General features: G+C 56.7%; 116 protein-coding genes and 7 pseudogenes (2 of these 123 running past the window's edge). 56 read left to right on the top strand and 67 right to left on the bottom strand.

All coding sequences use genetic code 11. The annotated features are described in order from the left end of the window. The 5 genes from AC1DIJ_RS15330 to AC1DIJ_RS15310 all read left to right on the top strand — a co-directional run. Nucleotides 1–1707 carry the 3' portion of an efflux RND transporter permease subunit gene (locus tag AC1DIJ_RS15330; protein WP_112389318.1) on the top strand. It extends 1416 nt beyond the left edge of the window, so the window shows 1707 of its 3123 coding nt (coding positions 1417–3123); its start codon lies off the left edge, out of view; it ends in the stop codon at nucleotides 1705–1707. Nucleotides 1708–1756: 49 nt separating this feature from the next. Further along, on the top strand, nucleotides 1757–2128 hold the full coding sequence (locus AC1DIJ_RS15325; RefSeq protein ID WP_112389319.1) for a hypothetical protein: 372 nt from the start codon (nucleotides 1757–1759) through the stop codon (nucleotides 2126–2128). 63 nt (nucleotides 2129–2191) lie between these two features. Next, complete coding sequence (locus tag AC1DIJ_RS15320) at nucleotides 2192–2647, top strand: RrF2 family transcriptional regulator (RefSeq protein WP_112389320.1); 456 nt, start codon at nucleotides 2192–2194, stop codon at nucleotides 2645–2647. Nucleotides 2648–3060: 413 nt separating this feature from the next. Continuing rightward, nucleotides 3061–3456: an energy-coupling factor ABC transporter ATP-binding protein gene (locus AC1DIJ_RS15315; protein ID WP_162706036.1), complete on the top strand. Its 396-nt coding sequence runs from the start codon at nucleotides 3061–3063 to the stop codon at nucleotides 3454–3456. Nucleotides 3457–3833: 377 nt separating this feature from the next. After that, a complete protein-coding gene (locus tag AC1DIJ_RS15310; protein WP_112389321.1) occupies nucleotides 3834–4919 on the top strand; it encodes a quinone oxidoreductase family protein in 1086 nt (361 codons plus the stop codon). A 63-nt stretch (nucleotides 4920–4982) separates the two neighbouring features. On the opposite strand, the gene AC1DIJ_RS15305 is transcribed toward AC1DIJ_RS15310, so the two are convergent. The 13 genes and pseudogenes from AC1DIJ_RS15305 to AC1DIJ_RS15245 all read right to left on the bottom strand — a co-directional run bounded on the left by AC1DIJ_RS15305 (nucleotide 4983) and on the right by AC1DIJ_RS15245 (nucleotide 16299). Beyond that, entirely contained in the window at nucleotides 4983–5450 is a 468-nt protein-coding gene (locus AC1DIJ_RS15305; RefSeq protein WP_112389532.1) for an Lrp/AsnC family transcriptional regulator, read from the bottom strand. After that, the gene (locus AC1DIJ_RS15300; RefSeq protein WP_310295279.1) at nucleotides 5429–6244 is read right to left on the bottom strand and encodes an SDR family NAD(P)-dependent oxidoreductase; all 816 of its coding nucleotides are present in this window, start codon (nucleotides 6242–6244) and stop codon (nucleotides 5429–5431) included. The genes AC1DIJ_RS15305 and AC1DIJ_RS15300 overlap by 22 nt, the downstream gene beginning before the upstream one ends. Before the next feature lie 20 nt (nucleotides 6245–6264). After that, a complete protein-coding gene (locus AC1DIJ_RS15295) occupies nucleotides 6265–6753 on the bottom strand; it encodes a cupin domain-containing protein (RefSeq protein WP_112389322.1) in 489 nt (162 codons plus the stop codon). 8 nt (nucleotides 6754–6761) lie between these two features. Beyond that, nucleotides 6762–7250 carry an ATP-binding cassette domain-containing protein gene (locus AC1DIJ_RS15290; RefSeq protein ID WP_112389323.1) on the bottom strand — a complete coding sequence of 163 codons (489 nt, stop codon included), beginning with the start codon at nucleotides 7248–7250 and terminating at the stop codon, nucleotides 6762–6764. A gap of 38 nt (nucleotides 7251–7288) precedes the next feature. Continuing rightward, nucleotides 7289–7519, bottom strand: a complete 231-nt coding sequence (locus AC1DIJ_RS15285) for an ATP-binding cassette domain-containing protein (protein WP_112389324.1) — start codon at nucleotides 7517–7519, stop codon at nucleotides 7289–7291. After that, entirely contained in the window at nucleotides 7516–8508 is a 993-nt protein-coding gene (locus AC1DIJ_RS15280) for an ABC transporter ATP-binding protein (RefSeq protein ID WP_112389325.1), read from the bottom strand. Before AC1DIJ_RS15280 ends, AC1DIJ_RS15285 begins: the two co-directional genes overlap by 4 nt. Then, nucleotides 8505–9341: an ABC transporter permease gene (locus tag AC1DIJ_RS15275; protein ID WP_477831447.1), complete on the bottom strand. Its 837-nt coding sequence runs from the start codon at nucleotides 9339–9341 to the stop codon at nucleotides 8505–8507. Before AC1DIJ_RS15275 ends, AC1DIJ_RS15280 begins: the two co-directional genes overlap by 4 nt. A 29-nt stretch (nucleotides 9342–9370) precedes the next feature. Continuing rightward, a complete protein-coding gene (locus AC1DIJ_RS15270; RefSeq protein WP_310295272.1) occupies nucleotides 9371–10393 on the bottom strand; it encodes an ABC transporter permease in 1023 nt (340 codons plus the stop codon). After that, nucleotides 10390–12006: an ABC transporter substrate-binding protein gene (locus tag AC1DIJ_RS15265; RefSeq protein ID WP_477831446.1), complete on the bottom strand. Its 1617-nt coding sequence runs from the start codon at nucleotides 12004–12006 to the stop codon at nucleotides 10390–10392. The genes AC1DIJ_RS15270 and AC1DIJ_RS15265 overlap by 4 nt, the downstream gene beginning before the upstream one ends. Before the next feature lie 11 nt (nucleotides 12007–12017). After that, on the bottom strand, nucleotides 12018–13193 hold the full coding sequence (locus tag AC1DIJ_RS15260) for an acyl-CoA dehydrogenase family protein (protein WP_310295270.1): 1176 nt from the start codon (nucleotides 13191–13193) through the stop codon (nucleotides 12018–12020). A 28-nt stretch (nucleotides 13194–13221) separates the two neighbouring features. Next, nucleotides 13222–14315: pseudogene (locus AC1DIJ_RS15255) on the bottom strand (alkene reductase). Between the two features lie 262 nt (nucleotides 14316–14577). Then, nucleotides 14578–15531, bottom strand: a complete 954-nt coding sequence (locus AC1DIJ_RS15250) for an alpha/beta fold hydrolase (protein ID WP_405049611.1) — start codon at nucleotides 15529–15531, stop codon at nucleotides 14578–14580. A gap of 81 nt (nucleotides 15532–15612) precedes the next feature. Then, complete coding sequence (locus AC1DIJ_RS15245) at nucleotides 15613–16299, bottom strand: glutathione S-transferase family protein (RefSeq protein ID WP_112389329.1); 687 nt, start codon at nucleotides 16297–16299, stop codon at nucleotides 15613–15615. Nucleotides 16300–16463: 164 nt separating this feature from the next. Between AC1DIJ_RS15245 and AC1DIJ_RS15240 the strand changes: the two genes are divergently transcribed. Next, nucleotides 16464–17036 (top strand): TetR/AcrR family transcriptional regulator, encoded by a 573-nt coding sequence (locus AC1DIJ_RS15240; RefSeq protein ID WP_310295268.1) that lies wholly within the window; start codon nucleotides 16464–16466, stop codon nucleotides 17034–17036. A gap of 107 nt (nucleotides 17037–17143) precedes the next feature. On the opposite strand, the gene AC1DIJ_RS15235 is transcribed toward AC1DIJ_RS15240, so the two are convergent. Both AC1DIJ_RS15235 and hemH read right to left on the bottom strand, forming a co-directional pair. Next, a complete protein-coding gene (locus AC1DIJ_RS15235; protein WP_162706037.1) occupies nucleotides 17144–17614 on the bottom strand; it encodes a MarR family winged helix-turn-helix transcriptional regulator in 471 nt (156 codons plus the stop codon). Nucleotides 17615–17688: 74 nt separating this feature from the next. Next, complete coding sequence (gene hemH / locus AC1DIJ_RS15230; protein WP_112389332.1) at nucleotides 17689–18714, bottom strand: ferrochelatase; 1026 nt, start codon at nucleotides 18712–18714, stop codon at nucleotides 17689–17691. A gap of 95 nt (nucleotides 18715–18809) precedes the next feature. Here hemH and AC1DIJ_RS15225 point away from each other — a divergent pair, with 95 nt between their 5' ends. After that, entirely contained in the window at nucleotides 18810–19463 is a 654-nt protein-coding gene (locus AC1DIJ_RS15225) for a TetR/AcrR family transcriptional regulator (RefSeq protein WP_162706038.1), read from the top strand. Here AC1DIJ_RS15225 and AC1DIJ_RS15220 read toward each other — a convergent pair. The 8 genes and pseudogenes from AC1DIJ_RS15220 to AC1DIJ_RS15185 form a co-directional block, all read right to left on the bottom strand. Continuing rightward, nucleotides 19395–19880 (bottom strand): phosphatase PAP2 family protein, encoded by a 486-nt coding sequence (locus AC1DIJ_RS15220; protein WP_112389334.1) that lies wholly within the window; start codon nucleotides 19878–19880, stop codon nucleotides 19395–19397. The two genes, AC1DIJ_RS15225 and AC1DIJ_RS15220, sit on opposite strands and share 69 nt — an antisense overlap. 342 nt (nucleotides 19881–20222) lie before the next feature. After that, nucleotides 20223–20972, bottom strand: a complete 750-nt coding sequence (locus AC1DIJ_RS15215) for an SDR family oxidoreductase (protein ID WP_112389335.1) — start codon at nucleotides 20970–20972, stop codon at nucleotides 20223–20225. A gap of 54 nt (nucleotides 20973–21026) precedes the next feature. After that, nucleotides 21027–21914, bottom strand: a complete 888-nt coding sequence (locus AC1DIJ_RS15210; RefSeq protein WP_112389336.1) for an NmrA family NAD(P)-binding protein — start codon at nucleotides 21912–21914, stop codon at nucleotides 21027–21029. Between the two features lie 124 nt (nucleotides 21915–22038). After that, complete coding sequence (locus AC1DIJ_RS15205; protein ID WP_112389337.1) at nucleotides 22039–22839, bottom strand: sulfurtransferase; 801 nt, start codon at nucleotides 22837–22839, stop codon at nucleotides 22039–22041. A gap of 34 nt (nucleotides 22840–22873) precedes the next feature. Then, nucleotides 22874–24081: pseudogene (gene chrA / locus AC1DIJ_RS15200) on the bottom strand (chromate efflux transporter). Between the two features lie 392 nt (nucleotides 24082–24473). Next, a complete protein-coding gene (locus tag AC1DIJ_RS15195) occupies nucleotides 24474–24884 on the bottom strand; it encodes a nuclear transport factor 2 family protein (RefSeq protein WP_112389338.1) in 411 nt (136 codons plus the stop codon). Between the two features lie 57 nt (nucleotides 24885–24941). Continuing rightward, entirely contained in the window at nucleotides 24942–25955 is a 1014-nt protein-coding gene (locus AC1DIJ_RS15190) for an aldo/keto reductase (protein ID WP_112389339.1), read from the bottom strand. A 43-nt stretch (nucleotides 25956–25998) separates the two neighbouring features. After that, the gene (locus AC1DIJ_RS15185) at nucleotides 25999–27213 is read right to left on the bottom strand and encodes an MFS transporter (RefSeq protein ID WP_112389340.1); all 1215 of its coding nucleotides are present in this window, start codon (nucleotides 27211–27213) and stop codon (nucleotides 25999–26001) included. 93 nt (nucleotides 27214–27306) lie between these two features. Here AC1DIJ_RS15185 and AC1DIJ_RS15180 point away from each other — a divergent pair, with 93 nt between their 5' ends. From AC1DIJ_RS15180 to AC1DIJ_RS15170, 3 genes are all read left to right on the top strand, one after another. Then, on the top strand, nucleotides 27307–28224 hold the full coding sequence (locus tag AC1DIJ_RS15180) for a LysR family transcriptional regulator (RefSeq protein ID WP_112389341.1): 918 nt from the start codon (nucleotides 27307–27309) through the stop codon (nucleotides 28222–28224). 94 nt (nucleotides 28225–28318) lie between these two features. Continuing rightward, nucleotides 28319–29257, top strand: coding sequence for an alpha/beta fold hydrolase (locus AC1DIJ_RS15175; protein ID WP_112389342.1), 939 nt, complete (start codon nucleotides 28319–28321; stop codon nucleotides 29255–29257). Nucleotides 29258–29269: 12 nt separating this feature from the next. Next, nucleotides 29270–30835, top strand: coding sequence for an aldehyde dehydrogenase (NADP(+)) (locus tag AC1DIJ_RS15170; RefSeq protein WP_310295257.1), 1566 nt, complete (start codon nucleotides 29270–29272; stop codon nucleotides 30833–30835). A 426-nt stretch (nucleotides 30836–31261) separates the two neighbouring features. On the opposite strand, the gene AC1DIJ_RS15165 is transcribed toward AC1DIJ_RS15170, so the two are convergent. Beyond that, on the bottom strand, nucleotides 31262–31825 hold the full coding sequence (locus AC1DIJ_RS15165) for a TetR/AcrR family transcriptional regulator (protein WP_112389536.1): 564 nt from the start codon (nucleotides 31823–31825) through the stop codon (nucleotides 31262–31264). Nucleotides 31826–31905: 80 nt separating this feature from the next. Between AC1DIJ_RS15165 and AC1DIJ_RS15160 the strand changes: the two genes are divergently transcribed. Beyond that, complete coding sequence (locus AC1DIJ_RS15160; RefSeq protein ID WP_112389343.1) at nucleotides 31906–32730, top strand: oxidoreductase; 825 nt, start codon at nucleotides 31906–31908, stop codon at nucleotides 32728–32730. Between the two features lie 161 nt (nucleotides 32731–32891). Here the strand turns inward: AC1DIJ_RS15160 and AC1DIJ_RS15155 are convergent, their stop codons facing one another. After that, nucleotides 32892–34049, bottom strand: a complete 1158-nt coding sequence (locus AC1DIJ_RS15155) for a porin (RefSeq protein ID WP_112389344.1) — start codon at nucleotides 34047–34049, stop codon at nucleotides 32892–32894. 408 nt (nucleotides 34050–34457) lie between these two features. Between AC1DIJ_RS15155 and AC1DIJ_RS15150 the strand changes: the two genes are divergently transcribed. Both AC1DIJ_RS15150 and fucP read left to right on the top strand, forming a co-directional pair. Next, entirely contained in the window at nucleotides 34458–34877 is a 420-nt protein-coding gene (locus AC1DIJ_RS15150; protein ID WP_112389537.1) for an RrF2 family transcriptional regulator, read from the top strand. 122 nt (nucleotides 34878–34999) lie between these two features. After that, the gene (fucP, locus tag AC1DIJ_RS15145) at nucleotides 35000–36283 is read left to right on the top strand and encodes an L-fucose:H+ symporter permease (RefSeq protein ID WP_112389345.1); all 1284 of its coding nucleotides are present in this window, start codon (nucleotides 35000–35002) and stop codon (nucleotides 36281–36283) included. Nucleotides 36284–36366: 83 nt separating this feature from the next. On the opposite strand, the gene AC1DIJ_RS15140 is transcribed toward fucP, so the two are convergent. The 5 genes from AC1DIJ_RS15140 to AC1DIJ_RS15120 form a co-directional block, all read right to left on the bottom strand. Further along, nucleotides 36367–36831 carry a winged helix-turn-helix transcriptional regulator gene (locus AC1DIJ_RS15140; RefSeq protein WP_112389346.1) on the bottom strand — a complete coding sequence of 155 codons (465 nt, stop codon included), beginning with the start codon at nucleotides 36829–36831 and terminating at the stop codon, nucleotides 36367–36369. Between the two features lie 60 nt (nucleotides 36832–36891). After that, on the bottom strand, nucleotides 36892–38151 hold the full coding sequence (locus AC1DIJ_RS15135) for a glycerate kinase type-2 family protein (RefSeq protein ID WP_112389538.1): 1260 nt from the start codon (nucleotides 38149–38151) through the stop codon (nucleotides 36892–36894). A 100-nt stretch (nucleotides 38152–38251) separates the two neighbouring features. Further along, nucleotides 38252–39097: an alpha/beta fold hydrolase gene (locus AC1DIJ_RS15130; RefSeq protein WP_162706040.1), complete on the bottom strand. Its 846-nt coding sequence runs from the start codon at nucleotides 39095–39097 to the stop codon at nucleotides 38252–38254. A gap of 57 nt (nucleotides 39098–39154) precedes the next feature. After that, nucleotides 39155–40051 (bottom strand): alpha/beta fold hydrolase, encoded by an 897-nt coding sequence (locus tag AC1DIJ_RS15125; protein WP_112389348.1) that lies wholly within the window; start codon nucleotides 40049–40051, stop codon nucleotides 39155–39157. A 31-nt stretch (nucleotides 40052–40082) separates the two neighbouring features. Further along, nucleotides 40083–40835 (bottom strand): SDR family oxidoreductase, encoded by a 753-nt coding sequence (locus AC1DIJ_RS15120; RefSeq protein WP_112389349.1) that lies wholly within the window; start codon nucleotides 40833–40835, stop codon nucleotides 40083–40085. 668 nt (nucleotides 40836–41503) lie between these two features. Here AC1DIJ_RS15120 and AC1DIJ_RS15115 point away from each other — a divergent pair. The 4 genes and pseudogenes from AC1DIJ_RS15115 (at nucleotide 41504) to AC1DIJ_RS15100 (ending at nucleotide 43006) form a co-directional block, all read left to right on the top strand. Continuing rightward, entirely contained in the window at nucleotides 41504–41734 is a 231-nt protein-coding gene (locus AC1DIJ_RS15115; protein WP_112389350.1) for a helix-turn-helix transcriptional regulator, read from the top strand. Nucleotides 41735–41825: 91 nt separating this feature from the next. Next, complete coding sequence (locus AC1DIJ_RS15110) at nucleotides 41826–42221, top strand: HipA N-terminal domain-containing protein (RefSeq protein WP_405049610.1); 396 nt, start codon at nucleotides 41826–41828, stop codon at nucleotides 42219–42221. Beyond that, nucleotides 42222–42476 (top strand): annotated as a pseudogene (locus tag AC1DIJ_RS15105) (HipA domain-containing protein); the annotation flags it as partial. Between the two features lie 119 nt (nucleotides 42477–42595). Next, the gene (locus AC1DIJ_RS15100; protein ID WP_477831445.1) at nucleotides 42596–43006 is read left to right on the top strand and encodes a HipA domain-containing protein; all 411 of its coding nucleotides are present in this window, start codon (nucleotides 42596–42598) and stop codon (nucleotides 43004–43006) included. On the opposite strand, the pseudogene AC1DIJ_RS15095 reads toward AC1DIJ_RS15100, so the two are convergent. Both AC1DIJ_RS15095 and AC1DIJ_RS15090 read right to left on the bottom strand, forming a co-directional pair. Then, nucleotides 43003–43227 (bottom strand): annotated as a pseudogene (locus AC1DIJ_RS15095) (hypothetical protein); the annotation flags it as partial. The gene AC1DIJ_RS15100 and the pseudogene AC1DIJ_RS15095 sit on opposite strands and share 4 nt — an antisense overlap. A gap of 88 nt (nucleotides 43228–43315) precedes the next feature. Continuing rightward, entirely contained in the window at nucleotides 43316–43597 is a 282-nt protein-coding gene (locus AC1DIJ_RS15090) for a hypothetical protein (protein ID WP_112389351.1), read from the bottom strand. A 969-nt stretch (nucleotides 43598–44566) separates the two neighbouring features. Here AC1DIJ_RS15090 and cyoA point away from each other — a divergent pair. Genes cyoA through cyoD form a run of 4 tightly spaced genes read left to right on the top strand, consistent with a single transcriptional unit; the run spans nucleotide 44567 to nucleotide 48349 of the window. Further along, nucleotides 44567–45397, top strand: a complete 831-nt coding sequence (gene cyoA, locus AC1DIJ_RS15085; RefSeq protein WP_112389353.1) for a ubiquinol oxidase subunit II — start codon at nucleotides 44567–44569, stop codon at nucleotides 45395–45397. Then, the gene (cyoB, locus tag AC1DIJ_RS15080; RefSeq protein ID WP_112389354.1) at nucleotides 45397–47352 is read left to right on the top strand and encodes a cytochrome o ubiquinol oxidase subunit I; all 1956 of its coding nucleotides are present in this window, start codon (nucleotides 45397–45399) and stop codon (nucleotides 47350–47352) included. Before cyoA ends, cyoB begins: the two co-directional genes overlap by 1 nt. Further along, nucleotides 47349–47966: a cytochrome (ubi)quinol oxidase subunit III gene (locus tag AC1DIJ_RS15075; protein ID WP_112389355.1), complete on the top strand. Its 618-nt coding sequence runs from the start codon at nucleotides 47349–47351 to the stop codon at nucleotides 47964–47966. The genes cyoB and AC1DIJ_RS15075 overlap by 4 nt, the downstream gene beginning before the upstream one ends. Next, a complete protein-coding gene (gene cyoD, locus AC1DIJ_RS15070; protein WP_112389356.1) occupies nucleotides 47966–48349 on the top strand; it encodes a cytochrome o ubiquinol oxidase subunit IV in 384 nt (127 codons plus the stop codon). Before AC1DIJ_RS15075 ends, cyoD begins: the two co-directional genes overlap by 1 nt. 229 nt (nucleotides 48350–48578) lie before the next feature. On the opposite strand, the gene AC1DIJ_RS15065 is transcribed toward cyoD, so the two are convergent. Then, nucleotides 48579–50765, bottom strand: a complete 2187-nt coding sequence (locus AC1DIJ_RS15065; protein WP_310295246.1) for a bifunctional diguanylate cyclase/phosphodiesterase — start codon at nucleotides 50763–50765, stop codon at nucleotides 48579–48581. A 132-nt stretch (nucleotides 50766–50897) separates the two neighbouring features. On the opposite strand from AC1DIJ_RS15065, the gene AC1DIJ_RS15060 reads away from it, so the two are divergent. Together AC1DIJ_RS15060 and AC1DIJ_RS15055 are read left to right on the top strand one after the other, a co-directional pair. Continuing rightward, nucleotides 50898–51140, top strand: coding sequence for a hypothetical protein (locus tag AC1DIJ_RS15060; protein ID WP_162706042.1), 243 nt, complete (start codon nucleotides 50898–50900; stop codon nucleotides 51138–51140). 26 nt (nucleotides 51141–51166) lie between these two features. Continuing rightward, nucleotides 51167–51775 carry a J domain-containing protein gene (locus tag AC1DIJ_RS15055; protein ID WP_112389359.1) on the top strand — a complete coding sequence of 203 codons (609 nt, stop codon included), beginning with the start codon at nucleotides 51167–51169 and terminating at the stop codon, nucleotides 51773–51775. Between the two features lie 166 nt (nucleotides 51776–51941). Here AC1DIJ_RS15055 and AC1DIJ_RS15050 read toward each other — a convergent pair whose 3' ends face one another. Further along, the gene (locus AC1DIJ_RS15050) at nucleotides 51942–52220 is read right to left on the bottom strand and encodes a hypothetical protein (protein WP_112389360.1); all 279 of its coding nucleotides are present in this window, start codon (nucleotides 52218–52220) and stop codon (nucleotides 51942–51944) included. A gap of 16 nt (nucleotides 52221–52236) precedes the next feature. On the opposite strand from AC1DIJ_RS15050, the gene AC1DIJ_RS15045 reads away from it, so the two are divergent. From AC1DIJ_RS15045 to AC1DIJ_RS15035, 3 genes are all read left to right on the top strand, one after another. Beyond that, entirely contained in the window at nucleotides 52237–52527 is a 291-nt protein-coding gene (locus AC1DIJ_RS15045; RefSeq protein ID WP_477831444.1) for a hypothetical protein, read from the top strand. Between the two features lie 452 nt (nucleotides 52528–52979). Further along, complete coding sequence (locus tag AC1DIJ_RS15040) at nucleotides 52980–53384, top strand: copper resistance protein CopC (protein WP_112389362.1); 405 nt, start codon at nucleotides 52980–52982, stop codon at nucleotides 53382–53384. 130 nt (nucleotides 53385–53514) lie between these two features. After that, nucleotides 53515–54327 (top strand): DUF1206 domain-containing protein, encoded by an 813-nt coding sequence (locus AC1DIJ_RS15035; RefSeq protein WP_112389363.1) that lies wholly within the window; start codon nucleotides 53515–53517, stop codon nucleotides 54325–54327. A gap of 159 nt (nucleotides 54328–54486) precedes the next feature. Here AC1DIJ_RS15035 and AC1DIJ_RS15030 read toward each other — a convergent pair whose 3' ends face one another. Genes AC1DIJ_RS15030 through AC1DIJ_RS15020 form a run of 3 tightly spaced genes read right to left on the bottom strand, consistent with a single transcriptional unit; the run spans nucleotide 54487 to nucleotide 58614 of the window. Beyond that, nucleotides 54487–55560, bottom strand: coding sequence for a lipocalin-like domain-containing protein (locus AC1DIJ_RS15030; protein ID WP_112389364.1), 1074 nt, complete (start codon nucleotides 55558–55560; stop codon nucleotides 54487–54489). After that, a complete protein-coding gene (locus AC1DIJ_RS15025) occupies nucleotides 55550–57958 on the bottom strand; it encodes an ABC transporter permease (protein ID WP_310295240.1) in 2409 nt (802 codons plus the stop codon). Before AC1DIJ_RS15025 ends, AC1DIJ_RS15030 begins: the two co-directional genes overlap by 11 nt. Next, the gene (locus AC1DIJ_RS15020; protein ID WP_112389366.1) at nucleotides 57958–58614 is read right to left on the bottom strand and encodes an ABC transporter ATP-binding protein; all 657 of its coding nucleotides are present in this window, start codon (nucleotides 58612–58614) and stop codon (nucleotides 57958–57960) included. Before AC1DIJ_RS15020 ends, AC1DIJ_RS15025 begins: the two co-directional genes overlap by 1 nt. Before the next feature lie 656 nt (nucleotides 58615–59270). Between AC1DIJ_RS15020 and AC1DIJ_RS15015 the strand changes: the two genes are divergently transcribed. The 4 genes from AC1DIJ_RS15015 to AC1DIJ_RS15000 all read left to right on the top strand — a co-directional run bounded on the left by AC1DIJ_RS15015 (nucleotide 59271) and on the right by AC1DIJ_RS15000 (nucleotide 62521). Beyond that, complete coding sequence (locus AC1DIJ_RS15015) at nucleotides 59271–59723, top strand: DUF1573 domain-containing protein (RefSeq protein WP_148194380.1); 453 nt, start codon at nucleotides 59271–59273, stop codon at nucleotides 59721–59723. Nucleotides 59724–59971: 248 nt separating this feature from the next. Next, entirely contained in the window at nucleotides 59972–60364 is a 393-nt protein-coding gene (locus AC1DIJ_RS15010; RefSeq protein ID WP_477831443.1) for an OmpA family protein, read from the top strand. A gap of 802 nt (nucleotides 60365–61166) precedes the next feature. After that, a complete protein-coding gene (locus tag AC1DIJ_RS15005; RefSeq protein WP_112389539.1) occupies nucleotides 61167–61427 on the top strand; it encodes a SemiSWEET family sugar transporter in 261 nt (86 codons plus the stop codon). After that, the gene (locus AC1DIJ_RS15000; protein WP_112389369.1) at nucleotides 61424–62521 is read left to right on the top strand and encodes a sialidase family protein; all 1098 of its coding nucleotides are present in this window, start codon (nucleotides 61424–61426) and stop codon (nucleotides 62519–62521) included. Before AC1DIJ_RS15005 ends, AC1DIJ_RS15000 begins: the two co-directional genes overlap by 4 nt. Before the next feature lie 253 nt (nucleotides 62522–62774). Here AC1DIJ_RS15000 and AC1DIJ_RS14995 read toward each other — a convergent pair whose 3' ends face one another. Next, nucleotides 62775–63041, bottom strand: coding sequence for a vWA domain-containing protein (locus tag AC1DIJ_RS14995; RefSeq protein ID WP_112389370.1), 267 nt, complete (start codon nucleotides 63039–63041; stop codon nucleotides 62775–62777). Nucleotides 63042–63492: 451 nt separating this feature from the next. Between AC1DIJ_RS14995 and AC1DIJ_RS14990 the strand changes: the two genes are divergently transcribed. Further along, entirely contained in the window at nucleotides 63493–63693 is a 201-nt protein-coding gene (locus AC1DIJ_RS14990) for a hypothetical protein (RefSeq protein ID WP_112389371.1), read from the top strand. A gap of 31 nt (nucleotides 63694–63724) precedes the next feature. Here AC1DIJ_RS14990 and AC1DIJ_RS14985 read toward each other — a convergent pair whose 3' ends face one another. Continuing rightward, on the bottom strand, nucleotides 63725–63985 hold the full coding sequence (locus tag AC1DIJ_RS14985; RefSeq protein WP_112389372.1) for a hypothetical protein: 261 nt from the start codon (nucleotides 63983–63985) through the stop codon (nucleotides 63725–63727). 218 nt (nucleotides 63986–64203) lie between these two features. On the opposite strand from AC1DIJ_RS14985, the gene AC1DIJ_RS14980 reads away from it, so the two are divergent. From AC1DIJ_RS14980 to AC1DIJ_RS14960, 5 genes are all read left to right on the top strand, one after another. After that, nucleotides 64204–64434 carry a hypothetical protein gene (locus AC1DIJ_RS14980; protein WP_112389373.1) on the top strand — a complete coding sequence of 77 codons (231 nt, stop codon included), beginning with the start codon at nucleotides 64204–64206 and terminating at the stop codon, nucleotides 64432–64434. Between the two features lie 170 nt (nucleotides 64435–64604). Beyond that, entirely contained in the window at nucleotides 64605–64826 is a 222-nt protein-coding gene (locus AC1DIJ_RS14975; RefSeq protein ID WP_112389540.1) for a hypothetical protein, read from the top strand. Further along, the gene (locus AC1DIJ_RS14970; protein ID WP_112389374.1) at nucleotides 64826–65068 is read left to right on the top strand and encodes a hypothetical protein; all 243 of its coding nucleotides are present in this window, start codon (nucleotides 64826–64828) and stop codon (nucleotides 65066–65068) included. The genes AC1DIJ_RS14975 and AC1DIJ_RS14970 overlap by 1 nt, the downstream gene beginning before the upstream one ends. A 9-nt stretch (nucleotides 65069–65077) precedes the next feature. Continuing rightward, nucleotides 65078–65644: a 3'-5' exonuclease family protein gene (locus AC1DIJ_RS14965; protein ID WP_112389375.1), complete on the top strand. Its 567-nt coding sequence runs from the start codon at nucleotides 65078–65080 to the stop codon at nucleotides 65642–65644. Nucleotides 65645–65986: 342 nt separating this feature from the next. Next, nucleotides 65987–66385 carry a hypothetical protein gene (locus AC1DIJ_RS14960; protein WP_442208141.1) on the top strand — a complete coding sequence of 133 codons (399 nt, stop codon included), beginning with the start codon at nucleotides 65987–65989 and terminating at the stop codon, nucleotides 66383–66385. Between the two features lie 1398 nt (nucleotides 66386–67783). Here AC1DIJ_RS14960 and AC1DIJ_RS14955 read toward each other — a convergent pair. From AC1DIJ_RS14955 to AC1DIJ_RS14935, 5 genes are all read right to left on the bottom strand, one after another. Next, the gene (locus AC1DIJ_RS14955; protein ID WP_112389376.1) at nucleotides 67784–68059 is read right to left on the bottom strand and encodes a hypothetical protein; all 276 of its coding nucleotides are present in this window, start codon (nucleotides 68057–68059) and stop codon (nucleotides 67784–67786) included. A gap of 11 nt (nucleotides 68060–68070) precedes the next feature. Beyond that, nucleotides 68071–68370 (bottom strand): DUF982 domain-containing protein, encoded by a 300-nt coding sequence (locus tag AC1DIJ_RS14950; RefSeq protein WP_112443998.1) that lies wholly within the window; start codon nucleotides 68368–68370, stop codon nucleotides 68071–68073. Nucleotides 68371–68447: 77 nt separating this feature from the next. Beyond that, nucleotides 68448–68921 (bottom strand): Hsp20 family protein, encoded by a 474-nt coding sequence (locus tag AC1DIJ_RS14945; protein WP_112389378.1) that lies wholly within the window; start codon nucleotides 68919–68921, stop codon nucleotides 68448–68450. A gap of 165 nt (nucleotides 68922–69086) precedes the next feature. Continuing rightward, nucleotides 69087–69377 (bottom strand): hypothetical protein, encoded by a 291-nt coding sequence (locus AC1DIJ_RS14940; protein WP_112389379.1) that lies wholly within the window; start codon nucleotides 69375–69377, stop codon nucleotides 69087–69089. Between the two features lie 94 nt (nucleotides 69378–69471). Beyond that, nucleotides 69472–69744, bottom strand: a complete 273-nt coding sequence (locus AC1DIJ_RS14935) for an usg protein (protein ID WP_112389380.1) — start codon at nucleotides 69742–69744, stop codon at nucleotides 69472–69474. Nucleotides 69745–70019: 275 nt separating this feature from the next. Between AC1DIJ_RS14935 and AC1DIJ_RS14930 the strand changes: the two genes are divergently transcribed. From AC1DIJ_RS14930 to AC1DIJ_RS14920, 3 genes are read left to right on the top strand one after another with little or no spacing between them, the layout of a single operon-like run. Further along, nucleotides 70020–70334, top strand: coding sequence for a co-chaperone GroES (locus AC1DIJ_RS14930; RefSeq protein ID WP_112389381.1), 315 nt, complete (start codon nucleotides 70020–70022; stop codon nucleotides 70332–70334). Between the two features lie 52 nt (nucleotides 70335–70386). After that, nucleotides 70387–72015 carry a chaperonin GroEL gene (gene groL / locus AC1DIJ_RS14925; RefSeq protein WP_112389382.1) on the top strand — a complete coding sequence of 543 codons (1629 nt, stop codon included), beginning with the start codon at nucleotides 70387–70389 and terminating at the stop codon, nucleotides 72013–72015. Nucleotides 72016–72069: 54 nt separating this feature from the next. Continuing rightward, nucleotides 72070–72369, top strand: a complete 300-nt coding sequence (locus AC1DIJ_RS14920) for a hypothetical protein (protein ID WP_112389383.1) — start codon at nucleotides 72070–72072, stop codon at nucleotides 72367–72369. An 83-nt stretch (nucleotides 72370–72452) separates the two neighbouring features. Here the strand turns inward: AC1DIJ_RS14920 and glgB are convergent, their stop codons facing one another. The 5 genes from glgB to AC1DIJ_RS14895 form a co-directional block, all read right to left on the bottom strand. Next, nucleotides 72453–74660 carry a 1,4-alpha-glucan branching protein GlgB gene (glgB, locus tag AC1DIJ_RS14915; RefSeq protein ID WP_112389384.1) on the bottom strand — a complete coding sequence of 736 codons (2208 nt, stop codon included), beginning with the start codon at nucleotides 74658–74660 and terminating at the stop codon, nucleotides 72453–72455. After that, nucleotides 74657–77953: a maltose alpha-D-glucosyltransferase gene (treS, locus tag AC1DIJ_RS14910; RefSeq protein WP_112389385.1), complete on the bottom strand. Its 3297-nt coding sequence runs from the start codon at nucleotides 77951–77953 to the stop codon at nucleotides 74657–74659. Before treS ends, glgB begins: the two co-directional genes overlap by 4 nt. 1 nt (nucleotide 77954) lies before the next feature. After that, a complete protein-coding gene (locus tag AC1DIJ_RS14905; RefSeq protein WP_112389386.1) occupies nucleotides 77955–81134 on the bottom strand; it encodes an alpha-1,4-glucan--maltose-1-phosphate maltosyltransferase in 3180 nt (1059 codons plus the stop codon). Nucleotides 81135–81430: 296 nt separating this feature from the next. After that, a complete protein-coding gene (locus AC1DIJ_RS14900) occupies nucleotides 81431–81796 on the bottom strand; it encodes a response regulator (RefSeq protein WP_112389387.1) in 366 nt (121 codons plus the stop codon). Then, nucleotides 81793–83469, bottom strand: a complete 1677-nt coding sequence (locus tag AC1DIJ_RS14895) for a sensor histidine kinase (RefSeq protein ID WP_112389388.1) — start codon at nucleotides 83467–83469, stop codon at nucleotides 81793–81795. The genes AC1DIJ_RS14900 and AC1DIJ_RS14895 overlap by 4 nt, the downstream gene beginning before the upstream one ends. 122 nt (nucleotides 83470–83591) lie before the next feature. Between AC1DIJ_RS14895 and AC1DIJ_RS14890 the strand changes: the two genes are divergently transcribed. From AC1DIJ_RS14890 to AC1DIJ_RS14855, 8 genes are all read left to right on the top strand, one after another. Beyond that, nucleotides 83592–83852 (top strand): hypothetical protein, encoded by a 261-nt coding sequence (locus AC1DIJ_RS14890; RefSeq protein ID WP_112389389.1) that lies wholly within the window; start codon nucleotides 83592–83594, stop codon nucleotides 83850–83852. After that, nucleotides 83849–84223 carry a GFA family protein gene (locus tag AC1DIJ_RS14885; protein ID WP_112389390.1) on the top strand — a complete coding sequence of 125 codons (375 nt, stop codon included), beginning with the start codon at nucleotides 83849–83851 and terminating at the stop codon, nucleotides 84221–84223. The genes AC1DIJ_RS14890 and AC1DIJ_RS14885 overlap by 4 nt, the downstream gene beginning before the upstream one ends. A 59-nt stretch (nucleotides 84224–84282) precedes the next feature. Beyond that, on the top strand, nucleotides 84283–84750 hold the full coding sequence (locus AC1DIJ_RS14880) for an MFS transporter (RefSeq protein ID WP_310295205.1): 468 nt from the start codon (nucleotides 84283–84285) through the stop codon (nucleotides 84748–84750). Between the two features lie 372 nt (nucleotides 84751–85122). Beyond that, nucleotides 85123–85440 (top strand): hypothetical protein, encoded by a 318-nt coding sequence (locus AC1DIJ_RS14875; RefSeq protein WP_310295203.1) that lies wholly within the window; start codon nucleotides 85123–85125, stop codon nucleotides 85438–85440. A gap of 189 nt (nucleotides 85441–85629) precedes the next feature. Beyond that, nucleotides 85630–86205 (top strand): type 1 glutamine amidotransferase domain-containing protein, encoded by a 576-nt coding sequence (locus AC1DIJ_RS14870; RefSeq protein ID WP_112389391.1) that lies wholly within the window; start codon nucleotides 85630–85632, stop codon nucleotides 86203–86205. 27 nt (nucleotides 86206–86232) lie between these two features. Beyond that, entirely contained in the window at nucleotides 86233–86430 is a 198-nt protein-coding gene (locus AC1DIJ_RS14865) for a hypothetical protein (protein ID WP_112389392.1), read from the top strand. 165 nt (nucleotides 86431–86595) lie between these two features. After that, a complete protein-coding gene (locus AC1DIJ_RS14860) occupies nucleotides 86596–86949 on the top strand; it encodes a DUF3140 domain-containing protein (protein WP_112389393.1) in 354 nt (117 codons plus the stop codon). Nucleotides 86950–87018: 69 nt separating this feature from the next. Beyond that, a complete protein-coding gene (locus tag AC1DIJ_RS14855) occupies nucleotides 87019–87291 on the top strand; it encodes a hypothetical protein (RefSeq protein ID WP_112389394.1) in 273 nt (90 codons plus the stop codon). A gap of 19 nt (nucleotides 87292–87310) precedes the next feature. On the opposite strand, the gene AC1DIJ_RS14850 is transcribed toward AC1DIJ_RS14855, so the two are convergent. The 8 genes and pseudogenes from AC1DIJ_RS14850 to AC1DIJ_RS14815 form a co-directional block, all read right to left on the bottom strand. Next, nucleotides 87311–87535 (bottom strand): hypervirulence associated TUDOR domain-containing protein, encoded by a 225-nt coding sequence (locus AC1DIJ_RS14850; RefSeq protein ID WP_112389395.1) that lies wholly within the window; start codon nucleotides 87533–87535, stop codon nucleotides 87311–87313. Nucleotides 87536–87626: 91 nt separating this feature from the next. After that, entirely contained in the window at nucleotides 87627–87989 is a 363-nt protein-coding gene (locus AC1DIJ_RS14845; RefSeq protein WP_112389396.1) for a hypothetical protein, read from the bottom strand. Continuing rightward, nucleotides 87979–88257 (bottom strand): DUF6894 family protein, encoded by a 279-nt coding sequence (locus tag AC1DIJ_RS14840; protein WP_112389397.1) that lies wholly within the window; start codon nucleotides 88255–88257, stop codon nucleotides 87979–87981. Before AC1DIJ_RS14840 ends, AC1DIJ_RS14845 begins: the two co-directional genes overlap by 11 nt. Nucleotides 88258–88265: 8 nt before the next feature. After that, nucleotides 88266–89222, bottom strand: coding sequence for an SDR family oxidoreductase (locus AC1DIJ_RS14835; protein ID WP_112389398.1), 957 nt, complete (start codon nucleotides 89220–89222; stop codon nucleotides 88266–88268). 119 nt (nucleotides 89223–89341) lie between these two features. Beyond that, nucleotides 89342–89956 carry a general stress protein gene (locus tag AC1DIJ_RS14830; RefSeq protein ID WP_112389399.1) on the bottom strand — a complete coding sequence of 205 codons (615 nt, stop codon included), beginning with the start codon at nucleotides 89954–89956 and terminating at the stop codon, nucleotides 89342–89344. A 21-nt stretch (nucleotides 89957–89977) separates the two neighbouring features. Further along, a complete protein-coding gene (locus AC1DIJ_RS14825; protein WP_112389400.1) occupies nucleotides 89978–90289 on the bottom strand; it encodes a PepSY domain-containing protein in 312 nt (103 codons plus the stop codon). 100 nt (nucleotides 90290–90389) lie between these two features. After that, nucleotides 90390–90683, bottom strand: coding sequence for a hypothetical protein (locus AC1DIJ_RS14820; RefSeq protein WP_112389401.1), 294 nt, complete (start codon nucleotides 90681–90683; stop codon nucleotides 90390–90392). 53 nt (nucleotides 90684–90736) lie between these two features. Then, nucleotides 90737–90948, bottom strand: a pseudogene (locus tag AC1DIJ_RS14815) (hypothetical protein); the annotation flags it as partial. A 440-nt stretch (nucleotides 90949–91388) separates the two neighbouring features. Between AC1DIJ_RS14815 and AC1DIJ_RS14810 the strand changes: the two are divergent. Further along, complete coding sequence (locus AC1DIJ_RS14810; protein WP_477831468.1) at nucleotides 91389–93959, top strand: HWE histidine kinase domain-containing protein; 2571 nt, start codon at nucleotides 91389–91391, stop codon at nucleotides 93957–93959. A 707-nt stretch (nucleotides 93960–94666) separates the two neighbouring features. Continuing rightward, nucleotides 94667–94795, top strand: a complete 129-nt coding sequence (locus tag AC1DIJ_RS14805; protein ID WP_310295191.1) for a hypothetical protein — start codon at nucleotides 94667–94669, stop codon at nucleotides 94793–94795. A gap of 231 nt (nucleotides 94796–95026) precedes the next feature. Here the strand turns inward: AC1DIJ_RS14805 and AC1DIJ_RS14800 are convergent, their stop codons facing one another. Both AC1DIJ_RS14800 and AC1DIJ_RS14795 read right to left on the bottom strand, forming a co-directional pair. Further along, nucleotides 95027–96556, bottom strand: coding sequence for a PAS domain-containing sensor histidine kinase (locus AC1DIJ_RS14800; protein ID WP_112389404.1), 1530 nt, complete (start codon nucleotides 96554–96556; stop codon nucleotides 95027–95029). A gap of 787 nt (nucleotides 96557–97343) precedes the next feature. Then, nucleotides 97344–98381: a FecR family protein gene (locus AC1DIJ_RS14795; RefSeq protein ID WP_112389405.1), complete on the bottom strand. Its 1038-nt coding sequence runs from the start codon at nucleotides 98379–98381 to the stop codon at nucleotides 97344–97346. A gap of 229 nt (nucleotides 98382–98610) precedes the next feature. Between AC1DIJ_RS14795 and AC1DIJ_RS14790 the strand changes: the two genes are divergently transcribed. After that, nucleotides 98611–98754: a hypothetical protein gene (locus AC1DIJ_RS14790; protein WP_162706044.1), complete on the top strand. Its 144-nt coding sequence runs from the start codon at nucleotides 98611–98613 to the stop codon at nucleotides 98752–98754. A gap of 395 nt (nucleotides 98755–99149) precedes the next feature. Here the strand turns inward: AC1DIJ_RS14790 and AC1DIJ_RS14785 are convergent, their stop codons facing one another. Continuing rightward, a complete protein-coding gene (locus AC1DIJ_RS14785) occupies nucleotides 99150–99350 on the bottom strand; it encodes a hypothetical protein (RefSeq protein ID WP_112389407.1) in 201 nt (66 codons plus the stop codon). Between the two features lie 708 nt (nucleotides 99351–100058). Beyond that, a complete protein-coding gene (locus AC1DIJ_RS14780; RefSeq protein ID WP_112389409.1) occupies nucleotides 100059–100289 on the bottom strand; it encodes a DUF2934 domain-containing protein in 231 nt (76 codons plus the stop codon). A 177-nt stretch (nucleotides 100290–100466) separates the two neighbouring features. Between AC1DIJ_RS14780 and AC1DIJ_RS14775 the strand changes: the two genes are divergently transcribed. Beyond that, nucleotides 100467–100679, top strand: a complete 213-nt coding sequence (locus tag AC1DIJ_RS14775; RefSeq protein WP_112389410.1) for a hypothetical protein — start codon at nucleotides 100467–100469, stop codon at nucleotides 100677–100679. Between the two features lie 404 nt (nucleotides 100680–101083). On the opposite strand, the gene malQ is transcribed toward AC1DIJ_RS14775, so the two are convergent. The 3 genes from malQ to AC1DIJ_RS14760 form a co-directional block, all read right to left on the bottom strand. After that, nucleotides 101084–102853 (bottom strand): 4-alpha-glucanotransferase, encoded by a 1770-nt coding sequence (malQ, locus tag AC1DIJ_RS14770; protein WP_310295184.1) that lies wholly within the window; start codon nucleotides 102851–102853, stop codon nucleotides 101084–101086. Nucleotides 102854–102963: 110 nt separating this feature from the next. Beyond that, a complete protein-coding gene (gene treZ / locus AC1DIJ_RS14765; protein WP_112389412.1) occupies nucleotides 102964–104766 on the bottom strand; it encodes a malto-oligosyltrehalose trehalohydrolase in 1803 nt (600 codons plus the stop codon). A gap of 4 nt (nucleotides 104767–104770) precedes the next feature. After that, nucleotides 104771–105547, bottom strand: a complete 777-nt coding sequence (locus tag AC1DIJ_RS14760; RefSeq protein WP_112389413.1) for an SDR family oxidoreductase — start codon at nucleotides 105545–105547, stop codon at nucleotides 104771–104773. Between the two features lie 329 nt (nucleotides 105548–105876). On the opposite strand from AC1DIJ_RS14760, the pseudogene AC1DIJ_RS14755 reads away from it, so the two are divergent. Together AC1DIJ_RS14755 and AC1DIJ_RS14750 are read left to right on the top strand one after the other, a co-directional pair. Beyond that, a pseudogene (locus AC1DIJ_RS14755) lies at nucleotides 105877–105999 on the top strand (carboxymuconolactone decarboxylase family protein); the annotation flags it as partial. A 901-nt stretch (nucleotides 106000–106900) separates the two neighbouring features. After that, nucleotides 106901–107179 carry a hypothetical protein gene (locus AC1DIJ_RS14750; protein WP_112389416.1) on the top strand — a complete coding sequence of 93 codons (279 nt, stop codon included), beginning with the start codon at nucleotides 106901–106903 and terminating at the stop codon, nucleotides 107177–107179. 937 nt (nucleotides 107180–108116) lie between these two features. Here the strand turns inward: AC1DIJ_RS14750 and AC1DIJ_RS14745 are convergent. Continuing rightward, the gene (locus AC1DIJ_RS14745) at nucleotides 108117–108596 is read right to left on the bottom strand and encodes a hypothetical protein (protein ID WP_310295176.1); all 480 of its coding nucleotides are present in this window, start codon (nucleotides 108594–108596) and stop codon (nucleotides 108117–108119) included. On the opposite strand from AC1DIJ_RS14745, the gene AC1DIJ_RS14740 reads away from it, so the two are divergent. Both AC1DIJ_RS14740 and AC1DIJ_RS14735 read left to right on the top strand, forming a co-directional pair. Next, the gene (locus tag AC1DIJ_RS14740; protein WP_310295174.1) at nucleotides 108563–108964 is read left to right on the top strand and encodes a hypothetical protein; all 402 of its coding nucleotides are present in this window, start codon (nucleotides 108563–108565) and stop codon (nucleotides 108962–108964) included. The genes AC1DIJ_RS14745 and AC1DIJ_RS14740 overlap by 34 nt on opposite strands. A gap of 41 nt (nucleotides 108965–109005) precedes the next feature. Further along, nucleotides 109006–109143, top strand: a pseudogene (locus AC1DIJ_RS14735) (helix-turn-helix domain-containing protein); the annotation flags it as partial. A gap of 410 nt (nucleotides 109144–109553) precedes the next feature. Here the strand turns inward: AC1DIJ_RS14735 and AC1DIJ_RS14730 are convergent. Together AC1DIJ_RS14730 and AC1DIJ_RS14725 are read right to left on the bottom strand one after the other, a co-directional pair. Next, on the bottom strand, nucleotides 109554–110588 hold the full coding sequence (locus AC1DIJ_RS14730) for an HWE histidine kinase domain-containing protein (RefSeq protein WP_112389417.1): 1035 nt from the start codon (nucleotides 110586–110588) through the stop codon (nucleotides 109554–109556). A 102-nt stretch (nucleotides 110589–110690) separates the two neighbouring features. Then, nucleotides 110691–111044 (bottom strand): response regulator, encoded by a 354-nt coding sequence (locus AC1DIJ_RS14725; protein WP_112389418.1) that lies wholly within the window; start codon nucleotides 111042–111044, stop codon nucleotides 110691–110693. A gap of 153 nt (nucleotides 111045–111197) precedes the next feature. Between AC1DIJ_RS14725 and trpB the strand changes: the two genes are divergently transcribed. Beyond that, nucleotides 111198–111872 carry the 5' portion of a tryptophan synthase subunit beta gene (trpB, locus tag AC1DIJ_RS14720; protein WP_112389419.1) on the top strand. Its footprint extends 570 nt past the window's final position, so only the first 675 of its 1245 coding nucleotides appear in the window; it begins with the start codon at nucleotides 111198–111200; its stop codon lies off the right edge, out of view.

Below are 111872 nucleotides of genomic sequence, written 5' to 3'. Positions count from 1 at the left end.
CTCACGTCTTGGCTCGTCGCAGGGGCCTTTACGCCATACCTCGGCGTCAAGCTGCTCCCCGATATCAAGCCAATTCCCGGAGGGCATGCCGCCATCTACGGTACACCAAACTACAACAGGCTCCGGTCCCTTGTTCAGCAGGCCGTCCGCTTCAAGTACGCGGTCGTTGTCGCGGTAGTAGCGGTCTTAGCTGTCGCTGTCGTCGGTATGGGATTTTTGAAGAACCAGTTCTTTCCTGTCTCTGACCGTCCAGAGGTGTTCGTCGAAGTGCAGATGCCATATGGAACTGCGATCGAGCAGACAACCAAAGTGGTCGAACATGTCGAGGACTGGTTGAAGACGCAGCCAGAAGCTCTGATCGTGACCAGCTACATCGGACAGGGTGCGCCGCGTTTCTACCTTGCTATCGCACCGGAACTTCCCGACCCTTCATTCGCGAAGATCGTGGTTCTTACCAAAGACCCGGAGACGCGTGAGATCCTCAAGCAAAAGGTACGGCAAGCTGCAGCCGACGGGCTCGCTCCAGGTGCTAAGATCCGCGCAAACCAGATCACATTCGGTCCCTATACGCAGTTCCCTGTGGCATTCAGGGTTTCCGGAAGCGATCCAGCGAAGCTGCGCCAGCTTGCAGGCCAAGTTAAACAGGCCATGGAAGCTAATGCCCACATGCGACAGGTGAACGTCGACTGGGGACAGCAGGTGCCGACCGTGCATTTTGTCCTCGATCAGGACCGACTGCGGGCAATTGGGTTGAACTCGCACGATGTATCACAGCAACTCCAGTTTTACCTTACTGGCGTTCCGGTCACCCAAGTCAGAGAGGACATCCGAACGGTGGACGTGGTCGCGCGTAGCTTCGGCGACGAACGCCTCGACCCATCAAAAATCGGCAATTTCGTTCTGGTCGGTAACGCTGGTCAAAGAATTCCTTTGGACCAGATCGGTCGGACGGAAGTTAGAATGGAGGAGCCGATCATGAGACGGCGCGACCGCGTGCCGACAGTGACGGTGCAGGGTGATATTGCGGAAGGCCAGCAGCCACCTGATGTCTCAAACGAGATCTCGAAGGCTCTCGAGCCGATCATCAAGGGGCTCCCAGCGGGCTACAAGATCGAAACTGGTGGCTCTGTCGAAGAAGCGGGCAAGGCCAACGGTGCTTTGGCACCTGTGTTCCCGATCATGCTTGCTTTGATGTTGACCGTCATCATCATTCAAACCCGATCGTTCGCACATATGTTCATGGTGATCCTTACTGCCCCACTCGCGCTTGTCGGAATGGTGCCCACGCTGTTGGTCTTCGACCAGCCGTTCGGCTTCAACGCCATCCTCGGCTTCTTCGGACTAGCCGGGATCATCATGCGAAACACCCTGATCCTAATCGGTCAGATACACACGAACGAGCATGAAGGGCTGAGCCCGTTCGACGCGGTTGTCGAAGCCACCGTCCAGCGAGCGCGACCAGTCATTCTAACAGCGATGGCCGCGGTTCTTGCCTTCATCCCATTGACCTTCTCGGTATTCTGGTCGTCCCTGGCGTTTACCCTGATTGGCGGGACCTTTGGCGGTACGATTCTCACCTTGCTCGGGCTCCCTGCCCTCTACGCGCTTTGGTTCCGGATCAGACCAAGCGACAAGCGTGCCGCTGCAAACAGCGACGTTGCAAAGGGTGCCTCAGGGCACCCCAGCACCAAAGCCGCGCATTCGTGATCCAAACGGGGCGGCGAACCTCGCCGCCCCCTCATCCGAGGAAACAGCGATGGCTGCAAACGAAACCGAGCATCAGCGTCCCGGCGCGCCCATCAACGCACGTGCCCAAGCAACCATTTTGGCATTCCGACAGCGACCCAAAGCCGAAACTGCGGAACGCAGTGACCCGAAAGCTCAGACGGCCGGTGGCGAGCAGTCGTTGGAAAGCTACGCCAATAACGTCCAGGCGCGAGAGTTCTCGATCTTCGACGTCTTTGTCATGGGAGCTGTGGCCGGAGGGGTGCTGGTATACCTTGGGCTAAACTATCTTTGGAGTGACAGGTTTTTCGTCCGTGCCGATCCATATGTGCAACTGGAATCAACGCCAGTTCAAACATGCTCGCAATGCGATCGAGTAAGACCTTGGCTATCGCCGTACTAGCACGTCAAACATGTACCCGACCAACTTTCGGCGCCTTTACGTTGCATCTGGATTTACCAGAAAATGCGCGCTATATATGCGCGCATGGCAGACACGAGGTTCCCGACAGCACTGCAGATAGTGATGACGGCCGCCATTAACGAGCGGCAAGGCGTAAGAACAACGAGTTCGACGCTCGCCGATTCCTTGGAGACAAATTCGAGTTTCATCCGAAAAACTCTATCTACCATGGCAAAGGCTGGCATCATCGCTGCTTCGGAGGGCGCTCAAGGCGGAATCAGGCTGGCAAGACCTCCCAAGGAGATCACTTTGCAGATGGTGCGCGATGCCACAACTCCTGACGCAAAATCATGGGCACCTCGCCCAGAGGGGCAAGCCGCTTGTCTTGTCACGCGTAATATCGGGGGACTCAATGACATGCTTTGCTCGAAAGCCGATAATGCTGTTTCCGGTGTTCTTTCTTCGATGACCATCGAAGATTGTTTAACTGAACTCCAGCGCCTTGAAGCGTCGCGCTGAAACGGGAGCCCAACTGGGATATCGGGCTCCCGCCGGAACTACTGATTCGGAGGTCACCAAATCAGCACTGGCGCGCATTCGTTCAACACGCCAATTCGCTTTAAGTGCGGCTGTAAGCAACTCCCGCACCGATCTCTTATGGAGACTTAATCTCACATATGCTCAACTGTATCAATAGAAATAACAGTTGAAAGCGTCCGCTAGTCATTCGACCAGAGAATGGCACCCATACCTGATAAGTTGATGATTTTACACGGAAATGGGCATACTCTCGCATGGCTGGGCTGCTTGGGGTTGGTAGCGGCGGTCCAGTGCTGTGAAGGCGCGCGCTGTCGATGCAAGTAAGACAGCTTCTCATTGCTGCGCCCGAACACCGGGCCGGGGTTTCCCCGGCCCGTTTTTGGAGATCGGCAATGCTTGCTACACGTTGGACCTTACGACGGCGTCTAGACTTCCAAGAGGTCACAAGGCGGATTGTCGGATTCCGGGACGGTCGAATTCTCGTCGATACGGATCATGCCGTCGCATACAAAACGAAGACCGATCAGCCGATTTACTTCATTCAAAGCCAATGCTTGCGAAAGCAAATGTTGCGCGGAGTGACCGAGGCAGTAAACGCCGCAGGTCTGGGGCTCTGTCAACCTTACTATTTGTCGAGGCGCAGCAGTCACGAACTACCCATCGCTTCATTAATAATAGCCGCTCGTCCGGATTTAGCCTTTTTGGATGGTACCTTCTTGGTTGATCCAATGGGCTTTGATCGGTTCGCAGAACTTGAAGAACTTGATACGCGTCATCTGAACCGCTGACGGCAGCACTAAGTGGAGGGCGTCCTCTCTGATGCCCGTTTCTTCAGATGCAAAGCTCTGATTTGCACGCAGGTATCAAGGTCTTTACAGGCTCGCATGCAAATTTCCACCACTCTCTCTCGGCATTAATGTAGCTTCTCTATCGGTATCCGTTGTCATGATTGCCTGGGCATCCCGACCGGCCGTAAGGCTGGCAGGATTCGGGTTCTGCCGAGCGTGGACGTGCCTCGCCCAAGAATGGATCCACACGAAAATCTGAATAACCATATCTGATAGGAACGGCGCACAAACACGTGAACGGCGCAACAGGTGGTAGACAGCGAGCGTCTTAGTATTTATGGGCATATGCCTTTATTTTTCCACAAAGGAGATTTGTGATGCTGCCGGATAACTCTAAACCCGCGAAATACCATGCGATCGGATACGTCTCCAATGGAGGTGGTTTCCCGCTGGTAGAGTTTGAGAGGGATGTTCCGATTCCGAAGCCAGATGAAATCCTGATCAAGGTAATCGGATCGTCGCTGAACCCACTTGAGTTCAAGCTCGCCGAGCTAAATTTCTTTGGCAATCAGCCGCCGGTCGCGCTTGGCTTTGACGTGTCAGGGGTTGTCATCGCTGTCGGCATCGACGTAACGGCGTTCCATATCGGCGATTCGGTCGTTGCAATGGCGGACTGCAACGGAAATGGCGGCTGGGCTGGGCGAGGTGGCGGTGGCTACGCGGTTGCTCGCGAGTTTCTGGCCGCCAAGAAGCCTGACAGCGTTTCCTTTACCGAAGCCGGGGTGCTACCCATCTGCTTCCTCGCGGCATTTCTTGGCCTATACGATCACGTGAAATCAGGCGACGTAGTCTACATTCCAGGCGGCGGCGGCGGGGTTGGCCATTTGGCGATTCAGATTGCAGCTCGCGCCTTGGGTGCGGCCCTCGTAATAAGTAGCGGTAGCACCCCCGAGTCAAAGGCGCTCCTCGCGGCGAGCGGCGCTGACTCGATTATCGACTATAAAGCTGAGGATGCCACCGCTCGCGTTATAGAAATCACATCAGGGCGTGGGGCCGACATTGTCTTTGATCCGACCTATTCAGAGGAGAGCTACGTCGCCTCGGCGAAAGCGGTCCGAAACGGTGGCAAATGGATCGTCCTTGGCGTAGGTCCAGGCCGAACGTCACGAACTAAGATCACTCATTCCCCCGTAGATGAAATACTGGCTGAGAAAGGCGCAATGCACATCAACGCGAATGTCCTCACGTATTTCTCGAACGGCTATGTGTTTGACGAAGCGGCCAAGGCAAATTTCCGTATGGCGATGGAGGCCTCAATGCGCTGGCACACAGAGAATAAAGTTCGCCCGACCGTGTCAAAGGAGATCAGGTCTTCGGTCGACGAGATTAACGCTGGCCTAACTGAATTAAAGAAGGCTTCAGGCCTCCACGGTAAGATCGCCGTTAACGTGGCCCACTCATGAGCGTCGGTGTGTCGATCGCGCGCGCCAATTCCGATCGGCACACCTTGGACACCATGCAAGATGCTAGACGCCTTCCGCGTACGCGAGAGGGAGCTCAGTGGTGCTCTTAAAGCGTTGGAGAGAGAATTTCGGCAAAACCATCTCTAAATCCAACGTCGTAGATAGGCTTCGTTCGAAAGCATCGTAGGTGGCAATGTCAGGCACAAGGACCTTTAAAAGGTAGTCGAATTTGCCACTCATTCTATATGCCTCAACGACCTCAGGCATTCTCACAACCACTTCACTGAAGCGCGTCACCCATTCCGGTGAATGGCTCTTAGCGCGAACCGAGACGAACGCGGATACGCCAAGATTCAATTTTGTCTCGTCGAGCAGCGCGACGCGCTGACGTATGATGCGGCTCTGCTCAAGAAGCATTATCCGACGCCAGCACGGGCTCTTGCTGAGACCAATACGCTTGACGAGGTCATCGAGTGTGACTGTTGCATCTCGCTGCAAGGCAGCAAGTATCATCCGATCATATCGGTCCAACTTTGGCATATGGGGAACACTTTCGACTTTACTGCGCTTTCGTGCGGCAGTTTGCATGCGCGATCAGAAGGTTTCGGCCCAGGGACGTAGGTCAAGCTCGAGCGTCCAGGCGCTCCGTTGCTGGGTATGCAGATACCAGAATGCGTCGGCAATCGCGTCGATGTTAAGCAGACCATCGGGCCCGCGCTGCTTCTTAGATCTGGCGCGCGGGAGAGAAGCCTGTCGCCGTCGATCCCCCCGTCGATGACGACGTGGGCCACATGCACTCCTTTTGGACTGAACTCGCGCGCAAGGCTCTGTGCAAGCGCGCGTAGTCCCGCCTTCGCGACTGCGAATGGCGCATAATTTGCCTTACCGCGAAGTGACCCACTAGCCCCTGTAAAGGCGAGCGTTCCCCCACCGTTGGAAAGCAGAAGAGGCAGTGCGTGCTTCGCAATCTGGAAACCCCCTAAAGTGTGCTCGCGCCAATGCGTTTCAAAATCGGCCTGCTCGAGGTCCAGGAACGGTGAAGGCCGGTTCGAGCCAGCATTATGAATTATCGCGTCCAGACGCCCAGCTCTCGCTGCTTCCGCAATGAACCGCTCGGCATCAGTTGCCTCACTTACATCACCCACAATCGAAATAACCTGTGCGCCCGTCTCTCGAATCCTTGCAGCCGTGTCCGCCAGCTTCTCGCCGTTCCTGCCGGCGATGCAAACCACATACCCTTCGGCTGCAAAACGCCGCGCGATCGCTGCGCCCAAGCCGTTGTACGCCCCTACTCCCGCTACTAACGCGCTCCTGCCGTTGGTCATTTTTGGAATCCCTTCAATACTTAATCGACCGGTTTATGTATTGGGTCCACCCAGAGCACAGTCTCCGGTGGCTCTACCGGCTCAACGTCGGTAATGTTTACGACGACCGCTTCGTTATCCGACCGAACGAGTACGCATTCCAATGCTCTTTCTGGGTCGGCGTTGATTTCTTGGTGAGGCACGTAAGGTGGCACAAAGATAAAGTCCCCTGGCCCCGCTTCGGCAACGTACTCCAGACGCTCACCCCACCGCATCCGCGCTCGTCCGCTGATGACGAAGATGACACTCTCCAGTGCCCCGTGGTGGTGAACGCCGGTCTTAGCGCGAGGCGCAATCGAGACGGTTCCAGCCCATATCTTTTGGGCGCCGACCCGCGCATGGTTAATCGCGGCCTGCCTAAACATGCCGGGCGTCTGCGCCGTATTCGACTCCAATTGATCGCCCTTGATGACGCGGACGCCATTGTGCTTCCAGTGTTCGTGTTCGTGTTCGTCGCCGTGTTGTCCCATTTTGTTTCCTATCGCGTGGATGAGGCCAAGAGTTCTCGGGTGTAGGAGTCTCTCGGCTGATCAAGAACGTCCAATGAATCACCGATCTCCACGATACGGCCGCGATTCATGACAGCGATCCGATCTGCAAGGTAGGAGACTACGGAAAGATCGTGCGTGATGAACAGCATGGCGAGACCCTCTGAGTTCTGGAGATCACTTAGCAAGTTCAGGACTTGCGCCTGCACGGACACATCCAATGCGGATACTGCTTCGTCACAGATTAGAAGCTTGGGCCTTACGGCCAACGCACGTGCGATACCTACACGTTGCCGCTGACCTCCTGACAGCTCCGCAGGCCTCTTAGATAGCAAGGAGTGAGGCAACCCAACCATGTCAAGAAGTTCAGTTGGCTGGCCGGCAGTGGAATGAGATCCGAGAAGCGCTAGCGGCTCATTTAGAATCGCTCTAACTGAAAGCCGTGGATTGAAGGCCACACTTGCGCTCTGAAAAACCATCCCCAGCTTTCGGCGCTGTTCGCGAGAACGAGCCGATGCTAACGCTGAACGCTCTCGCCCTCCAACGCGATTGAACCGGTTGCTGGGATCATCCCGATTATTGAACGAGCCAACGTAGACTTTCCAGATCCGGACTCACCAACAAGGACTAAGATCTCGCCCGTAGCGATGGAGAAGCTGGCGTCATCGACCGCCCTGATCCAAGATCGGCCCTCTCTAAATTCGACGGAGAGGTTCTCTACGCGCAGGAGAGGTTTCGATTGGGTCATTCGGCGGCTTCCGCTTCAATCGCTAAGTGGCAGGCGATCTTCCCTTGATTGGCCGTCCTCAGTTCGCGCGCATCGATCTTGCATCGTTCGATTTCATGAGCGCAGCGTCCAGCGAAGGCACATCCGTAAAACTTTTCTCCTGGCAGAGGAACTGCGCCGCCTATCTCAAAAAGCTTTGGGCGCGGACCATACCTTGGCCGTCTAATTGGGCGCACAGCCAGCAGCGCGCGTGAATATGGATGACGAATCCTAGCGAGGCGATCGATCGTTGTTTGGCATTCGACTATGTGACCGGCATACATAACGAGCACGCGGTCCGTCCATTCAGCGATCATTGCGAGATCATGACTGACGATGACTATGGCCATGCCCGTTTGGCGCTGTATTTCCTTTAGGAGTTTCAAAATCTCTCGCTGCATGGAGACATCTAAAGCGGTCGTAGGCTCGTCTGCGATGAGGACATTCGGGTCGTTGGCTATCGCGATGGCGATCACTACCCGTTGGGCCATGCCGCCGGAAAGCTGATGAGGATATGCGTTTAATAGGGCTTCAGCGCGGGGAAGCTTGACCCGACGAGCCAACTCCAACGCTTTATCCCATGCTGCGCTTCTTGATATGTTCCTGTGCGCAAGAACGGCCTCCATAAGCTGGTAACCGATAGTGCGGACCGGGTTCAACGCTGCCATGGGATCTTGAAAGACGAACGCGATGTGCTTTCCCAGTAAATCGCGCCAGGCCTTGCTGTCGCTATTGGTGACATCATAACCAAGAAGGTGAACTGAGCCGCCTGAGATCGTCGCGCCCTCCGGCAAGAGACCGGATGCGGCAAGCGCTGTCAGTGTTTTCCCGCAGCCAGACTCCCCAACTAAACCCACGGTCTCGCCACGCGAGACCTCGAAACTCACACCGCGGACGGCCACAGCGGAGCCAGATAAAGTTTTCAAGGAAACCCGAAGGTCACGAACGCTCAAGACCTCAGCGTCTGTCACACTCCACCCCTCCGCGCCAACAATTTGACCATGCCGTCCCCGATCATACTCAGGGATGCGACCGTCAAGACTATCGCCGCACCCGGGATAAGGGTCATAAAGGGAGCGGTCAGCAGCGCATCGCGGTTTGCACCCATCATCCCTCCCCAGCTTACATAGTTGCTGTCACTTAATCCGAGAAAGGCGAGGCCTGCCTCGGATAGTACTGCCAGCGACGATAAGATCGAGCCAGCGACAAGAACCGGGCCAATTGCGTTGGGAAGGACGTGATAGATGATCGCTCGCGAATGTCCTCCGCCAAGAACGACTGCGATTTTCACAAAATCCAGCTCTCGCAATTTCAGCGCATCCGCTCTGACCATTCGAGCGACCATTGACCAGCTCGTCACCCCGATAGCGAGAATGATATTCGGTAAGTGCGGCCCCAAGATCGATACGATAATTATCGCCAGGAGAAAATGCGGGATGACCTGAAAAAGCTCGGTGAAGCGCATTAGTAGATGGTCAATCCACCCACCGAAATAGCCGGCGACGAGACCAACGGATCCTCCAACAAAGGTCGCAATGAGCGTCGCCGCCAGACCGATTAACAGTGACACGCGTGTGCCATGGATTAACTGAGCGGCGATGTCGCGACCGAGTATATTCGTTCCGAGCGGGAACTGTGGGTCCTCCCACGGACGGACAAATGGCATGCCGACCATGTCGAAAGGATCACCTGGGTAGAGCGTACTTGCTGATCCGGCAATCAGCATCTCGGCCACAAGAAGCGCCGCGCCAAGTTGAAGCGATCCCGGCCATCTCCAAAATTTGAAGCGACGGTCCTTATCCAACCGCCATTCAGCGATAGAAGGGTCCGCGCTCACCGTAAGACCACCCGGGGGTCAAGGACTGCATAGACAACGTCCACAACCAGATTCATAACAACAACCAAGCCTCCACTGCAGAGAACGATACCGGCGAGCAGGTTGTGGTCCCGCTGTTGCAATGCCTCATAAGCCAAGCGACCGAGACCTGGCCAAGAAAATACGGTTTCGACGAGAATCGCTCCACTGAGCAACGAACCAGCCTGAAGACCAACCAATGTTATGAATGGAAGCAGCGCATTTCTCAGCACGTGACGTGTGGCGACTTCGAAGGACGTAAGCCCTCGCGCTCGTGCCCCGCGGATATGTGGATGACTATAGACCTCCAGCATCGTGCCGCGAATGAAGCGTGCGTAGATCGCCCCATACAGAGATCCGAGAGTTAGCGTTGGCAATAAAAGGTGCTGTCCGACGCTTATGGCATGTTCAATTGTTCCCTTATCCGCGGCGGCGTCAGCGTAACCACTCGTGGGCAGTATGGGAAACTTAAGTGAGAAAACTACGATCAGTCCTATCCCGATGAGGAAGCTGGGCGTAGCATACAATAGTAGCGCGATGCTGCTTACGACGACGTCCCCGATTTTCCCCCGACATACGGCCGATACCGCTCCTCCGAGAACGCCGAGCAAAACACCGAGCATCATGGAGGTGACAGCAAGCAGTAGGGTGGGCGCCAGCCGCGCTCGTATGAGGTCCAACACCGGCATATTAGCGCGAAACGAGAATCCTAGGTGACCGCTCGCAATGTTCGAAGCGTAATGCAAGAACTGCACCGGTAAGGATTTGTCTAGACCGTAAGCTACTCTAATCTCAGCGAGCAGCTCTGGCGTAGCTCCTCCTGACTCACCCGCAAGGGTCTGCACCGGATCACCCGGAGCGAGATGTAGGATGACGAATGCAAATAATACTATCAGAAAGACCGTAGGGGCCATCTGTAGGATTCGACTAAGCAGATATCTTCCAAGCTCGGCAGTCACCGGCGACCTGCGAGCGCCAGTCTCATCAGTTTTGTGTTTCATGACGCCAACCAAGCGTCTTTCAGGGAGTCATAGGCACTGTTGGAGCCAGTCGATAGCCCGCGAGCTCGCGAGGAGGCGATCGTGTACTGGCGGTTTTCCAGTAGAGTAAAGTGGGGAATATCTGTCTGCGCCTGAATTTGCACTTTCTTGTACAACTCCACTCTTTCGGCTTCGTTCGGGGCATCGTGCGCAGCCTCGATGAGAGCATCCATGGTTGGGCTGCTATACCCAGATGCATTCGACCACGGCACATCTTTGAGGATGGCCTTCGACCAAAAGATTCGGTCAATGCCGATCTGCGGATCCCCGAAGCCTGCCCTGTGAGAGACAATCAAATCGAATTCGTTCTGCGAATAAACCCGATTAAAAAACTGAGAGAGGTCCTGGTTCCTGAGCGTGACCTCGATCCCTACACGTTTCAATGATTGACGAATGAATTCTCCATAACGCTGAAAGTTTTCACCGAAAGGCAGCCAATCGAGAGCAATTGCAAAGCGGACGCCGCCAGCGTCCTTATTCAGTCCGGCCTCGTCGAGAAGGGCTTCGGAGATGCTCCGGTCGAACGGATACTTCGGAAGACTATCACCAGCATAGAAGGCCGTCTGCGTGGAGAGAACGGGTGAGGTTCCGGGTCTCCCTAATCCCTTTGCGGTAACCTTTGACAACGCATTCAAATCGATGGCGTGAGCTACCGCCCTCCGCACCCTGAGATCGTTAAACGGCGGACGTCTCACATTGAACTCAGCCACGACCGCAGATGCCAGCCAATCGTAACCACTAAACTCGACGTTAATGCTTTCGTCGTCCTGCGCCGCTTCAAGGTCATTTATCGAGATCGGCGACAACATACCCAATTGCACCTCGCCGGCTTTGAAGGCCGCGAACCTCGCTGTAGCATCGGGGATAACCCTGTAGACCAGCTTGTCGAGATACGGCTTTCCCGCATCCCAATAGTCTGGGTTCCTTTCTAACACCACGCGGTCTCCCCTTACCCACTCTTTGAATCGGAAGGGACCAGTGCCAACTGGAGCGCCGTTGTAAGGGTTTCGCAGAACATCAGTGCCTTCGTATAGATGCTTCGGCAACACAGTGAGTTCCACGGCATTCAACGCCCCGAGAATAACGCCCGAAGGATTGCGAAGTTTGAACCTTACGGTGAGCGGATCGGGTGTTTCGACGGCCTCAACAGCGGCAAAGGTCGCGCGAGCACGCGGATGGATCTTCATCCACACATTCTCGTATGTATACTGGACGTCGGCTGCCGTGAACGGGTGCCCGTCATGCCAGCGAACACCATCTCGTAGATGGAATGTCAACTCGCGTTCGTCGTCACTGAGAGTCCAGCTCGCGGCGAGTTCAGGCAAGATCTCAAAGTTCTGGCCGTACCGAATGAGACCGTCGAAGATCTTCGCCGATATTGTTTGAACCTGGCCCGTCTGGACAATCGCCGCTGTCAACACGTTCGGCTCACCGGGATGCGAGACAGCAACCAGTGTGCCACCAGACGCAACAGGCTCGGACCTGGCAGTTGTCGGCATAATTGCACTTGCCGCGACGCCTGCGAGAAAGGTGCGACGACTAATCGCCAGACCACGATATCGCTGATGACTCATGAAAGCTTCCTTTAACCGAGCGTTTGCTCGGATGAGAGCGACGTTCTTCCTGCATTGACGAGGATCGTGTCGGATTGAGGCGCGTGCACTCGACCACAAAGCGCGTCGCGGTAATGCCTTTCCAGAGGATTGGCTTTGTCCAATCCGTGATTGCCAGAGATGCTTAAAGCTAGCTCAAGGGACTTGATGGCGTTTTTAGTTACGATGTGCTTCACCATCTGCGCACTGATCGCGTCCGGTAGAGGAGCGGCCTCTGCGGCACGCGCGTAGTCGTCGATCAGCGATCGGTTGATCATCAATAGCGTCTCGATTTCACCAACAACGCCCTGAAGGCGCGGCACAGTAGCCAACGGCGCGCCTAGATTTGACGGCACACGTTCCGAAAGGAATCGTCTGAGCCAGTCTCTCCCAGACCGCGCGATCCCGTCGTACAGGGCGGCGGTTAGCAGACACGACCAAACATCAACGGTGGCGCGACGGTCTATAGCCTCCTTGGTGCCCGGCGCGTAGAAACCGGTCGCGGCATTCTCCACGAGATGAACATTTGCAAACTCTATTTCATGGCTTGCGGTAGCGCGCAGCCCTGCATGATTCCATGTTGGTACAACCGTCAGTCCAGGAGAATTTGCAGGTACGATTACTGTGCCGACCCGCGGCTGGGGTTCCTCCGTGCGCACCAGGGCAAGCCACCACTGAACAATGGGGCTTCCTGTCGCGTAGGCTTTTCTCCCGTTTAAGATCCATCCGCCATCAGCTTTCCTGGTCACGTAACTTCCGGGCAGGCCTCCTCGCACTACCGAACCGAGATCCGGCTCGGCCTGGAGTGCGTTGAGCACACCTGATCCCTGGACTGCAGCGCTAGCGATCTCATCGTAGCCTGCTGGGCGCGTTCTGCTCAGAACATGATGCATAAGGCAGTTCATGGCGACGAGGAGACCAGTGGAAGCGTCACCGGCCCCGACAGCGGCCACCAATCTCACCGCGTCTGTGATCTTTCCTCCGAGTCTTCCTAAATCACGCGGCACAGTCAGTGCGATGAGCCCATGCTCGGCAAGCCGCGCGAAATTCTCGAATGGGAAGGATGCCTCCTCGTCATGCTTTGCGGCACCAAGCGCGAACTCGGCACGGAGAGCAACGAGGAGGTCGTCGCTCACCACTGAGCGCAGCGATTTATCATACGTTGTCATCATTTTCCCTCGAGAAACAAAACGCGCTTCAGACCGTGGCAGACTGCGGCTGGCGATCAAGAAACGGGTAATCTATGTATCCCTCAGGCCCGTTGGTGTAGTATGTCGATATATCCGCGTCATTGAGGGGAGCACCCACACGAAAGCGCTCTGGAAGGTCAGGATTTGAAATGAAGAGCTTTCCAAAGGATACCGCATCTGCGAGGCCGCTGGAGATAACCTGCTCGGCGCTTTCCCTGTCATAGCCACTGTTTAGGATCAAAACGCCTTCAAAAAGTTCCCGAACAATTGGGGCGAGGAAATCCTCGCCAGGCGGTGGCCCTGCGCCGTTCGCGCCCTTCGAGACAAGCCTTTTGTATAGAGGTACATCCCCGCTTTCATCGTAGGTAGTCCCTTCAAGGAAATGGATATAGGCGACGCGACGCTTGTTTAGCTCAATAGCGATGTAGCTGAAGAGCGCTCTTGGATTTGAGTCACTGATGCGATCGGCACGGAAATGCGGAGATAGGCGTACACCCACATGATCGCTTCCCCACTCTTTGATTGCAGCATCGACGACTTCAAGCAAGAAACGAGCCCTGTTCTCGATCGAGCCGCCATATTCGTCATTCCGGCGATTAGAAGAGTCTCTGAGAAACTGATCAATGAGGAAGCCATTTCCCGCAAGGATTTCGATGCCATCGAACCCTGCCGAGCGAGCACCACTGAACGGCGATAGTCTTCCACCAAGGGCTGGATCTCACTAAGCTCAAGAGCTCGCGGGACGGGAAATTCTTCAAGGCCATGCTCGCTCATGATTCCACCGAAGGCGGAAAGGGCGGAAGGCGCTATAGGCGGCTCTCGACCTGGCGTACTCGAGAGCAAGGACTTTCTACCGACGTGATAGAGCTGCTGGAAGATAATGCCCCCTGCTCGATGAACCTCCTTGGTCACTTTCTCCCATGCTGAATTTTGATGATCGGTATGGTGGGCCGTTGCCCGCGCTCTGGTCGCGCTCTGCGTCGATATGTGATTAGCCTCTGTAATTATCAGACCCGCTGAAACGCGCTGGGCGTAATATGTCGCAACAATGTCTTTGGGAGCCCGCAGCGCGTCTCCTCTTGCCCGTGCAAGCGGTGCCATGACGACGCGATTTTTTAATTCGAACTTCCCAAGAGCAAGTGGTTTTAAGAGCTGCATTGCGGTCCCCTATCGATAGACCACAGTGTGCCGCCAGGACCGGATCAAAGGGAGTCGCTTGCATTATAAAATCTACAAATAATATAGACTATTATATGCTCATATGCCCGTTATATGAAATTTTTATTCTGTATCGTGCCGCTACGAACTAAAAGGGCCCGGCTATAAAACCGGGCCCTTCCTGCGCACGCGGTGGAGTGGGAGGTCAGCCGCGGGCGAATGCCAGAAGATCAGCGTTGAGCTTTTCCTTGTCGGTTACGATGAGGCCGTGGGACCCGCCGTCGTACACCTTGAGCTTGCCGTTCTTGAGAAACGTAACAGCAAGTTTGCCGGAGAGTTCGATTGGGACGATTTGGTCGTCGCTACCGTGGATAACGAGTGCCGGTACCGTGACCTTCTTGAGGTCATCTCGGAAATCGGTCTCCGAGAATGCGCCGAGTGCGTGGAAAGCGGCCATAAAGCCAGTGGCCTGGCCCTGACGCCAGTACTCCTCGCGCGCACCCTCAGAGACCTTCGCGCCCGCTCTGTTATAATTATAATAGGGCATCGAAACGTCTTTGTTCCATTGCGAGCGGTCCGTTGTCACGGCTGCGCGGAACGTGTCGAAGAACTCCTTGGGAACACCGCCGGGGTTGGTGTCGGTCTTCAGGAGGAAAGGCGTAACCGCAGCGACGAGAACTACCTTGCTGACACGCTTCTCACCGTGGCGAGCGATGTAGCGAGCAACTTCGCCCCCGCCCATCGAGTGACCAACAAGGACAGCATCCTTGACGTCGAGTGCTTCCAGGACCGTCGCTAGATCGTCCGCGAACGTGTCGTAGTCGTACCCATGGCTAGGCTGGCTCGAACGGCCGAAGCCGCGACGATCGTGAGCGATTACACGGAAGCCGTTCTGTGCCAGATAGAACATCTGGTTTTCCCACGCGTCCGAAGATAGCGGATAGCCGTGCGAGAATACAACAGCAGGACCCTGGCCCCAGTCTTTGTAATAGATCTGCGTTCCGTCCTTGGTCGTAATCGTATTGGCCGTCTTGCTCACTACTTTGATATCGGCAGCAGCCTTGCTTGCAGCGCTCGCTGACGCGGTTGCAGCGACGAGGCCAACGCCAGCAACAGCAGAAGCCGCGCCAATAAGAAGGTTGCGGCGGGACGCCGCCATTTTGTTTTCAGAGGTCAAAGTCTCGATCCTTCGTTTTGAATAAGGGGTGTCGGCGCGCCAATCGCGCCAACACAGCTCCAATCAGAAGCCAAGTCGCTTGGCGTCTTCTGGCAGAAACGCCTGGCCCGAGCGGTTCTTGACGCTGGGAAGCTCCGCCACTCGTGCGCGCCATGCCTGGAGATTGCCGAGTTCGGCTGGTGCGTGAAGGCCAGCGGCATCACCAAAAGCAAGACCTGCGAAGAGTGTGATGTCCGCCATCGAGAAACTGTCGCCAGCTACGAAGTCAGAAGCACCGAGGATTTTGTTGAAGTAGCGGAAGCCCTCTTCGACTGCCGCACGATTGCGCTCGGCCCATTCCTTGCGACCTTCCCACTGCGGGCTCTTGAAGGCCTGCAGGGCAGGACCGAGACCGGAGGTGCCGAAGTGGAAATAGATGCCTACCGGATCAAGAACGAATGCCTCGGCGCGGCGCTGCATCATGTGCACAAGCGCCTTTTCCTTCGGGGATTTACCCGTGAGAGTCGGATTACCATCCAGATTGTCGAGATACTCGGTGATAGCGGTCGCTTCGGAAATAACCGTTCCGTCTTCCAGTTCGAGAACCGGAATGACGCCCGACGGATTGATTGCAAGGAATGCGTCCTGCTTGTGCTCAGCACCGATCAAGTCCACCGGGACAAACTCGACCTGGCTGTCCAAGCCCTTCTCGGCGAGAACGATGCGGATGCGGGCTGGGTTCGGAAAGCCCGAACGGTCATAAATTTTCATTGTACTCATCCTCTTCGTGGCCGGCCAGCCAATCTGACCTAGCGCTAGGTCAGCCAATAAATGTTGATATGCCCCCATGTCAAGTGCCTACCGAGCGCTAGGTAGGTATTTTCTTGACTACGGGTCTCGCTGACTTTACGTATAGGTAACCAGGGGTGACAGAGATGACGAAAGACACACGTCAATTGATTATGGATACCGCCAAGTTGACGGTGCAGGCGCATGGATACACAGCCCTGAGTTTCCGCGAATTGGCCAAGGAAATTGGCATCAAGAATGCGAGCGTTCACTATCATTTTCCGACGAAGGGTGATTTGGGCGCGGCGCTGGCTAAGCAATATTCAGACGATGCCCAGACCTTTCTGAGTGCCCTGTCGCTCGAACCCTCTCAGGCTGCCAACACCATGCGAACTTATACGGACGCATTTCGCGCTGCCCTCGAACGCGACAACCGGATGTGCCTTTGTGGTATTATGATCGCGGAGCGCGACGAGCTGCCGGAAATGGTGAGAGCGGAAGTCGATAGATTTTCGGAAAGCAACATTAATTGGCTAAAAGTCTTTCTTGGAGCCCTAGATCTCAACCGAACTGACGCCGACACGAGAGCGGAGGCTATCTTTGCGGCAGTCGAGGGCGCGCAGCTGATCGCACGGGGATACGCAGATATCGCCGTTTTCGATCGATGCATGAATGCTTACGGACAGACAGGGCTATTTCCTGCTTGGAAGGCTCGTTGAGCCCAGGGCGGGTGAAAGGACCACCGCCACCGCCAGAAGGGGGAGGAACCGGCCGGCGGCGGTGGGTGTCGTGAGTGCGAAGGTCACCGCGACGAAAGAATTTTCTATCAAGACACGCCGGCAAGCTGAGGGTTTGCTGCAATCCCCAACATCTTGTCTCGGATTTCAGCTGCGACCTTAGAACCGACAGCATCCATAAATGCTTGCTGCGCCACGCGCCATTTTAGTTCAACAGCACCATGGCGTGTTACGCCAATCGGTGTCAGAGCGGCGACGCGCTTCCGACCATCCGCAACGTCTACCTGTAAGACAACTAGCCCTTCCCGTTCCAACGGCCGCAAACTGTGACCCAAGGCGGATCGCTCCATTACTAGCAAATCCGCAAGATCCCCAAGGCAACAGCTATTGCCAGCACGCTTTAGCTCAGCGAGGATAGCAAACTGGGTCGACTTTAAACCTCCAGCGAGTGCCTTGTCGTAGAATTGCGTAGCTCGCCGCGCAGCTTTTCGAATTGCCGTAGACACGCACTGGCTACCGTTCGCTAACAGGGCACCCTCGCCGCTATCAATAGATACCATTGTAAGATCCAACATAGACTGAGCCGATATACGGGCATATGCCCTTTTAATTCAAGCCGATTCTTGTGTTGCTGCTATACCCAGCCGAGAAGCTCGCGCCGCACCACCTTCTCCAGCACCGCCATGCCGTCCTCGCTGTCATTCAGACAGGGGATATGCGCGAATTTCTCGCCGCCATTTTCATGGAAGGAGTGGGCGGCCTGCTCGGCGATTTCTTCCAGCGTTTCGAGACAGTCGGACACGAAGCCGGGGTTGAGGACCGCGATCTTCTTGACGCCGTCCTGTGCCAGCTTCTCGACCGTCTTGTCGGTATAGGGCTGCAGCCATTCTTCCGGCCCGAAGCGGGACTGGAAGGTGACCATGAACTTGTCCTTGGACAGGCCAAGGCGCTCGCGCAGCAGGCGGCCGGTCTTTTGGCACTGGCAGTAATAGGGATCGCCCTGCTTGAAGTAGGACATCGGGATGCCGTGGAACGATGCGAGCACCATCTCCGGTTCCCAATCGAGCGTCGCCAGGTGATTGGTGACCGAATTGGCTAGCGCCTCAATGTAGGTCTCGTCGTCGTGATAATCAGGGACAGTGCGCAGGGCGGGCTGCCAGCGCATGGTGAGCAGCTTCTGGAACGCCTTGTCGTTGACTGTCGCCGTCGTCGCTGCCGCATATTGCGGATAGAGCGGGAAGAGCACGATGCGGTCGCATCCGGCGGCCTTCAGGCTATCGATCTTCGAGGCGATAGAAGGATTGCCGTAGCGCATCGCCCAGTCGACGACGACGTTGGGCAGGTCCTTCAGCCGCTCGGCCATCAGGTCGGACTGGCTGCGCGTATAGGTGCGCAGGTAGCTCTCGTCCTTGTCCTTGTTCCAGATCAGCTCATAAGCCTTGCCGACCTTGCCGGGGCGGGTGTTCAGCACGATGCCGAACAGGATCGGGTACCATTTCCAGGGCGACCATTCGATGACGCGCTTGTCGGTCAGGAATTCCTTGAGATAGCGGCGCATCGAGGAATAGTCGGTGCCATCGGGCGTTCCGAGATTGACGAGCAGCACGCCCACCTTGCCAAAGGACACAGGCGGGTGCCCGATTACTGTCTGACTGCTCATGACTTCTAGTCTCCCCGAGAGATTCGGCTGATCTGACCTCGGCCAGTGCAAATCCTAGTGACGCAGATCGCAATCATGTGCAATACCACATATTCATGGTATTTTTGCGAGGAGCATTCGTTGGCCACTCAACCCCGACGTCGAAGCAAGAAGGCAGAGATGCAGGCAACGCGCCGATCCTGATAGAGGCGGCGTCGCGTTGCCTGCGTGAAGTCGGTATTGCGGGGACAAGTCTTGCCGACGTCACATCGGCGGTTGGGATGACGAATGGCGGCTTCTACAAGCACTTCTCTTCAAGGGAAGAAATGGTCGCATGCGCCGTCGATGATGAAATGCTGATCCTGCTCGACCAGATCCGCGATGACCAATCAGGACCTCGAGAACGTTTGGATACGGTCGTCGACTTTCTCCTTGGTTCTGACGACACCGTCCATAGCGCCGCAGTTGCGTTTGGGTCTGAAATAAGGCGGCAACCATCGTCTGTTCAGGAAGCCTTCAGGGCGAACACCAAAGAGCGCGTCGCTGCGATTGCGAGACTATTGCCGCGAGGCAGTGACGCTGAGAGACTTGAGCGAGCACAACTGATCTACGCCGCCCTCATTGGGGCCGCGCAGTTATCGCCCTTTTGCGGGACCATTCGCAAAACCGTACGCCTGTTGGTTCACGAGATCGCGAGCTCGCTAATCGGTTCTTCGCAGTACGGCCGACCACTCGGCGACAGCCAAGAAACCGGCGAACACGACCACTGACAGCAACCAGCCTAGTATCGCGTCAGAGGCATAATGCGCACCAAAGCCGACCCTGAGATAAACCGTCGCGATGGATGCGCACAAGATTGGCGGCGCAGCGAGAGCCCTGTGCTTCGCAGGTACGATAAATATGAGGCAGGCGAGCCATCCTGCGGCAGAGGCCTCTCCCGAAACGAATGAACAGTTGCGGACACAGGCTCCAAGAAATGAACCTGCTGGTTCGAATTCGAGCGACCCGCCGAACAAGTTCGTTTGTATCGGCCTTGGTCGGCCAGAATGAGATTTAAGCCAAAAATTTGTCAGAAGACCTGTGCTTATTGCTAGGCTGCCCAATGCTGGCCAAATGCGCTCGATGACGAGCAGGCGTACCGGCTTGTTACGCGTTCTCGCTGTAAAGAGCGCGAGTGCAAGGACCATTGCGCCAAGACTAGGCAGGGCGTACAACAACCATCGCAAGGCAGTAAGCAATGGGGCTTGGCTCTCGGAAAATTCACCGCATACAGTTCTCAGCTGTGAGCCGCTGCAAGCGTGCCTGCTGAAGAACGCGCGGGAAACAGCGATATCTACTGCAAAGTTGCGCTTGAAGAACCAGAGGATTGCGAACCACGCAAGCGAGGACGCAAAGAATACGAGCGCGGGCCAGCGGCCACCATTTATATGAGATTTATTTTGCACGGGATGCCCTAACTTCGAATGCCGAGCATGCTTCGTCCAGCTGACAGCAAGCTGAAAGCCGACGAACTCTCGTCGGCTTTCGATCTACACTTGGATCCAACCACCATCGACGGTCAGTTCAATCCCCGTGATGTACGACGCATCGTCGGAGGCGAGGAAGGCCACAGCGCTCGCGATCTCGTCCGGGGTTCCCATTCGGTTCATTGGGATCTGTCTTGTAACCTCATCGTTGATACCGGCGACTTGTTCGGCTGGAATACCGTTTCGGACCATGATGTCGGTATCAATGTGCCCAGGCGCAATTGCGTTAACGCGGATGCCGCGGCCTCGCAGGTCCGTGGTCCATGTCCGTGCAAGCGACCGTACCGCGGCTTTGGTGGCGGAATAGACGCTAAAGTTCGGCAATCCCTTGGAGCCGGCGATCGAAGTGTTCAAAATGACAGAGCTTCCATTCCGTAGCAGTGGAATCAGTTTCTGCACCGTGAAGTACGTGCCCTTAAAGTTGGTGGCCACCGTCCGGTCGAAATCAGCCTCGGTCACGCCTTCGACGGGCCCAAGCGCCCCGCCACCGGCATTGGCAAATAGAATATCGACTCCTCCGTGCTTCCGACCAATATAGGCACCAAGCGAGTCGAGGTCCCGGAGCCGTGAGACGTCACCCGATACGGCCTCGACGTCGCCGTCTAGGCTCTCACTTGCAATGCGAAGCGCCGCTTCGTTACGTCCTATAATAATTACCTTTGCACCCTCGCGCGCAAACAACCCAGCGCTTGCGAGACCGATGCCCGAGCCGCCGCCAGTTACCACTACGACCTTATCTGTAAACCGTTGCATTTCTAATTACTCCAATGAGCGTGGATGTGCGGCCATCAGGCCGCACCTTCGCTTTTACTTATTGGGAAAATGAAACTCCGACCGGTGGCGCTCGACAAACTCCCTAACGGTCAATGGAGATGATCCTGTTTCCGCCTTAATGATCTCGTCTTCGCCGCTGAAGATGCCGTTCTGATAATCGATCGCAATCGCGCAGAAGTGTTGAACGAGAAATGGCGGCAGTCCTTGGCTTTCCAATCTGTCTTTGTATTCTGCAATGGTCGTAGGGGCATACTTCACTGTAATCCCTAGGGCGCTGCCGATCTCATCGGCAATTTGCCGCTGGGAAAGCTCGACTGGTCCGTAGAGCGCATAAGTCTTACCTGCATGACGACTGGGCTCTTCGAGCACTTTCGCGATGAAGCGGGCCTGATCCTCCGCGGCAATCGGCGCGTGACGACCGTGGCCGTAGGGTAGATCGATCACACCGTCATTCACGATAGATGCCTGTGCATGGGGGTAGAGGAACCATTGCGAAAAGAAGGTTGGCCGTAGATGGGTCGACGGGACACCAGACCAGTCCAGGATACGCTCGGAAATCCAATGATCACGGGCGGCGTGGCTTTCCGAATCCTCGCGGGCCGAGATTTGGGACATGTTGACCACAAGCTGCAGATTTGCTCTGCGTGCAGCGTCAGCAAGATATGACGTCGCTTGGATCAGGCCAGGACGGACGGGATAGCAGAAGTAGGCGGCATCTACACCGCTCGCTGCAGCGATGAGATCGTCATGCTCTAGCATGTCGCCCACAATAATCTCCGCACCGGCCTCCCGCAGCTTTGCGGACCGGTCATCCTCTTTCCGAACCAAGGCCCGTACTGTCCGCCCCCCTTTAAGCAGTTCCGCCACCGTGTATTTTCCGGTCTCGCCGGTTGCACCTGTCACAAGGATCTTGTTCGCCATCGCGATCTCCTAAAAATTTATCGTCGGCAGCTGCGCATCGGGCAGCGCTCTAAATAGATAGATGTGCAATTACACATATGCAAGTGCCCAGGTCCGTTTACTCCGCCTGCTCGCGAAAGCACTTTCAATCTTTTGTGACAACCGGACAGCTATCGTCCTTGGCCCAGTCGGCGAAGCTTAGGTAGTAAGCTCGAACGTCTTCATAGCCAGCCCTCGCCGCTACCGCGGCGGCTAGGGCCGCGCGGCCGCCACCGTCGCAGTGTGTGACAACATGGTCACCGAATTGGAAGCCCGCTTCGGTAAGGAGATCACGCAACTCAGCGGGAGGTTTGATCCACCCGTCCACTAGAAAGCTGGAATGGGAAAGGAGCCGCGCTCCAGGCAGATGACCACCGCGCGTGTTTTTGCGTAGGTCATTTCCGTAAAATTCGGCTCGGGTTCGAGCGTCGAGGATTCGTTTGTCCTCGCTGAGGCCGATCCTCAATGCATGGCGGTCGACTAGTCCAACAGGCCCTGCGCCAGGCCGGGCTTCAAATGGGGGCTTGTTGCCGACAAACGCCGGAACCTCCGCGGGGAAGCAGCTGGACGTTAGAGCGGGCCAGCCACCATTGAGAAGGAATGCGCTTGCACCGAAATATTGAAGAATGAACCAAACTCGGGCCGCCTCGGTCATGCGCCCGTCATCATAAATGGCAACAGTCGATTTGTTGTGGATTCCAAGTTGCGTGATCTCATCCGCCCAATAGCTGACATTGTCGAGCGAAGTCTCTTCCTCTTTGGCTGCCGCCTCCCACCTTTCGACGGGAACGCGCACGGCCGAAGGGTAATGAGACGCTTCGAATGCTTCTTGGTCGCGTACATCTAGCAATTGAATGAAACCGGCGGCACCGAGTGCCGTCGGCTCAAGGATAGGATCAAGTGACATTTCAGTTCCTCGTTGGCGCTGCTCTCTATCGCTCCTAGACTGCGACGATCAAAATACCGCCTGCGGCTGCAACAGCCACAATCATCCGGGCGCTGCCTTCCAGACCGCTAGAAGCACGAAGCAACTAAGCGCGAGGGCGAAATGGTGCGGACCTAAAATTGCCGTTGTGAAGACCGGATCGTAGAATGCCGCACCAAGGATGCCGACCACGGCAGCATTTGCGCCTGTCATTGCCGCCCTCACACCTTCGTATCTTCGTAAGTCGTCCCAAAATGGGAGGACGCCTAGAAGGACCATAAAGCCCGGTAAAAAGATCGCCATCAAAGCGATTGTTGCGCTCGTGAGCCTATTGGTCTCAGGCTCAATTACAGCTCCTAGATATGCGGCGAAGGTGAACAACGGACCAGGCACTGCTTGCGCGGCCCCGTATCCGGCTAGAACCTGATCCTGGGTTGCCCATCCTGACCGGACAACTTCCGTCTCCAGTAGCGGCAGGACCACATGCCCACCGCCGAATACCAGAGAACCAGATCTAAAGAAGGAACTGAAAACTGTAAAACCCTGCGAGCCGAGCGCGGAAGCGAGCAAAGGCAACCCAGCGAGCATTACGAAGAAAAGGACGAGTATCGCCCCTCCCGACGTGCGCGAGATCTGAAACTGTAGATGAGAATCGTGCGCCTGCTGTCTGTCCTGGCATCGTAGGTACCCAGATCCAGCACCAAATACGATCGCAAGCACTTGGCCGAACGAGCTAGGGCCAAATACAACGATCAGCACCGAGCCGAGGGCAATGGTTGCCCGCGGACGATCGGGGCAAAGATTTCGCGCCATACCCCAGACCGCGTGCGCCACAATCCCGACGGCCGCGATCTTCAAACCGACGATTACTCCACCCCCAATCGCCCCAGAAAACTGCGGGGCGCTGTATGCGAATAAATAGATCAAAATCGCCGATGGGAGCGTGAATGCCACCCATGCCAACAGGGCACCAAGGGGCCCACCACGAGCGAGTCCCAATGCGAAGCCAACCTGGCTCGATGTTGGACCGGGCAAAAACTGGCAGAGCGCGACCAGATTTGCATAGCTGCGCTCATCGAGCCAATCGCGCCGCGTGACGAACTCGTCACGAAAATATCCCAGGTGTGCGATTGGGCCTCCAAAGGCGGACAATCCCAATTTTATAAATGCGGCGAAAACCTCACGGGCTGTTCCGCTATATCGTGAAAGTTGTTTTTCTGCCATCGCCGTGGTTAACAGTGTACTTATTTATTGTTTTTGCAGTTGGCCCCAAGCGAGACGCATTGCGGCCCATTCACGGATCGCTTCTACGCGCATCCGAAAACAACACATTGTCCCCGTCCCTCTCGGGAGACCCTTAAGAGTTAACCCCGGGAGATGTGAGTTAAATGACGATCTCGGAGCGAAATCATTAGCCGATCCTCAGACTGACCCCGTAATCTCCCAAGAAAGCTTCTTGGGAGATTGATAGCAGTCGTCCGGTCTATCGTATTGCACAGTGTCGCTCAGCCCCGGCGACATGATGTTGCGCTCCAGACCCAAAGCTCAGCGGCTAGGGCAATAGCAAGGCCGAGAACCGGTGAGCATTTCCAATGAGCTCGGCTCCGACTGGTCCCTCAAATCCCGTTGCCGTTTTCCGAAAACGTATTGCCAAACATTGGCAGCCCGCTCTTTGATTCTTGTACCGTCGCCTCGTCCTGAAGCATGTCCCAATGCTCGGCGAGGACGCCGTCTTCCATCCGAACTATGTCAGCGGCGATCCATGCCGCCGATCTCCCAGTGTTGGAAAAGCGCCCATGAACGATGACATAGTCGCCCTCAGCGACAGCCAGTTGGTATTCCCACCTAAGGTCCTTGGGCGCCGCGCGGACTAGATCGAAGAGCCCCTCGCGGCCGGGAGCGATGTGAGCACTGTGTTGGAGGTAGTTTGGCGACCAATACTTGAGCGCTGTGTCGTAGTCACGCTTATTGAAAAGGGTTTCGAACGCCTCGAGCACGAGAGCTTTGTTCTTCGCTTGATCTGTCATGTTTTATTTCCAACTTTCAGAAGCTACGGTTTTGAACTGTTTCAATAAATTGCGAACTCAAGCGACGTGAACAGCAGGCGCATCAACACGACCGGCGACACCCTGCAACGCCTCCCTTTCATCGTTGAGCATTCCATGTGAGACTTTATCCAGCTTGCTGATCTGCTCGTCATTGAGGATGAGTTCAAGACTGCGCAGATTGCTCTTGAGTTGATCAAGTGTTCGGGGACCGACCATCGGGATACCGCCCTTTGTTGCGACCCATGCGATCGCAATTTTGTCCGGTGTCGTTTCCAACTCAGACGCCATCTCAAGGAGAACATCTACCACGGCGGCCTTTTCCGCCGAGTTTTCCGCGCGAAATGCTCTTCCACCGAGCCCTAGTTCACGGCCGCCTTCACCCTTACGATATTTGCCCGTTAACATCCCCCCAGCCAGTGGTGAGTAAGTGACGATGCCCATGCCAAGAGCGGCGGCAGCAGGGAACAGTTCACGCTCCGGCGAGCGGTGAACGAGACTGTGTTCAACTTGAATTCCCGCAATCTTTGCCGCACGGCCAAGCTCCGCGAGGGTGGCCGCTCGAGTAACACGCCAGGCAGGAAAATTTGAAAGGCCGCCGTATAAGATCTTTCCGGCGCGAGCTAGGTCATCGAACCCGCGCACAATCTCCTCGCTCGGCGTGACGCCGTCCGCGTAGTGGGCCCAATATATATCGATCCTGTCTGTCTTGAGGCGTCTGAGGCTAGCTTCAACGGACGAGACCATTGATTTCCTACTGTTCCCTGTTCTCAGCGTCCCAAGTCCTTTCTGGTCGCCGAGCGTGAACTTAGAGGTGAGGAGGAAGTCTTCGCGTCGGCCAGTAAGAAGATCGCCAAGGATCTCCTCAGATTGTCCGAACTGGTAAAAATCAGCGGTATCAAGGAAATTCCCGCCAACATCGGCATAGGCGTTGAATATCTTGGAGGCTTCCTCGCGGTCGCTTCCGTAGCCCCAACCGGTGCCGAAGTTCCCGGTTCCGAGAACCAACTCCGAAACACGTAGACCAGTGCTGCCAAATACTTTCGTTTTCAAGTTCTATCCCTTCAATTTTTGATGCGTTTATATCGGCCGACCGCTACCTGTTCCGCATCCCCAAGAGCAATGCCAATGCCCCGAGTGCCGCGCCCGCGAGGCACGTAAGGGACCAACCTCCGTAGGACCAAAGAAATCCCGATGCCGCAGAACCGGCTGCTCCACCCAAGAAAAAGATCCCAACAAACAAGCCATTAATACGGCCTCTCGCCTCGGGTTTAAGATGGTTGATTGCGTGGCGGCCGATAGTCTGATCACCCGTAACACCCACATCCAAAAGGACCGCGCTCAAACCCAAGAGCCCGAGAGAAAGAAGTTGCAAGCCGGAAGGGGCTGCTCCTGCCCAGGCGGCGACTAGGAAGCCCAAGATCATCAGGAAATGGGAGGTAACGGTCACCGTTTTTGACAGGCCTTTGTCTGCCATTCTTCCGAACACGGGCGTGACGGCAGCTCCACCCGCTCCGACGAGCGCAAAGAGCCCCACTCCATCACCTGAGAGGCCGAACGAAGGCGATTGCAGGATGGTAGCGACGGATGTCCAGAAGAGGTTGAATGCCGCCATCACTATCGCAGCACTGATCGCCCGGCTACGCAACACGGGCTGCGTCGCCAGAAGGTGGAACAGCGACTTGATTAGTCCGACATAACCGAGGTCTCTCTCGGGAACGCGTCTCGGCAGCTTGATCGCGAGCAAGAGTGTAAGCACAGCCGTCACTGTCGCGCTTGCGACGTAAAATGCTCGCCATCCCCAAACGTCTTCGAGGAAGCTTGCGGCGGGACGAGCGAGAAGGATACCTACCATCAACCCGCCCATGACGTCGCCGATGACTCGTCCACGCTTCTCTGGCGCGGCCATCGAGGCTGCGATGGGCACCAAGATCTGAATAGCAGAACATGACGCCCCCAAAACGAAAAGAAGGGGAAAGAGAGCAACCACTGTATCGACAGATGCTATGAGAGCGGCCGTTGTGCCCGCAACAGAAAGCATCACAAGGACGAGTGTCCGGTTCTCGTGGAGATCGGCAAGCGGTACCAGGAGAAACAGACCCGCCGAGTAGCCGAGCAAGGTCACCATAGCAACGAAGCCGCTATATGAGCCGCTCATTTCAAAATTCTCGGCAATGGCCGGGAGCATTGTCTGCGGCGCAAACAGATTGGTCACCATGATGCCGACGGCCAGCGCAAACAGCGCCACCGGTACACGTTGTAAAGCAATGCCCCGACTGCCATCGTCCAGAACTTCGTCTATCGCGCTCATCACAATTCACCCCTATAGAAACAACCAGGATTTACCGCGTGTAGACATTATGCTACAAATCAATAACTCCGATAATCTTCATAGATTTTTTGCATGAACATTCGTGATCTCGAGGCACTTGTTGCCGTCATTGAAACTGGGTCCGTTGGCTCAGCTGCCATTCGTCTCAACCTCACGCAACCAGCGCTCACACGCAGGATTCAGCTTCTTGAGGAAACGCTCGGCGCTGCCTTGCTTGATCGCGCATCCAAACCGCACAAGGCTACATCTGATGGCCTTCGCGTGTATGACTACGCTAGGCAGATCCTCCGAGGGGTGCGCGATCTTCGCGTAGATCTGACTGGCCCTCCCGGCGACGTCCAAGGAGAATTCACGATAGGTATTATGCCGCATCTGGCCGATGAGGCCGTGACCACACCGATTGCTAAGGTTCGATCGGAATTTCCCAACCTCAAGATCAAGCTAACATCGGACTGGTCCCCTGCCCTGCAGAGCAGGGTCGCTAGCGGCGATCTAGACTTGGCAATATACTGCCTTGCCGACGGAGAAACGCCCGCTCAGGGCATCTCAACGGTCGACCTCGGCAGATCGGAGGTCGCTTTGGTGGCTTCCCCTGCTCTCCGTGTCCCTCAACAAGCCACGATCCTGGAGCTCTCTCGGTTTCCGTGGGTTTTGAACAATGACGGGTGTGGCTTTAGGAATTACATCGGCCATACCTTCGAAAGCGCACGCTTGCCGTTCAACGTAGCGATAGAAGTTCTAAGTGCGGACATTAAAATGTCCCTTGTCGCTGCAGGTCATGGGATCGGCATTGTTGCACCTGCTGGCCTTGATCAATGTCGTTGGCGAGATCAGATTAAGGTCATCGAAACGCCAGACTTCAGGCCGGCGGTTCGTGTTTGGGCAGCTAGCAGCGAAAGCCCGTCAAGGCTTGCGGCACCAGTGCGAACCTTTATCGAGGAAATGCAGGCACTGCCGGGCCAGGGCCAGGTGGGCGTTCTTGCCGCATAGCACTCACGAAATCGAGCTTGAAAAGCGAACCTAGATTGTTGCATTAGGGGCATATGCCCTTTTATAAACATGAACATTGATCAAAGAGTTAGCCATGAAGAATTCGAACAACCTCCGGATCATATCACTAACAGCTCTTATGTTCTCCACGCTTTGCGGGATTACACGAGCAGCTGACATCGGCTACCACACAGAGGAAGTCGCGGGTCTCCAAGTGTTTTATCGCGAGGCCGGCCCTAAAGATAAGCTTACGATCGTGCTACTGCACGGCTTCCCTTCATCGTCACATATGTTCCGCGATCTAATTCCGGAACTGACGAGCGAGTTTCACGTGATTGCACCGGATTACCCGGGAATGGGGCAGAGCCAGGCACCTGCTGCGGGTAACAATGTCACCTTTGACAGTGAGTCGATTGCCATCGAACAGCTGCTCGATAAGCTCGGAGTAAAAAAAGCGATCTTCTACATGCAGGATTTCGGCGGCCCGATCGGCATGCGCATCGCCACTCGTCATCCAGACATGGTCGAAGGATTAATCTTCCAGAACATTGCGATCACAGAAGACGGATGGGATCCAGCACGCCTCAAGGTCGTGAAGTCGAACAAGGGGCCCGAAACACCGGACAAGAGGGCTGCGGCCGAATCTCGTGTTTCGATGAAAACCGATCTCACGCTCTACCAGCACGGCGCCGCAAACGCGTCGGCACTCAACCCAGATGCTTGGACGAACGATGCCTTTGCGATTGCCAATCCAGAATCGCGTCGCGTTATGACCGATCTCCAACTCGACATCGCGTCGAATCTCGAACTCTACCCGGCGTGGGCGAGATATCTCGCTGATCAGAAGCCCAAGACGCTGGTGGTTTGGGGCGACAACGATCCGATTTTCACTCCGCATGCGGCGGACGCTATTGGTGCGCTCGCACCCGGCTCTCAAGTGCAGCATTACAACTCCGGCCATTTTGCATTGGAGGAAGTGCATTCCGACGTGGCGGCCCGGATAATCAATCTGTTCTCCGGCACGAAGCGCTAGTCAGAAGTCGCGATGACCAACACAGATATCGCGGATGAGGTCAAAATGTTAATTGGTCAAAACATCATCGGTTCCTCGCCTCTGCTTGGGCAAGGAAAGCTGTTTAACGCGGTGAATGCATTTACTGGCGTTGATTTACCGACCCAGTTTCGGTCGGCGACATTCGCCGATGTCGAAGAAGCGACGCGTTTGGCTTGGGAAGCCTACGCCGCTTTTCGCGATACCGACTCCGGGCATAGGGCTCTGTTCCTTGGGAACATTGCAGACGAGATCGAGCAGTCCGGTGATGAGCTGATATCAATGGCCGAGGCCGAGACAGGGCTATCCAAATCGCGATTAAGTGCTGAGCGAGCAAGAACTGTGAAGCAGCTCCGGCTCTTCGCTCAAGAGGTTGCCGTAGGCAACCATTTGGGACTTCGCCTCGACGCGGCTGATCCAGACAGACGACCCATATCCAAGCCGGAGCTTCGACTTCGAAATATCGGTGTCGGACCGGTCGTTGTCTTCGGCGCGTCGAATTTCCCCTTCGCGATGTCTGTGGCAGGTGGCGACACTGCGTCTGCGTTCGCAGCCGGGTGTCCAGTGATCGTTAAAGCCCACTCCGCGCATCCAGGTACTTCTGAATTTGTGGGGAAAGCGGTGTCGCGAGCCGTTCGCAAATCTCAAATGCCGCCGGGCATATTCTCGATGCTGTTCGACGCTGGATTCGAGATTGGCCAGGCGCTGGTCAATGATCCTCGAATTCAAGCCGTGGGCTTCACAGGCTCTCGTCGGGGCGGACTGGCTTTGCTCGACATCGCGGCCAAAAGAAAACGGCCGATACCGGTGTACGCGGAAATGAGCAGCATCAATCCGGTCATCCTTCTACCCGCTGCTCTCGAAAACAGGGGCGTCGATATTGGAAAGGCCTTTGCCCGTTCACTTACGTTGGGAGCTGGCCAATTTTGCACAAACCCCGGGCTGATCCTGGCAATGGAGGGCCCTGGCCTGGCCAAATTCCGAAAGGGTGCCATAGAGGCTATTCATTCGTCGCCCGCCCAAACAATGCTAACGCCAGGAATTTTGCATGCCTACAGAGCAGGTGTCACGAAGCTTGCCGAACACTGGCGCGTTGATCAGCTCGTCCGCGGGAGCGAGGGCAGAGACAACGAAGCTACTCCGGCGCTATTTGAGACGGACGCTGACGCTCTCATGCGTTATCCAGAGCTGCAGGATGAAGTGTTCGGAGCCGCGGGCTTGATCGTCAGGTGCAGCAACATGAACGAACTCTTAGATTCGTTGGTTCGCCTAGAGGGCCAGCTCACCGTATCCCTTCATGTTGATCAGGCTGACTATGAAGCCGCGACCGAGATCATTCCCTCAATCGAGAGCCTAGCGGGCCGCTTGATAGTCAACGACTTCGCGACCGGCGTTGAGGTTTCTCACGCGATGGTTCACGGCGGACCGTACCCAGCAACGTCCGACGGGCGCGCCACATCAGTCGGCACTCTTGCAATTAATCGGTTTCTGCGGCCGGTCTCTTACCAGGACTTTCCTTCAGAACTGCTCCCTCGGCCTTTTACGGCCGGGCCCGCCTAGACAAGCATTAAGCCACTCCGAAACAAGGACACGCTATGACTTACAAAGCCCACCAAGCGTTCATCAGTGCGATACTCTTAGCCACGCTGACAGCATGCGCGTCTACCGCTGACGACAGCCGGCAAATTAGAGTTACATCAATACCTTCCGGTCTTCCTGTGACCACGGATGTTGGCTTAACCTGCGCCGCGACCCCTTGTCAGATCAGCGTCCCTGCTCTGGGCGCGGTGCGTGTAAGTACAGAGACTGTAGGACACACCAAGTCGGTCATCGTCCCGGGGCGTCGGATTGGCAGCAGAGGTAAAGAGCTTCAAACGGTCGTTCTCGACTTGCGTTGACGCCCTGTAAATCGTGTGACGAGCTAAAATTTTAGACTCGGACTAGGTACCTCCTAACGTCAATAGTTATTGCTCGCTCGTACGTCTGCTACCCGTTTAACAACAGGTCGGCTCCCGCGCGAGCCGACTCTAGCAGCATCTCCGCAAGCTCCTCTGACGGCACCGCTCTTGCAAGTTGGAGGGCACCGACTGCCATGCTGAAGACCGCGGCAGCCTTGATCATGCCGCTGTCGTTGCCGTTGATGCCATCGGCTAGCCGAGCCAGAATCTCCCTCAAGTGTTCCTCATAGGCCAGCCGAGTGGACTGCGGTTGGCGCGCGATTTCCGGCAGGAGGGCCGCAGATGGGCACCCATCCGCTGGATGATCGCGATGCGCGGTCGACAAATAGCGTGACAAGGCCGTTTTGAGGTTCGCATTGACAGAAGTGTCCGAGATCTCCTGTGCCTGTCGCTCCAGGGCGTCATTCAGGACTTCGCAGACTAAATCGTCCTTGGACGAAAAATGCGCATAAAATGCTCCGTTCGTCTTGTTAGCGTCGTGCATTATCCCGGCAATGCCGGAGGCGGCTATGCCATCTGCTCGAAAGCGGCGACTCGCAGCGGCTAAAATATCGGCACGGGATTGAGCTTTTTGATCTTTCACATATCGCATGACTCGAACCATAGCACACCGCTATTGTATTACGAACATAATATGTCATTATGATCGTAATACAAACAAGGAGTTTTTTCATGCGAAAGAAGCACGCGGTCGCGCTGGTAACAGGGGCATCGAGCGGAATTGGTCAAGCAACAGCACGCGCCCTCGCGGACCAAGGCTACGTCGTGTTCGGGACCACACGTGGTAATCCGGTAGGCGAGACCGATGGAATCACGATGATCACCTGCGATGTGACATCCGAGGACTCCGTGCGGGATGCGGTCGGATTCGTTATCGACACGGCAGGGCAAGTCGATCTCCTGGTGAACAACGCTGGCATTGGTATGCTAGGAGCACTTGAAGATTCATCCGTACGGCAGCATCAGGCCCTATTTGACGTCAATGTCTTTGGCGCGATCCGAATGATCAAGGCGGTCTTGCCAGCGATGCGGGCGCGAGAGAGTGGCCGCATCATCAACATCAGTTCCGTGCTCGGTTTCATTCCAGCGCCGTTCTCTGCCTCCTACGCTGCCTCTAAACATGCGTTGGAAGCGTACAGCCAATCGCTGGATCATGAGGTTCGTGGCAATGGTATTCGGGTACTGCTAATCGAACCTGCCTACACAAAGACCGCATTTGACACCAACATCGTACGCCCGGATGAACCCAAGCCAGAATACGCTGGTCCGCGAGCGGGAGCTGACAAACTCATCGAAGAAGCGCTAGTTAAGGGCGATGCGCCGGAAACAATCGCACGCGTTGTCCTAAAGGCCGCCTCCGCACGGTCTCCACAGCTCCGATATCCCGCAGGGAAGATTGCACGCCAACTAAACCTAGCCCGGAAGATCATACCCGAATCCATCCTTGATGGAATGCTGCGAAAGCAGATGAAGCTCGATCAGACTGTGGCTCAGTAGGCTGGTATCTCTCAGTGCAGTTCCACCGCGATCAATGTCCCTGACGAGCTGCGATCGCCTACAAAAGAAAAGAGGCCCGGAGGGAAGGCCGGGCCTCTTCGAGAGATCGGAGGTCAACCAGATCTCTGCTTGATGCGTGTCTCTAACCACGCACCAATTACTTAGAAGTCGCGCTGCAGGCGGAAGAAGCCTTCAACCCAGTCGGCGTCGCCCTTACCGTTAACGGTCTGGTTGCCGTAGTCTTCCTTGACGTAGGTAGCGGCAAGCTTTGCATTCAGGTTGTTGACGACTTCGTAGTCGAGCGTCACACCAGCGCGCCACATGTTGCCATCGTCCCAGCTGCCGTTGGAGTCGGTTACGATGTTGTCGGTGTACTGGGCAGCCGGCGTGATCGTGAACTTGTCGGTAGCCTTAAGAGCGTACTGAGCAACGACGGTCCACTCACCGATGTTGTAGTAGGCGTTACCGCCGTTGCCCGCATCGCCGAGGCCGCTAGACCAAACAACAGCGAGCTCTGCCTTACCCGGACCGACGTCTGCACCAACACGAGCCGTGACAGCGCCTTCCTGGTTGCCGCCATCATAGCCGCCGTAAACTGCCCAGGTAAAGTTGCCGAACTTGCCGCCGACGGTTGCGTCATAGCCGAGGGTGTTGCCCTTGGTCTCGGTGCCTGCGCGGAAAAGGCTGGTACGCTGGAAATTGTCGTCGGCGCCGTCATTGCCACCGAGTTCTTCCAGAGCGACACCCGCGTAGAAGTCGCCAGCGTCATACTGATAACGGATCGCGTTGAAGTTGGTGACGTTTGCCATTGCGTCGGTTTCACCCGAGAAGTCGTCATCCCACCAGTTCACGAACTTACCGACTCGCAGACCTGCGATGTCAATGTAAGCTTCATCGATTTTTGCGCCGCTAAGATTGCTACCGAGATCGGTCGAAGCTTCTGTGCTGATGCCATTTGTGCTGACATTCGACGGACGATTGTTAGCTTCGAGAACAATACGGCTCTGCAGGGTGCCGTACTCCGAGTCGCTCTTGGCGTCGAACCAGACCTTGGCGCGGGTGCGCGAACCCCAGTCTTCGTTGTTGTTGTCGTCGTAACCGTCACCGGCTCCGAAGCTGGTGTCAAAACGCAGATAACCGCCGATCTTGAGGCAGGTTTCCGTACCCGGGATATAGAAGTAACCCGTGCCGTATGCGTCGCAAACGCGTACGTATTCGACAGCTTCCGGCTCAGCAGCGACGATCGCGTCGGCGGCGTATGCGCCGGTCATGGAGGTCATTGCGGCAGCAGAGCCGAGTAGAATAGACCGTATGTTCATAGCAGTTCCTTTATCAATAGGGCGCAGAGCATCGCGCCGAGAAATCAGCGTTAACCCATCCCAGTTGTTTACGATTCCCCTCAGGGAAGGAGCGGCAACCCGCGCAGTGTTGAATTGCACATGATTGGAACTGTATCAAGCGAAGGAACAGTCACAGCAACATGGTTGCATACGGGTGTTGCCGCAATGCAACAAATTTTCACATGACGTTATCAAGCCGTTAACTGTACAAATCCCGGCTCCAATCCACGATTATCCGACTGGCTTGTTCGCCTGCCGGTCAGCGCCAGACCACCACCTTGGGATTGCTAACTCCCGTATGGACTCCAAGCATGATGACTGACATGCTTGGAGAAAATCATTCCAGGTTTGGGGTTTAAGGTGCCACAGGATCTTCGTTTAACACGTATGCTGCACGTGCTTGTCCACATGGGCGTCAGCGACCAACGGGTAACGTCCGTCACGATCGCAAAGATGCTCGGAACGAGTCCTCCAGCAGTTCGTCGGACCATGGGGTCCCTGCGCGAACACGGGATCGTCTCTTCAGAGGACGGTAAAAATGGTGGATGGAGGCTGAGGAAGGAATTGCGCGATCTCACTGTGCTAGATGTACAGCGAGCGCTTCAGAACGGTCCGTTGCTAACCAAGCCGCCTTTTCAGGATCATCCCGATGACGGCATAGAGACGAGTGCGTACCGCGTTGTCGCAGCAGCATACGAGGCGGCTGAGAGTGAATTAAAAGACGCATTTGAAGCCGTACGCCTTTCGGACATCGCTCTGGATTCTGTTCGGCAGTCAGAGCCACGGCGCGGAATCACGAGTCGTTAGGGCATTGGCCATCCCTCTCAACCCCTCATTTCTTGGGGTCGCCTCGAATAGTAATACAATTATCTATCTCAAGCGCGATCGCGTGTCACCCGGTCGCTTCACGATCCTTTGAAAGCTTCACAATGTCATCAATAACATCTCCATCGTCAGCCTCCCGGGCTGCTGCAACGACGGCGCATTCAAACTACACAACCCCGCTCATCGCCCTGACAACTCTATTTTTTATGTGGGGTTTCATTACCTGCCTAAACGACATTCTCATCCCGCATCTGAAGAGCGTGTTTCAACTCAGCTACACCCAATCGATGCTCATCCAGCTTTGCTTCTTTGGAGCGTATTCGATAATCTCATTACCTGCTGGCGCTCTCGTTAAGCGGATCTCTTACAAGTGGGGTATCGTGACAGGCCTTGCGATTGCCGCTGCTGGATGCGCTCTGTTTATTCCTGCGGCGGGATATCGCATTTATGCGCTTTTCCTTGGTGCTCTGTTCGTCCTCGCAACCGGAGTGACGATTCTCCAAGTTGCGGCAAACCCTTATGTCACCATTCTTGGAAAGCCCGAGACGGCAGCCAGTCGGCTCAACTTGACCCAAGCTTTCAATTCGCTGGGAACCACACTCGCCCCATTATTTGGTGCTTTTCTGATCCTTTCAGCAGCAACCGTCGCCGCAACAAATGCGACTCCTGAGCAGCTCGATGCAATCCGCGCCACGGAGGCGGCGGCGGTTAAGCTCCCGTACCTCATTTTGGCCGTCGCGTTCTTGATCCTTGAATGCGTGTTCGCTGCGCTCAAACTCCCTGTGGTCGAAGAAGATGAGCAGCAGGGTGAGCAACTACCAGGGAATTCCGCTTGGAGCTATCGACATCTAGTGTTGGGCGCCGTTGGCATTTTCGTCTACGTCGGCGCTGAGGTGAGCGTTGGCAGTTTCCTCGTGAACTTCCTAGCCGAGCCGTCGATTGCCAACCTTCCGGAAGCTGATGCCGCTCATTACGTATCCTATTTTTGGGGCGGCGCGATGATTGGTCGGTTCATTGGCTCCGCCGTAATGCGCTACGTCGATGACGGCAAGGCACTAGCTTTCAACGCCATCGTATCGGCCGTGTTACTATTGATAACGGTTACGACGACCGGGCATATAGCGATGTGGGCTGTCCTTGCTGTCGGGCTTTTCAATTCAATTATGTTCCCTACCATCTTCAGCTTGGCGCTTCACGGCCTTGGAAAGCATACGAGCCAAGGCTCCGGGATCCTGTGCCTTGCTATCGTGGGCGGCGCACTTCTGCCATTGGTTCAGGGCACCCTTGCCGACACGATCGGTATCCAGATGGCCTTCTTGATGCCCATCGCTTGCTATCTCTACATCTCATTTTATGGCGTAAAGGGGTCGCGACCGCGAGCTTCGTGAAAGCAGTACGAACCTGGTGGGGCGGCCGCAGCGCCGACCCACTCTCTCTCGTCGCCGCCAGAAGCGTTTGCCACTGGCTAATTCTAGACTGCTAGATCTGAGCGATGTAGGTCACGTTCTGAGTGCACGCTGTCCGCCTTCAGTTCATCCCCGCAATCGGAGCAAACGAATTTCGGAGTGAGCACTGAACCGCATGAGTGCCTGAACACAACGATGTTCTCGGGATCGTCGCGAGCAAACTTATCGCCCCAATCCCTGATCGCATGCAGAATGGAAAAAAGGTGAGCACCGGATTCGGATAGCCGATACATATATCGAACCGGCCTGTCTTCGTACTTGTCCTTTGAGATGACACCGAACACTTCCAACGATTTAAGTTTGGCCGCGAGAACATCCCGGGGCGCACCCGTATTTTTCACGATCTCATCGAATTTGCCTGATCCGAACGTTAACTCGCGGATTGCCAACAGCGACCATTTATCGCCGATGACTTTCAGAGCAGCATCGATGGAACATACCCGAGGATCTATTGGTCGTGGTTTGCGCATGAGCGATGCTTACACCACCCATAGTGGATTTGCAATCAAGACCCACTCTTGCTCATTAATCTATTTTATGATGAATGCTCTAAAATCGTTGACGTTTGTCCCTGTCGGCCCGGGCACGAACAAGTCGCCAATGGCTTCAAATGCGTTATAGCTGTCGTTCTTACCAAGAAGGCCCGTTGGGTCCAGCCCCGCTCCAACTATGCGGCCAACGGTCGTCCCGTCTGCGAAGGCGCCCGCGTTTATGCCAGATCCATCGATACCATCCGTGTCCGCGGCCAAGAGATGCACGTCGAGGCCTCGCAACGCTATTGCCGCCGCTAGCGCAAACTCAGTGTTGCGGCCCCCCAGCCCAGGATTTGGACCTAACGTTACAGTCGTCTCTCCTCCCGAAAACAGGATCACGGGACGCTCGAAAGGCTCGCCATGAGTGAGGACTTCTCTCGCGATTGATCCGTGCATCGACGCAATGTCGCGTGATTGCCCTTCAATAGCATCAGATAATATGACGGCTCGAAAGCCAGCGCTGATGGCCAGTTCCGACGCAGCCTTCAGCGAGATCCTCGCTGACGCAACGATATGATGTACATTTCTCGAGAATACACCGTCAGATGGTTTCGGAGCGTCTGCTGCGGGAGACCTTAGGTGTTCAAGCACCCGAGCGGGCAAGTTGAGTCTGTATTGCGCAGCGACATCGAGAGCATCGTGCCTGGTAGTTTCATCAGGAATTGTTGGACCGGTTGCTACAAGAGCGACGTCGTCGCCGGGGATATCCGATACGACGAAAGTGACAACACGAGCTTTCGTACTTGCAGCCAAGCGTCCTCCCTTGATGGATGACACGTGTTTGCGCACGATGTTCATTGCAGCGATTGGTGCTCCGGATGCAAGAAGGGTGCGGTTGACTTCCAATTCGTCGCTAAGACTCAATGAAGGCGGCGGCGCAGGCAAGAGAGCCGATCCTCCCCCAGATACAAGCGCGATCACCAGATCTTCCGGTGTGAGGTCCTTGATGACCTCCAGTAGCGCTCGGCCTGCCACTAACCCCGCACGATCGGGCACAGGGTGCGCAGCCTCCAAAATTTTGATGGATTTCGTTTCGCAGGCGAATCCGTACCTGGTAACAACAACACCAGTCAGAGGCCCGTCCCAGAGGAGTTCCAGCGCCCTTGCCATCTGCGCCGACGCCTTGCCAGCTCCGACCACAACGGTTCTACCTTTCGGTCGAGCGGGCAGATTCGCTTTCATCCCCAGCGACGGATCGGCAGCGAGGACGGCGGCGTTGAAGAGAGAGGTAAGAAGGGCCTTGCTATCTTGGAACATACACGGGATCTGGCGCTGGAGACTCTTAAAAATCTGCCGTGCACGCGGCACGGCAGGAGTGGCAGGGGCATCGATCGTGTCGATGCCCGTCATAGGCTTGCTAGGATGCGAAGAAGTCCGTGACCTTTCTTGCGAACTTTTCCGGATACTGGAACAAGAATGCGTGGCCGCTATCGCTGTAAAATGTCGTAACGGCGCCCTTTAGCTTTCTAGCCATCTCGAACGACTGGATCGACGGCTCCATGATGTCGTGCGATCCATTCGCGACCAAAACCGGTACCTCAATCTCGCTCAGGCGGGCCCATGCGGAATTCTGCCCGCTGTTCCAACCCTGGATCGCTTTTGCCTGTTGCTCCCACGATGCCTGCTTTACTGTGAGCACTTCCCCGGAGTCGTGATGAAAGAAGCGCGATAGAACCTGGCCAGCCGCAGCCTTCCCCGTCTCGGTATGCGAGAAGAAGATGTAGATAATGTCATCGACAGAGGGTTCTACCTTTTGTCGGATTTCGACCGATTTGGGATCTTCTGTCGGCCGCACGCTGGGCTCACCGGGACCAGAACCCGCAACGACGACCTTGTTCACAATGTCCGCGTGGTCCAACGCCAAGACCTGAGCGACAAAACCGCCCATAGACCAGCCCACAATGTCGACTTTGCCGTATTTCTGAGCACTGACGAAATCCGCGACGCCTTCGGCCATGGCGGCAATGGTGTCCGGAGCGACGCCATCGCTTGAGCCGATTCCGACGTTATCGAACACAATGACCCGCCTGTCTTTCGACAGTTCTTCGATGAGCGCGGGGTCCCAATCGTCAATCGTACCGCGGTAGCGCTGCAGCAAAATAATCGGCGTTCCGGTGGTCTCACCGATTTCCCGGTAGCCGTAGTTGGCCAACGCGCCTTGGACGTACTGTGTCCGCGCGGAATCCGCTTTGTATTTGGTCACGTTATTTCTCCTTCCATAGATTGCTCGAGACGTTCGTCGTCGTCGAGGACGACAGGCTTAGGCGGCGTGGCCTCCCGTGAAGCCCGCAAGCCATGATCTGATCTCGTAGTTTACTTTCTGAGGGGCATCCTGATGGACCCAATGGCCGGCATCGGGAATTGAAACGAAGCGATAGGATGGTTCAAACCACTCCCAGAGGGCGCTCAAATGCTTAATCGAAAAATAGGGGTCATCTAAGCCCCAAAGGATGAGCGTCGGAACCTTGTAGATAAAAGAAGAAGAGTCGTCCGGAGGCGGATTTCCATACGGAGGGCCCGGATAGTTCTTCTTGTAGTAACTCAGCATACCCTCGATAGGGGATGCCCTGAGATAGTCTCCGATATATTCTCTCCATTCCGGATCGCGAATATGGCGCACAATATGCTCCTCATCCTTTGGATCTCCGGGTTGGTATCGATGATATGCTTGCGTATATCGCGCGAGCTTCTGCTGCTCGCCATCGGCTTGCAGTAGAATGAGGAAAGGCTGGAGTACCGGAGAGTTTAAGAGTACCAGACTCTTAACTCTCTCCGGATGATAGAGGGCGAACGCCTGCAGAATGACACCACCCCAGTCATGGCCAATGACGTGTGCCGCACTTACCTGCAGGTGATCGAGCAATTCGACGATATCGCTAACTAGTTCACTTAGCGAATACCGATCGACATCTCGCGGTACAGAACTTGGCGGATAGCCGCGCATGGTCGGCACGTAAACCTTATAGTCTTTGGAAAATTCCGCGATCTGCTTATGATAGGTAAACGAGTTATCTGGGAAGCCGTGTAGGAAGATTAGTGGCTCCCCTGCTCCATATGACTCGCAATGGATCATGACGTCGCCATTAATGAATGACGCGTCGATACAGTTGAATTCGCTTATCGATAACAGAGCGGACGGTTCGTGATCGCCTGGCATGCATTCCTCCTCCTAAGACGCGCGCGCTTGGTCAGGCGAAAACCATGCCCCCGTCCGGAATTTTCGTTTGCCCGGTCATGTAGTCGGATTTCGACGACGCGAGAAACGAGACGGTATTACCAACATCCTGCGGTGACTGCAGGCGTCCAAGTGGGATGCTGGCGACCAACGAGGTCTGGATTTCCTTGGCGGTATCCCAAAGTGCCGTGTCAACGACACCAGGAGCATATGAGTTCACTGTGATGCCGTGCGCCGCCCATTCCTGTGCCGCTGCCTGTGTTAGGCCCCGAACGGCAAATTTGCTGGAAGAATAGGCAGCAAATCCGCCGGCGGCGCGATGAGCCACCTGCGAAGCAGCACCAATGATTTTTCCACCGGTACCCTGCTTGATAAACTGCCGCGCGGCAGCCTGATAGGTGAGGAAAACTCCCCGAACATTGATCTCGAACATTCGGTCCCAAGCTTCCGGTGAGAGGTCAAGCAATGACTCGACGCGTGCGATACCAGCGTTAGCGACCGCGACGCTCAAATTGCCCAGATGATCAACCGCATCTTGGAAAGCCTTGGCTATCTGCGAGGCCTGAGTTACGTCGGCTAGAACAACTGCGCTCTTGCGGCCCAATGCTCGAATCTCGCTCGCCACGGCCTCAGCCTTTTCACCTGACTTGGAGATATCGTTGATCGCAATGTCAAAGCCGTCTGCAGCAAGCTGCAACGCGATGGCTCTGCCAATACCTTGGCCAGCTCCAGTTACCAACGCAACGCGATTTTGAGTTTCTGACATAGGTCCTCCTAGACCAGATCTGGAATGAGTTTTCTTGTGGCTTTCCATCCATAGCATGTGGATTGGTTTTTCCAACCCACTAACGAAAGATCCTAGGGCCTGATCGTGCATAAGAGCCGATTGATTGTATCAACGTGATGGAAATCACATCGACCCGCCGAGTGCGTCGGTTCCACTGGAACCGTTGGAATGTATGGCAACTTGATGCAGTACATTATCCTGTCGGATCGGCGGCCGCGGCTCAGGTATACGCGGGTCAGAGGTGGGCTATTTGCAAATTGTATTGCTTGAGGGACGCATTTGCTGCAGGCGCGATGCGTCAGTTCAGAGCCGTCAGACAGCGACGAGCATTAGAGCGAGAAACGAATTCGCCCGGAGCCGATTCCCTCGGATGGGCCGCCCAAGGAGCTTCAAATAAGCGAATACATTTCGGGGCAATAGGCTGCCAACTGAAGCAAAGCTCTACATGTGAGCTTTGATAGACGTTTTGCACACCGCGCCTCACACCCGGCGGGAGGATTATCGCCCAGGTCTGCTGAGGCAAATTCAGGCGAGGCAAACTATATTAGATGCGGATTAGCGGTTTACTGAGCCGAGAAGCGATAGCCGATACATCGCCGCCGAGCGGGCGGTCCTGTGTGAGGGGTGCTGACATCGGGAAAATGAAGATGGCAAAACAAGTTAGAAATACATCGGATATCGGCGCCCTGGTACGCAGCGCACGCAAGGAGCAAAACTTGCGGCAGGATGAGCTTGCCGGAGTTGCTGGCGTCGGTCTTCGCTTCATTGTCGATCTCGAAGCCGGCAAGCCAACGGCCCAGATTGGGAAGGTCTTGCAGGTTCTGCAAACGCTCGGCTGCTCCGTCGATATTCTGTCCCCTGGCGAGCGTAGGCAATGACGGCAAAAACTCTCAACGTTTGGTGGGATGGCAGCTTTGTCGGTCAGTTCACGCAAGACAGGCACGGCGACATTAGTTTCACCTATTCTCAATCACCTATTCTCAAGCTTGGCTTGATGACGAGAAAGCGCTTCCGCTTTCAGCATCACTCCCGAAGCGGCCAGAGCAATTCTCCCGCCGAGAATGCCACCCGTTCTTCGGCGGCCTTTTGCCCGAGGAGAGCCAACGCCAAGTCGCCGCCCAGGCATTGGGTGTTTCACCTGCGAACGACTTTGCGCTTCTCGACCGCTTAGGTGGTGACGTTGCAGGCGCTCTTCAGCTCCTGCCTGAAAATCAAAAGCCAATTGAGATAGCGCCGCTTGCAAAGCGACTGCCGACTCCCCTTGATGATGCAGGAATCGTTCGAGTTTTGGACGCACTTCCGATGCGACCTCTCCTGGCCGGCGAAGAAGGCTTGAGCCTGTCTTTGGCCGGTGCGCAATCCTAGGTGCCGATTGTTCTGATCGGCGAGCAGATAGCACTTCCGCTTCCCGGCCAGGCGACCACGCATATCCTGAAACCGCCTATCGCACGCTTCGAGGGAACAACCGAAAACGAAGCATTTGTGATGAGGCTCGCCGCCACCATCGGCCTCGATGTAGCCCCAGTGGAGCCAAGGTCTGTTGAGGGGCGTTCGTTTCTCTTGGTTGAAAGATATGACCGCGCGCCCGATGGACGCGGCGTGGTACATCGCATCCACCAGGAAGACTTCTGCCAAGCGCTCGGCGTGCCACCCGAAACGAAATATGCGAGCGAAGGCGGCCCACTTTCAAGGACTGCTTCGAGCTATTGCGACGAGTGTCGGCGCGCCCTGCAACTGATGTGCTTAAGCTACTGGACGCCGCGATCTTCAACCTGGTTGTCGGAAACGCCGACGCCCACGGCAAGAATTTCTCGATCCTCTACGACGATCAGGGACCAAGAATGGCCCCGTTGTACGATCTGCTTTCTACGATCGCCTATCCAGACCTTTCACCGAAAATGGCCATGAGGATCGGGAAACGTACCACGCTTGCCGAGATGGACGCTGTTGGATGGCAGACTTTTGCGAAGGAAGCTGGAGTTGGCTTACCTTTGGTGCGCCGCAGAATTACAGACTTGGTCGACTCCACCGCTGAAGCCGTAGCGAGAGTAGTGGAAGACATCTCAGACCTCTGCATCGATTCCGCTAGGATAAATCACTTTGCGGATCTGATCGCAGACCGCGCCAAACTCGTCAGGGTGTCGATTTAGCCGCTGTCTTCCACGTCGGGATCGGGCACAAGAATAGGCGAAGGCTTTCCGGACGACAGATCGGGATGCCGCGGCTCGTCTTCGGGTGCGCTTTCATCGCGGACGCGGTCGATTTCGCGAAGCACACGCGCGGCGGAGTCGCGAGAGCCGCCGTCCGCCGTCACAGCTAAGAGCTTCCGCCGACGTTCCGTCGCTGCAACGGGAAGCACGTCGAACGCACCGCGCCAGCAAGCGGCGGCCGCGGGTGTGACCGGACGAACTCAACAACGAGTTCACGAACCTCTGGCAGAAAGCTGCTGTGGAAAGGCCTCAGCTTTCGCCGCGTCTTTTGACCAGCGCGGCCTTAGCCTTGGCTATCGCCGATGCAATCCCAAGTGAACGCCAGTCGGCCTGTGCTTGGTCCCTCTCCCGGATATGCTCTAGGTACGCAGCACGAGCTTCCTTCATCGTGATGTGCCCATCTGCCCAATTCTCCAGAAGCTCAGCGAACCGAAGATCAGCATCGACTTGGATCCCCAGCGACTGCGCCCTTGCAAGTGCTTTATTGATCGTGACCCGTCGTCGATTTGAGACATCTCCTTCGTCGGTCATGATGTCCGATCTTCGTTCGTCTTATCGATGAGGCCAGCTTCTCTAATCAACTCTTGCCGCTCAACACCTTGGATAATAACGCGTGCGTGGTGCTCGCCGTCGGATTGGACGTCGAGGGCGATGCTGGGTTCCATTAAGATCTTTGCTAGCGCTTTACGGGAAGCGCGGACTTCGTCGTCAGCTTCAACGAGTATTGTCGCAGTCACGAGAAACGCGGGCAAGTTCACCTCTCAAAAATTGATTTCTACGATTATCAGATTCTCGACAACACATAGAGGGCGCCTGACGGCTTAACACTGCCTCGGTTCGGTTTAAAACGCGATTGTCAGATCTGTGCGCTCTTTCCATGCTAATCAGGCGCATTTGCAAGTCTGGCCATTGGCGATCAAACGGCAAGGGTGACGCTGCTGTGGTCAACGGTCAGCTCAATGTGACCCTAACCCTTTGGCCTCCCCCGGCCGCCGTTAAACCTACTTTCGCGGCGCCTCCGGCCAGCGTAAACAATCAGCACCGTGAAAGTTCAACGTCTCCTGCGCACCTGCTCAACGCTCAATGCAACGCATTGAGACATTTGATTGGGTTGGCTGAGATCACGATATGAAGCGTCCACTTGGACGCTGCTTACACGACGGGTCAATCAATTCACCGTTGTTGTCGCACTTCCAGGCCGCTGTGGGTCACCTGGATGAACCTTGTAAGAGTACCAACCTGCCAGCGCAAAAGCGACGACAACAATTGCAACAACGTAGGCGATCATAGTGCGGTAAGGTCTAGGTCGATCGTTCGCCAAATTAATCCTCCGGCAGCTACGCGGGCTAAAGTCTGCTGATCCGGCCCTGATGATGAGAACCCAGCGCTCGGCACAATGTTCCGTGAAGCCTCGGTATCCTGCAGCACCGACTTGAAAGTCGGCCTGATCAGTATACTTCGCCCCTAAGGCCTAAGGTCATCGGGCGTCAGGAAAAAATCGTGTTCACGAGCGGTATCATTAACCCCGAAGGACCCATCGCTTCAGCCGAGGCAAAGATACTGTTCAATGCCACAGCCATCATGTTGGCGGTCATTATTCCAGTCATAATTGGGACGATCGCTTTTGCTTGGTGGTTCCGCGAGAGCAACAAGAATGCCCGGTACCGGCCAGACTGGACATACTCTGGGCATATCGAACTTGTCGTCTGGTCCGTCCCCACATTGGTTGTTCTCTTCCTCGCGGGAATAACCTGGCTCGGCACCCACCAGTTGGACCCTTTCAAGCCGATCGCTTCCGACCAGAAAGTCTTGAACGTCCAAGCAATCTCGCTCGATTGGAAATGGCTGTTCGTGTATCCCGACGACGGAGTAGCAACCGTCAACCACCTCGTCATCCCAGTCGGTCGCCCCGTGCACTTTTCAATCACCTCGGCTTCGGTAATGAACAGCCTGCTGATCCCCCAGCTAGGGAGCCAGATCTACGGGATGGCCGGGATGGTGACGCAGCTAAACCTCCAGACCGACCACGCCGGAACGTTTCGCGGGCTGTCGGCCCAATTTAGCGGCGAAGGCTTCTCGGACATGGTGTTTGATCTTCAGTCACTTGCACCAGACCAATACAAGACCTGGTTAGATCAGTCCCGAGCAAGAAACGATATGCTGGACGAAGCTGCTTACTCTGACTTGATGAAGGACCGCACACCCAGGCTGGTACAAACCTTCGGGAAAATCGAGCAGGGTCTGTTCGACAAGGTTGTCAAGCAATCAGGCGGCACCGCCCACTTTCCCGATCAGGCAACCGCCACCCCAACCGCCATGGAGACGCGCTGATGCTCGGCAGGCTTGATTGGAATGCGATCCCGCTTGATCAGCCTATTCCGCTAATAGCCGCAGGCTTTGTCTTGCTGGCGGCCTTGTCCCTCTTCGCCACTATCACTGTGAAAGGGTGGTGGCCCTATATCTGGAACGAGTGGATCACCAGCGTCGATCATAAGAGGATCGGCGTCATGTACGTGACGCTAGCGTTCGTCATGCTTATGCGCGGATTTGTCGACGCCATTATGATGCGGACCCAGCTGGCAATGGCGGCCAATGGGGAGCCAGGGTACCTTCCACCCGAGCATTACAATCAGATCTTTTCCGCCCATGGGACGATCATGATCTTCTTCGTGGGAATGACGTTCATGGTCGGCTTGATGAACTTTGCGGTTCCGCTGCAACTGGGTGTCAGGGATGTCGCCTTCCCAGTCCTCAACTCGGTCAGCTTTTGGCTAACGGCGGCAGGCGTGCTGCTGATCAATCTGTCGCTGGTCATCGGGGAGTTCGCCAAGACCGGATGGCTAGCCTATCCACCGCTATCTGAACTGACCTACTCGCCAGGCGTAGGCGTCGACTATTACCTTTGGGCCTTGCAGATTTCTGGACTAGGTACGCTGCTGTCTGGGATTAACCTGACGGCGACGATCCTGAAACTGCGGGCTCCAGGAATGGGCTACATGCGCATGCCGATCTTTTGCTGGACGGCGCTGGCCTCTAATCTGCTCATCATTGCGGCGTTCCCAATCTTGACCGCAACTTTCGGGATGCTCCTGCTGGATCGATATCTCGGCTTCCACTTCTTCACGAATGACCTTGGCGGGAACGCCATGATGTACATCAACCTCATTTGGGCGTGGGGACATCCCGAAGTCTACATCCTCATTCTTCCGGCCTTCGGGGTTTTCTCGGAGGTAATCGCGACGTTTTCACGCAAGTCCCTTTTCGGGTACCGTTCGATGGTGGCCGCAACGATGGCAATCTGCGTTTTTTCGTTTCTGGTTTGGCTGCACCATTTCTTCACGATGGGAGCCGGTGCCGACGTCAATGCCTTCTTTGGCATCATGACGATGATCATCGCGATACCGACCGGCGTAAAGATCTTCAACTGGCTGTTCACGATGTACGGCGGGCGCATCCATTTCGCCCTCCCGCTTTATTGGGCGCTAGGGTTCATGGTGACCTTCGTGATTGGCGGCATGAGCGGCGTACTATTGGCGATCCCGCCCGTGGATTTTAACCTGCATAACAGCCTGTTCTTGGTTGCGCACTTTCATAACGTCATCATCGGCGGCGTCCTGTTTGGAGCCTTCGCCGGATATAACTATTGGTTTCCCAAAGCATTCGGTTTCAAGCTCAACGAACGCCTTGGCAAGGCGGCGTTCTGGTGCTGGTTCGTCGGCTTCTATCTTGCCTTCATGCCGCTCTATCTGCTTGGCCTGATGGGCGCGACCCGGCGCATGCAACACTACGACGATCCGACATGGCAGCCATTGATGATCATTGCTCTTTGGGGGGCAGGGCTTATCCTGCTTGGGATCGTCTTTATTGTGCTCCAGCTCGTCGTCAGCATCAGGAACCGTGATCAAAATCTCGACGAAACGGGCGATCCGTGGAATGGCCGCACGCTCGAATGGTCGACAGTCTCCCCGCCCCCGGCCTGGAACTATGCTGTCCTTCCCAAGGTGACGAGCCTGGATGCCTTCTGGAAGACAAAGCAAGACGGCGATAACCGCGACCGCAGCGAACCGGTGGAGGCCATCGACGTCCCGCAGAACACCATGATCGGTATCACGCTCTCCTTCTTTGCGGTCATCCTGGGGTTTGCAATGATCTGGCATATCTGGTGGATGGCAATCGTCGGCGGGCTCGGCTTTGTGGTGGCCTGCCTAGTCTATGCCTGGCGGACGTCCACGGAGACCAAGATTCCCGCTCATGACTTGATTGCCACCGGAGTGCTTCGAGGATGAGTGACGCCAGCGTAACCGGTGACGAAGCCACAATCCCGCTCTCTGAGCGTGGACCAGCTTCCAAGGAGATGGTCGTCCGGTTCGGGTTCTGGCTATTTCTTCTCAGCGATATCGTTGTCTTCGCTGGATTGTTCGCCGCCTATGCGGTCTTGTCGAAGTCGACGGCGGGCGGACCGACCGGGCCCGAACTGTTTAGCCGGACCCATACGTTTATCGAGACCACCTGTCTTTTGCTGTCGAGTTTTGCCTGCGGTTTGATGACCATTGGGGTCGAGATCCGCCAGCGGATGCTAATCTACCTATCGGCACTCGCCACCTTTGTCCTTGGCACTTGTTTCCTTGGACTTGAGCTGAGCGAGTTTATCGATCTCGTTGCACGAGGAGCCGGGCCGACACACAGTGCGTTTCTATCCGCGTTTTTTGCCCTGGTAGCCACTCATGGACTGCATGTTACCGCAGGGCTGCTGTGGCTCATCATCATGATGGCGCAGGTAGCAACCCTTGGGTTGCGAGACATGGTCTTAAGGCGCTTGTTCTGCTTCACGCTATTTTGGCACGCGCTGGACATCGTCTGGGTCGCTGTCTTCACCATTGTTTATCTGGGAGCGAGCTGATGGTTGACACAACTGGCCGCCGAGACAATGAGCAAGCGAAAGCTCCCGGAGAGCACGGCAAAGGGAAGGCCGCGATCAAAAATTACGTTGCGGGTCTGATCCTTGCCTTCCTTTTGACAGTAGCTTCCTTCTGGGCAGCGCAAACAGACCTTATATACGCCCCAGCCGTTCCGGTCTTGTTAGCCGCTTTGGCCATCGGACAGATGGGGGTCCACCTGGTGTTTTTTCTGCATATATCGAGCGGGCCAGAGGACACGAACAATGTTTTGGCGCTCGCGTTCGGGGTATTCGTGGTCGGATTGGTGGTTCTTGGCTCGATGATGATCATTCACAATCTCAACGTCAACATGATGCCGCCCGGGCATCTCATGGATATGGGATAGCGAAAGGCACCCCACTTGCTTAGCCCATTTTTGAATACGATGAGGTCGACAAGTCGCAGTCAGTTGTGGCGTCCAGCGCCACTTCATCTCACTCGTACTAAAATCTGCATGGCTTGGACTCTTCTCCGGCAGCCAGCGGACGACCCGCATGCCATTCCGACACCAATGTCCCATCATTCGGCGCCATGGTGATGGCGTGTTCAGCCACTGAACGGAATTTTCCTTAAGTCTACGCTTGGCGAGCATTGCCGGTATGGAGTTCGCTTATCAGTTCCGGGAGCAGGGGCTTGGATAGGATATAGCCTTGGAGATCGTCGCAACCTAGCTCACTGAGCCATGCTTTCTGCTCGATAGTTTCTATGCCTTCTGCCGTAATCTTCAGTCCTTTGGCGCGGGCAAGACTAATCATCGCCTGGACGATCGCGTCATTGTTCTCTGCGGTCCCATAGCTTGCAACGAAGCAACGGTCGATCTTGATGCGGTCAACATCGAGCTGCTGCAAACGTCCAAATGACGAGAACCCTGTTCCGAAATCGTCGAGTGCGAACCGAACGCCGATTTGACGCAGAGCGTTGATATTGCGGCGACAGGTGTCCTCGTTTTCGAGCAACGCGCTTTCGGTGATTTCGATCTCTAACATCGCAGGATCAAAACCCGTCTTTTCGAGAGCCGAAATTACACGTAGCGCATAGGTTTCCCCCCGCAACTCGACCGCCGAGGCATTGACTGCCACAGAAAGGTTTGGCCAAGCTCTGGCGTCGCTTAAAGCCGTTGCTAGTACGCATTCGCCCAAGCTATCGATAAGGCCCGCCTCCTCGGCGATCGCGATGAAGGTGTCCGGGGAAATCAGCCCTCTTGACGGGTGCCGCCATCTGGCAAGCGCCTCAACGCCCACCAAATGATTGCTTTTTGCGCCGTAGACGGGTTGATAGTGCACTTCAATCTGGCTTCCGCTTTTAATAGCCGTGCGTAAGTCCTGTTCCAGGTCGCGCCGCGTTTTGACCATCTCGTCCATATGCGGCCCGAAAATCACGTAACGATTGCGGCCGGTGCTCTTGGCGCTATAGAGCGCGATGTCAGCCCTCCGCAAGATGTCGGTGGTATCCGACTTGCCGCCAGATGAGAAAGCAATACCGATGCTCATACCAATCAAGATTGGCTGACCATCGATCTCGAAAGGTTGACGAACCACAGAGATAAGCTTTTCCGCCAGCTGTTGGACCCCACTTGAAGTTGGTGCCTCAATGAGGATGGTAAACTCATCGCCGCCAATCCGAGCGACCATTATGTCGCTTCCAACCGTCGCCTTTAGCCGCGCCGCCACATCGACGAGTAAGCTATCGCCGGCCGGATGGCCCAATGTGTCATTGACCTGCTTAAAACGGTCAAGGTCGAGGAAAAATACAGCTGCCGCGGATTTCGCCAGGACCTGGTCGACCTTGGCGTTGAATGAAATACGGTTAGGAAGTCCGCTTAGAGCGTCATGATGGGCGAGATAGAAAAGCTCGCCCTGGCTTTTGCGCAAACGGTCCGCGCGGCGCTGTAGAAGCATGACGAAAGCTGCAACTGCCCCCAGCATCAAGAGTGCTGCCAGCGCGAAAACGGGCCTGGTCGCTTCAAGCACGGCCTTTCCAGGCAGGAATGGCTCCCAACTGAAAAATCCCATACTACTCCCGTCATGTGCCGTCAGTGGAAAATAACGGCGGTTGGGATTGCCGCTGCTCCAGTCGAACTGCATTCCGGTAAACAAGTAGCGCGAACCGAGCATCTGAGTGAAGTCGCCGTCCAGATAACGTACCGCGATGTGGAGTGGCTGTTCGCCTGCGAGCTGCTTAATCTCGCCGCTATCGGAGATGATCGGTTTGACGCTTACAACTGCCGGGCTACCGTTGATGCTTACTATATCGCTCTCGCCGATGCTGAGTGTCCGGTCGGAAGTGCCGGATGTATCACCAGCAGCCAGGCGTCGACGAAGTTCATCGATCAGCGTTCGGACCTTCACATAGACAGTCGGATAAGCTTTCTCCGGATCGTTGTCGGCGTCCGAAAATCCATATACCAGGTTATTGGCGGGGCCGATCACAAATGCAGCGTCGTGGCCAAAGTAGGTATGCATCCACTTGCCGAGATTTGCTTGTATCCATTCGCGATCCCCCTCACCTACCTTGCGAACAGCATCGTCCCAAACGGTTGCACTTTCCTGGTCATGAGCAATTCTATCCTGCATCTCGCTGACGATCCGGCTGACGAGACTTTCCTGGCGCTGGACCGCCGTTTCGTCACTTTGGCGAGTGGCCCATACCATTGTTCCGTAAATCGCCCCGACCACGACGGCCCAGCAAGCAACCGATACAAGGAATTTTAGGGAGACAGAGACAGACGTGTTTGATGGAGACATTTTGACGACTTCCGGCACACAATCGCCTATCACTAGCCCTTATCTGGTTAAGAACATGCAAAGATGCCAATGTATGGTTGCTTACCGAGCCGTCGCAATCGGGGCCATTTTGGCTGTGACAGGCTAAGACAGATCGAAGCGCCGAAGCATTTGTTTGAGCTGATCGTCCTGCAGCCTCAGTTCGTTCGCAAGTTGACGCCGAAGCCGATTAATTTCTCCGTCAACGCGGAGGTGTTTTTGACTGCCGATGTCTGTGAGTTCACACGTGTAAAGTTGGTCACCACCACCGTGCCGAAAGAGCTGATGCTCCGATCAGCTCTTGCAGCGGCAGTCATAAGTGAAATGATCCAGGACATCATCACGCCACACAGCGAAGTTGTAGCTTGCCCGTGACGGAGCGTCCACCATATATCAGCCTGATGACCGTTTCAAAGATCTTCGTTGGCATTCGGCCAATACGCGCTAGCCGCCAAAAGCACACTGAACAAAGCGGCCCCAAGTGTCAGTGGGAAGGCTGCGAGAATTTTGGCACCCAGAGGGCTCCAGTGGGTGGCGCTGCGGAAGGGCTGTATCTTCTGTTTTGTGCTGAGCATTCACGCCAATACAACAAAGGCTACGACTATTCGCCAAGCAAGTCTGACCCAATTGTTGCAAAGTACCAGCTCGATGCCGCGAGCGGCAAAATTCCGGCGCGTGGTGTGAGGACAAACGCGCATAACTTGGAGACACCGCTCCCTTCATCAGTTCCCTCAGGCTCAGCGAAATCACTCAGGGCACGCGGGAAAGCCAGCTATTCAGCAGGCACCATTTCCTCGGCTCAGCAACGCAGGCTACGGCCGCTTGAAGCTCAAGCTTTTGACACACTTGGGTTGTCACATAATGCAAGTCCGGACGATATAAGACTCCGCTACAAGGAGAAGCTGAAACTCCATCATCCAGATGCCAATGACGGCAGTCGACACTCCGAGGATCGGTTGCAAGCTACAATAAAAGCTTATAGAGTGCTGAAAATAAACGGCTTTTGCTAAACGAATATCACTTCGCCGCCCTGCCCGCTGTATACTTCGGTACTCGCATCTGGTCGTGAAGTGGAAATCTRCACCAGCGTTCTCCGCGGCAACAATCTCGGCGGCAATGGCCAGTGTCACCGTCCCAAGCCTATGATGCCGACGCCAAGGTGAGAGGCATCGCGTTTCAGCGATTACATCCTGAAAACGATCTCGTCGCCCTCCTCACGACCAAGGAGATATCAGCGGCTTTTGCTGGTACCCATATCCAGCTCATAGCGAGCGCACCATCATCTTCACCGCGTGAAACTACCACGTCAGCATCGACCTCAAGCTCGTCATCTGTGTCTACCGCAGCGATAAAGGCTGCTGCCTTGGGATCTGGCTCCCTCCGAAGCTTTTCCGCTCGCGGACCAGTCGGGATCAATGAGAGTATGAGGTCGATTTCGTCGGTCGGCGCACCCATATGGCAATATCTCAGTTTGACCTTCGAAATCCTGACCGCGCGTTTGCTCGGCGGCAACTACGTCACGCAAGATACCGCTGACAATCCTCTATTAGCCAAACCTGACCAGCATGCACTTAAGCAGCCGATTTTCAGCGATGAGCCTATCCTTTCGGGCCTGCGCCTCATGACCACAGACGGCGGCCTTCTCACTTTTGCGCGATCTGGCAAAATCCTTTTCCATCTTGAGCTTTGCATGCTGTGGCGCCAGGGCACTTGCCGGTTGCCGAACGGCTTTGCTGTTCGTCGAACCAATGGGCCTGCCTAGACCAACCAGACTTTGGGATATCGCGCCAGGTAAACTTCTAATGTTGCTCGCGGATAGATCAGAGACATCATCGAGTTGGCCTATGGTCGTCACTAACGCATTCGAGTTCTCATCTTGCGTTGGCAAAACGGCGCTAGCGATGATTTCATCCAACCGTCGAATCCAATCTCTATATCTTTCGCGGAGGGGATTACCTTCGGGAAGAGCGTCAAACTTTGCAACCGCCAAACGGCGTTGATCGCGATGGAGTGCTATATCGAATTTCATGTCGCCACCTGCCTTTTCAATACGAGTAGCAAGAAAAGAACATAAAGGGAACAGAATTTATACCCTTTGGATTCAACAATGACGCCAGCTGGCCGATTCCAGCTTGGCACCTCGTAGTCTTGCAGTGCTCGGAACGGATTGCAGCGTCGCGAATTATCACCGCAAGAACGGAAACGGAGTCGATTATGTATAGGTTTGCACATGCAATCGCCATTTCGGCATTTCTCGGCCTCACCCCGATGGCAAATGCAAGCATCAACCCTACCCCCGATATGCATGACGATGTCAATTTCAACGACAACATCAGTCTCACCTTTACCGCGCCAGTGGATCCTGAACGTTCGGAAGTTGAGATTTTCGGACCAAGCGGCCCCATTCCCACAGGTATGCTCGGATATGGAGCGGATCGGACGAATTTGTTGATCCCCGTTTCGGACAAGCTTCAGCCTGGCCTCTACATCGTGCAGTTCACGGCATACTCGACGCTTGGGCAGCCGGTGACAGGAACATCCGCAATTACAGTGCCAGAGCGACCTTCGCTGATAAGGTACATCGAATTGCCATCGGCAGCGGATGCTACCAGCCGATAACACGCCCGCGCTCATTTTTCGCCTACAGGAATTCGTCGGCGACGTGGCAAATTCGGGACCACGATGGGGCCCGTCCGGCCAGGAACCGTTTTACAGCCTGCTCGTTTACGAGCGGCGGGGAGATCGAAAAATGAACGAACCAAAGTTTGAATGGCTTGCCCGAGCGGGCTACAGCGCCCGAGGGATTGTCTTTTTGCTTGTGGCAGGGCTCGCTCTGTTTTCGAGTTTTGGCGGTGGTAAGCCGGACACCAAATCTGCGCTCGACTCACTGCTTGACCAGCCCTTTGGCAGATTATGGCTCGGACTGATAGGGATCGGTTTGCTGGGGTTTGTGGCCTGGCGACTTGCTCAATCAATTGCCAATGCCGACAATCACGACGCAAGTGCGAAAAGTTATCTGATCCGGGTTGCCCTTCTCGGGAGTGCCGTTACGTATATCGGCCTGGCAATTTACGCTTTCAAAGGCGCGCTGGGCGTGGGATCAGCAGGCGATGGTGGCGAAAAAGATCTTGCCGAGTGGGCGATGTCGCAACCGTTTGGTAGATATCTGGCCGGTGCCATTGGCGTCGGGTTTTTGGTGGGCGGTATAGCGACCGCACTCAAAGGGATTTCTCGTAAGTTCGAAAGGTACCTGAAGCTCGGTCAGAGCCGACCGCTGATCCTCGTTTGTATCTACGGGTTGGTTTCACGCGGGATCGTCTTCGCGATCGTCGGGGTTTTCTTCTGCTACGCAGCATTTAGCGTTGACGCCGATCAAGCTGGGAGCACGAGTGATGCACTGACTTTCGTGAGGCAGCTTCCGCTTGGCGGGGTGTTGTATCTTGCGGTTGCCATAGGCTTTGCCGCCTTTGGGATCTACAATCTGGTCGAAGCGCGATATCGAACCGTATCCACACCGAGCGTTTCCAAGGTGAAACGTGAACTGCCGCTGCCTCATAGGTAATAAGCTCTAAGGATTTCGACGCAAGTCCGGGCGAAGATGGTCTTTGGCCTTTGCCTGCTGCATGACCTGGAAATTGATGTCCGCGACCTGGCGCCTTTAAGTCCCGAACTTGAAAGGCCGCATAAGTCTGCATCTCCTCTAAACCTGAGCTACTGGTTCCTACCTGTAGCCCGTCATCTCAAGGTAGCCTACGCCGGTGGTGGAGCCTTCGAACGAAACAGGGCCCTCCCAGTACGGGGTGGACGTTGCCATCCACGACTGATCGTTTAACGGTCGCGTTTGGATGTCCAGCGATTTTGAGGGGATCTCTATTCGCCATGACACCGGAAGCTGCCTCCCATCGACCGTCGCGGTACGCAATGGCGTGAGATGAACCTGGTCTTTTGTTAGCGGCGATGTGCGTCCATCGGGAGAGATCCAGTTCGCTGAAATAAACCCATCCTTGTCGTCACGGAGACGAAACGCCATCAGCTTCTCTCCGCTGGCCAAGTGCAGCGAAAACCAATCCCACCCCGTTTGGTTCGAAGCCAAGGGTTGAGACGACCATTCCCTGTCGAGCCAAGCGTTACCGCTGACCGTGATGGGCCTCCCCGATACCTCGATAGTTCCGGAGACCTGATAGAACGGCTGGGAGTAGTAGTAGCTCGCCTGCCCGCTTGCCGACTTGACCGAGAAACCTTTATCACCCTGGAGAACGAGTGGGCTTTTGGCCGTAAGGTCCAGAGCGTAACTAAAGTCCTGCCCAGCGGCTTTTAGAGAGAGATTTGCCAAAGCATCGGAGTTTAAATTGTCAGCGGCTGACATTGTCCAGTCGTCTATCCAGGCGCGGAAAGGCGCGGCCGTCACGCCCGCCTGACCAACGCCGCCACGGCCCAACCGCTCTGCGACGTATTGGTGGTCGGACGTCGTTATGGCCGCATGTCCGATCCAGATCTGAGGATCAGCGAAGCCAGCCTTACTTTCCGGGGCAAGCGCTGATCGGAAAAGCGTCCACTGTGCTCCATATTGCGTGCCGTCTTGCCCCTTGAGATTGGCGGTCACGTACCACCATTCGATGCGATAGTCCGGGTGCGCTCCGTGGTCCCTTGGAAACGATAATTCGGAGCCGCGCTGAGGAATCGCAAAGCCTTTGGCGTCCGATCCCAGTCCGGCAAACCCTTGCCCCAGCGTATTTCCCGCTGAACCCATCATGGCAGCGCCCAGCAATATTAAAGCAACGGCTTTACCGTTCATTGGCAAAAATCCTAAGCAGATCGCCCGGATTGATCGTTGCAAGGCGATGGACTGGAAAGAATACCGACGCAAGTGCCGCGAGAAAGGCGACAAAACCGAGCAATAGCCAGTCCATGGGGAACACTTGCATGGGTAGTCGCCATCCGAATGCCTCAACGTTGACACGGGCCAGCAGCACCAATGCCAACACAAGACCCAAGGGTATCGCTGTGACGAACGTGGCGAGCCAAAGCGCCAGCGTTCGGGCGACCTCATACAGTGCCAGATCACGCCGACGCACCCCCATCGCCCAAACGGGCGCCAGTTGGGGAAGCCGAATTCCCGAGAGTGTCAAGAGACTGGAAAACATGGCGAAACCGGCTACAGCCAAGGTGAGCACGTTAAGGGCTCCTGTAACCTTGAACGTCTGATCGAAAATCGCTCGCGATTGCCTCTTGAGCGAGGCTTGATCCACGACGGCGGTTTCTGGGAGACCAAAATCCTCGATTATCTGTCGCTTCAGCTCCGTCGACCGTTCAAGCGGAACACGTACGCCGTATCGAAGCTTGGCTACCTGAGGGTAATGGGCGACCAAGGTGTCAATCCCGATGATAACCTGCCCATTTGGGTTTCCGTAATCAGAGTAGACTCCTACCACCTTAGCATTCCAGCCTCCAGGCATGGCTACGAGCTCTCCCATCCGCGCTACCCCGCGCCGCCACATCTGCTCGTTGATCAGAGCACCCTCACCTTTGGCGATCTTATCCCAAACCTCATTCTGGGACGCGATCAGGGGCCAATGGTCGCGGTAGGTCGGGTCGTCCGCAACGCCAAAGACCTGGACCTCCTCGCCGGTAACGTCGCCATCCACGCTCCAGATTGGAAGGACCGACGTGGAGTGTGATGGAAGCCAGGCCCGTAACCTCGCCGCTTCGGCTTCGTCTTTGGCCGTAACGTATAGTTCGGCGGCCAAACGTTGATCGAGCCATCCGATGAATGTCAGCCTGAAACTGGAAACCATCGTGCCGACGCCGATATTCGCCGATAGCGCCAGTAGCAATGCCATCAACGCAAGTGAAAGCCCCGGAAGCTGAAGGCGGGTGTCCGCCCAAAACCATTCGACAAGTGCGTTATGCGACGTACGTTGCATGGCGGCGAGAAAGGTTGCCAATATGGCCGGAAGCATGAGGGCCGCGCCCAAAAGCAAGCATGCGAGCACCGCGAAACCTGCCACTAATCCGGACGCGGCTATCGCCAAAACACCTGCAAGGAGTAGAAGCACCCCTCCCAGCGCCGCCTGGATTAGCAATCCTTGCATAGACTCTCGCGCCCATGCTCGTGGTTGCGCGGCCGCAAGGATGGAAAGTTTCCAGACCCGATAGAGGCTTTGAGCGGACGAAATTGCTGTCCCGGCAAGCGCCATCGCTAGCCCTGCGAGCCACCAGTCTGGGCGTATGGAAAGTGACCCGGAGACGTTCGCGCCGTAAAGTCCGCGAAGGGTTGCGGCGACCCCCGGCATGAGGATCGACGCAATCAGGTATCCAAGCACGACCCCGATGACGCCGGATGCGACAGCAAGTATCGAAAGCTCAACAACGAGCATCGCAGTCAACTGCCGGAGGGAAATGCCAAGGGATCGTAGCGTTCGAAACGTGCTGCGACGTTGTTCGAAGGTAAGCCCGGTAGCGGAGTAAACGATGAAGAGGCCAACGATGAAGGAAAGAAAGCCAAAAGCAGTCAGATTAAGGTGAAAGCTGTCAGTTAATTGCGCGACGTCGGGCTGCTCAACCGGTTGCCGGATCAGGAGCCTAGATGAAATCTGTTTGACGGCGATGGCGCTGATTTCCTGGTCGGAAGCGACTGTCAAACGATCAATCCTGCCATGCTTGTCAAGCAACCGATCAGCGACCGAGATGTCCACGAATGCCGCGCCTTCAGGAACGTTTTCGTCGATCCGAAAGCTCATGTCCGTGTTGCCGCGCAGCCGTTCCGCCGTTTCGCTGGACAACACCAGCTCTCCAACAGGAGAGATGAAGCCGGTGAGGTCGCGTCCGCTCGTCACCCTCAGCGCATAACCCTCTTTTGGCATCGTTAAAGGATCTATGCCGATTAACCGGATGCGGATCGTGCCAAGGCGCAGATTCCCTTCGATAACCGGCGAGACATCGAAGCCGAGGCGTCGAAGGCTCCCATAGATCTCGTAGGGAATCCCGGTGCCGTCATCAGCCACAATTTGAGCAAGGGACCCTTGCTCCAGAACAGATGCGGCGCGAGCATAGCTGGCCCTCGCCTCAGAATTGATTGCTTGCACACCAGACCAAAGCGCTGTCGCAAGCGCGATCCCCAGCACTAAAGTGAGCAGCTGCAGAGGTTTGCGGCGCCAGTGCGATAAAAGCGCGGAAAACGCGACCCAGCTCATTAAGCGATCTTTCCACCACGAAGATGCACAGTGCGGTCCAGCCGAGCCGCGAGCCGCGTCGAGTGGGTAACAAGAAGCAATGCCGACCCCGCGCTGCTCGCCAGGTCAAGCATCAGGTCCAGGACGGCGTCACCTGTCTGCTCGTCAAGATTTCCTGTCGGTTCATCAGCAAGAATGAGCTTCGGTCTTGCCGCCAGAGTGCGGCCTATGGCGACACGCTGTTGCTGGCCTCCTGATAGCTGCTCGGGATAACGGGTTGCGTACCGCTGCAAACCCAACGCCTCGATCAAAGTCTTTTCCCAAGCACCGTCGTGGCGCTGAGCCAACTTGGCGTGAAAAGAGATGTTTGCCGAGACGGTCAAGGAGGGGATCAGGTTGAACTGTTGAAAAATAAGCCCGACCTTGGTCCGTCGATACTGGGCTCGCTCGCTCTCGGAGTATTTGCTGAGATCATCGCCATCCATGACGATGGCCCCACAGTCTGCACGATCGAGGCCTCCTGCTAAGTGGAGAAGTGTGCTTTTCCCGCTACCGGATTCACCAGTAAGAGCGACGGTCTCACCTGAAGCCACACCAAAGTCGATCCCTTTCAAAATTTCGATGGTACCTTCTGCTGTCGGGTACGATTTTCGAACATTGTTGAGGGTGAGGATCATTATTTGCTCAGGTCACTTCCGAGAACTAGCCGATCTAAATGCACTATGCGGGAAGGCGCCCGTCTACAAGATCAGAGTTGCTTATTGCAGAGGCCCCAGGCCTGGGGCTATTCGCGAGGACCTTCGGTACCAACCTGCCGCAGCCGTGCGCAGGAGGCGGCTCCGCTCATTGTGTTATTGGACAACAACCCTAGCTTCATTGGGTTCCATCACCCAATCGAAAAGCCGTGGCGACTGCGAATGTCCCTAGAATTTAGTCCAAGGCGTCAGATCACAAAGTAAAGCCCATGACGTGGAAGGCATAACAATAGGCCTCCAGTTGAAAGGAGTCAGCAGAGCGAGCGAGATCCTCGGGTTCACCAGTACGTTCACGCTCATGGCTAGCCATCAAAAGAGGTCCCTCACGTCCCCCGGAAAAGATCGCGTGCTCTTTCATTGCCTCCTGATTCTATCGAGAGAAACCCATCCCGAGGCTTGTCTGAATTGAGGTCATAGAGCCGGTGAGCTAGACTGCGGAGTTTAAAGGTCGGTATAGCGGACATTTTGCCAAGTAGCCGTCACTGACATAACAATACTTTGGATAACCGATATTGCTGATTGCCTAAATTAGGATGCGCTATCACTTTGTGGTGCCACAGAACTCGGAGGAATGGGACTTGCTCAATCGCGTGCTATCAATCGTCACGGTAATCACCCCGTTGCTCGCCGCCACGCTCGCCCTGGCCCAAAATCTCCCGCCAGCCGTTGAGCTTCAGCCTGGCGTTTCGGCCAAGATCCTCGATTTGAAACGCGTCCCTGGTCAGCAGATCGTGCAGCTGGATTATGAGATCAGCAACACCGGAGACGCCCCTGTGAACCTGGCGGAGATCGGCATCGGGCGTGCAAGCTACGGTCTTAATGACATCACCTTGTATGACTTTCCCAACAAAATCAGTTTCAAGATAGGCGTCGCGAGCGAGTGCCTTTGCACACAGCCGCCAGAAGCGCCACTAAAGCCAGGTGAAACATTCAAGGCATGGGCATGGTTCGCACCGCCTGAAAGCAACCCGGGTCCGTTTGCCGTTCGCTTCGGATCAACGCTTCCCGTGATGGACGTTCCTGTTCAATGATAACCAGGCTAGCAATTCGAACCCTCTCTTTGTTAGTGGTCACAATAGGCACAACGCAAGCACAAGAAGCCCCTACCGTGGCGCCGCCGAATTTTACGGCCCGCTCGCCGAGCGTGGGTTTCGTGTCACCCTCGATCGGCTATTCGTCACCCCGCATCGAATTTCGGTCACCACCAATGACGCAAGAAGAGCTAGCATTGGGACCAAGGCCCAAGACGCCTCCCCCGCCGATCGTCAAGGGCTTAGAGGTGACCGAAGTAGGAGGCGGCGTTCGATACACGCTCTCGGCGGACATCCTCTTCGACTTCGACAAGGCGACACTGCGTCCGAAGGCTACCCAAGCCCTTCAAGCGATGTCCAATGATGTCCGTCAGCGTTTCAAGGAAGCAAGCTTCGTTGTTGACGGATACACGGACAGCAAGGGAAGCGACGCCTATAACCTCAAGCTGTCACTCCGAAGAGCGGCGGCCGTCAAGGACTACCTCGCGACGGCGGCGAATTTCAATCCATCGACTGTCGCAATCGAAGGACGCGGTGAGGCCAACCCAGTTGCCCCCAACGAGACCCCTGACGGGCAAGATGATCCCGACGGCCGTCAGAAAAACCGACGCGTCGAAATCTTGGTCAGGCCCACCGACTAGAACGATAAGTGCGAAGGCCGCCTGGTGCCGTGCAAACAACATTCAGAGCTCTTCCCAAAGCTTCAGTTATTCCCCATTCCAGGCGCTGCCACCTTCGCGTGCTGCGAGGCGAGAACAGATACGGGAGTGACATCTAAAATTTTCCTTGCCCTTGCGCGGATGTTCTTCAATCGCCTAGACGAAGAACACGCCGCCAGGGCCCCGCCATTTGACTGGAAGCCAAACTGATTTGCGGGATCTGTGGATCCTTCCTCAGATTATGGGAGGGAGCTTTGGGCCACGCGATATCTACCGCTCTTAGCCTGTCCCTTGGCGATCGATCGTCCAACAGTGTTGCAGGGTTGCACTATGCCAATCCATTAGCGACCGCTAACTTGGAACGACTGGTGGGGGCCAACTGCGAGCGCTTCGGTGGGGTTGCGCTCGTCCAACGTGACGGTCGCTTGTTTTGCGTATCTGCGGCCGTCACGTTCTTGACTGCTGTGGTCGGCACTGCCTGCTACAGCAACGGTTTGAGGACATCCTGCCGCATCGCCGATAGGCCGAATCGTAGCAAAAATTCCCTCCGACGACACGGCAGCGCCGATGCCGGCTTCGAGCGTATGGCTGTCCTGCCAATCTCCAGCAATGTGGAACAAGCGAGAGTGCACGTCCGAGCCCTGGGAAGCGGAGTATCGTTTCCGGAACTTCCATCGTGAATGACCTCGGGGAGGTTTAGAGCGGTCCTGCAGGTCGTTTGTCGACAGGGCCAAGGAACATCATACTGACAGCGAAGTTCATTGGACGAATTCTCGAGGAGTCCATGGATCCTATTTCTCTCGTCGGCTACGCCGCCTCTTTCTGCTCTGTCGTGAGCTTCATTCCACAAGCCTTAAAGGTCGCGCGCACCAAGGACACAGCGGCAATCTCGATCCGCATGTACTTTCTGACGGTAACCGGCTTTGCCCTTTGGACCGCGTTCGGCTCAATGAAAGGCGAGATTCCGATCATTCTCGCGAACAGCATCTGCTTCTGTCTTTCAGCTTTTATCCTCGCCGCGAAGCTACGAGGGCGTCGAAAATGAGTGACCACTTGCAGATCAGCCATCACGAGGTCTTTCGTCGGCCTGGTCATTTTTCGGCGTGGCCGGCCAACTATGGTCTTTGGGCTTGGGATGAGGAAATCGTAGTCGTCTTCGCTGACGGAAAACTGGGCGAGCAAGGTGCGCTCCACGCCCGTGACAAGAGTCACGAGTTCAAGCCAATGCAGGCGAGAAGCGTGGACGGCGGCGCCACATGGTCGCCCGAGACTTTTGCGGGCTTCGTGCCGGGAGGCAAGAGCCTTTCCGCCGACGAGCATCTCGCCGTACCGTTGCGCTCAGGCTCCAAGCTTCGTGGGCAAGACATTCCAGCTCTTTCTACCCCTGTCAATTTTCTGGATCCTGAAATCGCAGTGATGGTCGCACGTACCGGCCTTGACGGTCGCGCCCATAGCTGGTTCTACCTCACGAGAAACCGCGGCCGGCGCTGGGAAGGACCATTTTTATTCAAGGGGCTCGACCTCAAAGGCCTGGCCTCGCGGACCGATATCGTCCCCCTATCAGACGACCACGCCCTCTTCATGATGACCGCAGCAAAGTCCGATGGCAACGAAGGTCGCTGCCTCTGCGTCGAGACAACCGATGGGGGATTGACGTTTCATTGGAAGACTTCCCTCCCGTTCGATGGAGACGGGTACGCCATCATGCCGTCGAGCCTGCGGCTTTCTGACGGCGCGATAGTCAGCGTTGTCCGACGCGGCCGGGGAATTGATCAAGCGGGCTGGCTGGAAACATTCCGCTCTAAAGACAACGGTGCCACGTGGCATCCGTTAGGCATTCCAGTCGAGGATACCGGACCTGGCGGCAATCCCGGAAGCCTTGTTCGGTTGGGCCCACAGCGCCTTGCTATTGTCTACGGGTTTCGGGGCGACCGCCCTGGCATGCGGATGGTCACCAGTTCAGACGGCGGACGGAAATGGTCGGAGGCGATCGACATCCGCAGGGACGCAGTGCTGCCGGACATAGGCTATCCCCGTTCCGTCGCCCTCAACGACGGGCGTATCCTCGCTATCTACTATTACAATTTCGGGAAGGAACGCTTCATCGCGGCGTCCACCATTTCGGGCGACGGTCATTAGTTCGGCCCTCGTGCCCACCTGATGTCGGCGTGGAGATCGCCCATGCCAATATCGCAGTCGTCTCGCCTCACCGGGTCGACCACAGTCTCAGGCCTCTCCTCCGCTAGTAGTCAACTGGATGACGGCATAACGAACTACAGACTATCGAGGAAGAGCTTGTCCGTTGCAGCGAGAGGCAAGGATTATGATCTAGTGGGGACGGCAGCGGCCGGGCCAAGCCCGACCGCTGCTTTGTTCACGCAAATGGGAAGGCTCACCGGTTGGGCGCTCCGCCGCGCGAACCATCAATCGCCGTTTCATCGTCCACCGAATGTTCGAACTCGTCATTGGAAGGGTCACGGTCGTCGCTGAAAGTTGTGATTTGAATGAGGACGGCCTTAGCGTGACGTACGGCTGCATCGCCATCGAGTGATCCGTCGGAAGCGAGCTTCACAGCCACCAGCTCGTCGCCTTCTCCACGGAACTCGACCGTGATCATCCCGTCATTCAAATTTCCGATATGGGTTTCGATAAGCTGCATCTGACTACCTCTGTTGTGGTCGGAGAAAACTAATTTACCGCTGAAGAGGTTCCCGCGCGGAAGTAGACAGACATGCGGTCATTGCCGATAGTGCAACTAAAGCGTTGCGCCGGTACGGGCGGATATCGATCACACTAAGGCTGTGCCGAGTCGGTCGACAGGTTGCGCTGAGAGACTTCCCCGTTCTAACGACGGCACCGTCACAGTGGGTGGGCTCTGTTTATCAGGCGACCCTACTCGGTCATCCAAATGTGGCGTTGATGGACCTCTACGTGCCTTATTGGGGGGGCCTCTGTCCGAAGGTGATACTCGGGCCGCTTTGCGTAATGAACGGTACCAGCGCAGCCCAGTGCGAACAGGGGTAAACCTTCGAACATTCTGCGGAACAAGGATCAAGGTGCCGAAGTTTCTAAACGGGACCATGAAGGTCTCAAACAGAGGAGAAAACACCATGGCAAATCAAGGCGGATCGCACGAGCAGCACGCGAAGGCTGGTCAGAGTAAGTCGGGCTCCAAGCAGGCTTCCCCTGGCAAGTCTTCGACTTCGAAGTCGGCGTCGCCCGAGACCGGCAGCACGTCCTCCGGTAAGCAGGGCGGCTCGCATGAGCAGCACGTGAAAGCGGGCCAGCAGAGCCATAAGAACAGCCATTGACGTTTTGAGGCCCGCGCTTATGGCGCGGGCCTTATGCATTAAGGCGAAGAACATGCGGTATTTTCTGAACATCCGGGGCGGCCGAAAACTGCTTGTCGACCCAAACGGCACCCAATTCGAACCTGTCGACCTTGCAATCTAAAGCTAGGGCGAGCGCCAGAGATTTGTTGGCCGAAAAATTCGCAACGGCGAGCATGTGGACGGGCAGCGTTCCGAAATCAGCGACCCCGGTGGAGCAGTCGTCGCTACGGTCATCTTCAAGGACGCCCTTCTCTTTTGTCGTTCCCGGCAATCGTTGAAACTCTTGCCCCAGAGCCGATAAGATTCCGATGGGAACTCAAGCGCCGGGCGGTCGCGCATGGTGATGAACTTCGGGTTGACGTGATAAATCGATTACCTATCAGCAAACTTGTGCGTAAGGCTCATGCGGTCTCCGTCGGTCCTGCTTAAGAGGAGGTCCGGGGAACAGCTTCCGTGTCTGCGAGTTCCTTCTGAACAAGGAGAACGACCATGACTGCCAAGTCCATTCCAGGCTCAGTTAAGCTTCCTCCGAAGTCTCTGAACAATGATACTCAGGACGACGAGCTGCCCGAGACCAACGTCGACGACCGCCGCGCGCCGCCGGTGAACATAGGCAACAGCCGCGAGGCGGGCGACGGTCTAACTGAGGCCGATCCGACCACGGGCCGCGCCGACCCGAACGACCGAATTCCCGCTCCGCAGACGGCCAACCGGGATTGATGCGATGGAAGAGCGCAAGGGATATGCCAATGCCGACGAGGTGCAAGCCGACGACCTCTGCTGGCGGAGAAGATGTTCGCCGACAAAAGTCTGGCAACGAAGGCACCTTAGACAGGTCGGACGACGACCAGCGGCTTCCGCAGCCCGCGCCATCCGAAGAGGAGCTGGAGATGACTAAGATCACAACCGGCCCCAACGACGCCCCGAAGGACGCGACGATCGCACAAAGCGCCCCCGGCCTTCCCGAAGATACCAGCCTTCCTGTCGAAGCGACGGAAGAAGAAGCTCTCTGGATAAAGGCAAAGGTCAAGGGCACAAACGACGAAGGACGCAAGGATGACGCCCGCGATCTCGCAGCGCAGCTCGCCCGTCCCAAACACGGTACCGCCTGATGCCGGGAACGTTCTCCTCGCTCAGCATCTTCGCCTACGACCTTGATGACCGAGGCGAGCCCGTCCAGGCATGGGAGACCGTAGTCGGCGAGACGGAGGCAGAGGCCATCGGCGAAGCAAAAGAAGCAGCCGGCCACCACGCCGGCGTTCTTGTGGTGCGGCGAGATGGCCGTCCCGCAGTCGGAGAAGAAGGCGACCCCGTCGTCGTCTTCCGGCTAGGTAGAACCGGCGACTTCGACTAGAGATCTATCATGAACGTGTTCCTCGATTTCGAAGCTTCCTCGCTTGGCAAGCACAGCTACCCGATCGAAATCGCATGGGTGTTCGAGGACGGCCGGTCACGGTCCCTCCTGATCGCCCCGGCGCCGAACTGGACGGATTGGTCGGCAGCGGCCGAAGGCATCCACGGCATATCCCGAACGGCGCTAGCCAATGAAGGCGTTCCGGTTACCCTTGTCGTCCAAGAGATGATGGCGACGCTCGCAAATCATGATCTCTACGCGAGCTCACCGTCGTGGGATGGGAAGTGGCTCAGCGTCCTCCTTCGCGCTGGTGGCGTTGCGAGACACGCGCTTCGCGTTCGCAAGTCGGACAATCTCTTCGTTGAATTTGCTTCGAAGCGGCTTCACGACAGCCAAATGCGGGGCGTCGACCCTGCTGCGCTCGTCTCCGAAGTTATAGCCGGCTCAGAGCCCGCTAGGCCTGCCCATCGCGCGCTCCCGGACGCCGCCCTAGAACTCAAGAGATTGCACATGGTGCAAGAGGCTGTCGAGAGCTTAGTCGCCGCGCCGTCGCGTACCCAAAACGCCGAAGGGTGAACCAACCGACTCCGGCTTTGAGACTGGTCGGCGAATTCTAAGAACCGACGGCGCAACCGATATCTTTGAGATGAAAGGAGGCAACATCCTCGATCCGCCTTTCCGCGATGACAAGCTGGGCGTCGCTCATCCCCGCTTCGTACGCGGGCATATCCCCGACCCGCTACATGTGGTGCGCAACATGGCATGCGCGTCGTGACCGGGAGGACGCGTCATCCGTGCGACGACGACTAAGACGGACTACTGCTCTGGCCCGAGCCACCGGGGATTTCGCCGGTCTGGCATGCGCACCAGCGAACCTATGATAGGCATGGAAACGATCCCGTCGTCGGTCGTCGCCTCGTGCAATTGCCTCATCAAGCTGGCTTAGTTCCTCGCCGCAACACATTCGTCTTCTTCGGCGGCTGCGCAGGCGATCGCGATTTCGAAGACCTAGTCCGGAACATAGCGAGTATCGTCGACGAAGCGATCGACGACATCATCGCAACCGGGCTTTCGCGAGACGCCGTCACAACAGCGCTCGACGCTTTTATCGAATGGAGCAAGTCCCCGGATTCCGCGGTCTGGCGGGCCGCTGAACGTCACTGGCCTGCCGGTGTTGCGATGCGGTTCGACACCAGTAGCGAGGGTCTTCAAATCAGCGGCCAGATCGTCGGCCTATGGCAAGCCGAGTCAATCATCCTCCGTTGCTCGCTGCTGAAGAGTATCAGCTCGACGCGCGGCCTTTGTTCTCAACTCTGAATGTTTACATTGATGCGGCACGGCCTTTCCGAAATGGGCGCCGTGCCGGTCTGCCATAAAGTCTATCAGACGCCGCATCTTCGCTAGCCGCTCGCCTCGATCACGCTGGTGATTACCGCCGAACGGAGGGACGCGGCCCAATTTACCGGCACCCTGGATGGGCCGTGTTCTTGTCGACGTTTGGCCTTGGAAGTCGGCTTCGGGCATTGAAAAGGAATTGCGAAGCAAACCCGCGTCTCGCAACGGCATCAGAGAAAGAGAAATCCCCTCTAGGACTACTGCTCTAGGGACAAGCCTGTCATCCTGCCAAGTGAGATGCCGCCAGCCTGTAAGCGCTTCACTGTGCAATCCAGGCAAAGCGCCATTCGTCGGGTTGACCTAGCGCGTAATTATATCTGGCCGTACCGGTCAAATCTTGTCTGGCCTTCATCTCGTCCATCAGCCAGGCTGCAGATGGAATTCCCGGCAGCTAACAACGATGCACCGCTCCTGCCACTTCATCAAGGGTTCCCACCCCGATTTTGGGAATGGCTCCAGGCCTCATCAGGGTCCAACTGTACTGTTTCATGCAAGCTCCACCATGACGTGTTACATAGCGCGCCCTCCACACTTTGGGGGGCTCGGCCGCGCGGCCACGTGCACACGACCGAATACAAAAATGCACTTGGCCGTGTTCTGGTTCCTGCGCGGCTACACTGAAGTCCAGCACATTAAGCGTGTTGCCATGTCTTCGGCTTGATGGTTCAATCGGCACGGCTGAAACAGGCATCAGCCTTCTGGACCCATCCAGCTCTTGGCCCGCCCGACGTTCTCCGGCGGGCCTTTTGCTAGATTGGCGAATCTCAACAGAGCATTGACGTCATCGTTTGACGGGACGCCCAAGACTTTGCACAGGCCCACGCTTGTACGATCTCCACACGTGCGGCTGGAAGGAATAGGCTTGATCGTCGGTAACTACCGCCGCGCGAGGTTCACCCGCGAGGCCGTGGTCGATCAAAGCAAGCCAACAGCGCCCGGGGTAAACGACACGCTTCTGATTAAGCACGGGCCGCGGGGCCTCGAGCCTTGCCCGCAATATGCGCTGCGCGGTCACGATGAGGGCAGTTCCTTGAGACTTAGCGGGGTTTGATCACCTGCCATGTCGCTCGGTTGCCGCCACCATCTAGGCGGCAGCCGAAACCCTAAACGAGATCGCTACCACAGGAAGTGTGTGTCTGCATTCCAGCCTTCGTGTCGGCTCTCACGGGCAACGTGTCGCCACATCGATACCGTCGTTTCGATGCACGGCTTTCGAACACCGTGCATCTCCTCGACCACAGGGCCAAATCCTCATCTTTTTAAACCGCAGTCCGGCATCCCATTGGGGAAAGGTCCGTACTTCCGGTGTGGTGCACGGAACTAAGAATTCCGCAAATCGAGTTCTATTAGTGCTGACTGAACCTCATCGATTAAGACCGGTTCTGGCGTTCCCGGCAAGTGCCGAAGCGCTGGCTTCGAGTCGACCGCGTAAAGGTCGGACGCCCACGCAGCAAGGATCGTCCGTTTGTCATCGGTCGAGAGAGACGACGCCTCTACAACATCTGTCGGCCGTCTAAGATGCATCCCCCGCATCAACACAATCGGACCCATTGTTGCTGCATTGTCGATCAACTGCTGCAACACGATGTGCCTCATAATACTTGACCTTACTGCACGTGGGGATCGCGGTCGCTTCGCGCGCGAGACGCCACGACAGCAGATGTTTGAGGCGCAAGAAGTTCATGCTTCTGCGCGAATGCTACAAACAAACCACGCGCCGTCTCCGCTTCGATCTCGCCACGAAGCGCCGCCTGGCATGCTTTAAGGGCGACTGAATGCGCCGTGTCCCTGAACGAAGTGGGCCACTCAACAAGATGTCGGTAAGCATCCATGACGGTGCGAACTTCTGCAGGAAAGCCAAGGCCGACGAGAATGGTGACAGGTTTTCTGAACATATCGGGTTTCATCGTTCTCTCCTTTCCAACCCGGAATGTCGATGGGCGCCATCGCGATGGCGCCGCTGACCATTGAATGAACTAAAAGGTCACGCCGCCTTCTGCGCTTCGATCTGCGCCGAAGCAGTCGACGTCAACGCAGGCGTACTCTGGATTGAGATCTTCCTGGGCTTCAATGCTTCAGGGATCTCACGGACCAACTCAATCGAGAGAAGACCGCTGTTCAAATCTGCTCCGTTCACCCGGACATGGTCGGCAAGCTCGAACCGGTGTTCAAACGGGCGTCCGGCGATGCCGCGATGCAGGTAGCCATCGGCCGGTGTCTCCTGCTTCTTACCGGTGACGGTCAGCAGATTGGACTGGAAAGTGATATCGAGATCGTCCTGTGCAAATCCAGCCACCGCAATCGAGATCGTATAGGTGTCGTCATTGTTCTTGACGATGTCATAAGGCGGCCAGTCGTTGGTCGACCGGGCACGCTGGGCGTTCTCCAGAAGAGTGAAGATCCGGTCGAAACCTACGCTCGAGCGGTAGAGAGGTGCGTAGTCGTAAGATGTTGCCATAGCCATATCCTCCTTGAAGCAACATGGGTACGAGAGTGCCAAAAGCGGCGCTCCCGGCGAAGTCAGCCCTGTCTCAGCGGCTGGCAATAATCGATTTGGTTTTAGCGATTTTCCATTTCAAGATCGGCTGCGCATTTTTTTCGCCGATCGCAAGTTGCCCCATCGTCAGTGCACTGAGCGACTGAGAACGCGATGCGGGTACGCTGCTTTGAACTTTGAAATCATCGCGCAGGCTTGCTGCAGTACCCGTTCGGTCGCTTCGGGATTGTCGCGCGCAAGTTCGTCGGCGTTTATGCGGATCGCTTGCGCCATATGCGCCGACATCACAGCAAAACGGCCCTCACCGTAGACAAGTGCATCTTGCGAAGCAGTCTCGAGCCAGCGCGCGAAATCAACAATGATCTCCTCCCTCTCCGGGATGCTGGCACCTTTGATGACTTTAATGTTTTCTTCCATGTGGTCTCACTCCATACAGACGTGGAAAGCGACCGGACTGATCAAGCCCCGATCGCCGGGTGAGCTAGGAAGCGGAAATATCAAAATCAAGAGTTCAGTGAAGCTTGAACTCGCCTTCGACACGGCGCCATTCGTTCGGTCCAATCAGACGTCGGTGTGTATAGCGGACGGAGTGTAGCGGTCCGTCGAGGCTGTTGCGCCAGAAGTCCAGGAATTTGCGCATTTCTGGAAAGTCCGGTGCAAGATCGTAGTCCTGCCAAACGTAGGTTTGCAGGACGGATTCAAAATCGGGAATGCGGTAGAGGATGTGCGCGGTGGTGAGGCCGTAGCCGTTAAGCTGACGCTCGAAATCCGACGAGAATTGCATGCTTTATCTCCGTTTCATGACACTGCGAAGGTGACGTAAAATCATCCATCTATCAACGGTATTCTTAAACCATCAAAGGCGTTTATTGTTCCTTTCCAGCATGTTAGCAGCCGGCGACATCGAGTGCTAATTTTTTCTCCCGCCCCTCTTGAAATCACAAAATCTCGAAAATAAATTTTGAACGCGAACGCTCAGATGAGGTTCGCCCCGTCCGGATTGGTCACCCGGTCCGGCAGGGGATTTTGCGTCATCTTTTTTGTCCAATGGAGGAAAACATGTCGTTCCGACCGCTTCATGATCGCATTCTTGTCCGTCGGGTTGAATCCGAAGAAAAGACCAAGGGTGGGATCATCATCCCTGACACTGCCAAGGAAAAGCCGCAGGAAGGCGAAGTTGTCGCCGCTGGCCCTGGTGCACGCAGCGAGACTGGCCAGATTCAGGCGCTCGACGTCAAGGCTGGCGACCGCATTCTGTTCGGCAAATGGTCCGGCACCGAAATCAAGATCAACGGCGAAGATCTGCTGATCATGAAGGAAAGCGACGTCCTGGGCATTATAGAAGCTCAGGCCGAGCAGAAGCGGGCCGCGTAATCACGCATTACCGCCCATCAGTCAAAAAGCTGCCTATTGAAGGAGTGAACAAATGGCTGCGAAAGAAGTCAAATTCAACACCGATGCACGCGAACGCATGCTGCGTGGGGTCGATGTCCTTGCCAACGCCGTGAAGGTCACGCTTGGCCCAAAAGGCCGCAACGTTGTCATCGACAAGTCCTACGGCGCGCCGCGCATTACCAAGGACGGTGTTTCGGTCGCCAAGGAAATTGAACTAGAAGACAAGTTCGAGAACATGGGCGCCCAGATGCTGCGCGAGGTGGCATCGAAGACCAACGATCTCGCCGGCGACGGTACCACCACCGCAACTGTCCTCGCCCAGGCGATCGTCAAGGAAGGCGCCAAGGCCGTCGCCTCCGGTCTGAACCCGATGGACCTTAAGCGCGGCATCGATATTGCCGTCGACGCCGTCGTTAAGGAACTGAAGACCAACGCCCGCAAGATCACCAGCAATTCCGAAATCGCCCAGGTCGGCACCATCTCGGCCAACGGCGACGAAGAGATCGGTAAATATCTAGCAGAGGCGATGGAAAAGGTCGGCAACGAAGGCGTCATCACCGTCGAGGAAGCCAAGACCGCCGAGACCGAGCTCGAAGTTGTCGAAGGCATGCAATTCGACCGCGGTTACCTCTCGCCGTACTTCGTAACCAATCAGGACAAGATGCGCGTCGAGTTCGAGGACCCCTATATCCTCATCCACGAGAAAAAGCTGTCGAACCTTCAGTCCTTGCTGCCGGTCCTCGAAGCCGTCGTGCAGTCCTCCAAACCGCTGCTGATTATCGCGGAAGACGTCGAGGGCGAAGCTCTTGCTACGCTCGTCGTCAACAAGCTGCGCGGTGGTCTGAAGATTGCGGCTGTCAAGGCGCCGGGGTTCGGCGATCGCCGCAAGGCGATGCTCGAAGACATTGCCATCCTGACCGGCGGCACTGTCATCTCCGAAGATCTCGGCATCAAGCTTGAGAACGTAACGCTCAACATGCTCGGTCGAGCCAAGAAGGTGGCGATCGAGAAAGAAAACACCACCATAATCGACGGCGTTGGCTCCAAGTCCGAGATCGACGGCCGCGTCGCCCAGATCCGGGCGCAGATCGAAGAGACCACGTCCGACTACGATCGCGAGAAGCTGCAGGAACGTTTGGCCAAGCTGGCAGGCGGCGTTGCGGTGATCCGTGTCGGTGGCTCCACGGAAGTCGAGGTCAAGGAGAAGAAGGATCGCGTCGACGACGCGCTTCATGCAACGCGTGCCGCCGTCGAGGAAGGCATCCTGCCGGGCGGTGGTGTTGCGTTGTTGCGGGCTGTAAAGGCACTCGACGATCTTGCAACCGCCAACCAAGACCAGAAGGTTGGTATCGAGATCGTCCGCAGGGCGATCGAGGCCCCCGTTCGCCAGATCGCCGAAAACGCTGGTGCCGAAGGCTCCGTCATCGTCGGCAAGCTGCGTGAAAAGACCGACTTCTCCTTCGGCTGGAACGCCCAGACCGGCGAATACGGCGATCTTTATACACAGGGCGTCATCGATCCGGCCAAGGTCGTGCGGACCGCACTCCAGGATGCGGCCTCGGTCGCCGGCCTTCTGGTGACGACCGAGGCGATGATCGCCGAGAAGCCCAAGAAGGATGCCGCGCCGGCGATCCCGGCTGGGGCAGGCATGGATTTCTAAACAATCGGGCCAGGCTCGCCCCACTCGCTGGGGCGAGCCAATCGCGGAGTGGTTATGAGCTTGCCATCGAAAGAAGACGCGCGTCTGTGCGCGAGTATTGTCAGGGAGATCGCACGGGCCAAAGGAATAACGGGTGACCCGACCTCCGTCGGAGCGCTGACGGTAGCAGTCGCCAGACTCTTCAATAAGGGTCTGCGGGACCGCGAAACTCTTCTTTCAGAGGCAATGACAACCGTCGATGAGCTGATGTCTGATAAGGAACGTGACTCGCTTTCCGGCGTGCTGCGACACATGAACCGAGGTGCCATCGATCGTCTATCGAGCCAGACGATGAGTGAGGACAACCAGCAATAACAGCCAAGCCGGCCACTTAGCACTGCTTCATCCGGTGAACATCATTCCCGTAAGACGTCTCGACGACGTATGCGTCTGCCGCCTTACTCTCGGATGAACATAACCGTGGATAAGGGCGGCAAGTCCGCCTCTATAGAAAACGATCGACCATGCGCGGCATTGGTTTGGGACTGAGCGTCTGAAGTTGCCATGCCGGAGCCACCATATACTGTATCATCGGTGCTGAGGATTCGGCGCCAAAGGCCGTCCAACGGCACGCCTATCCGGTAACGGTGCCGTGGTACCGGCGTAAAGTTTGATACGATGAGGCAGACGGCCTTTTGCTTTTCGTCGTACCGGATCATCGCCAGTACAGAATGTTCAGCATCGTCAGCGACAGCCCACTCGAATCCATCCGAATTCAGGTCTCCGTATTGTAGGGGTGGAAAATAAGAATACACTCGGTTCAAATCCCTGACCAATCGCTGGAGCCCGCCATGGCGAGGCTCGTCGAGCAGATCCCACTCGACTGAAGTGTCGTGGTTCCACTCGCTCCGCTGTCCGATGTCGCACCCCATGAACAAAAGCTTTTTGCCTGGATGGCCCCACATGAAACCGTAAAGCGCTCTTAGGTTTGCAAGCTTCTGCCAGTCGTCGCCCGGCATCTTCGTCAGCAAGGAACCCTTACCGTGCACCACCTCGTCATGGGAAAACGGTAAGACAAACCTTTCCGTGTAGGCGTAGATCATCCCGAATGTCATAGAGCTGTGATGGTATTTGCGATAGACGGGATCATCCGACATGTAGTGGAGGGTGTCATGCATCCAGCCCATGTTCCACTTCATATCAAAGCCTAGGCCGCCATCTTCGGGCGACGCCGTCACCTTTGGGAACGCCGTTGATTCTTCGGCGATCATCAAGACGTTCGGGTGGCGTTCATGCACGACGCTATTAAGATGCTTGAAAAATTCGATGGCTTCCAGGTTCTCGCGGCCCCCATACCGGTTGGGTATCCATTCCCCTTCTGGCCGGCTATAGTCTCGGTAAAGCATCGAGGCCACGGCGTCGACACGAAGTCCGTCAACATGATACCTGTCCAACCACTCCAAAGCGCTGGCGATCAGGAAGCCTTTCACCTCGGCCCGGCCCAAGTTGTAGATCAGTGTATTCCAGTCGCGGTGATACCCTTCTCGCGGGTCTTCGTGCTCGTACAAAGCCGTTCCGTCGAACCGAGCGAGGCCCCAAACGTCACTGGGGAAGTGAGCTGGAACCCAGTCCAGAATGACGCCGATATCACTATCGTGGCAGCGGTCTACGAAATAGCCGAAGTCCTCTGGCGTGCCATACCGTCCTGTCGGCGCAAACAGCCCTAAAGGCTGATATCCCCATGAACCGCCGAACGGATATTCCATGATCGGCAAGAGCTCGACATGGGTGAACCCCATTTCTTTGACGTACGGTATCAGCCGCTGCGAGAGCTCGAACCAGTCGAGTGACCTGCCCCCGTCGGTCATTTCCCGTAGCCACGATCCAGCATGGACCTCGTAAATCGATATCGCACGATCCAAAACGTTTGTGCTTGCGCGTTTCTCCATCCACCGAGCGTCGCGCCACCTGACGGGTTCAGGGGACGCAACGACGGAAGCCGTAGACGGCGCGGCTTCAGCAGCTCGTGCAACTGGATCGGCCTTCTGCGCGAGCACGCTCCCCTGACCATCCAAAATCTCGAACTTGTAGCGCTCTCCAACCGTCAGATCCGGAATAAAGATCTCCCACACGCCAGCCTCGCGCCTCAGGCGCATAGGATGTCGTCGACCGTCCCAGGTGTTGAAGTCACCAACAACCGACACCCGACGGGCATTCGGCGCCCAGACGGCAAAACGGACACCCTCGACGTCTTCGACCCAAATCGGATTTGCGCCGAGCGCCGATGCAAGTTGATAGTGCGTTCCCTGGGAAATCAGATGAAGGTCGAGTTCGCCGAGCAGCGGAGCAAACCGATAGGGATCGTCGGTTTCCTGCGCGCCACCTGGCCAGAGGATTTTCAGCCGGTACTTTGCGCCGCTTTCGACCGAAGCTTCGAAGACTCCAGCCGGGTGCACTCGCGCCGATACCGCGAGAACCGTGCCGCTGAGGCTGTCAAGCAACTCGACGCCGAGCGACCCTGGAAAAAACGTGCGGACCTTCGTCTCGCCGTCGGCTGTTTTATGCGGACCGAGAACGTCGAAAGGGTCCCCGTGCCGGCCCTCGACGATCGCAACCAGTTCATCGGGATCAAGATCCGATGTCATCGCTACTGCTTGCTGTGTCATGCAGGCTCTCCTTGGAGCCGCGACACGATTTCGGCGAAACCAAACAGAGGTATCGGAAGCCACTTCGGCCGGTTGCGGGCCTCGTAGGCGATTTCGTAAGCGGCCTTCTCCAAGAGAAAGATGTCGAGGAGTTCTTGTACCGTCTGGGGATCACTTGGCAGGTTCGACGATCCAGCCAAGGCATGAGTGTAATTTTCAAGAAAAAGTCGTTTGGCGGAAGTGCCGAACCGGACGATAAGTTGGCGCCGGCGTTCATCGTGATGGTCGGAAACAGCGTCGTTCTCGAGCGTCGCGGTTGCCACCAGGTAGTCTAGCGAGCGTAGTAGTCCCGCCGCGTCCCGCAGGGGGCTCGTCTTGGCACGACGCTCCACGAGATTGCGCGCAGGTTCGCCTTCGAAGTCGATGATGACGGCGTCGCCTTCGGTCACCAAAATCTGACCCAGATGGAAATCGCCATGGGCGCGCGTAAGAAGCGTCGTCGCAGATTTTTCAGATCGCCGAGCCGCGAGATCTAGGATCTGGTCCCTCTCAGCTAGCAGCGACCGAACGGCATCTTCGAGCGGGCCCTCAATAGTATCAGCGATCTCCTGCAGTTTCGAGAATGCATACGCGATTTCCCCGGTGACCGATCTTTTGATCGTGTCGACGTCCGCCAATCCAGCCCGGCGGGGTGCGAAAGACGGATCTTCGGTCGGCTTGGCTAGCAGCACATGCAGCTCCCCGAGGCGCTGGCCGATCATGGCCACGAAACTCAGAAGTGGCCTTAATTGATCGTCGGCAGCGTCCAGCTCGGCTTCGGTGGTCGCAACCTCGTCGGCAACGCGACGCAGATTGGCGAGCATCCAGTTCCACGCGTCTCCCTGGTTGCGGATAGCGCCTTGCACGACGATAAGTGTTGAGCGGCGCCCTTCTCCGTCGGTGCGAGCGACCTCGCCAAGAAGGGGTGCAGTGTGTTCATATCCCTGCAGGGTTAGATGGCGCGTCATCTCTACTTCGGGATGGATGCCTTCAAAGACGTGCCTAATGAGTTTTATCATTGCGACGTCGCCAACGATGAGAGAACTATTAGACTGCTCGGCTGATAACCACCTGATTTCCATCTCGTCGTTGATATCCAGGCGGTCAAGGAAGTCGGTTCCAATATACTCTATGGTCCCGGACCGACCAGTGATCTTAGATCGATTTTTCAGACCCTCGATGATCCCCCGCGCCATGGGCTCGACGGTAAATCCATCCGTCAAGAAACCGACACGCCGCCCCTGCCGAATTCTCGCGAGGGCCAGTTGTTGCCCGAGGATGTTGGGCGTGGTGTCATCCCATTCGATCGCGAGCGGAAGCTGATAGCTTTCGACGTGATCGGGCAAGACTGCCTCGACTTCACCGAGCACGACGCCGTCGGCGAAGGGTATGGAGCTCGCCGAAATCAGTCTCGCCGACTGAAGCGGCTGGTCCTTTGCGCCGAACCATCGCCGTCTCGCCAGGTACGCCGGAAGAATGTCGCCGGCCAGCACGGCTTGATGTGGAGTTTCATCGAAAAGTTCGGCGAGGCTGCGCCGGATCACAACCGTATGAAAATCTGGAAGTTGCTCCGGCGGAGCGGTGCGCCATGCGGGACCGTCCGATTGAGCGTTGAGTTGAAACCAGAAGAATCCGTAGGGTGGCAGCGTCAGAAGATAGGTGAGCTGCCCGATCGGCGGAAAAGGCGACATACCCGTAAGCTCGACAGGCACTCGACCCTCGTAAGCCGAGAGGTCAAGTTCGACGGCTTGAGGGACTCGCGACAGGTTGGCCACGCACAGTATCACCTCGTCGTCATGCTCGCGGATATAGGCCAGAATGCGCCGGTTCTCCGGTGTCAGAAATCGGAGCGATCCTCTGCCGAAAGCGGGATGGCGACTGCGCAAGGCCAGCATTCGGCGCGTCCAGTTCAACAACGAGTGCGCGTCTGAAGTCTGGGATTCGACGTTGAGGGCCTCATAGCCATATTGCGCGTCCGAAACGGGCGGAAGCACCAAGCGCGCAGGATTGGCTTTAGAAAACCCGCCATTACGATCGGGGGACCACTGCATCGGTGTGCGAACGCCGTCGCGATCTCCGAGATAGATGTTGTCGCCCATTCCGATCTCGTCGCCATAGTACAGCACAGGTGTGCCACGCATCGATAGAAGAAGTGCGTTCATCAGCTCGATCCGCCTACGGTCGCGCTCCATGAGCGGTGCGAGACGGCGCCGGATGCCGAGATTGATACGCGCCCGCTTGTCGGACGCATACGTGTCCCAGAGGTAGTCGCGTTCCGCATCGGTCACCATCTCCAGCGTCAGCTCGTCGTGATTTCGCAGAAAGATCGCCCACTGGCATGTATCAGGAATGTCCGGGGTCTGCCGCATAATGTCTGTGATCGGAAAGCGATCCTCCTTTGCAATTGCCATATACATCCGCGGCATGAGGGGGAAATGAAACGCCATGTGGCACTCGTCTCCATCCCCGAAATATTCGCGGGTATCCTCCGGCCACTGGTTGGCCTCGGCAAGCAGCATGACGCCAGGATGGGTTTCGTCGAGCGCCGCTCGGATCCGCTTCAGGATTGCATGCGTTTCCGGCAGGTTCTCGTTATTCGTCCCTTCACGTTCAACCAGGTAAGGGATTGCGTCCAGACGAAAACCATCGATTCCCGTCTCCAGCCAAAAGCGCATCACAGACAGCAGTTCTTTCATTACGAGTGGATTGTCGAAATTAAGATCGGGCTGGTGCGAGTAGAAGCGATGCCAGTAGTATGCCCCAGCGGTCTGATCCCAAGTCCAATTGGATTTCTCGGTGTCTATGAATATGATGCGGGTCTCGGGGAATTTACGGTCGTTGTCGGACCAGACATAGAAGTCGCGTTCGGGGCTCCCCGGAGCAGACTGCCTCGCCCGTTGAAACCAGGGGTGCTGGTCGGAGGTATGGTTGATGACCAGCTCCATAATCACCCGGATGTTCCGATCGTGGGCGGCTGCAACGAATTTGCGGAAGTCGACAATCGTGCCGTAATCGGGACTGACGCTGCCATAGTCTGCGATGTCGTAACCGTCGTCGCGCCGCGGTGAAGGAAAGAAGGGCAGCAGCCAGATGGCATTGACGCCAAGCGCCGCAACGTGATCGAGCTTTTCGAAGAGTCCTTCGAAATCCCCTATCCCATCGCCGTTGGCGTCGTAGAACGACTTAATGTGCAACTGATAAATGATGGCGTCCTTGTACCACAGCGTGGAGTCCGCAGTCTCGGTCCGGTTCTCGCTTGTCGACACGGCGTCCATTTCAAATCTCTCCTGTTCTGACGCGCCAGATTGCGAACGGCAAATGCCACGGATCCAGCCGGAGCGTCTGCCACTTGCCCGTAAGCAAGAACCTTCGGCCGCTGACCAGGTCCTCTAAGTCCAGTGTGCCGCCATCGTCTTTTCCAAACTGCCATAACGGGATCTCGACAGTACTTTCCTCGATTCCGTGAGGGTTGAGGCAAATCCCAACGAGCAAAACATTGTGACGGCCGGGCGCCGCCTTCTCAAAAAACATCACATTGGGATTTGAAGAACTGAGGAGTGTAAGACCAAGGTGGGAATGGAGAGCGGAATTGTCGCGCCGAATGCGGTTCAACATCGTGATTTCAGGTTTTATGTTGCCGGGACGGTCATAGTCCCAAGCGCGAATTTCATATTTCTCGCTGTCAGCATATTCCTTGCGCTTGACGTCCGGACGGCCCTCGCAAAGTTCGAAACCGTTATAGACGCCCCAGAGCCCTGACAGCGTCGCAGCCAAGGCAGCGCGGATGGCGAATGCTGGCCGTGGAGCATCCTGGAGAAAGTCCGGATTGATGTCGTGCGTGTTGACAAAGAAGTGCGGCCGAAAGAATTCCTTGGCCTCGGTCTGGGTAATCTCCATCATGTACTGCTCGAGCTCCCACTTGGTGTTGCGCCAAGTGAAATAGGTGTAAGACTGCGAAAAGCCGACCTTGGCCAAGCGGTACATCACCTTCGGTCGCGTAAACGCTTCCGACAGAAACACGACGTCTGGGTGACGAGCGCGGATGTCGCCAATCAACCACTCCCAGAGGGGGAACGGTTTGGTGTGCGGATTGTCCACGCGGAACAGTTTGACGCCCTCGTCCACCCATAGCTGGACAATATCGCGCAGTTCCTCCCAAAGGGCGGGCACCGCGTCCTTGGAATAGAAGTCGACATTGACGATGTCTTCGTACTTCTTGGGCGGGTTTTCGGCGTAGCGAATGGTGCCATCCGGGCGCCATTCGAACCAGCCTGGGTGATCCGTTAGCCAAGGGTGGTCCGGGGATGCTTGGATCGCGAGGTCCAACGCAAGTTCCAATCCATGTTCTCGGGTTGCCTTGGCAAGACGCCTAAACCCTTCGAAGCCACCGAGCTCCGGATGTATTGCATCATGGCCCCCCTCCGGCGACCCGATTGCGTAAGGGCTGCCGGGATCGCCCGGCTCCGCCCTAAGACTGTTGTTACGACCTTTCCGGTTCGTACTTCCGATCGGATGAATGGGGGGAAAATATAGGACGTCAAATCCCATGTCGCGAATTGCCGGTAGTCGGCTGATGACGTCGTCGAACGTGCCGTGACGCTCGGTGTCACCGCTTTGCGACCGCGGAAAGACCTGGTACCAGCTTGCGAATGCAGCCTGCACTCGTTCAGCGTCAACAAGCGAGGGTGGTGAACGGGTGCGGAATGGACGCTCGTCGGCTTCCGACATCAGTGCCGACAGATGAGAAGACAGAAGCACCTTCATCTTTTCACTAGGGTCGCTATTTGCCAAGATTTTTAAAATTTCAGTGATTTTTTCTCCGGGGGCCGCCATTCTTTCGCTGGCCTTGCGCAAAAGCGCCTCCCCCTCGATCAATTCGAGCGTGAGATCCAAACCAGCTTCAGCTTTCTTTGAGAGTTCATGGCGATATATGGCAAACGGATTTTTCCAAGCTTCAACGCAAAATTCATAGCGACCGATCCTGTCGAGCCGGAATTGCCCCACCCACCGATCGTTGTTGTCGAGGATGAGAGGAGATTCCGTCCAGTTGGCATCATCAATGGCACGATACAGAAGAGACGCTGCCAGCCGATCATGGCCATCGGCGAAAATGTCCGCTTTGACGGAAACTATCTCCCCGACAACGCGCTTTGCGGCAAAACGCCCTTGATCGACTTGCGGCTCGATATTCTCGATTGCGATCCGTTCCGACTCATCAGACGCCGCCCCCGGCGAAGACACGCTCTCGCTGACAATCTCGTCGCCTACGGCCGCATTGAGCAGTTGAAGTTCTCCAGCCGCTAGGAATCTAGGTTCGCTTCCGGGAGCTTGGACGAAAAAAGGCGCTGCGGCCTGTGAGACAATTTCCCAGGGCAAGGGACTGGGCCGGCGAAGGTCTCGGTTGATGACCACGATCCCCACCCGCTCCGCCACGCGAAGGTCATCGTGATCGGCTAAGGTTATGGCGGTTGCTTCCGGAGAAGTCACGTATGCCGTCGGCACCATCGGCCTTGAGGAGGCAATGGCGTCGTTGGCCTCCCGGACTGCTGAGGAAATATCGAATGCTCCGCCAGACCGAAGCATGTCGAAGTCTAGTTCTCCGCCACGCGTCACGTCGAGCGGAAGTACGGCACCAAATTCGAAACCCATCGGAATCATCAACCCGTCTCCGAGAGCGGCGGAGAGCCGGAGGGCACGCAAGGATCTTCGTTCTCGTACCTCGCGACCTTCTGTTCCATGGGCTAATCGTCTAGCGAAAGGCGCTTCTGGAAACGCCACCTGCAGGCCTAGCGCTCGTTGTAAACGGTGTTCTTGGAGAAACCATCCCTCGCGCATGTCCCACCAGGCAAGGGAGGAAAATACGCCATCAAAGCCGCGGCCCTCCAATCTGGCGCGAAAGGCGAAATCGGTACCGGGCGTATAGACGAGCCGCAACGGCCGCTTATGCCCGAAATCGAACCCACCCAGGCGTTGCAAATCTAAATCCCCAAGCCGTTCCAGTCCTAGGAACCGGAAGCCGGCGACGCCGAGTTCGGAAAGCTCCGAAACACGTGCAATGAGAGCTTGGGCGTCTAACGTCGCGCTGTCGGCGTGTCGCCATGGAGCAGATGGTGAGTGACGGGGATCAAGAGCCCCTAACCCAACGCCCCCTTCTGTTCGAAAGGTTGCAATCGGTGCGTCCATCATGAGGCCCAGGCCTCTAGATGCCGCGCTTTCACATAGAAACGATAGGGGGTCATTCAACGAGTTGGGAAGTCTCGACCCGTTATCGATAAAGTTGCGATTTGAAACGTTTACGATCCCACCGTAAAAAAGCGGCGCGGTCATCACTGTGTCAAAATGCAATGAGGCGGCGTGATCTAGGGTTTGCAGCCAGCTATTGGCGTCCGAAAGATCAATGAGGTTCACATAGTAAATCCGAGGTCTCGAAATTGGTAGTTGGCGCGCGGGCATCATAAACGCTGTCTCCAAGGTCGGGCATGGCGGGGCGCAGTACGCCAACCAGAGCCAAAGAAACTTCGAAATATGGCTGTTGTTCCACTCTAAACCGATGTTCCGGCGGTATCGCCCCGAAAGCTAGGTGGCTGTCGCCCGCAGCCTGCAACTCGAATGGATCATTTCTGACCGGGGGCGACACCATATCGATGACCCACAGTTGGATTACGGCAACCTCTGGAGAGACTGCAGCACCACTGCCGACAACGTAAACGTCGGCGTTGAGGCAAGGCAGCCGGGACGGCCTGCACATTCGCCTAGGCGGCCATCCGGACCAGTGTTTCGGCAACCATGCGACTGTCATACGGTTTCGGAATGAAAACGCCGCGCTCCGGAATTTCGTTGCTGCCTGGACGCTGTTTGCCTGAAACGATGAGAATTTCGACGGGCGGCCAGCGGTCGCGAACGGCAGCGGCTAACTTTAAGCCATCCATGGAACCCGGCATGTCGATGTCAGTCCAGAGGATGACGATTGCTGGATCGCTCTCAAGAAGCGCGATCGCTTCATCGGCGTTGCTCGCTTCGATGGCCTCGAAACCAGCGTCTTCGACGACCCCGACCGCCATCATCATCAAGAGAGGCTCGTCTTCCACTACGAGGATTTTGGTGCGACTCGCAGTCATTTTCCCTCCTCGCTTTGAACCCGAGCGTCCGCGGTAGCGAACGGTTCCACCGTGAAACCAACTTCAAACGCCAGGCCTTCGGGACGGTAATCTGGGTTATAGTGGGCTTTTGCGGCAGCAGGAAACGCTCTTTCGATGAGAATGGATCCAAACCCCTTGCGCGTCGGTGCTGAGACTGGCGGGCCGCCTGTTTCCGTCCAGAGCAGGTAAAGCCGCCCGTCGCCGTAAGTCCATTCGATGGAAACCAGTCCGCCATCGCTGCCAAGGCTTCCGTACTTGGTAGCGTTGGTAGCCAGCTCGTGAATGACGAGCGAAAGCGGAAGCGTCAGGTTTGCAGGCAGGGCAACCTCCGGCCCATCAATTCGGAAGCGCTGGTGATCGTCGCCCCCGTGAGACCGCAGCGCGGTCTCGACCACCTCTCGCACGGTAGAGGCGCTCGCGTCTTTCGACAGAAGGAGATCGTATGTCGATGCCAGAGACGACAGTCGGCTCGCGAACGAATGGTAGGCGTCGGGATCGGCCTTGCTGAAGCTCTGACGGGCAATAGCCTGCACAAGGGTAAAGCCGTTTTTGACACGATGCGCAAGCTCGCGGACCAGAAGCATTCGCTCCTCCTCGGCCCGCTCGTTCTGGACGCGACGACAGTCGAGCTCGTCCAGAAGGGAATCGAGCGCAGCGCCCACGGCGTGCATTTCGTCGGTGGGTTTCATCGAGGTGCGGGCCGTAAGCTCGCCCGAACGCCAGCGATCCATGACCGAGGCGACCGAAACCACTGGCGATATCAAGAACCTGGTCCCCACGAAGAAAGCCGCCAGGAAGGCAACAACAACGCCTCCAACGATCGCAAGGACGTTGATGGTCGTCGCCCGGTTGATGGGGGCGAACGCTTCGTCCTTCGAGAAGCCAGCGCTCACATAGAGGGGACTGCCGCCCGGCGTAATTGGCTGATAGCCAAGGACACGCTCGGTTCCATCCTGGCTCACCACCTCGATCACGCCCGGCTGCACGGCGTGGACCAGCTTTTGAAAATCGTGAGGGATGACAGTTCCAACGAAACGTTCCGGCTGTGGCACGCGCGCGAGGATGGTGCCGCCGCTATCTGCGATCGTGACGGCATTGCCTGGAGCGACCCCGCGCTCGGCGATGCGTTTCTGAAGCCAGTCGAGCTTGACCCCGCTAACAACCACCGCCTTCGTGGTGCCGTCGACGACCACTGGCATCGCCACGGGCAGAACGGCCGTGTCCGACATCCTGCTCTTCGTGTACGTCCCGACGACGAAGTCTTCGCCGGCGACGGCAGCCGTGAAGTAATCACGATCGGAAAACGTCACGCTCGCAGGGGCTTCAACGCTTCCGCATACGGGCCTGCCTTCGAGATCGACGACGAAGATCATCCGGATGTTCGGGACGCTGGATGCAACCGACCTAAGGAACGCGTTGCAGACGGCGGGGTCGAGGTTCCGCACTGCCGGCATGGAGCGCACGGAGATGAGAAGCGAGTGCAGTCCTTCGACGATCCGCTCGACTTCTGAGGACGCCTGCCGGGCCGCCTGCGCAGCTTGTGCGCGCACTTCGTCGTTGCGCTGGCTCCGCATCGCATACTCGTTATATCCGAGCATTGCGACGACCGGAGCAAGCGCGGCGACGGCGACGGCGACAAGCTTCCTTCTCATGAGACTCCCTCTCGATAAGGGTGGTTAGCATGCCGAAAGATTGTTGGCTATCGGGGCGCGGCGAGACGGGCTTGGCCCATGGCCGCGTTGCACTAGATACGGTGTCAAATGGAGGAAACAGAATGACGAAACTTACATACCATGTCGGTGCGCACGACGGCGGCTACGGTTACAGGCTGGGCGACGTCTGGTCGGAGACTTTCGCCGACCATGACGTGGCGCTGTCCGCTGCGAAGTCGGCCGCGGAACGGCAGCATCTCGAAGGTCGCGACGCTGAGATTTCCTATCAACTTTCGGATGGTCGCTGGCACAGCGAGCACGTCGACGGGGGAGATCGTCCGGATACGGAGGTGGTGGACGACGGAACAGGAGCCCCGAAATGACGACACTGACCGGTTCCTGCAAATGTGGAAACGTCCGAGTTGCCCTGCGTGGCAACCCAGTCAGGATCGGCATCTGTCACTGCACCGACTGCCGACAGGAGAGCGGTTCGGCCTTCACGTTTTTCGCAGTGTGGCCGGCTACTGAATTCGAATCCCAGGGCGGAACGCGCGAGTTCGCTGGACGGCGCTTTTGTCCGAACTGCGGTTCCAGGTTGTTCTCGGCGAACGAGGACGAGGCCGAGATCAAGCTCGGCATCCTCACCGAGGCGCCCACACCACTCGCACCGACGTACGAATTATGGATAAAACGGCGGGAGAAATGGCTACGGCCCATCGAAGGAGCGGAGCAGTATCTCGAAGATCGGACATGAGATCCGATAAGCGGGACTGAAACTCATCCCGGTCTTGGAGCCTGGTTTTCTTGCGGGGAATGAATGCGCGCATCTCTATCTGCTCTCTGTTTCGAAGCTATTTCGGTGTCGTCGGGCCGCTGATTTCGAATGAACTCGGACTCGCGCCTGTTGAATTCGGTTGGCTTGCGTCTGCGTTTTTTGGATCGTTCGCGGTGCTACAAATTCCTGTCGGCATCGCCTTCGATCGCTGGGGCATGCGGTTACCGATGACCTTGATGATGATCGCGGGCGCTGCAGGTTCAGCACTTTTGGCGGCTTCATCCGATTTCTGGTCCGCCTCCGCTGGTCAGGTTGCGATCGGAATTGGATGTGCGCCGATGGGCGTTTTCTCCTATCTCGGACGACTTCATTCACCAGACAAAGCCGCCCGCCTTGCGGCCACGGTAAGTTCTGTAGGTTCCGGGGGAGCGCTGCTCTCAGCGTCTCCGTTATCATGGTTCACGGCAGAGTGCGGGCGGCGCGCTGCATGCTGGCGGCCTCGATGATGATGCTGGGCTGCGCCTTCTCAGTCGCGGCAACCCTACGACAAACAGGCTCGTCGTTAAACGCTGTTCAGGTAAGCGCCGCTAGCTCGTGGAGGTTGTCCCACCTCCTCTATCTTGTACCTATCTGCTTCACGCCCTCGCTCGGAGGCACTTTTCGAAAACGCTTGGGCTGGACCGTACCTTACCGACGTATTCGGGCGCGACACCGATGTCGGCGCAGCACTGACCGGGGTGAGCATATTGGAGTTGCGACTTCGCTCGCATTGCCATTCGTGCTACTCAAATGGCATGCATGGTCGGACACTCGTGACCGCCACCTATGTCATCGGCCTTCTAAGAGCGGTTCTTCTCGCCCTCTCACCGGGATAAAGCGTGTTTGCGGCATCCGCAGGGTTGGCTCTGCTCTACGCCGTGGGCAACATTCATCCGGTGGCGATGACCGAGGCTCAGGCATTGCTCCCGGATCGAATGAGAGGCATCGGACTTGGCGCGCTCAACACGCTCGTCTTTCTTGGCGTGTCGGCTTCATCCGCCATCTTTGGCGCGCTCGCCGAACTTCGTCTCAGCGTCGCCTGGACGTATGGCCTGATCTTCGGAACAACGGCGATGGCCCTGGAAATCGCGCTTGGAACCTACGTGACCTGTCATCCGAAGGCTGTGGGGCAAAAGGCGACGCCCTCGTTGGATTGAAAGCGACTTTCCGATTGCCGCCAACGCTCGTTGATGCCGGTGCCACTGGCAGCGATACGCGCTGAGCGCAGTGGCCGGTGCCACGATCCAACCAAAAATCACTGATCTCGAGCTGGGAACTTCGACTTCCAAAAGGGGTTTTCTAGCGGTGACCTCACGGTCGAAATCTCAACAACTAGGAAGACAACGATGACTCTCGAAGGCAAGAAGATCGCGATCCTCATCGCACCCCGCGGCACCGAAGAGCCCGAGTTCAAGAAGCCCAAGGACGCGGTCGAAGCCGCTGGCGCGACGGTTACCGTCGTCGGCATCGAGGCTGGAGAAGCCAAGACAAACAACAGCGACCTTGACCCCGGTAGCTCCTATACGGTCGACAAGAAGGTGACGGATGTCGCCGCAAGCGACTTCGACGGCCTCATCATTCCAGGCGGATGCGTCGGCGCGGATAAGCTGCGAGCCGATGCCGACACCGTGTCGTTCGTCCGTTCGTTCTTTAAGCAAGCGAAGCCCGTCGGTGTCATCTGCCACGGTCCGTGGCTGTTGGTGGAAGCAGACGTCCTGAAAGGTCGTACCGTGACGTCCTACTCGTCGATCCGGAAAGATATCGAAAACGCGGGTGGAACGTGGGTGGACAAGGAGGTTGTCACCGACAAAGGACTCGTTACGAGCCGCAAGCCAGACGACCTGCCGGCGTTCTGCGCGAAAATCGTTGAGGAGTTCGCGGAGGGAAAGCATCCCGAGCAGGCTCGTAGCGCCGTAGCGTAACCTGAGCCCAATTGGCGAGGACATTCAATGTCAGGGATCATCGAAGGCTTCGAACAACGCCATGTTCGAGGTGATGGCATCGGCATCGACACGCTCGTTGGGGGCAGCGGACCGCCGCTGCTCCTTTCTCCACGGCTGACCGCAAACAAGAATGTGCTGGACGGCCGTGGCACCGAAACGACCGATATGTTCACTGTCGTCGTGCCCGACCTTCGAGGCGGTTAAGAATGCGCCGCGTCCTTGAACGCGGAACGAAGGGATCGTGCGTCGCCGCGTTTCGGCGAGATGTCCGTTGAGATCTCTCTCCTGACCACAGGTATTACGCGCGAAACTTTCCGCGATAACCGGCGTTCGTCGTCGTACGTGTGTGCAGCATTTCAGGAGGATCAAATGACAAAAGACAGCGACATCGACACCAATCAGGTCCTGGCTGATTTCGCCGAAGCGGTGAACATGTCGTCATCGGAGCTGGAGAAGTGGCTGCGCACGGAGGAGAGCCTCGTCAACGGGTGGAAGGCGGACGGCCGCAAGGAGTCGATCGATCATCACTCCGGACGACGTATCGTCGATATCAAGCACAAGAAGAGGGCAGATCTGACGGACGAGGACTATGAGCATATGCGAAAAGTCGTAGGCTACGTGCACAGACATCTCGCCCAAGGCGGACCGAAGGTGGACAAGGAGCGTTCGGCGTGGCGCTACTCGCTAATGAACTGGGGGCACGATCCCTTGAAGGAGCGGTAGGGAAAAGCCTAAACCCTGCCGGAACTCCCGGGCACGCTCGCCGTTAATCGTAAAATCAAAGGAGCCACCATGACCTACGTCGCATCCCCAAGCCATTCCGCCGACGATCCCGCCCGGATCGAAGATTTGAAGCAATGCCTGGAAACGGCACGGAGGCACTTGAACGAAACTTCGAGCGCGTCCGATGAGGACAAGGCGGCCGAATTGTTGACATCGGCGGTCGATGCCGGCTGGGAAGAGGCTGAAGTTCGCTCAGCGGTCTCCAGCGCTGCGAGCGAGCGAAAAGATAACGACGTGTTTCTGACGCCGACTCTCGGGATCGTTCCGTCGTCGTCCATGTGAGGTGTGCGGTCAGCTTGGTTTAGGGTTTCGAACTATCGCCAGTCTTGGTCAGGCTACCTGGCTTGTGAGCTGCCCGCTTGGCAGTCTTTTCGCTTTCGACGATGTATTCGGGATTGGATCGCGACGCCTTGACATCGTGACCCTTGATCTTGGTTGGCGTCGTCTGTTTCTTCACGACCTTGCCTTTGGTTTTCCCTTGACTGGTGTCCCAGGTGACTTTGTCGCCCTTCTTGAGGTCGCTCATCGATTTCTCCGTTCGGTTGTTCGTTCGGGCAAATTCGAATGCTTGGGGCGAGACCACTCGCCCCAGAGTTTGCGGTGTTGGCGATCCCGATCTATTTAATTTTCTCGGTTCCGGCTGGCGTCGTCACCTGTGTCGGGCCGCTGCCACTGCCACTCGGAGTCGGAGAACGATCGGTCGCTTCGGGCGGACGGCTGCTGCCGTCGGCTGCGTTGTTGTCGAACGTTCCGGCGCCGGACGGCTGTGCGTTGATCGGATCGGCCTTCGTCGAAGCCGTGGGCTCGGCGTCTCGATCGATACTCTCGCCCCAAATCTCGACCCCGCCCCAGGCGAGCAGTGCGAGCAAGATGCCACAAACGAGAACGATGAAGACCGGCTTCCCGAAGCTGCCCTGGCGTGCTTCGATGGCGGTTTCGGTGACCTTGGGCGATTCGGTGTCGTTACTTCTAGTGACCATGTTCGGTCTCCTCGGCTATTGGATCTGCAGTTGCGGTCTTGTCGATTTCCTCGAGAACAAGCCTGATCTTCCGGACCGGTTTTCGTTCTTCGTTGAAGACCTCGACGGACAGCATTTTGTATTCACTGGTCGGAAGCCCATCGGCTGCCATTTCGGACAGCGCCGTGCGCGCTTCCTCGATCGCAGCTTCCGCAGTGTCGAAGTCGTACAGCATCTCCGCAGGACGGACGCCTTCGTGGTCAAGCAGTTGAAAGTAGAACTTCGCCATCTCCAACCTCAGTAGCCGCCGACGATGGGGAGGATTTCGCCGGTGATGTAGCTGGACATCTGTGGCGATGCGAGGAAGACGTAGGCGGGCGCAATCTCCTCAGGCTGAGCGGCGCGTTTCATCGGCGTCTGACTGCCAAACTTCGCGACGTCGTCGGCCTGCTTGTCAGAAGGATTCAACGGCGTCCAGACTGGTCCGGGCGCGACGGCGTTGACGCGGATGCCCTTCGGGACGAGCTGGCTGGACAGGGCCTTGGTAAAAGCGTGAATGCCGCCCTTCGTCATCGAATAGTCGCGCAGCTCCTTAGAGCCTTCCAATCCGGTGACCGATCCGGTGTTGATGATCGCCGACCCGTTGGAGAGGTGAGGAATTGCGGCCTTGGCCATATAGAAATAGCCGTACAGGTTGGTCTTCAGTGTTTCGTCGAAATGCTCGTCGGTAAGATCCTCGATTTCGGCGGTATGGACCTGGAAAGCGGCGTTGTTGACGAGGATGTCGAGACCAGAGAACTGCTTGGCAGTCTGGGCTACAGCGTCACGGCAGAACTTGGGGTCTTTCACATCGCCCTTGATAACCAAGCAGTGGCGGCCTTCCTTCTCAACCACGGCTTTGGTGTTTGCCGCATCCTCGTTCTCGTCGAGATGGACTATGGCGACGTCGGCGCCCTCGCGTGCGAACAGAATCGCGACCGAGCGGCCAATGCCCGAATCTCCACCGGTGATGAGTGCGACCTTGTCCTTCAGCTTTCCCGACCCCTTGTAGAACGGCGCATCGTAAAGCGGCATGAGCGGTAGGTCAGCCTCGGAGCCAGGCTTCTTCTGATGCACTTTCGGGAAAGGCGGTTCCGGGTATTTCCGCGCACCCGCCTGCATCGCGCCGCTAGGCGTCGATTTTGACTTTTCGTCGGCCTTCGCGACCTGGGCTTGGATATCGCGCTGCTTTGCTGCGGTGGCTTTCGATGACATCTCGGTCTCCTTTCGATCGTGAGAGGACAACGTCGGCGACGCGAAAAAGTCCCGCCGACCCAAATCAAAAAAGGCCCCGCAGCGACTGCGAGGCCTCCGATGGTTTCCTATAGAACAAATTACAGACGGTTGACGCGATAACGGTCGCGCTCGGCGGCGATCTGCTCGATTGTGTAGGGATCGGCGGTCTCGTCGAAACGTGTCCAACCCTGCTCGGCATAACGTGCCCGACGCTCTGCGACGTTTACCCGCGGCGATCTGTTGAGGATCGCGCCTACGGACGTGCGACGGTCGTCTTCCACACGCGCCGTCACGACAGAGCCGCCGCGACGAATGCTTTCAGCATAGAAGTTGGCATCTTCTTCCGGCACACCGGATTCGACCATCGCGCCGACGATCCCGCCGACGGCGCCGCCAGCAACGGCACCAGCGACTGCGCCAGCCGCCGTGGCCGCGAGCCAGCCCGCAGCAACGACGGGACCAACGCCTGGAATGGCAAGGAGGCCAAGGCCGGTCAGCAGACCGCCCGCGCCGCCAGCCAGAGCGCCGAGGCCTGCACCGGCGCCGGCACCTTCGCCTGCCCGGTTGCTTTGCCCTTCGACATTGACGTCGCCATTAGCCTTGTTGGTGACTATGCTGATGTCGTCCGACGGGACGCCCGCATCTTCGAGCGCTTTCACAGCCGCCTTTGCATCGTCGTAACTGTCATACAGTCCTGTGATTGTGGTCTTCATGGGGATTTCTCCGTTATATTTTTACTTCGCAAGCGTGACGTTGCCCTGGAAGTCCAGGGAGACGTTGGCGGACTTGCCGTCCTTGGAAGCGGTGGCGCGCCAAACGCCCTGATCGTCGAGCTTCAGACCGGATACGTCGGTGTAGCCGGCCTCTTCGATGCGGGACTCAGCCTGAGTTTCGGTGAAGCTGTTCTTACCCGCGACAGGTGCACCGGGATTTTGCTCGGTATTGACCGCTGGCGTCGTCTGAGAGGTGGTCGGCGTTTGGCTCTGGGCAAAAGCCGCTGAGGCGACAAGCGCGAGGCTCGCGGTCAGAAGGATAATTTTCTTCATGGGTGTTTCCTCTTGGTTTGTGGATCGAAAACACGCGGAAAACCTAGAGGTTCCAATCATTTATTTGTGACGGAGAGCGTTGCAACCGGTCGCGTCTACTCTATGAAGGGATGGCGCCGTACTCGGGCAGTTTGAAGTCGTCCGCGCCGGATAAGAACAGCTTGGTCACGAGCTGCTTAATGCCCGGCGTGTCAGAGACGCGCAGAACGCCTCGCTGCGAGGCGACGCCCAGCAAGGTCTGTGGCTGCAGCATTTTCGGAGCGAATTTCGGGACGTTCTGTCCCTTTTCCACATAGGGCCGCATAATTTCCTCGTACCGTTCCAGTGCTTCCTGAAGGTAGGATGAGCGAGACAATTCGCCGGCCAGAGCATAGACGCCGACAAGGTGTGCCATCGCTCAGTTGCTCGATACTCGCAACGCCAGATCAATTCGATTGACCGTGGGTGCTGGCTGGCTTCGATATCAATAGAGATCTCGACGACGCCCGCGAGTGGCGCCTCATCGCGCGTGCTGCCGTCGTACGACGCGTCGCCGCGTAAGGCCTTCGACCCGGACGTGTTCGCCGCTGAAGCCGCTGCACCGGATGTTCTATTGCGAGGTCTACAGCTTCGCGCGTGTCGAAATTGGCGCGGATGGTTACGGTGCTGTCATCGGCCATGATTGTCTCCCAACGGACGATGGAGGACCCGCGAGGGGACAGCGGCGGCGGGCGAGGCGCAGCACCCCCCGACGAGCGGGGGTGCTGTAGTTTGATTATGGCGAAGCTCGCAGAGCGCGAAGTTGTTGCGTACCGCGGCCATCTAGTGAAACGCCCAGACCGGCGTGCATTGATCAACACCCCCCAAACAAATAGCGAAAGCGTCGTCGGACCTGGAGGATCTACCGATCGCGACGGGAATGACCAAGGCGGAGATTGGTCGCTGTCGATCCGAATCTGTTGCTGGCGTTCATCCGGCCGTTAAGACGCCGTTCTTCTTGATCAGCATCTTCGATAATCCAATATCAGTAACCAATCGTATAAATCTTCATCAGCGATTGCTGGTCGCCGGACGCTATGGCAGACAGGCATTCCCACCCGAGAAAGCAGGATGTCCGCCATTGAGTTATGATAGGTCCAAAGTCGATCTGAGCAATTGCGATCGGGAACCCATACATATTCCGGGCAGCATCCAGCCTCACGGAGCAATGATCGTCCTGAACGAGCAAGGGATGGTTTCGTTCGTTTCGAAGAATATCGACGAATTTCTGGGCGATACCAATCGCGACTATGTCGGCGCGGAGCTTGCCGATCTGGTCGGTACGACCGTCTCCCATGACATCGCAAACGCCGTCGCTCGGGCCGGGGCTGGCCAGATCGCAGGCGTCGTGCTCAAGGCGAAGCTCTCGGAAGGCGCGAGCGTCGCCGACATCACAGCCCACCGATACGAGGGCCGGACGTTCCTCGAGCTTGAGCGGCCCGCCTCTCCGGAGGACACGGAAGTGGCGCTCCATCTGACACAATCGTTGATCCGACGGGTGGACGGCTACCGGGAGTTCGACCCGCTATTCAAATCAGTCGCGCGGCTCGTCCGCGCCATGCTCGGCTACGACCGCGTGATGGTCTACCGGTTCCTGCACAACGGGGCCGGTCGGGTGGTCGCGGAGGCGAAAGACCCTTCTCTGGGTAGCTTTCTGGGCCAGCACTTCCCGGTATCCGACATCCCGGTGCAGGCACGCAAGCTTTACGTCAAGAACTGGATCCGTGTGATCGGCGACGCATCGTTCGTCCCCGTGCCGCTCCTTCCGAAGATCGCCGAAGGCGATCCGGCAGTCGACCTCTCGTTCGCCCATCTTCGAAGCGTCTCCCCCATCCACTGCGAATATCTACGAAATATGGGCGTCGCCGCCTCGATGTCGATCTCGATCGTGGTAGACGGCCAGCTCTGGGGCCTCATCGCTTGCCACCATAACACGCCAAAATGGCTCTCCATCCCGCTGCGCGTGGCGACCGAACTGTTCGCACAGTACTTCTCGCTGCATGTGGCCGCCATCGAGCACCGCGAACAGCAGGCGTCCGCCGCGGCGACGCGCAGTCGTCTCGATGCGATCATCGCAGGCGTCGATCACGCCGACCCGGTCGAGGTTACGCTTCGCAGAAGGCTTCGAGAATTCTCTTCTCTGATCGCCAGCGACGGGGCGGGCCTATGGTCGCGTGGTGAGTGGGCGTCGTATGGCGTTTCCCCATCGGAGACGGCGATACCGCATCTGATGGAAATCATTGGCAAGAAGGCGGGCCGGAACATCTGGGACACGCAGGACCTACAGTCCGAGACCGGTGACGTCGAAGAGTACGGTACGCGCATCGCAGGGGTGCTAGCGATTCCGATTTCAGTCTCTTCGCCGGATTTCCTGGTGTTCTTCCGAAGCGAGGAGGCCCATCAAGTCGAGTGGGCAGGCGAACCGCGAAAGAAAGAGGAGCTCACCGAGAACGGCGTCAGGCTATCGCCGCGCGGCAGCTTCGATACCTGGAGGGAAGACGTCAGGCACAAATCGCTCCCGTGGTCGAAGGCCGACGTCGTCGTGGCCGAATCCATCAGGGGATATGTCCGCGACGTGATGCTGTCGCACAACGACGCCACCGAGGAGCAGCGCGAACGGACCGAGAGCCAGCGAAAGCTGTTGAATTCGGAGCTGAACCACCGCGTGAAGAACATCCTCGCGCTGGTGAAGTCGATAGCGACGCAGACCGGGGCGAACTCCCAGTCGGTTGACGAATATGCCAAGTCGTTCGAAGGGCGGCTCCGGGCGCTCTCGTTCGCTCACGACCAGTCCTTCGGTAGCCGGGACGGCGGCGAACTCAGGGGCCTGATCGAGGCCGAGGCGGATATGCATCGGTTTGCAAAACTGCCGGATCGCATCCAGATTTCGGGAGATCACATCGGCTTGACCGAACGGGCGTTCGGCGTCTTCGCTCTGCTTCTGCACGAGATGATGACCAACGCCGCGAAGTACGGCAGTCTTTCCGTTCCGTCAGGAAAGCTGGAGATATCCTGGACGATCGCCGAAAATGGCGACTGCCATCTTTCCTGGAAGGAAAGCGGCGGCCCGGAGGTCGTTGTGCCGACACGCCGCGGTTTCGGTTCGAACTTGATCGAGAAGACCGTTTCGCACGACCTTGGGGGAAGCATCGACCTCGACTTCGCCCCTGCCGGCCTCGAGGCCAGAATCATGATCCCCGGCGAGCACCTACGCGAGGTCGTGGAAAACTTGCAGCCCGGCAGCCCAGCCATCGCGGAAGCCGCGTTCAAGCCATTGGACCGAATGAGCGTCCTGCTCGTCGAGGATCAGTCGCTGATCGCGATGGACACCGAGGAACTGCTGAGGTCGATCGGTGCCGAAGAGGTTTCGATCGCGGCCAATGTCGCCACCGCCTTGAAAATCCTTACCGAGGGATCGCCCGACTGTGCGGTTCTCGATCTCAATCTTGGATCTTCCACATCCGAGGAGGTCGCGAAGGAGCTCGAGAAGCGTGGCATTCCATACGTCTTCGCGACAGGCTACCGTGACGGCGTCCATATCCCGGCAGACTTCGCAACTATTCCCGTGGTTCGAAAGCCTGTATCGCAGGCAGCGTTGTCGAGTGCGGTCGGGACGGCGCTAGGCATAGGGCCGACGAGACCGGGCCGCTAAAGCATCCCCAATCTTGCCAAGTGTCGCGGCCGCCTTAGCTACGCGGCGAACTCCATCGTGGAGATCGTGTGCGGTCAGGCACGAACTGGATACGCGGCGTTTTGACCACGGATGTACTGGCACTGGTGTGAAGGCGATGTCGACAAGGTCGGTGCGATTTTGTCGCGGCCTTTTCTCATTGCGCTCTACCTCATATCAATTTTAAGAATAAGACAGGGACCGTCCGGCGATCCGCGTCACCTGCCTCGGCTCCCCGTTTCCCGAAGGACTCAGCAAGCGCCATTTCCAACAGTTCATCGCGAATTCCCGCACATGCGAACATCGCTACCGGCGAAATCCGTTGGGCGTGGAAGTCGCCGCCTCGTCTGGTTACCAGGAACACCGCACCACGACGATGCATGTTGTTCCAATCACTCTTCGTGAAACGCAGATCGGTCGCCAGCGCAAGATCGGCCTTCCGCCGTTCTTGAGCCGATCCAGTCATATGTCCGCGGGGCGCGTCGCGCCGGCGTTCACACAGATGACGTCGGCGGCACCGAATTCCACCGACCCGTCGTCGCACTGAACAATGGAGACATTCGGTTAGGATGAGAGATTCGCGGCCGCACACGCAGCCAGATCAAGCGCGACCTCGACCGCCGTCGCTTTCCCAAAGACATTGACGAAACTCGCCTGATCGCCGGGTAGAAGCCTGCCCCGACACCGACATGTACGACGTGCTCGACCTCACACTGCGCCGCGTTCGACAAGAACAAGGCATGGATGGTGGGCTGCGCGTCGTGGGCGAAGGCTTCGATTGCGGCATCCGAGCTACCTTCCCGCATCGTTTCCAGTAAGATTGGATCGCTCCGCGCGCGCCTCTACGCAAGCGCCTGCGTACGTGCCGGAGAACGGCGAACCCAAGGGCCCGGCAGACATCCTGAAACACTCGGCGATCACGCCTGGTACGGACAGGTGGACCTTCACAAGGGACGACCAGTCCGCTTGCCCGATTCGAGCATCGAGCGATTGAGCCGAACACTGGACGGATCTTGATCTTGCCTGAGGTGGTCGACTTCAAAAATGCTTCAGAAGCAGCGCCTGCCCTGACAGGCTTCTGCCAGCGCCTTCGACAACTGAGCCTGGCTGAACGGCTTCGATAGCCGCACGACGCCGGCCAGATCGCCGACGCCGTCCGGTAGCTCCGCATATCCTGTAGCAAGAATGATCGGAAGCGTCGGGTACCGCGCATGGATTTCCTGACACAGGCGCGCCCCTGTCATGTTCGGCATGGCGTGATCGGTTATGACGACATCCGGCGGAACGCCCGTTTGCAGCGCTGCCAAAGCCTCCTTGCCCGAAGATGCCTGAATGGTGTCCATGCCCAGATCCTCGAGCAGCAGAACCGTGTTCATGAGAACGAGGGCGTCGTCGTCGACTACAAGAACGGTTAGCGCTTTCGGAGCGGGCTCGAACGGCACATCTGGTGTTGCCGGAGCCTTTGTTTCCACTTCGGTGCTATCGGCGACGGGAAGCCACAGCTCCGCGGTCGTTCCCTGTCCCACCTCGGACTTCAGGATTAGCTCGCCGCCGGACTGGGCCATCAGGCCGTGCACCATGGGAAGACCGAGGCCCGTTCCCTTGCCAACGCCCTTTGTCGTGTAGAAGGGCGTCGTCGCGTTGGCCAGCGTCTCGTCATCCATGCCCTCCCCCTGATCGCGGACAGAGAGGCAGACGTAGTTTCCGGGCGGCAAGGTCGAGCGGCTAGGCCGGTCGGATCTGCGCTCGGCGGCGATGGTGATCTCTCCACCGCCCGGCATGGCGTCGCGGGCGTTGACAACGAGGTTGAGAAGAGCGCTCTCGAACTGATTGGAATCGCTGCGAACCTTCGGCAGATCCGGTGCGAACTTGCTGGTGATCACGATCTCGGGGCCGATGGTGCGCCGCATGAGCTCGGTCATCCCACCGACGAGGTCGCCGACGTCGACGGGGGCGAGCTGAAGCTCCTGGCGACGAGAGAACGCAAGCAGCCGCTGCGTCAACGTGGCGCCGCGTTGAGCCCCCTGAATCGCGTTGTCAATGAGATCTATGACGTCCTGCCGGACTGCTCTTTTCCTTGCGATCTCCAGGCTTCCGAGGATCGCCATGAGGAGGTTGTTGAAGTCGTGTGCGAGTCCGCCGGTCAACTGCCCGACCGCCTCCATTTTTTGCGCTTGGAAGATCGCTTCCTGCGCCGCCCGCTTCTCACTGATGTCGCGCGTGATCTTCGCGAAGCCGATCAGTTCGCCCTGGGAGTCCCTGATCGGATCGATGATGACGTTCGCCCAGAAGCGCGAACCGTCCTTTCTCAAACGCCATCCCTCGCGCTCGAAGCGCCCTTCTTCCTGCGCAAGCCGAAGGGCAAGTGCCGGCAGGCCGCTCTCTCGATCTTCGTCGGTGTAGAACGTGGAGAAGTGTCGACCGACGATCTCCTCCTCCTTGTAACCTTTGAGACGCTCGGCGCCTGGGTTCCAGCTCGTGACGAAGCCGCCCGGGTCGAGCATGTAGATGGCGTAGTCGGTAATGGCCTCGATGAGCAGGCGGTAGCGCTGCTCGTTCCTGATTTCGGAATCGTTCATGATGCCTCCCCGTCTGTCGCCACCGACAGCCTTGAAAATATATATCGGAAGAGATTAAACCCACCCCGGACTAACGTCTGATACCGCTGTCAATTCGTAGACTTGTGGTCTGATATCATGCAGTTGTCAAAAATCGCAATAGAGAGCACCGACTGGAATGTTGCGTACAAAGATATCGGAAATCGACGTCGCTGTAGGCACGGGTAAGAAGCCGCCGCAAGCTTTCTGCGCATGTCGCAAATGACCTTGGCCGAAGGGATTGGCGTGACATTCCAGCATGTCCAAAAGTATGAGAAGGGCACGAACCGCATCGGTTCAAGCCGGCCAGCTCAGATTGCCCTCGTCCTCGGCACCAGACCCGGATCCTTGTTCGGCAAAGACGAAGCCGGCACGTCCGTGGCGCCTCGCTCCCTCGAGCTGAGGGCGATATCGATATGTACAGGGGGAGGCGTATGGTGCCGGTCGCCTTGAGCCCCAGGTGACGGATCGCTTGGAAAAATCGGGGAGCGACCGGCGGATCCCGAAAGATTCGCATCCGCTCACGCATCTTTGTGCAGGCCGCGGCATTAAGTCTTCCGACTGCCAAGCCCCCCGTCAACCTCTACGGGCCACGTCGTTCAGCATCCCATGCCACTTGCAAGCTTTCGAGAGGGTGCCCGCGTCTGCGATCGGGTCACGCGGTACGGTGGGCGGCAAACGGCATCAATGCTGGAAAAGACAGCCCATTCGGGCGCTATAGTCATCAGGTGCCCAACGCGAGTGGAAATAGATAGACATTATCCGCAGATTACTTGCCGCCTTTTCCACTGTTACCCTTGCTGCCCCCGTTGCCGCTGTTGCTCTTTCCACCGCCATTTCCGCTGCCACCACCGTTACCATGTCCACCGCCATTCCCGTTGCCGCCGCCATTACCCTTCCCGCCATCGCTACTACCCTTGCCGCCGTTGCCACCGCCGTTGCCGTTTCCACCGCCGTTGCCCTTGCTGCCACCATTCCCAATTCCGCCGCCGCTACCCTTGCCACCATCGCCCTTCCCGCTGTCGCTACCTTTGCCGCCCTCTCCATTGCCGTCGGAGTCGCCGCCTTTGCCGGAACTGCCCTTCCCCTCGCCGTTATCGGCAATGTTGGCACTGGTGTCGTCAGCTCCTTTTTTTGACTTGCCCCTGTCTTCAGGCGCGGCGTCGGGTTCGCCGGACAGCTTCTTGGCGCCCAGGGCCGGAACGACTGCAACTGATGGCGCGACGGACGTTATGGAAGGCTTTGACACCGCTCCTGCGACGTCCATGCCGCTCTTCCGGTCCACAGTCGCGCTCTGTCGGGGCCCAACGTTGGCCTGTTGACCGCTTCCGAAAGACGTGACCTGCACAAGACCGCGATCTACGGCAACCGATGCCTTAGTCTTGCCGACCGTCACGTGGAAGATCGTACCCTTCACAACGGCGGCCAGATAGGGAGTCTGAACTGTTGTATGCGGCTGGCTCCGCTTTTCGATCTCAAGATCGAGTTCCCCGACCTGCTGGAAGACCTCCGTCTTTCGCGGCGAAAGGAAGCCGCCCGGCTTTGTCGTAATCGCAGCCAATGTGTTCGGCTGGAACCCAATGCTTTCAACACCACGCACGAGCTGAACGCGGCCACGAGGGCCTGTGGAGATCCAGGCTTTGTTTGGCACCACATCGCCCACACGTAGGTTGGTCCACTGTTTCCGGTCCATAGTGTACCTAACCTGGCTGGTGGTCTTGGCAACCTGCCAGTCATCACCGGACGCGTGTGCGACAAAGGGTGCCAGGAAAAGGAAGAAAAGCAGGATACGAACGAATGCAGACATGGATGCGATGCCCCCAGATATTGGAGGGCGACTTAATCACGGCCAAACTTAAGAATAGTTTTAAATCATCGAGTGATTTCGGGGAAGGTGGCCTTTGGTACGTTACCGGACAGGACGTAAACGAGGTCCGCAGTCGGCTGCTGGGCATCATCGGGATCTGGATGCTGGCCTCCACACTCTTCCGTCGCGGCAATACCCGCGGGGAAGGCAAAGGCTGAAGACGAGACGCATGCGGAATGGTGGCATCGGCCCCATCCAGGAGCAGGAGCAGGCGGCGGTCAAACGGCGCACGGCGGCGGATTGCCACGATGGCGATGAGGGTCAGGCCATCGAGAAAGCGGCGGCCGCGCTTATCATGGCCGCAAAAATCTAAAGAAGAAACCTCGGAACTACCATTTGCCCTTGGGTCCCGAGTTTTTCCATGCGCACCAGCATTACTGCGATGGGTATCTCAGTTCCATCACAACCAAAATGCTAAAGTAAAGGCGCCCGATTTATCAACGCAGGTTTGGTTTTCTCAAAAATCCTGCCACAATCGGACGCGCCAGGCCGGCCCTTCGCGAGGCCCCTTTCCGGAGAACTCATCACAAAGAGTACCAAGCGTCTTGTGAAGCAGGCGTGACCGAACCATTTCCAGACTAGGGGGTGGATCAAGCAACTATGCACACGGAGTTCCCTGGTACGCCGGGAGTGGCGAGCGATCCGAACCTAATGTGGCAAGGCTTGTCGGAGACGACTGTCGAGCAAACCGAGGGCGTGTCAAGACAGTCACGTCAACAGTTTGGTCAAGTCTTCCTCAGCCTTAACCCCGTGGCGAAACGCCCAAATGATCTTGTTTGCCAATTCCTTCTGTCGCATTTCGAGCACGATTTGTTTGGAAGCGCAGAGACGATCAAATACGCGCTCACAGAGGGCTACTTCCTCCTGAGCGAGTGAAAATTTTGCCTGGGCCAGTTGTTCTTTGATCATGACCTATGCCTAGTGAATGTCGCGCTGCTGTGAGGGTAGAAGTGCTGCATCTTTGTCCCCAATGATCTTGAGCGACTCCCAGTCTGGTAGATCCTTCTCGCTGAGTCGTTCCTGAACAGCGCAGAGCATCCATCCCGCCGCCTCGACTTCTCCGCCTCCATATGGACCTGAATCTGCTCTGTGCAAGCCACGACGCAAGGGCGCGCTGATCCCCCTTCCCAGGGAAGGGTTGCGGCCACGATCCTCGCCTTGGAATAGGCATTGGCGATCCGCTGTTTCGCGGCACCATCACTTTCCAAGATAACGCCCAAGGTGAAGACGATCGTGTCCATCAAATGTTGGCGTCATCATCGGGTCCCAGCAAGAAGGTACCTCCAATCGGAAAATTCAGACCCTGCGACGTAACGGCGACAGATGCAATTTTTGAATGTAACAAAAAGGGCATGTCGAGCAGCGCGATGCCGACGCCTCGATTATGGGATTGATGGGTTCGTCCGGTTCGAGATGGCGCCGCGGCTCTTCTTGCGGGACGCGCTCGGGATCTTGAGGCGGCGTATCAATGGGCGGTGGTGATGGCGGCGGGACGATGGGTTCATATGGATAGCAAAACGTCAATTCGCTTCTCTCGTTCCGGCTACCTTAGCGATCAGCACATATCTCGCGGAAGGGCTGGTAGATGCCGGCCCTTCCTTAGTGTCAACGCTGTCGTTAATCCGACGCGGCCATCGACGGTGGCCGAGCATGCGCGCCGGATGATTTTTCGCGGCGTTTGTCGTTGAACTCCTCGGAAGCGTGCTTATTTGCCTCGGTCCTCATCGGCTTGGCCTGGGCATGTTGGTCTTCCGACCGCTGCCAGTGATCATCGTGCTTGCCGTGAGGCCTGCCTTCATCTTCCCAAATCCTGTAGGCGCGCTCGCGTCTTTCCTGGTCCTTATCCATTATCGCTCCTACTGTGACTGACCTTAAACTTGCATTGAAGCCCTCCGATTCCGCTCGTTCGATGACACGTCGGCCAACTCCGACCGACGGCTGCCGCGGTCGTGCACGTTATCCCATGCCTCGAAGGGAACTATCAAACCCGCTAGGCATTCTGCTGCAAACCTTCAGGAGGCCCAAGTGACGAAGTTTAAGCAGACCGAGCGCCAGCGTCCGCTCCGCGGCAGGCCCTACACCGTGCAAGAATTCAGGTCGAAATACAGCCTCGACGCCAAGACTGCTGAGGATCTCTTCGCTCGGTTTGGACCATCCTCCGTCGAGTTGGATTTGTTGATGGCGGCGAAGCGGCGGACGCCGTCCCTCCAGACGATCACTCAGGACATCGCTGTCTGACATACGGCGATACCGGTGGGGGGGCGTCGAGTGCGTTTCATGCGGAGGCGCCTGATCCTTAAGCGAAAGGTGCTTTTCGCTCGCGTCGCCGAGGCAAAGTGGGCGGTCGAGCCGACAACCATGAATGGTACACGACCTGAAACTTCGATTGGGGCCGGTCGTTATGGCAGGAAAGCAACCTCTTGCCGATTAGCGCATGTCGCAGTTGCCGAGAGGAGGCGGGCTAGTGCAAGAGCCTGCGGGCGAGCCACAACTTGGTCTGCGCGACGTGGCCCTTCGACCAAGCCCGGCCAACAGCGGCTCGCGGATCACAACTTACGCGAGCCGCGAGCCTCGCGCTCTTGCGATTGATATTGTGCGATCGTCTTGGCCGCGCGTTCATTCACTCCAGACTGYGATCGTCATCAGCGTTCCTCCTGCATAGCAACGGCGATATGCCGAACGAGCACCAGTCCTTCTAGCCGCTCTATCGATACCGAAAGCTTCGGCTTCCAGTTCGGATAGCTGTCCCTAGTGCCAGGAATGTTCGTCGGACGCTTTTCGCCCGTCATATCTGCCAGCCTCACGGCGGCCAGCACAGAACTCGTTTTTGCAATGAAGCGATGCGCGCTCACGATGAGCTTGCTCAGCTTTTCCTCGCTGACTGTCGCGGCGGGTGTCCTTAGTGGGGGATCCGTATGCGCGTTTTTCAAAGCGACCATCATCTCTTTTCGCTCACGCCGCCGTTCCTTGCGGTGTTCTTCCGTCATGTGGGGTGGAACGATGCCGTGCTCAGCCCTTGTCCTGATATCCGCATCTCGCCACCAGCCAGCCAAGGTCTGGTGATCGTGCGTCGAGATGCAAGCAAGCGATAGTCTCGGGTATGAGCCAGGGGACCTAAATCCATCTTTCTCGCGCTCGTAAGACAGAATGCGGTAGGACAGGATATGCGCTCGGGAAAGATCATACTGAAGTCCTTCCGGAAGCATCCCCAGATCTTCTCCGATAACCAAGCAACGATATTTTGTCGACGCGTCGGCTAGGATCTGGAGAAGCCTTTCCTGCGGATAGTCGACATAGGCGCCCTTCTCCGGACCTTTGTCGGCGGGAACTAGGAAAAGCCGCTTCAAAGCCGCGGCATGATCGATTCTGATGGCGCCAGCATAACGCATAGCAGATGCGACCATTCGCAAGTATGGCGGATTTCTCCCAGATGCAATTTTAGCTGGATGAAACGCCGCAAGATGCCAGTCCTGACCCTTGGGCGCGAACGGGTCGGGCGGGCTCCCGACCGTTGCTGCGGAAATGTAGGCGTCACGTTCGCTCCAAGTGGCCGAGCCATCGACCGCTTCTCCGACGGCAAGGTCGAAATAGAGCCCGACCCGCAGACCGGCCTCACGCGCGGCCTCGGCGGCATGCGATAGCTGCTGATCGGCGATCCATTGCAGCCACATGTGGAAACCGATCGTGTCGGCATGTTCCTCGACGAGCGCCGCGACCTCGACGCCATCAGGAAGGTGCAACTCTTCAGGCCAGGACGTCCAGCCCGCGCCAAGGCCTTGCGCCACCATTAGGGCCGACAGGGTTTCGAAAATTGCGTGCCGTCGTAGGTTTTCACCGCCCTCCTTGACAAAGCCCTGGAAGTCGCGGGAAGCCTTTGACTGCCGATCGGAGGAAATCCGCCATTTCTCCCAAAGCGCGCGCAGGGCGGACAGCTTGGTTTCGGCCACTCCGACATAATCGACGAGATCGGTCGACCGCAGCTCTTGGAGCCGATCTTCAAGATCTGAGTTCGCCTCGAACCCTTCGACCTTGTCGACCGCGATGTATAGGGGATTGATCATCTGACGGCTTGAAGGCTCGTACGGACTGCACCGGTTTGGATCGGACAGAAACGGTGCATGCAGCGGGTTGAGACCGATGAAATCGGCGCGAAGCGACCCCGCGAGGCCAATCATTTCGATCAGGTCCTCGAAGTCACCGATACCCCAGTTGCGCCTCGATCGGAGTTCGTAGAGCTGCAGGGTGATCCCCCACACGCGGTGCTTTTCAAGAAACTCCGGTATAAAGGACTGAGGAATGACCTTCTTGCCGTGCCGTCTTGCCGACTTCCGTTCAGCAGGTTTGTCCAGAGCGTCGACCATCACGCCGAGTGCCTCAAGGAGCTGGTGCTTCGTGGCGTCCGTGACCGGCACGTCCACGTTATCCGGGCTCGGTCTCGTCAACGCGATACCGTGCCTTTCCGCTAGTAGGTCGAGACGCGAGCGGACTGGACTGCTATTTGAGGACGATCGAGTCACAGCATTTATCTCCGGGCAGACGAAACGCTGAAGGCGACGGCCCACGTTCCCAGAATGTTGCCGCTGATATCTCCCAGTGAGTAGATCGTTTCCCCAATAGGCGGTGCTAAGACCCTCGCCGGCTTGTTGGATAGGTTCGCAAGCAGGTGGAGCTCCGCACCATCGCGGGATCGCCACTTGACTGCCGTCACCCCATCCTCCTGACAAAATTTTCCCGCTCCGCTTCCAACGTGCTCGATCATCGGCACGATGCGCTCATGGCGCAGAGCGAGAAGAGATCGGTAAAAATGGAGCATTTCAGACGCATCGGTGTCAGACAGTTTGGACCAATCGAGCTTAGCCGCCTCAAACGTGGTGCGAGCGGTGGGATCAAGAAGGTCGTCCGCGTCGAAACCCGGAAGTCGTGAAAGTTCCTTGCGCCGTCCCGTCCTCACCTTTTCGTTCAGGTCGTCGTTGAAATCGCAAAAATAGGGGAAATTTTCGCGTGCTCCCCATTCTTCGCCCATGAAAAGCATAGGGATTTGAGGAGACAGCAGATAGATCGACGTCACCGCTTTCAGGGGGGCAAGCGGTCGGTATGTAATCATCCGATCGCCATGCGCGCGGTTACCGATCTGGTCGTGGTTTTGAATGAACGATATGAACGCGGTGGGTGGCAGGTCGCCCGTGGGCTTACCGCGAGTTTCCCCACGATAGCGCATGTGGTCGCCTTGGAACACGAAGCCTTCGGCAAGCGCCCGGCCCATCTTTTCGGCGTCGTCCGCGTAGTCCTGATAATATCCGAAGGTCTCGTCGGTTGCGGCGACGTGCAGGACATGATGCACGTCGTCGTTCCATTGCGCTGTAAAGCGGACAGCTCTGCCCTCCTCATCTCGCTTCAGTAGGTCGCTGTCATTGTCTTCATTCTCGACGATGAGATGGACATGCCGATTTTCCGCGGCGTCGCGGACACGCCTGGCCAGTTCGAGGAGAACATGCTCGTCGCTGTCGTCGTTGATTGCATGCACGGCGTCAAGGCGGAGTCCGTCAAGCCTGAACTCCTTGATCCAGTAGACTGCATTCTGGATGACAAATTCGCGAATGGCCCGAGACTGGCTGCCATCGTAGTTGATCCCGTCGCCCCAAGGCGTCTTGTGGCGGTCGGTAAACAGCGGCGCATAGTTCGGCAGATAGTTACCATCCGGCCCGAAGTGATTGTACACGACGTCCAGAAATATCGATAACCCGCGCTCATGGGCGGCGTCGACCAGCGCCATGAAGCCCTCGGGACGTCCGTAGCTGCTGTCAGGCGCATAAGGAAGTACGCCATCGTAGCCCCAATTGTAGGCACCGGGAAAATCACTGATCGGCATGATCTGGATAGCCGTGATGCCGAGCCGGGCCAGATGGTCAAGCTTGTCCATTGCCGCGCGAAAAGTCCCTTGTGGCGTGAACGAGCCGACATGCAGCTCGTAGATGACTGACTCTTCCCAAGGGCGCCCGATCCAGTCGTCGGCTTTCCATTGGAACTGCGTAAGATCGATGACTTCGCTTGGGCCACGCACGTCTTCAGGCTGGTGGCGTGAACCTGGATCGGGCACTTCAGAGCCCTCCGGAAGCACGAAACTGTAAAGACTGCCGGGACCGGCTGCGCGCGTCCGGCATCGATGCCAGCCTTCCTCGTCGCGCTTCATTGGAATAGGGTCAACGTCTTTCAACTTGAGAAAGACGCTGTGCTTCAGCGGCGCCCACAGGCGAAACTCGACGCCGTCTTCGAAGATAATAGGACCGTAGCTGTATTCGCGCACTGTGAAACCTTGCTTTCTCATGAGACTAACGGAGCAGCCCCTGGCCGCCGTCCACCCAGATTGGAGACCCGGTTACGTGGCGAGACTGGTCGGACGCAAGAAATGCAATAACGTCAGCGACGTCTTCGCTGCGGCCTGGACGACCCCCCGTGATCGGAACCTGGCCTGCGGGCCAGACGACTGGGATAGCGGTCTCGTCTTCCTTTCGAAGACGGGTATTCGCGTCGATGCTGGTTTCGATTTCGCCGGGACAGACAGCGTTGATACGAATATGGTGGCGAGCAAGCTCCAGGGCGAGCTGCTGGACCATCGCAACTTGCCCGGCTTTCGTCGCCGTATAGGCGGTAGCGCCCGGAGTCGTAAACGTGCGGGTGCCGTTGATCGATGATACAACCACGATGGAGCCGCCTCCCGATCGCTTCAGCTCGGGAACGCTGGCGCGGATCGTAAGAAAAGTTCCGGTTAGGTTTACGGAGATCGTGGCGTTCCACTCGGCGACCGTCAGATCGTCGATCGGCGCCCAGACGCCGTTGATACCGGCGTTGGCCACGACGACGTCAAGTCGGCCGAACCGCTTGACAAGCTGTCCGACAGCGTCTGCCATCTGTCGTTCGTCGGCGATGTCGGCCAAGAGCGAAACACCTTTGCCGCCAGCGGCGTCTATCTCCGCTACGGTGGAAGCAATTTCGTCCGCGGTACGCCCGAGCGCGCCGATCGCGAAACCGTCGCTGGCCAATTTCAGTGCTGCAGCTTTACCAATTCCAGATCCAGCTCCCGTGACCAGGGCGACGGCTACGCTCATTGCGATCTCCTCATTTCCGAATTGGATAAACAACGAAACTTCGTCGCGGTTCCATGGCACCTTTCCCCGTACGGTTGAAGACGAGAATGTGCTTCGGAAGTCTCTGAGAAGCGCTGTTCAGAACGCGCTGCCTACGCCTTAGCGTCGAACAAGCCAGTTCCTCATCACCGACTTCGTCGAGTTCTTCACCAAACAGCCGGGTGCGCGGCCGGCCGTGCCAACCACGGTACGCTACTTCGGCGGGGTTGATGCATCAGATGCCAGCATGCGCCGCATCATCCAGCGGATAGCCGCAAAGTTTGACCGTGTTCATTTCTGCTACGAGTCGGGCTGCCGCCGCCGCCGCTTTCGAACCGAAGGACCTCGTCGATCTGACGATTACGATCGCCGCCATGAACGCCTTTAATCGCCTCGGTGCACCGTTCCGACTTCCGGTAGCGGCAAAGGCCTAAGCAGCGTAATTCAGCACCATAGGGGTTCGCTTCATCACCTTATGACGCACACCGAAAGCCCATCGCCTTTCGTTCGGAGCTAGCCAGTGCGCGGCGCTTTCTTTTAGGTTGCTCCTGACGGCAAATCACTGCAACGTGTGGGCAGGAGGAATGCCAATGATCACGCTATCCGCAATCTTCGCAATTCTGATGCTTGTCTCAACCGGGTGCTATCTCGCGATCTTGCCGATCGATAGCGAGGAACGGTAAGCTCAGCATTTAGTGGATAGTTTGCCCGCGAATGGCAAACCAGATCGACCAACCCTCACCTTTGTAGCTGCCAGACCCCGTAACGCTGATCATCTCGATAGCCTCGCCAGCTTTCCTGTCGTTGGGCACGTGATGGACTATTAAATTGAAGATCCTTGCCCGCGGCATCTCTTCCCGTTCAATGACGAGTGTCGGGGTGATACGGCCAAACCTCATCATCGTTTTTCATGACGACAGTTACCCATGCTTCTGGGTCCAACACCACTCGCAATACTCAGGCATCAGGACGGTGGGCAAAACTGTACGTTCCTGTACACGCAACCTTCGACGAAGTTCCACGTTTGTGGGCGGGAGGATTTGATCATGGTTTTTAGATCTTCGTACGGGTCGGCATACGACGAGTGCTGCGCAGCCGGGACTAACTCGTCGTCCATGCGTGCCGCGATCGATGCGGCATGGGCCGCCGACCCGACGCTCGACCGCAGCGGTATCGTGGTCAGAATACTCGGCCCGATCGTAATTCTTGAGGGATACCTTTCCGCGCGGGAGCATCGGGACATCGCCGTTCGCATTGCCACGGCTGTAGCCGGAGCTGGCAGGGTTCAGGACCGGATGCTCTATCGGTACAGCGCCCAATAATTGGAGGCAGGTTATGAAAACGATCAGCGATTGGCTTGAACACAAGCTCGACAATATGGGGTCGGAAATCGGCTTCGAGGAAGATGCGTCAGCATTCGAACAGCACGCCGAGCTCCTGCGTGCCGAAGCTGAAGAGGCCGGCTATACGGCCGAGGAGCTGACTGAAGCCTGCGGTGGCGATATCGCTGCGTTTCTTCGGGATCGTCAGAATTTGGCTACCGACAACGAGATGCTGGACAAGCTCGCGGGCGACCCGTTTCCCATTCCGCCTTCCGGCCTGAAACAGGACTAACGGCTTTTCACCAAGTTGACTTGTCGCCGAAACATCTGAGATTTGCCCTGCGTTTCAGCGGGCCGTCTTTTATCACCTGAAACGAAAAAGCTTCGCCCTCTGGAATGGAAGGCGCAGACAGGCCCTCGCCGTTTTTTTGACGGGGACGCTAAACTGATTTGCGGGATCTGAGAATCCCGACCCTGATGTGGAGCTGTCAGGGTTTGTGCAGCAAGGGTGGCGAATGGTCTGACGCCTCCTCAGACTTAAGTCCGAGTTTAGATTTTTCGTGGAACGGAAAGCCCTGGCAACCATTTAATCGCGGTCTAATCACTTGAGGTAAGGCCCCATGAAGAAAATTATTCTTGCTGTCGCTGTCGCTTTTTCGTCCATCATTGCCGTCCCAGCAGCTTCTTATGCGGACACCGTCGTCATTCGTACTGATGACGGTCCTCGCCCGCATCGCGGCTGGGAAAGGGGCCACCACCGTGGCTGGGATAATGATCGGAGAGCACGGCTGGTACGTGAAGATTATCGTCGCCACCCGGGTTGCTTCACGAAACGAGTTGTAACCTATCGGGATGGTGAGCGAGTTTCGCGGACGACGAAGGTCTGCCGCTAACTGAATCTCAGGTTCGCCTCAAGGAGCCGGGAGTAAGTCACTCTCCGGCTCCTTTCGTTTGAAGAACCGCACGATCAGAGGAGCGTTTAATGGAGCGTCATAATCGGTAATGGACGCCGCCATTGATGAGGGCAGACGGCGTTGAAAATCTGAGCGTTGCAATTATCTGAACATCCCGTTTGGCAAAGGAGGTGTCAGAATGTGCTGAAAGAAGTTAAACAGGCCAAGTAATAGGGCCGTCACAGTGCAAGGACCGGCGGCCTCGCGTCTTCAAATCCTTACGCCGATCGTCTAAATCTTCACGCGGCCTGGCTGAGAGGTTACTGTTCGGCTTGGTCAGAAGTAATCGCCCCGTCTCCCCAGCACCGGTATAGCGTTTTTGAAAAGCTCAATGATCGACAGCGGGTTTGATTCCTCCGAAAAATGCACCAAGGAGTGTCTCGACGTGCCGAAGATGGTCAAGAAATCCGACTTGCCGACAAAAATTTGCACAGCCTGCGGACGTCCTTTCACCTGGCGACGAAAGTGGGGAAAAAACTGGAGCGACGTAAAGTTCTGCTCGGATCGCTGCCGGCGTTCGAAAACAACGAGCGTTTCAAATGCGGGGCCGCCGTCTCTAGTGGCCAGCAATTTTGGCGGCAAGCAAAATAGAACTGAACAGTGAAAGCCCTTTACCGCTACAGACTGGCTTAGACGGGAGAAGAAGCTGTCGCTCGCACTTGCGGGGGCGCTCGGATTTTCCGCATCGACAACGATGGCGCGCCGCGGAGCGCGTTTGATAAATGCAAACCACTGCCCAGCAGATAGGCTCACCATCCCCTGATTCTGACAAATGCTCTGAGCGTTATTCCTTTACCACCGCAAAAATCTGCACGGCATCGGCCCCGTCCAGAGACGACGTCTTCCGGGGGGCGCTGATCGAAGCCATCAACGTCAGAAGCTTCGACAGAGAGCTGTCCCTGCGCGGGCGCGAGGAATTGCTCTCAGGCGATCAGGAAGTCGAGCAGATCGTGAGGGAAGAGCTTGTAGCACGCATCCGGCGTATCGGACGAGATGGCTGGCGAGATCTGCGCGAACAGGGTTCCGCTCTTGTTTCGTCTCGCGAGCTAGATGCCGACAGGCTGCCGAAGGTCGAAGTCATGCTCAGAACATCGCTGAGCACGCACTCGGCCCTATCAACATAGAAGCTGTGGGTGCCGCTGCAGGACTACATTCGAATTCCGCGATGACGGTTTTCAAGAAGGCTGTTGGCATGACAATGCATCAGGCCCTCACCGGACATCGGCTCGACACCGTGCAGTCTCTCTTGATCTCATCCGAACTACCGATCGCTTCTGTGGCTTTTGAAAACGCATTTGGCTCCCTCTCCCGCTTCTACGCAGCCTTCGAAAGCAGGTTCGAGACAACGCCATCGAAGTGCAGGGACGGCTTCGTGTCTTCGCTGCGAAGTTGACCGGGAGTCATAAACCTATCTCCCGAGCCCGCCCAAGAGCCTATCTGCCTATGCCGAGTGTACGCTCGGATAAAGGGGCAGTTTACATGCTGGCCTCTCAATGCATTTTCGGCACCATTGCAACGGGGCATTCTCTTCGAGCAACCCATCGTCAGCTTTTGTCTTTGTCTATGGGCGTTTGTGATCCACCCTATCGATTGCATGTCAAAAAACCATCCGTCATTGACTATCTTCGCGTGAATGAAGCCGTAGAGATGGTTATCGTTTTGAACCGACGTGTGGCGACACTGATTGCTCTGGGTCAGCGGGCCATTTCGTCGTCACTTTTCGCTATCGATCTGCGCCAGGTCACCACGAAACTGAATTTTCGAAAGTGACATTTTAGCTGTTAGCACGACTCCTCCGGGGTTGTATGCGACATCCGCGTTGCCGTACGCGCTGAGGCTGGAGACGATGAGCCGCGATCCGAAGCCTACGCGCGTGGGGTCTGCAACTGTCGGACCGTCCCGCTCGCGCCAGTCGATAGATAGACAATCTTCGCCGTCGATGTCCTCGATCCGCCAGGAGAGATGTATGTGGCCAGCGTTATTGGACAGCGCGCCATACTTCATGGCGTTCGTTAAAAGCTCATGCAGGACCAGCGAAAACGAAAGGGCCGCCTGAGGCCCCAGTTCGAGTTCAGGACCTTCGACTTTAATCCGTTCACTTCCTTGCAGGCCAATGCTTATTTTAGCTGCTTCGACGATATTGCCGAGGGTCGCGCTTACCCAGTTCTTCTGTAGCAACAGGTCGTGAGCTTTCGAGTAAGCCGATATTCGTGACTGAAGCTTCACGGAGGCATCTTCGACTGACGTTGCATTGCGAAGGGATTGCGTCGCGATCGATTGGACAACCGAAAGAGTGTTCTTCATCCGGTGGCCGAGTTCGTGCATCAGAAGGCGCTGCCGGTCAGCTTGGTCGCGCTCATGCGTCCTGTCGCGAAGAATCTTAATAAAACCAATCACTGTGTCATCGTCCGCACGAAGGACCATCATCTCACCCGAAGCCCAAAACGTCGTGCCATCTTTTCTGAGATGCCAGCGTTCGTCGCTCCCTCTTCCGACGCTCAGAGCTGCGGTCATCTCCCGCTGAGGCACGCCTTTTTCCCTATCTTCTTGGACAAAAAAGGCAGTGGCGGGCCTGCCAACCATTTCTTCGGCTGTCCAGCCCAGGATAAGGTGCGCGCCCTCGTTCCAGCTTGTGACAAGGCCGTCCAAATCCAGCGATATTATAGCGTAGTCAATAGCGCTTTGGACGATCGCTTCGAGGAACCGCTCCCTAGACGAGATCTTGTCAGTCCCGATTTCGATCTTCATGGCTCGATCCTTGAGGCCGCATTCCGCGCTATCCATCACCGATAAGAGCCAAAAGTCAAATCTATCGACGATCCGTCTCCCGGACGCGCGACACTCTGGAGCTTAGATTTCCGAAAGACGGTTCAAACTGGCGACGATCCTCTTGAAATCGTAGGGCTTAGAGAAAAACTCTGCTCCGTGCGGCAGATCGATATCTTCAGGCGTTAGTCTCCCTGATACGACGACGATGCCTGCGTCAGGAAAACGTACCGCAACCGCTTTGGCTAGATCGACACCCGAAAGCTTTCCAGGCATTTGCACATCGGTGAAAAGCAGATTTATGCTGTGATCTTCAAGGAGCTCCATCGCTTCATCAGCCGAGCCAGCCTCAACTACCTCAAAACCGGCCTCTTCCAGCACGTCGATGACCGTCAGCCGGATAAGGACTTCGTCTTCTACTACCAGTACCTTGAGCATGCCAATCCCCCGTAGAAGCGCTGGTCAACACGCGGACGGGTAGAATGTTCCACATTATGTTTCGGGCGCCTACCGGACGGTCGATCTGCTTATTTTAAAAAAGAACATCCAAACCGAAACGCTCGCGTACAACGGATAAACGAGGAAAACGCGATGCAAGACATGAATTCTGCGATGCCCGATATTGATGGATTTTTTGGTCAATTCGGCGGGAGCTTTGTCGCAGAAACCCTGATGCCGCTTTTGCTCGATCTTGGAACTCAATGGCGGGAGGCTAAAGCTGATCCATCATTCTGGGAACGCTTTGCATACCTGTCGCGGCACTATGTCGGACGCCCAAGTCCGCTTTATTTTGCCGAGCGTCTGACAGCCGCTCTGGGAGGCGCACGTATTTACCTCAAGCGGGATGAACTAAACCACACTGGATCACACAAAATCAATAACTGCGTCGGCCAGATACTAATCGCCCAGAGGATGGGCAAGCGCCGTATCATTGCCGAAACAGGCGCCGGCCAGCATGGGGTCGCAACTGCGACAGTCGCAGCGCGCTTTGGCCTCCAGTGCATCATCTACATGGGCGCCAAGGATATCGAGCGACAGGCGCCGAACGTTTTCAGAATGAAGCTTCTGGGCGCAGAGGTAAGACCTGTCACGTCTGGGAACGGAACTCTCAAGGACGCCATGAACGAAGCGCTTCGTGATTGGGTGTCCAACATCGACGACACCTATTATCTGATTGGCACCGTCGCCGGGCCACATCCGTATCCGGAAATGGTCCGAACACTACAATCGATTATTGGCACCGAAGCACGCAAGCAGATCCTCGAA

It is taken from the genome of Rhizobium sp. 10N427 (assembly GCF_056394605.1).
This window is presented reverse-complemented; position numbering and strand designations above follow the sequence as displayed.

Coding starts and splice junctions, on each gene's coding strand:
- AC1DIJ_RS15325 (WP_112389319.1), top strand. CDS start 1,757: ATGGCTGCAAACGAAACCGAGCATCAGCGTCCCGGCGCGCCCATCAAC.
- AC1DIJ_RS15320 (WP_112389320.1), top strand. CDS start 2,192: ATGCGCGCTATATATGCGCGCATGGCAGACACGAGGTTCCCGACAGCA.
- AC1DIJ_RS15315 (WP_162706036.1), top strand. CDS start 3,061: ATGCTTGCTACACGTTGGACCTTACGACGGCGTCTAGACTTCCAAGAG.
- AC1DIJ_RS15310 (WP_112389321.1), top strand. CDS start 3,834: ATGCTGCCGGATAACTCTAAACCCGCGAAATACCATGCGATCGGATAC.
- AC1DIJ_RS15300 (WP_310295279.1), bottom strand. CDS start 6,244: ATGACCAACGGCAGGAGCGCGTTAGTAGCGGGAGTAGGGGCGTACAAC.
- AC1DIJ_RS15295 (WP_112389322.1), bottom strand. CDS start 6,753: ATGGGACAACACGGCGACGAACACGAACACGAACACTGGAAGCACAAT.
- AC1DIJ_RS15290 (WP_112389323.1), bottom strand. CDS start 7,250: ATGGTTTTTCAGAGCGCAAGTGTGGCCTTCAATCCACGGCTTTCAGTT.
- AC1DIJ_RS15285 (WP_112389324.1), bottom strand. CDS start 7,519: ATGACCCAATCGAAACCTCTCCTGCGCGTAGAGAACCTCTCCGTCGAA.
- AC1DIJ_RS15270 (WP_310295272.1), bottom strand. CDS start 10,393: ATGAAACACAAAACTGATGAGACTGGCGCTCGCAGGTCGCCGGTGACT.
- AC1DIJ_RS15265 (WP_477831446.1), bottom strand. CDS start 12,006: ATGAGTCATCAGCGATATCGTGGTCTGGCGATTAGTCGTCGCACCTTT.
- AC1DIJ_RS15260 (WP_310295270.1), bottom strand. CDS start 13,193: ATGACAACGTATGATAAATCGCTGCGCTCAGTGGTGAGCGACGACCTC.
- AC1DIJ_RS15250 (WP_405049611.1), bottom strand. CDS start 15,531: ATGGCGGCGTCCCGCCGCAACCTTCTTATTGGCGCGGCTTCTGCTGTT.
- AC1DIJ_RS15245 (WP_112389329.1), bottom strand. CDS start 16,299: ATGAAAATTTATGACCGTTCGGGCTTTCCGAACCCAGCCCGCATCCGC.
- AC1DIJ_RS15240 (WP_310295268.1), top strand. CDS start 16,464: ATGACGAAAGACACACGTCAATTGATTATGGATACCGCCAAGTTGACG.
- AC1DIJ_RS15235 (WP_162706037.1), bottom strand. CDS start 17,614: ATGGTATCTATTGATAGCGGCGAGGGTGCCCTGTTAGCGAACGGTAGC.
- hemH (WP_112389332.1), bottom strand. CDS start 18,714: ATGAGCAGTCAGACAGTAATCGGGCACCCGCCTGTGTCCTTTGGCAAG.
- AC1DIJ_RS15225 (WP_162706038.1), top strand. CDS start 18,810: ATGGTATTTTTGCGAGGAGCATTCGTTGGCCACTCAACCCCGACGTCG.
- AC1DIJ_RS15220 (WP_112389334.1), bottom strand. CDS start 19,880: ATGGTCCTTGCACTCGCGCTCTTTACAGCGAGAACGCGTAACAAGCCG.
- AC1DIJ_RS15215 (WP_112389335.1), bottom strand. CDS start 20,972: ATGCAACGGTTTACAGATAAGGTCGTAGTGGTAACTGGCGGCGGCTCG.
- AC1DIJ_RS15210 (WP_112389336.1), bottom strand. CDS start 21,914: ATGGCGAACAAGATCCTTGTGACAGGTGCAACCGGCGAGACCGGAAAA.
- AC1DIJ_RS15205 (WP_112389337.1), bottom strand. CDS start 22,839: ATGTCACTTGATCCTATCCTTGAGCCGACGGCACTCGGTGCCGCCGGT.
- AC1DIJ_RS15195 (WP_112389338.1), bottom strand. CDS start 24,884: ATGACAGATCAAGCGAAGAACAAAGCTCTCGTGCTCGAGGCGTTCGAA.
- AC1DIJ_RS15185 (WP_112389340.1), bottom strand. CDS start 27,213: ATGAGCGCGATAGACGAAGTTCTGGACGATGGCAGTCGGGGCATTGCT.
- AC1DIJ_RS15180 (WP_112389341.1), top strand. CDS start 27,307: ATGAACATTCGTGATCTCGAGGCACTTGTTGCCGTCATTGAAACTGGG.
- AC1DIJ_RS15175 (WP_112389342.1), top strand. CDS start 28,319: ATGAAGAATTCGAACAACCTCCGGATCATATCACTAACAGCTCTTATG.
- AC1DIJ_RS15170 (WP_310295257.1), top strand. CDS start 29,270: ATGACCAACACAGATATCGCGGATGAGGTCAAAATGTTAATTGGTCAA.
- AC1DIJ_RS15165 (WP_112389536.1), bottom strand. CDS start 31,825: ATGCGATATGTGAAAGATCAAAAAGCTCAATCCCGTGCCGATATTTTA.
- AC1DIJ_RS15160 (WP_112389343.1), top strand. CDS start 31,906: ATGCGAAAGAAGCACGCGGTCGCGCTGGTAACAGGGGCATCGAGCGGA.
- AC1DIJ_RS15155 (WP_112389344.1), bottom strand. CDS start 34,049: ATGAACATACGGTCTATTCTACTCGGCTCTGCTGCCGCAATGACCTCC.
- AC1DIJ_RS15150 (WP_112389537.1), top strand. CDS start 34,458: ATGCTGCACGTGCTTGTCCACATGGGCGTCAGCGACCAACGGGTAACG.
- fucP (WP_112389345.1), top strand. CDS start 35,000: ATGTCATCAATAACATCTCCATCGTCAGCCTCCCGGGCTGCTGCAACG.
- AC1DIJ_RS15140 (WP_112389346.1), bottom strand. CDS start 36,831: ATGCGCAAACCACGACCAATAGATCCTCGGGTATGTTCCATCGATGCT.
- AC1DIJ_RS15135 (WP_112389538.1), bottom strand. CDS start 38,151: ATGTTCCAAGATAGCAAGGCCCTTCTTACCTCTCTCTTCAACGCCGCC.
- AC1DIJ_RS15125 (WP_112389348.1), bottom strand. CDS start 40,051: ATGCCAGGCGATCACGAACCGTCCGCTCTGTTATCGATAAGCGAATTC.
- AC1DIJ_RS15120 (WP_112389349.1), bottom strand. CDS start 40,835: ATGTCAGAAACTCAAAATCGCGTTGCGTTGGTAACTGGAGCTGGCCAA.
- AC1DIJ_RS15115 (WP_112389350.1), top strand. CDS start 41,504: ATGGCAAAACAAGTTAGAAATACATCGGATATCGGCGCCCTGGTACGC.
- AC1DIJ_RS15090 (WP_112389351.1), bottom strand. CDS start 43,597: ATGACCGACGAAGGAGATGTCTCAAATCGACGACGGGTCACGATCAAT.
- cyoB (WP_112389354.1), top strand. CDS start 45,397: ATGCTCGGCAGGCTTGATTGGAATGCGATCCCGCTTGATCAGCCTATT.
- AC1DIJ_RS15075 (WP_112389355.1), top strand. CDS start 47,349: ATGAGTGACGCCAGCGTAACCGGTGACGAAGCCACAATCCCGCTCTCT.
- cyoD (WP_112389356.1), top strand. CDS start 47,966: ATGGTTGACACAACTGGCCGCCGAGACAATGAGCAAGCGAAAGCTCCC.
- AC1DIJ_RS15055 (WP_112389359.1), top strand. CDS start 51,167: ATGACCGTTTCAAAGATCTTCGTTGGCATTCGGCCAATACGCGCTAGC.
- AC1DIJ_RS15050 (WP_112389360.1), bottom strand. CDS start 52,220: ATGGGTGCGCCGACCGACGAAATCGACCTCATACTCTCATTGATCCCG.
- AC1DIJ_RS15040 (WP_112389362.1), top strand. CDS start 52,980: ATGTATAGGTTTGCACATGCAATCGCCATTTCGGCATTTCTCGGCCTC.
- AC1DIJ_RS15035 (WP_112389363.1), top strand. CDS start 53,515: ATGAACGAACCAAAGTTTGAATGGCTTGCCCGAGCGGGCTACAGCGCC.
- AC1DIJ_RS15030 (WP_112389364.1), bottom strand. CDS start 55,560: ATGAACGGTAAAGCCGTTGCTTTAATATTGCTGGGCGCTGCCATGATG.
- AC1DIJ_RS15025 (WP_310295240.1), bottom strand. CDS start 57,958: ATGAGCTGGGTCGCGTTTTCCGCGCTTTTATCGCACTGGCGCCGCAAA.
- AC1DIJ_RS15020 (WP_112389366.1), bottom strand. CDS start 58,614: ATGATCCTCACCCTCAACAATGTTCGAAAATCGTACCCGACAGCAGAA.
- AC1DIJ_RS15005 (WP_112389539.1), top strand. CDS start 61,167: ATGGATCCTATTTCTCTCGTCGGCTACGCCGCCTCTTTCTGCTCTGTC.
- AC1DIJ_RS15000 (WP_112389369.1), top strand. CDS start 61,424: ATGAGTGACCACTTGCAGATCAGCCATCACGAGGTCTTTCGTCGGCCT.
- AC1DIJ_RS14995 (WP_112389370.1), bottom strand. CDS start 63,041: ATGCAGCTTATCGAAACCCATATCGGAAATTTGAATGACGGGATGATC.
- AC1DIJ_RS14990 (WP_112389371.1), top strand. CDS start 63,493: ATGGCAAATCAAGGCGGATCGCACGAGCAGCACGCGAAGGCTGGTCAG.
- AC1DIJ_RS14980 (WP_112389373.1), top strand. CDS start 64,204: ATGACTGCCAAGTCCATTCCAGGCTCAGTTAAGCTTCCTCCGAAGTCT.
- AC1DIJ_RS14975 (WP_112389540.1), top strand. CDS start 64,605: ATGACTAAGATCACAACCGGCCCCAACGACGCCCCGAAGGACGCGACG.
- AC1DIJ_RS14970 (WP_112389374.1), top strand. CDS start 64,826: ATGCCGGGAACGTTCTCCTCGCTCAGCATCTTCGCCTACGACCTTGAT.
- AC1DIJ_RS14965 (WP_112389375.1), top strand. CDS start 65,078: ATGAACGTGTTCCTCGATTTCGAAGCTTCCTCGCTTGGCAAGCACAGC.
- AC1DIJ_RS14955 (WP_112389376.1), bottom strand. CDS start 68,059: ATGAGGCACATCGTGTTGCAGCAGTTGATCGACAATGCAGCAACAATG.
- AC1DIJ_RS14950 (WP_112443998.1), bottom strand. CDS start 68,370: ATGAAACCCGATATGTTCAGAAAACCTGTCACCATTCTCGTCGGCCTT.
- AC1DIJ_RS14945 (WP_112389378.1), bottom strand. CDS start 68,921: ATGGCAACATCTTACGACTACGCACCTCTCTACCGCTCGAGCGTAGGT.
- AC1DIJ_RS14940 (WP_112389379.1), bottom strand. CDS start 69,377: ATGGAAGAAAACATTAAAGTCATCAAAGGTGCCAGCATCCCGGAGAGG.
- AC1DIJ_RS14935 (WP_112389380.1), bottom strand. CDS start 69,744: ATGCAATTCTCGTCGGATTTCGAGCGTCAGCTTAACGGCTACGGCCTC.
- AC1DIJ_RS14930 (WP_112389381.1), top strand. CDS start 70,020: ATGTCGTTCCGACCGCTTCATGATCGCATTCTTGTCCGTCGGGTTGAA.
- groL (WP_112389382.1), top strand. CDS start 70,387: ATGGCTGCGAAAGAAGTCAAATTCAACACCGATGCACGCGAACGCATG.
- AC1DIJ_RS14920 (WP_112389383.1), top strand. CDS start 72,070: ATGAGCTTGCCATCGAAAGAAGACGCGCGTCTGTGCGCGAGTATTGTC.
- glgB (WP_112389384.1), bottom strand. CDS start 74,660: ATGACACAGCAAGCAGTAGCGATGACATCGGATCTTGATCCCGATGAA.
- treS (WP_112389385.1), bottom strand. CDS start 77,953: ATGGACGCCGTGTCGACAAGCGAGAACCGGACCGAGACTGCGGACTCC.
- AC1DIJ_RS14905 (WP_112389386.1), bottom strand. CDS start 81,134: ATGATGCCCGCGCGCCAACTACCAATTTCGAGACCTCGGATTTACTAT.
- AC1DIJ_RS14900 (WP_112389387.1), bottom strand. CDS start 81,796: ATGACTGCGAGTCGCACCAAAATCCTCGTAGTGGAAGACGAGCCTCTC.
- AC1DIJ_RS14895 (WP_112389388.1), bottom strand. CDS start 83,469: ATGAGAAGGAAGCTTGTCGCCGTCGCCGTCGCCGCGCTTGCTCCGGTC.
- AC1DIJ_RS14890 (WP_112389389.1), top strand. CDS start 83,592: ATGACGAAACTTACATACCATGTCGGTGCGCACGACGGCGGCTACGGT.
- AC1DIJ_RS14885 (WP_112389390.1), top strand. CDS start 83,849: ATGACGACACTGACCGGTTCCTGCAAATGTGGAAACGTCCGAGTTGCC.
- AC1DIJ_RS14880 (WP_310295205.1), top strand. CDS start 84,283: ATGAATGCGCGCATCTCTATCTGCTCTCTGTTTCGAAGCTATTTCGGT.
- AC1DIJ_RS14870 (WP_112389391.1), top strand. CDS start 85,630: ATGACTCTCGAAGGCAAGAAGATCGCGATCCTCATCGCACCCCGCGGC.
- AC1DIJ_RS14865 (WP_112389392.1), top strand. CDS start 86,233: ATGTCAGGGATCATCGAAGGCTTCGAACAACGCCATGTTCGAGGTGAT.
- AC1DIJ_RS14860 (WP_112389393.1), top strand. CDS start 86,596: ATGACAAAAGACAGCGACATCGACACCAATCAGGTCCTGGCTGATTTC.
- AC1DIJ_RS14855 (WP_112389394.1), top strand. CDS start 87,019: ATGACCTACGTCGCATCCCCAAGCCATTCCGCCGACGATCCCGCCCGG.
- AC1DIJ_RS14850 (WP_112389395.1), bottom strand. CDS start 87,535: ATGAGCGACCTCAAGAAGGGCGACAAAGTCACCTGGGACACCAGTCAA.
- AC1DIJ_RS14845 (WP_112389396.1), bottom strand. CDS start 87,989: ATGGTCACTAGAAGTAACGACACCGAATCGCCCAAGGTCACCGAAACC.
- AC1DIJ_RS14840 (WP_112389397.1), bottom strand. CDS start 88,257: ATGGCGAAGTTCTACTTTCAACTGCTTGACCACGAAGGCGTCCGTCCT.
- AC1DIJ_RS14835 (WP_112389398.1), bottom strand. CDS start 89,222: ATGTCATCGAAAGCCACCGCAGCAAAGCAGCGCGATATCCAAGCCCAG.
- AC1DIJ_RS14830 (WP_112389399.1), bottom strand. CDS start 89,956: ATGAAGACCACAATCACAGGACTGTATGACAGTTACGACGATGCAAAG.
- AC1DIJ_RS14825 (WP_112389400.1), bottom strand. CDS start 90,289: ATGAAGAAAATTATCCTTCTGACCGCGAGCCTCGCGCTTGTCGCCTCA.
- AC1DIJ_RS14820 (WP_112389401.1), bottom strand. CDS start 90,683: ATGGCACACCTTGTCGGCGTCTATGCTCTGGCCGGCGAATTGTCTCGC.
- AC1DIJ_RS14805 (WP_310295191.1), top strand. CDS start 94,667: ATGTACGACGTGCTCGACCTCACACTGCGCCGCGTTCGACAAGAACAA.
- AC1DIJ_RS14800 (WP_112389404.1), bottom strand. CDS start 96,556: ATGAACGATTCCGAAATCAGGAACGAGCAGCGCTACCGCCTGCTCATC.
- AC1DIJ_RS14795 (WP_112389405.1), bottom strand. CDS start 98,381: ATGTCTGCATTCGTTCGTATCCTGCTTTTCTTCCTTTTCCTGGCACCC.
- AC1DIJ_RS14790 (WP_162706044.1), top strand. CDS start 98,611: ATGCGGAATGGTGGCATCGGCCCCATCCAGGAGCAGGAGCAGGCGGCG.
- AC1DIJ_RS14785 (WP_112389407.1), bottom strand. CDS start 99,350: ATGATCAAAGAACAACTGGCCCAGGCAAAATTTTCACTCGCTCAGGAG.
- AC1DIJ_RS14780 (WP_112389409.1), bottom strand. CDS start 100,289: ATGGATAAGGACCAGGAAAGACGCGAGCGCGCCTACAGGATTTGGGAA.
- treZ (WP_112389412.1), bottom strand. CDS start 104,766: ATGAGAAAGCAAGGTTTCACAGTGCGCGAATACAGCTACGGTCCTATT.
- AC1DIJ_RS14760 (WP_112389413.1), bottom strand. CDS start 105,547: ATGAGCGTAGCCGTCGCCCTGGTCACGGGAGCTGGATCTGGAATTGGT.
- AC1DIJ_RS14750 (WP_112389416.1), top strand. CDS start 106,901: ATGAAAACGATCAGCGATTGGCTTGAACACAAGCTCGACAATATGGGG.
- AC1DIJ_RS14740 (WP_310295174.1), top strand. CDS start 108,563: ATGCAAACCACTGCCCAGCAGATAGGCTCACCATCCCCTGATTCTGAC.
- AC1DIJ_RS14745 (WP_310295176.1), bottom strand. CDS start 108,596: ATGGTGAGCCTATCTGCTGGGCAGTGGTTTGCATTTATCAAACGCGCT.
- AC1DIJ_RS14730 (WP_112389417.1), bottom strand. CDS start 110,588: ATGAAGATCGAAATCGGGACTGACAAGATCTCGTCTAGGGAGCGGTTC.
- AC1DIJ_RS14725 (WP_112389418.1), bottom strand. CDS start 111,044: ATGCTCAAGGTACTGGTAGTAGAAGACGAAGTCCTTATCCGGCTGACG.